Consider the following 115,343-nt stretch of genomic DNA (forward strand, 5'->3'; position numbering starts at 1 on the left):
ACCTTCGCTGTACGACCTGCGGCCAGAACGGCCGCTGCGAACTGCAGGACACCTCCATCGAGCAGGGCGTCGAGGAACCGCGGTGGGGCGTCTTCGAGGACCGCGACCAGTACGAACCGCTCGACGACACCTCGCCGGCCATCCAGATCGACCGCAACAAGTGCATCCTCTGTAACCGCTGCGTCGAGGCCTGCAATGACGTGCAGGTCGAGGGCGTTCTTCGGATGGAGGGCAACGGCCAGGACACCCGCATCGCCTTCCAGAACGGCGAGGAGACCTTCGACGAGTCCACCTGCGTCTCCTGTGGCCACTGCGCGACTGTCTGCCCGACCGGCGCCCTGGTCGAGCAGGGGCTGACCGACGCCGCGACGATCCCCCTGCCCGGCTTCACCCAGGAGAACTCGATCGGCAAGGTCCTCGAGAGCCCGAAGGCCGAAACGGCCGACCAGACGGAGGCGCCGAACCGTGATCTCCCATACGACGTCGAGGGCCGAGCGAAGCCCGAGGAGGACCTCTCCGGCGTCGCCCGCTTCATGTCGATCGCGAGAGCGCGCGCCGAGGACTCGAAGCGGCAGATGAGCCACACCTTGAAGGAGGTCGGCGACCGCGCCCTCGAGGAGTTCGAACACGTCTCCGAGGGGATCGCCAGCGAGGCGATGCCAGCCGGCCAACTGTTCAACGTCGCGACGACCATCGGCGACGCGCGCCTCTCGCGAATCGAGAAGGCCGAGACCACCTGCAACTACTGCGCCGTCGGCTGTCGGTTCGAACTCTACGGCAAGGACGGCGAAGTGCTCGGCGTCCGGCCCGCCGACCCGGACTCGGCGCCGGCGAACGACTTCTCGACCTGCGTGAAGGGGAAATTCGGCTACGACTACGTCGACGCCGACGATCGCCTCGAGAAACCCCTCGTTCGAAAAGAGAACGCGCCGGACGGCCCGGTCGGCCGCGAGGGCTTCCGCGAGGCGTCGTGGAAGGAAGCCATCGAGCGCGTCTACGAGGGGCTCTCGGAGATCCGCGACGAACACGGCAGCGAGAGCCTCTCGGTCATCTCTTCGTCGAAGACGACCAACGAGGAGAACTTCTTGAACCAGAAGTTCGCCCGGCAGGTCCTGGGGACGCCCCACGTCGACAACTGCGCGCGGCTCTGTCACTCCTCGACGGTGGCGGCCCTCCAGCAGACGGTCGGCTACGGCGCGATGACCAACCGGATCAACGAGGACATCGGGGAGACCGACTGCTATCTCATCACCGGCTCGAACACGACCGAGTCCCACCCCGTCCTCGCGACGCGGATCAAACAGAACGTCCGCGACGGGGCGGATCTCATCGTCATCGATCCCCGGGAGATGGGGCTGGCCGAGCACGCCGACCAGTACATCCGGACGACCCCCGGCGAGGACGTGGCCTGGATGAACGGGATGATCCGGTACATCATCGAGAACGACCTTCACGACGAGGAGTTCATCGAGGAGCGGACCAAACACTTCGACGAACTGAAGGAGAAGGTCGAACCGTTCACGCCCGAGCAGGTCGAGGAGCTGACGGCCGTCCCCGCCGAGGAACTGAAGAAGGCCGCCGAGACGATCGCCACCGCCGATACCTGCATCTTCGGCTGGGCGATGGGGCTGACCCAGCACACGACCGGGACGCGCAACGTGCTGGCCATCGCCGACCTCGCGCTGGTGACGGGCAATCTCGGCAAGCCCCGCGCCGGGCTCTCGGCGTTCCGCGGCCAGAACAACGTCCAGGGCGGCGGGGGCGACATGGGACCGGCCCCGCACAGGCTTCCGGGGTATCAAGACCTCGGCGACGAGGAGGTCCTCCAGAAGTTCGAGGACGAGTGGGGCGAGCGCCCGCCGAACGACGTCGGGCTCCGCCTCCCGGAGCAGTTCCACGCCGTCAACGACGGCGACCTTCAGGGCATGTTCATCATGGGCGAAAACCCCGTCCTCTCGGAGCCGGACCTCGACAACGCCGAGCGGGCGCTGACGAAGCTCGACTTCCTCGCCGTCCAGGACATCTTCCTGACCGAGTCGGCCGAGTACGCCGACGTGGTGCTCCCGGCCGCCTCCGCCGCCGAGAAGGACGGGACCTTCACCAATACGGAGCGGCGCATCCAGCGGGTCCGACCCGCCGTCGACTCGCCGGGGAAAGCGAAACCGGACCAGGAGATCCTCATCCAGCTCGCCCGGCGGTTCGGCTACGACTGGGAGTACGACTCGGCGGCCGACGTGATGGACGAAATCAATTCCCTCGTCCCCATCTACGGCGGCGTCACCTACGATCGACTCGAGGAGGAGACCAAAGGAATCCAGTGGCCCTGCTTCGACGAGGACGATCCCGGCACGCCGTACCTCTACGAGGACGAGTTCAACTTCGAGGACGGGAAGGCCCGTTTCGTCCCCGCCGACTACGCCAAGCCGCCGGACATGCCCGACGAGGAGTACCCGATCACGCTCTCCTCGGGGCGAGTCCTGTACCACTGGCACACCGGCACGATGACTCGCCGGGTGGGGACGCTCATGAACCACGTCCCGGAGAGTTTCGTGACGATCCACCCGGAGATGGCCGACCAGTTGGGCATCGACGACCAGGAGTACGTCCGCGTCCAGTCCCGGCAGGGCGAGATCGTCGTGAAGGCCAACGTCGAGGACACCTCCGATCCCGGCGTCGTCTTCATCCCGATGCACTTCCCGCAGGGAGCGATCAACAAGCTCACCCAGCATGAACTCGACCCGACGTCGTTCATCCCGCAGTACAAGGTGACGAGCGTCCGGATCACGCCGCTCGACGTTCCCCCCGAGGAGGCGGCCAACGTCGTCTCACCGACGCCCGGCCAACTCGAGGGGCAGGGCGGCGATCCAGAGGACGTCGGCGGTCGTAGCGCGGACGACTGACGTCGGCTGACGACGTCGCTGCGCTCTCGAACTCGCCTTCGCTCTCACTCCCGCGCTCAGTTCGAGTCGGCCAGTCCCAACCGTTCGTCGCCCATCCGTCGCCCGCGGGCGACGAGCCGATCCCCGTACTCGGTGCGAGAGTCGTTCCACGTCGACAGCGCCGCGGAACGTGCGTCGTGTCGATCGAGGGCTCGCTCGAGCGCGATGGCGTCGCCGGCGGCCTTCGCCGTGCCCGCGGCGGTGTGGGGCCGAGCGACGAACGCGGCGTCGCCGAGCAGGCAGACGCGGTCGACGACCATTTCGGGGACCGTCAGGTCGTAAATCGCCTGCACGAACGGGGTCGGGGTCTCGGCGACGATTCTCGAGAAGACGGGCGGCAGCACATCGCTCGCACGCTCGAGTTGCTGAGTTCGGACCGGCTCGCGGAGCGCGCCGGGCGGGACGGTGATCTCTCGCTCGGCGTCCGTCGCGTCGGTGAAGACGGCGGACCGATCACGGTTCTCGAGCGTGTCGTACCAGACCCAGTTGAGCCGTCGCTCGCCCGGCGCAGTCCCGCCGTCGTCGCCGGGAATGAAGTACGCCAGAACGAGTAGCTCCTGTCCCTGGTAGAAGACGAAGGCATCGTCGAAACGGTCGGCGACCGCCGGTGCCAGGTCGGACTCGTCGACGACGCCGCGCCAGGCGACGTAGTCGGCGAACTCGGGACCCGCTTCGGGGAAGAGTTGGCGGCGCGTCGACGACTGGCCACCCTCGGCCGCGACCACCAGGTCGGCCTCGCGTTCGTCGCCGGCCGCGAATTCGGCGGTCGCCGTCGCGGGATCGACGCCGACTACCTCGCGTCCCATCCGATAGCGGTCGTCCGGAAACGCCTCGCGCAGTCGTCGGTAGACGGCGTCCCACGACGTGAACACCATCGAGTTGGGACGCGACGTTTCGACGTCGCCGTCCCGCGCGAGAAAGCGGCGCTCGCTCGAGGTCGTCGCGATCGCGCCGGGGTCGACGACGTCGCGACGCTCGAGGAACCGGCGCACGTTCTCCTGGACGACGATTCCGGCCCCGCGACCGCGGAGGTCGCCCGTCGACTGCTCGTAGATCGTCGGCTCGTGGCCCGCGTCCTCGAGGGCGAGCCCGGCGAAGAGCCCGCCCATCGAGCCGCCGGAGACGGTTACCGACAGCGAGTCCGTCGATCGCCGGCTGCGTCGCCGAGACACGCCGGTGTCTCGCGGACCGACGGCTGAAAGGGCTTTGGCTGCGATGGACGGGGCGGGGACGGCCGGCACTCTCGACGTGTGCTCGACACCTGAGCCGTCGACTCCGAAAAATCAGTCGCTGCGGACGATCCGCTGTCTTCGCGATCCATTCACGGCGCCGCCGACCGTCTCAGTCCGATGGCGGAGCCGCCGTCGGCGCGGCGTCTTCCGACGGAGCGATCCGGCGGAAGTCGCCGTCACCGCAGGTGCACTCCTCCGAGACACCGATCGGTCTGATCGTGCCGTCCGGCTGTTGTTCGGAGACGAACACCGATTCACAGGAGCGACACACTGCGACGATCCTCGTCCCGGATTCTGACCTGCTCATCAAGTACGAAAACGAGCCGATGGGGCATCACCATTGCTCCAAGTTATTTTGGCTCGTTTCGACATCGAAGACGCGAGACGATTGAAACCAGGGTCTGGACGACCTCTCGAGGGAGGATTTGAAAATCAGCTGCGTGGGAGGACGGCGGACCGACCTCGGCCGGCTGCTCGAGGGCTGTCATCCCTGTCGCTGCTGATTAGAAGTGTCACTACCGGAGTCTCGAACGAGCGCCAGCGTCGGGCCACGCGGCGCCGTCGTTCCCGCGGCGGTTCCGTGGGACGAACGAGTCGAACGGGAGAACGACTCAGGAGTCGGGTTGTTCGTCGATGACCACGACCGCCTCGCCGTCGATGACCGTCGTTCCGTCGGCGTTCTCGACGGTCGTGTGCAGGCGGTAGCGGGTGTCGCCCAGTCCCTCGACGATCTCGCAGGCGGCGGTGACGGTCTCGCCGATCTCGACGGGGGCCTGAAACTCGAGGTCCTGCGAGAGGTAGATCGTCAGTCCGGGGAACCGGGCCAGGGCGGCGCTGATCGTTCCGGCGACGAGCGTGCCGTGGGCGATCCGGCCGCCGAACTGGGTGTCGGTGGCGAACTCGTCGGACAGGTGCAGGCGGTTCGTGTCTCCCGAGACCTGCGCGAACGCGGAGACGTCGGTCTCCGCGATCGGCTTCGTAAATCGGACGTAGTCGCCGACGCCGAGGTCGTCGTAGCTGTCGGTCGAACGCTCCATGATCCACGCCTCGTCACTGTACGCAACTTCGACGACCGGTGTCTCGACGGTCTCTGGCTCGCCGTCCGCCGTCGGGCCCTCGGCGCCCGACGACGTGGTCAGGCCCATCGCGGCAAGGACGGCGTTGTTCGCTTCCACGTAACTGTTGACGACGTGTTTCGAAACGCTCGACCACTGCTGGTTCGGCGTCATCGTGCTGTCGGTAGCGTCGGAGTCCGGACAGTTACTGCTCATAGGTTCTCGAGTGTGTGTGGGTCCAGTCGGCGTCTCGGCTCGGCCCGGGCCGTTTTTCGGACGGCTAACTCTTTGTAGCATCGCCAAAACACGTTGGTAGTGTCGGGCGCACTGTAATCGGGTGCTGACAGTCGCGGGCCGAGTCGGGTCCGCGGCCGACCGCCGACCTCGCAGCCGGGTACGGGTCCGTGGGTGGTCGACTCGGATTCGCACATCAGAGATGGATCTTCGTCCCCGTGCGGATAGAAAAACTTAGGACTGTGCTGTAAAGTGACTGATCACATGAAATCCCGTCGAGCCGCGGTCGTTCTCGCTGTGCTCGTGGTCGTCCTCACGAGCGGCTGCGTCGCCGTCGCACCGCCCACGAACGAACCCGAGCCGGAGTCTCTCTTCGAGTCGACGTTCGTCCACAGCGACGACCTCGAGGACGTCTCCGGCAAGGTCACGGTAACGGTCAACGGCAGCAACGGCACGAGCACCGAGACGCTTCGCGTCGCCGAACGACCCTACGTCGACTACCGAGACGAGGTACTCGAGTCGACGACCCCCGGCCGAGTGGGCGACCAGTACGTCTCGAACGCGTCGGCGACGTGGTGGTACTATCCCCAGTCGGAGATGGCACAGCGGTTCGAACCGAACGAGTCCTTCGACAACGACGCGGTGCGGGCCGACCGCGCCGAGCAGGCCGCCGACTACAGCCAGTGGTACGACCTCGAGTACGAGGGAACGGAGGAGATCGCCGATCGCGAGGCCCACGTGCTCGACGTCGAGGCGAAGGAGGAAGCCGTCGAGCGCGGCATCTCGGTGCTCGTCGGCGATACAGAGTACGTCTACGCGGTCGAGACGGTCGAGGCACCCGACGATCTCACCATCGTCGAACAGCAGCTCTGGATCGACTCTGAGTACGACTATCCGCTGAAGGAACGGCTGGTCTACGAGGGGCCGAACGGCGAGCGCCACGAGCTGGTCCACGAGTTCGAGACGGTCTCGTTCAACGAGGGGCTCGACGACGAGACGTTCGCGTTCGAGCCGCCCGAAGACGCCGTCGTCCAAGAACTCCCGTCAGAGTAGCGTCCGTCGAAGCCGGTTCCCGACCGCCGATCGGGGTTATTCGGCCGGCTGGCCGATGTGTCGCCCTTCCTTGGGTTGGAATCCGCCCTCGAGCGTGCGAACCGGATAGGGGATGTCGATCCCCTCCTCGTCGAAGCGCCGTTTGACCGCGGTGACGTACTCGCCGCGCGTTCGGACGAAGTCGGCTCGAGACGGGTTCGCGATCCAGAACCGCGACTGGAGGCCGACGTCGGAGTCCCCGAGTTCCGTCAGTCGGACGGAGGGTGCGGGGTCGTCCATGATGTCGGGGTGGCGCTCGGCTTCGTCGACGATGATCTCGGTCGCCCGTTCGATGTCGTCGTCGTAGCCGATCCCGAAGACGAACTTCAGTCGGAGTTTGTCGGCGTCGACCGGGTTCTTGAGTACGTTGTCGGTGAGCGCCGAGTTCGGCACCGTGAGCAACTCGTTGTCGAACGTCCGGACGCGAGTCACGCGGAGGCTGATGTCCTCGACGACGCCGGCGTAGTCGCCGTTGTCCCACTCGATCCAGTCGCCGATCCGGAACGGCTTGTCGGTGTAGATGAACACGCCCGCGACGAAGTTCGAGATCACGTTCTGCATGGCGAGACCGATCGCCAGCGCCCCGGCCGCCGCGATGCCGGCCATCGACACGAGGAAGTTTCCGAAGCCGGCGAAACCGAAGGCGACGGCGATTCCGAAAAAGAGCACGCCGAACCGCGATAACATCAACAGCGGGTTCTTGGCGTGTTTGTCGAGGCCCCGTCTGTCGAGCGCCCGTCGGATCAGCGGCAAGACGACCGTCCGACCGACGAACCAGATGGCGACGACGGCGACCGCGAACCGGAGCACGCTCGCAGCGCTCGCGGCTAGCGCGCCGTCGGCGATTCCCGCCTCCTCGAGCGTGCGACCGATCGGACCTAACCCGTTCGCCTGTGCGAGAACGCGGGCGGGATCGGCCGCGGGGCTCATCGATAGAAGACGGCAGTGTGTCCGCGCGTCTCGATCAGTTCGGCGTTGACGCGGTCGGCGAGATCGGCCGCCTTCTCCTCGGTCGAACTGCCGGCCCGCGCCGCGCGGAGGAGTTTGACCTTCACGAGATCGCGGTCGTCGAGCTGGTCGTCGAGTTCGTCGACGACCGCGTCGATACCGCTCTTGCCGACCCAGACGGTGACGTCGAGGTCGTGTGCCTGCTGTTTGAGGGCTTGCGTATCCATAGCCACCTCTACCCGTCCGAGCCGTTTGAATCTTCTCGAATCGGAACGGTAGGGAAACGGGCACTCTCGAGGCCCTGACTGGGCCCCGTGCGTCGGCGTTTCGAACCCTACTGATCTTCGTACGGATACCGCGTGTGGGCCCCGCAGTCGCAGGTGATCACGACGTGGCCGTCCTGCAGTCGAACGCGGGCGTTTCGGCCGGGCCGAAGGTACGCGTCGCAGCGGTCGCAGGTGAAGCGTCGAAACGTCCGCGGCAGCGTGAGCCGGTTTCGTTCCGCCACGCGGCGCGCGAGGCGAACGTAGTAGCGGGCCCGATCGTGCTCGTCGTCGGCAGCCGCCGCTCGAGCCAGGTCGTGGAGGCGCTCGATCCGTTCGGCGGCGACGTCCATACCCTCCCTTTCGGCGGTTCGCCTATTGATGTTGTGTTCTCGCAGTCGATGATCGAGTCCGATCGCCGACGAACGCGGTCGCGGCGTCGTCGAGATCCGGCCCGTCCGTCCGTTCTGTCCTGCGTCATCAATTGCCATACATTGCATCCTCCAGCCGGAAATACGGCCGATTGGAAAAGTTTTTGACCGTGCCCCATAGCCGATTGTAGTACGCAATATTGTTATATATCAACAGCAAAGAGGTGTAATAGACTGAATGAATTGTAACCCAACCGATCCTGTTGATGGCGTCGATCGACGCTCCGTTCTAGCTGCGGGCGCAGCCGGGCTCTCGCTCTCTCTGAGCGGCTGCATCGATACGGTCAGACGCGTCGTCGATCAGGACGGTACCGACCAATTGTCGCTCTCCATCGTGACAGTCCCCGCGGACGCCGACCGAGAAAGTATCCGGATCGCCTATCACCTCGAGTCCCACCTCGAGTCGCTCGGCGTGGACGTGACCCTCAAGGCGCGCTCTCCTACCGACTTCCTCAAAACGGTCCTGATCGACCACGACTTCGATATCTACGTCGGTCAGCATCCCGCCGATTACGATCCGGACTTCCTCTATGAAGCCCTTCACTCCACGTACGCAAACGAGGCCGGCTGGCAGAACCCCTTCGGGTTCGACAGCATGGCCTTCGACACCCTGCTGGAGGATCAACGCCGGGCCGATGGTGAGAAGCGCAAGCAACGCTTAGCAAATGTACTCCGCGGTGTTGCAGACGAGAAACCGTTCGATCCGATCTGTCGTCCCGACGAGATCCGGGTCGCCAACACCACCCGCTTCGACGGCTGGGGTCAGGGTCACCTCGCGACGCGACGCGGCTATCTCGGCCTCGAGCCAGATGCCGGCGTCGAGCGATTGAACGCGCTCGTGACCGACGCCAGACCGTCGGTCAACGTCAACCCGATCTCGGCGACGGTCCGGGAACGGGGGACGGTCGTCGACCTGCTGTACGACTCGCTCGGCACCGTCGTCGACGGCGAGGTCCTGCCGTGGCTCGCCGACTCCTGGGAGTGGGTCACGGGTTCCGAAGCGAACGAGGCTGACGCCGAGGAGACGACCGAGCCGACCCGACCGACGACGACCGCGCGGGTTTCGCTCCGCGAGGACTGTCGGTTCCACGACGGCAAACCGGTTACCGCGGCGGACGTCGAGTTCACCTACCAGTTCTTCCAGGATACCGTACTCGGCCGCGCGTCGCCGTCGCCGCCGCCCCGCTATCGCGGTCACGCGAGCGCGATCGACGATATCGAAATCGAGGACGAGTACACGCTGCGGATCACTGCGGCCGCCGGCACGGACGTCTGTGAACGCGCGTTTACCGCCCCGATCCTCCCGAAACACGTCTGGCAATCGGAACTCGAGGACCGGCTCAGCAACTCTCAGGAGTTTTCGGCGCCGCAAGGATCCTGGAGTCTGGTCACCAGCGACTCGATCGATCCGACCGGGAGCGGTCCCTACCAGTTCAAGAACAATTCCGAACGGGACCACCTCACGCTCGAGCGGTTCAACGATCACTTCACGCTGCGCGAGGACGTCGAGAGCGACCACCTTCTCGCGCCGCTCGTCGACGAGCTCCGATTTACCGTCGATCCCGGCAGCCCGTCTTCCATCTCGCGGGTCGCCAGCGGCAACGCCGACGTCACGTCGTCGATGCTCGAAGCGTACTCGCTCAGCGACATTCCCGAGAACGACCCCGACGTCGAACGGCTCGAGTCGTCCTCGTGGACGTTCTACCACATCGGGTTCAACGCGCGGGCGCCGCCGTGTAGCAACCTCCACTTCCGACGCGCGATCTGTCGGCTGATCGACAAGGAGTGGATCGCGAGCGAAGTCTTCGGCGGTCACGCGGAGCCGCTCGCGGCGCCGGTGACCGAGGAGTGGACGCCCGATGATCTCGCGTGGGACGGCGCGGACCCCGAGACGCCGTTCGCCGGTACCGACGGGACGCTCAACGTCAACGCGGCGCACGACGCGTTTCAGGCGGCCGGCTACTACACCGACGACGAGAATCGACTGCAGGGGCGATACTGATGTTAGCCGAGGTACTGACGCAAGTGGCGATCGTCATCGGGTTCGTCCTCCCGGTTGCGACCGGAGTGTTCATCGGCCGGGAGCGACTGTCGCAGACGGTTTCGGAGCTTCGTCCGCGGCTACGGACGTCCGCACCGGCGCTCCTGCTTCTGGGCTCCGTACTGGTTCTCAACCGGTATATGCGCCAAAATGAGCCGAACGTCGGGTTCTACATGACCGAGACGATCCGCTCGATCGAGGGCGAGTTCGTCCTGATCTTCCAGGACATCGCGACCCCGCTGCTCACCGAATACTTCACGGCGAGCTACATCTACGGCTACACGTTCCTGTTGCTCTTCACGCCGCTAGCGTACTTTGCGCTCTCGGATACCACGATGTTCCGCCGTCTGCTGACAGCCTACTCGTTGAACTACGCGCTCGGCGTCGTCCTGTACGTGCTGGTCATCGCGTACGGGCCGCGGAACATCCTCCCCGAGTTCGTCGCTGAGACGATGCTGTACGACAACAATCCGAAGTACCAGTACCTCACTGGGGAGGTCAACCGCAATACCAACGTCTTCCCGTCGCTTCACACCTCGCTCTCCGCGACGGTCGGCATCTTCGCCTACTACACGCGCGATGAGTATCCGAAGTGGTTCCCCGTCGCCGTCTTCATCGCGATCAGCGTCATCATCTCGACGATGTATCTGGCGATCCACTGGGGGACGGACGTCTTCTTCGGGTTGGTCCTCGCGAGCGTCTGCGTCGCCCTCTCCAATATGCTCGTCGGCCGCTGGTCGCTTACCGACCTCTTCGATCGGCTGGACGACGACTCGCTCGACGCCGTCCGCGACCGGCTGGGACGCTAATTTTGTGGCCGACCACGGTCGCGGGCCGGCACTTGTTCCGATTCGTCGCCGACGGCTGTACTTCGAGAAACCGTCTCCAAAGCCGCTGTAGTCGCTGATATCGGACCCGTGACCGCGGGCGGACGCGTCGCTGGCCGGTGCAGAACGGAGCGATCGGCGCCGGCGCCGATCGACGGCAGAAACGACGTCGTTCAGTTGCAGTTGCAGTCGATAGTCGGCAGTCGGCTCAGTTGTCCTCGAGCGCGTCGGCGATCCGCTTGAGTGCGCGGGTCTGGTCGCGCATCTCGTCGCGGAGCTGGCGGACTTCGCGGACAAGTTCCTCGTTGCCGACGCTCTCCTCCTCGCGACCGCCGGGGCCGCCGCCCATGCCGCCGGGGCCGCCCGGGCCGCCGCCCATCATTCCGCCCATCATCTGCGCGAAGGGGTTGCCGCCGCCGCCCATGCCGCCGGGGCCACCGCCGCCGCCGAACGGGCTCTCGGGCGGCTCGCCCTCACCTTCGCCCTCTTCGGCGCGTTTCTCGCGGATTTCCTCGACTCGCTCCCGGAAGGATTTCTCCTCGCCCTCGTCGCCGTTGGCGTCGGATTCGTTTTCGTCGGACATACCCTCGGATTCAGGATCGCCGCGGAAAAGGATTGCCATGTTTTCGACTTCGAGCGCCGCCGGCCGATCGATCGCGTTCGGCCAGTGCGTGCACAAGAGGGAACTGGCGTAGCGTGGTACGGCATCTATGCCCGAGCCCACCACCGACCGAGAGCCGATCGTCAGCGAGGGACGGTACGCAGTCGTCGCCGCCGCCGATGCCGACGCGGCCGACTACTGGTTCGTCGCCGACGACGGCGACCACGCCGTTCCGCTCGAGGACGCGACGCTCCACGACGCCGCGACCGTCCTCTCGCGGGTTCGAAACATGCGGACCGATCCCGAGAGAACGGGGACGGAAACGGCGTCGGGCGACGGCACGGAACTGACCTGCCACGACTGCGGCGAGACGTGGACCTACACCGGGTCGGACGAGCACGCGGCCTGTCCAAACTGCGAGACGGAGGTCCCGGTGGAGGGAATCGGGCCGTAAGGACGCGGCTAGGGTCGGTTCCCGTTCCTCGCGTGATCGACCTCAAGACGCACCGTCAGCAGTCAACCACGAGCACCAAGGCCGAACGCTTGTAGCGGGAGTGGCCCAACGGATCGTCGTGAGTTCGAAACCGCTGGACGGAATCGCTGTCGGCGACGCCGCCACCGTCGGTGACCGACCGTGACGCCGGAGTTGACCAGACGCGAAGCGATCGCCGGACTCGGAAGCGCGGTCGCCGTCGGGAGCGGGACCGGCCTTGCGAGCGCGGCGGAGTCGCCCGCCGACGCGGTCGTCGACCTCGAGCGTGACAGCGAGGCCGACTATCCGCGCTGTCTCTACAAACCCGACAGTGACGACGAGTGGAACCCCGTGTTGCCGATCAACATCCACGCGCAGGACTCGAGCGGTGGGGCGGCGCTGTCGACGGTCGAAGACAGCTTCTCCGGATTCGGGAACCTCGAGTGGACGCGGGTCTTCCCCGACGCGACCGCACGGGCGTGGGACGGCGAGCGGGAGGAACTCGTCCCGCCGGACCACTCGTTTCGGCGGCCGCGACTGGGCGACGAGTGGAACCACGTCCACATCTGGGCAGTCGACGAGGATCGGGTCGCGATCCACGCCCATCTGGACGTCGTCGATCTCACGTCCTCGCACTTCCACCGGGGCGACCGGTACGGCGACGCAGCCGCGGAAGCCGCCGCTCACCTCGCCGACGAGGGCTGGGAGATGGAGACCCCCTATAGCATCGAGTACGGCGTCGAGGACGACCGACTCGAGCGCTGGGGCGACACCGGCGACGTGAAACTGGTCTATTAGAGCGGCCTCGAGTTCTTCTTCAGCGAGCTACTGATCGGCGTGCGGTGGCGCGCGCTGTGCCGCGGTGAGCCACTGGTGAGCCGCGACACGGACTTGCGCGAGGTCTTCGCGAGCCCCGCGAGCGAAGACTTGTCAGAGCTTGCTCTGACAGCGGATGAGTGAGGGAACGAAGTGACCGAACGAATCGGCTGGGAAGGGAGTGGCTACTCCTCGTTGCCACGAGTAGCGGTACTCTCGAGAACAGTCTTCTTCACAAAACACTCGAGAAAGTCACCAAGAGACTGCTCGAGAGGGAAACCAACCAAATACATCGACTAGCCGAACGAGCCGAGCGAGGACTGCAGGTTCCGGTTCGTCTCGCCTACAGTCACGTCGTAGCCGACCAGATCCCGAATATCGACGGCGTAGGTCGTCCCGCCGGTCTCGAGCACCAATAGTCGCCCCTTCACGCCGACGACGGTCCCCGAGGCGATGGTCTCGGGCACCGGCTGGGCCTCGAGACCCAGCCCGTAGTCGAAGTCGAACCGGTCGATGACGTCGAACTCGGTCAGCACGTCGTCCCACGCGCTTTCGTCGACCGTCGCGGCAAGCGAAGCCACCTTCGTCGGCGTTCGGACGCGGTCGACCAGCCGCTCGGCGATCTCGGCCTCGAGTTCGCGGGCGATCCGGCCGTTCGAGACGGTGTGGATGTGGGCTGCCCGATCGGCGCCCTGCTCGCGCAGGCGGGTCTCGAGGCGGCGGGACTTGGTGACGCCGACCTTGAACGTGTCCGGTGCGAAGGCGGCGACGTAGACCGCGTGCTCCTCGTAGCAGTCCATCTCGTCTTTCAGACAGGTGCCAGTACAGCGGGCACAGACCCACGTGCTCGTGTGGAACTCGCAGTAGGGCGCTGACGGTCGGTCGCAGTCGACGTGGCCGCCGTCATCGTCGATCGTCCCGGCGCAGTGGCGCTCGCCGAGCGCGTAGCCGAGCTCGGCGCCGGCCTCGAGCGGCCGCCCCTCGACCGCGTCGCCGTCGCTGACCAGCAGCATCGATCCGCGGCCGCTCGGTTCGTAGCCGACCAGTTGCACGCCCGCGGGTTCGGGCTGGGCGCAAATAGGCGTAGCGCTCCCGGTCCTCGAGAGCGCGCCGGATCGAACGCAGCCGCAACTGACCGCGGTTACGGCCGCTGTTACTCTGTGCGCGTTCGTGGGTCATGCTCGGGCTACGTACGGGTACGGCCCGGATTCCAGACGTTCACAGCCGACGTACCTTACAGTATACAAATTATATAAGCTATTGTTGGAATCCGGTGCGGAAAGTATCGCAGTCATGACGGACACACACGTTGACGAGCGAACCGAAGCGGGGACGGACAATCGACGGGCGTTTCTGCAGACGATCGGGCTGGCAACGACGGCCGGCTTGATGGGTACGGCGGCCGGAGAATCGGATTCGGCAGAGTCGACGACCGCGAGTAGCGACGCCGACCTCGTGTCGCTCTCTCACGGCGTCGCGGTCGGCGACGTCACCGCCACGACGGCGGTCGTCTGGGCGCGAGCGGCCGAGGCGGCGACGATCCACGTCGCCTACAGCCCCGACCAGTCGTTCGACCGCGTCGGCTACGATCGGACGACCGTCGACGCCGAGACCGACACCACGGGCCAGCTCCGACTCGAGTCCCTCGAGTCGAACACGCGCTACCGATACCACGTCTGGGCGACGGCGGGGGAGACCGCCTACCGGCCGCTGAACGGTCGAACGGGCGGACCGAAGGGACGCAGCCCCGGAGGGTCGAAAGGGAAAGGAAAAGGGAACGACGACCATCCCGGAAAGGGTCGCGGACCGAAGAAGCGACCGGACGAGGACGGTCGCGGCGACGGCGATCGGATCGCCGACGCGATCCCCGAGGCGGTCGAAAGCGGGACGTTCGTCACGGCCCCGGCGCCTGACGACGAGGCGGCCGTCTCCTTCGCCTGGAGCGGCGACACGTGGGGCTATGGCGACGACCCCGTCGAACCGCCGTTTCCGGGGCTGCGGACGATCGCCGAGTGCGATCCGGACTTCTTCCTCTACCACGGGGACACGATCTACGCCGACGCGCTGACGCCGGCCGGCAAGGTCACCGAGGACACCCCGATTGACGAGGCCCTCGAGATCTACCGCGGGAAGTACAAGGAGATGCGCGATCCGCCGGCCGAGGTCGCCGAGCAGACTAACCTGCAGGAACTGCTGCAGTCGACGTCGGTCTACACCGTCTGGGACGACCACGAGGTCATCAACAACTTCGCGGGGCCGATCGAGCCGCTGATGCCCGAGGGGCGACGGGCCTTCCGCGAGTACTGGCCGCTGGACCGTGACGACGACGCCGATCCCGGCGAATCAAACCGGTTCTACGACTCCTTCCGCTGGGGGAAACACGTCGAACTGTTCCTCATCGACACGCGCCAGTACCGCGATCCGAACGTCGATCTGGACTCGAAGACGCTGCTCGGACGGGAGCAACTCGAGTGGCTGAAGGGAGCGCTCGCCGACTCCGACGCGACGTGGAAGCTCCTCGCCTCGCCGGCCCCGCTGGGCTATCCCTCCGACTCGTGGGCGACCGAGGCGGACCCGACCGGCTACGAGGCGGAACTGCTCGAGGTCGTCGAACACGTCCAGACGGAGCCGGTTTCGAACCTGGTCGTCGTCGCGGGCGACGTCCACAAGTCGGTCGTGAGCGCGTACGACCCGGACGACGACGGCGAGTTCGAATTCTTCGAGGCCGTCGCCGGACCGCTGGGCGCACCCGCGGGCGAGCCCGACGATCTTTATCCCGCGCTCAACCCGACGGAGTTCTTCGCGAAGGGTGAGTACCGGAACTTCGCCACCGTCGACGTCGCCGAGTCGGGCGAGACCCTCACGATCGGCATCTACGACGAGCACGGGACCGAACAGTTCACGAAGACGATCAGCACGTCCGATATCGACGCCGCGGCCGATCCCGAGAACCCGGACCGCATCGAGAGCACCTTCGACGAGGACGCCGAGGGCTGGCTCGTCTCCCAGAACGGCGGGAGCAACCGGCCGGTCTACCACGGGACCGGCGGCAACCCCGGCGGCCACATCGGCGACGCGGAAAACAAGGGCGGCGTCGCCTGGTACTACCAGGCGCCGTTCGAGTACCTCGGCGACCGCGAGGCGTTCTACGGCGGGACCCTCTCGTTCGATCTCCGGCAGGAGCCGGCCGACCAGCAGTTCGACGCCGAGCCCGTCGAGGGCGGCGACGTGCTGTTGCAAAGCGGCGATCGCAAACTCGTCTACGAGTTCCGCGGCGCCGACGACGACCCCGGCGAGGAGTGGACCTCCTACGAGGTGTCGCTCTCGGCCGACGAGCCCTGGATCGGTCTGACGAGCCGGGAGCCACTCGCTACCGAGGAACGGTTCCGCGAGGTCCTCGCCGACCTCGAGGTACTGCGCATCCGCGGCGAGTACCGCTCCGGCGACGACACCAGCTACCTCGACAACGTCGTCCTGACGAAGTAGGGAACTCGGCCGGCCTCGAGTCGGCCGATCAGCCGCGTCGCGAGCGAAGAGCTATCCCGTTCACCTGCGAACCCACGTCCATGACACTCGAGGGGACGCTCGAGGCGGACGTATCGACGGCCGACGGCGGACCGCGACCGGGCGACGTCGCGTTCGCGTTTACCGTAACTAACGCCGGCTCTGAGCCCGTCGAACTGCAGTTCTCGGACATGTGTAAGGCGGAGTTCGTCGTTCGCGACGGCGACCGGGAGGTCTGGCGCTTTACCGAGGGGCGGATGTTCGCCCAGATGCTCAGCCGGGAGGCGCTCGCACCCGGGGAGTCGTCGACCTACGAGGCCGAGTGGGAACGACCGCGGCCGGGCGCGTACACCGCGACCGCCGAGTTGCGGGCCCAGGAGGCGTCGTGCGAGGCCCACACGCCGCTCGCCGTTCCGGAGTGATCGGCCGCGTCCGTCCGAACGAGGTTCTCATTTCTGAAATCAGTTTTCCCAACTATGCAACACTCGTTCGCGTTTCGGAGTAGAACTATTGGGCTTCTCCATAGGGTATAAATTGGCTCCGTCCGAACGGTCGGCCATGCAAGCGCTGGTCATCGCGGCGCACGGCTCGCACCTGAATCCCGACGCCTCGGACCCAACCTACGCCCACGCGGACACCGTCCGCGAGACGGGCGCGTTCGACGAGGTCCGCGAGGCCTTCTGGAAGGAGGAACCGCACTTCCGCGAGGTGATCCGCACCTTGGAGTCCGACGAGGTGTTCGTCGTCCCCCTCTTCATCAGCGAGGGCTACTTCACCGAGCAGGTTATCCCCCGCGAACTCCGCCTGGAGGAGTGGGACCCCGAGAAGTGGGACTCCGACGGCACGAGCGCCTCGCAGGTCACCCTCGAGGCCGAGGATGTCGGCAAGACGATCCACTACTGCGGTCCGGTCGGGACCCACGACGCGATGACGGACGTGATCGTCCAGCGCGCCGAGTCCGTCACAGGGGATCCCGACGTCGGCGACGGGGTCGGGCTAGCCGTCGTCGGCCACGGCACCGAGCGCAACGAGAACTCCGCGAAGGCCATCGAGTACCACACCGAGCGCATCCGCGAGATGGACCGGTTCGACGAAGCCAAGGCGCTGTTCATGGACGAGGAACCTGAGGTCGACGACGTGACCGACTACTTCGAGACCGAGGACATCGTCGTCGTCCCGCTCTTTATCGCCGACGGCTACCACACCCAGGAGGACATCCCCGAAGACATGGGGCTGACCGAGGACTACCGGCTGGGCTGGGATGTGCCGAGCGACGTCGACGGCCACCGGATCTGGTACGCCGGCGCCGTCGGCACCGAGGGGCTGATGGCCGACGTAATCCTGGAGCGCGCGGCCGACGCCGGCGCCGATATCGGCGACGCGGTCGAGTCCGTCCGCGAGGCGGCCAGCCTCGAGACCGGCGCCGATCCCGAACCGAGCGCGGAGCCGGGTGACTGATCGTGACGGCGACACCGGCCAGCGTCGAGGCGCTGCTCGAGACCGTCGACGACGGCGCGGTCGCATTCGACGGCTTCCGGGTCGAGCGCGCCGCGGACGACTACGCGCTCGAGACCCCCGACGAGGAGTGGACCGGCCTCGCGGCCGACGACCTCGCGGACGCCCTCGAGCCGCTTTCCGACTACGTCACGAACTGGCGCTACTGGCAGCGGTCCGTCGGCGGCGAGGGAACCGCCCGCCGGGCGTTCCTCCGGTGGTGTGAGCGCGCGCCGCTCGAGGTCGAGGAAGTCGGCGACGAGGAGACCGACGCCTATCCGTCGGTCGACGACCCCCTGTCCGTCCCCGAGCGCTACGACGCACTTCGGGACGGCCTCGACCGCGAGTGGGGCCAACTGTGTATCACCGCGCGACTCGTCGACGACGCCGACGACGACCCCGCCGGCGAGCGCGTCTACGACCTCTGGCACGTCGACGACGCCGGCAGCGACCTCGCCGACCTCGAGGTGTACGACGATCCGCGCGACGCCCGCGAGATCGCGACCTACGATGGAGACGGCCGCTACCGGCCGCTGAAGACGGCGCCGACGCTTCCCTCGGGGTGGGCCTTCACCGGCCTCTCCGGCGGGGAGCTCGTCGAGACCGTCGAGTTCTTCTACCCCGCGACGGTCGCCAACTGGCACCGCGAACTGCGAGGGACGCTCGACGTCGACCACTGGACCAAGACCGCCGAGCGCCAGACCGGTATCTACGACGTCTTAGACGAAATGCCCCGCGAGGGCGTCGAGTGGATGGCCGAGGCTTGCTGCGTCGACTCGCAGTGCCTGCGCCGGCGCGAGTGGGAGTTCGACGAGGACGACGAGCTCGACGTCGACGGCGGCGACGGCCCGTTCCCCTGCCGAGAGCCGTGTTCGCTGGTCGTTGCCGCCGCCCGCAAGTGGACCATCCTCGAGTCCGAGCAGGAACGCACCTACGAACTCGAGTTGACCGCCAGCGAGTACAACCAGCTCGCGGAGCTGATCGACGCCGTCGCTGAGGGCCGAACCGACGAGATCCGCGAAGCCGACGTCAACGACGGCGCGAACCGCTACCGGGCGCGCTACCTGCGGGCCAAGCGGTTCGACGAAGAGGGGAACCTCGAGGCCAAACGAATCGACGACTGAGACTGACCGCCGGGTACTCGATACTCGGATCCCGGCCGTCGCGTCACCGCCTACCAAACCAACAGCAACAGCACCGCGACGACGCCGGCGACGACGACCACAGCGGCAGCGGTGGCGACGGGACCGCCGATCGAAGCCGCGGTCAGCGTCCCGATCGCGGCCATGACGAGGCCGAGGACGGCGATCGCGAGCGTCCCCGGATCGAGCCCGTTCGAGGAGAGAAGCCGGTCGAGACCCGTCGGCGACGGGCCCGAGTCCGGGCGTCTGGGTTCGGCGAACGATTCGTCCACGTCGACCCCGTCCGGCACGGGACCGACGGTGACGGGAACGACGACGGATTCGGCGCCGTAGCCGGTCAGCACCTCGAGCGCGCCGTCGATCGGCTCGTCGATCGCCTCCGCGGAGACGCGGACGGGGACGACCGTCTCGCCGTCGCCCTCGACGTAGTAGTTCGGCGTCTCGAGCGCGGCGATTCGCTCGAGGCCGCCGTCAAGCCGGCAGTGGACGTGCGCGGGGGCGCCGTGGCTCTCCAGGCGCAGGTCGAAGGAGCCGCGGGTCTCTACGCTGTCGACGCTCGGTTCGAGCGAGTCGGACGAGCCGCGGTTGACGTGGACGGTGACCTCGGTTGACACGAATGGCGTTCCCCGGTTAGGCCGGCGTCTCTTCGCGCATGTCCGGCGGCAGCAGGTTCGGAATGCCGTCTTCGATCGGGTAGCGCTCGCCGCACTCGGTACAGACGAGGTCGCCGCCAATGATTTCGTCCGCATCGTCGCGGTCGGCGTCCTCGAGTTCCAGCTCGTGTTTGTCCAGCGGACAACAGAGGATCTCCAGCAACGACTCTTGCATAGTACGAACGGTGGCCGCATCCAGCAAAAGGTTTCGGGAACGCGGGCGCGACCCGGCGGCCGAGTCCCCGAATCGTCGCGTTACTCGTAGGGGTTCTCGACGACGACGGTCTCCTCGCGACCGGGGCCGACGCCGACGGCGTAGATGGGGACGTCGAGTTCGTCGCTGATGAACTCGAGGTAGGTGCGGGCGTTCTCGGGGATGGCGTCGTACCCCTCGTCGGCGACCTCGCTCCAGTCGACCTCGGGCCAGCCCTCGAAGCTCCGGAGGTTCGCCTCGCACCGGCCCCACTCCTCGGTCGTCGAGGGGATCGTTCGGACCTCCTCGCCGTCGAGTTCGTAGGTGTAGCCCACCTGTACCTCGTCGAGCCCCGCGAGCACGTCGATGTGGTTGACCGCGAGACCGGTGAAGCCGTTCGCGCGGGTGGCGTGGCGAAGCATCGGCAGGTCGAGCCAGCCGACGCGTCGGGGACGGCCGGTGACGGTACCGTACTCGCCGCCCTCGTCGCGGATGTACGTCGCGAGGTCCTCGTTTCGCCCCTCGGTCTCCTCGTCGTAGCCTGGCGTGTCACCGACGACGCCGCCGAGTTCGGTCGGAAGCGGACCGCTCCCGACGCGCGTGAGGTAGGCCTTGACGATCCCGATGATCTCTCCGTCGCCGACGACGCCGGGGCCGAGCCCCGTTCCCGTCGCGGCGCCACCTGCCGTCGGGTTCGACGACGTAACGTACGGGTAGTTGCCGTGGTCGATGTCGATGAGCGTTCCCTGTGCGCCCTCGAACATGACGTTCTGTCCGTCGGCGATGGCGTCCGAGAGGAACGTGCCGGCGTTGACGGTCATATTCTCCTCCTCGAGGCGCTCGCCGAAGTCACGAAACTCCTCGTAGAGCGCGTCCACGTCGAACGCGTCGGGATCGTCGAGGTCGTCGACGTCGATGTCGTAGACCTCCTCGACGAGCGCGCGCTTCTGCGGGACGACATACTCGAGTCGCTCGCGGAGGACGTCGGGGTCCAGCAGGTCCCCGATGCGAACGCCGCGGCGCCCGGCCTTGTCCTCGTAGGTCGGCCCGATACCGCGGCCGGTTGTCCCGACCTCCTGGTCGGATTCGCTCTTCACGTCCTCCTCGATGCCGTCGAGGACGCGGTGGAACGGCAGGATGGCGTGGGCGCGCTCCGCGATCCGGACATCTGGATCGAGTCCCTTCTCTTGAAGCGTGTTCAGTTCGTCGAACAGCGTTCGCAGATTGACGACGCAGCCGTTACCGAGGACGCCGACCTTCCCCCGAACAGCGCCGGACGGGACGAGCGATAGTTTGTACTCCTCACCGTCGTGAACGACGGTGTGGCCTGCGTTGTCGCCGCCCTGATACCGGGCGACGACGTCAGCGGGGTCGCCATAGACGTCGACGACTCCGCCCTTGCCTTCGTCGCCGAGTTGCGACCCGACGATAGTGACGGTCATAACAGCGGCGGGTTCTTGCCGTGCCGATAAACAGATTACGGTATGGACGGGCCCCCGGAACGGGCTGTACACCGTCGCGAGTAGAGCCGCGAGACGATCCGGGTTCGAACGATACGCTCTTATCGGTGGCCGCGAGACCACACCTCGTGGTCGATCGCGTCCGGTCGGCGGGTCCAAATCCGAGTTCGAATCCGGACGCGTTGCGAACGTTCATTAACGATTTCGGGGTTTCGGGCGCGGACCACCCACCGGAACCCGAAGCGTTAACTACTGACAGGAATGATCGTTCAGTTGAGAGTGGCCTGACAGTCGCCGAGAGTAACTTTTAAAGGTCCCAAAGACAAGTTAACAAATGCCATGATAGACCGACTTGAGAAGGAAGTTGATATGCTGGAACGACATCTTCAGGTCCTGAAGATGGTCATCGAGAACGAGCCGATCGGAATCGTGAAGATGTCCAACGAGACGGGTTACCCCCACCACAAGGTCCGCTACTCCCTGCGCGTCCTCGAGGAGGAGAACCTCATCGAGCCCTCCAGTCAGGGTGCGATCAAGACCGAGCGCACCGCGGAGTTCGTCGACGAACTCGACGACAAGCTCGACGACATCATGGACAAGCTCGACGGCATGAAGATCGAAGACGTCGCCGAAATCGAAGGCTAGTCTCTCTCCCCACGCTCTCGATACGCGCCGCCCGAACGGTTCGAGTCGCTTCGAGGCTCGGGGAAACGTTTTGCCGCGCGAGCCGCCCGTCCGACCGCCACGGCACGCCGACCGCGACGGATCGACCGGACCGGTCGACTACCTCCGGTTTTCGCACAGCTACGCACCGCTAACAGTCGCGACGTTATTCGGCAGCACTACTGCGAAAGCGTCGTCAATACGTGTCCGACGACGAGCGGAAAACGGCGTTCTGAAACGGTGATAGCTGCCCGCGGCCCGCCTACAACTCGGGGACGTTCATGTGGAACCCTTCGGAACGGGACTCGACCAGACAGAGGTGATAGCCCGTCTTCCGGGAGAGGTTGACGTAACTCATCTTCGAGCCGCGGCTCAGCAGCCCCCCGCTGGTCGCCTGCTCGGCCACCTCGAGCGCGCCGGGTTCGAAGTAACTCGAGGTGACGACGACCGCCGCCGCCAGGTCCGGATAGTTGGCCTTGACCGCCGAGGCGGCCTCCTCCATCTCCTCGAGCATCCCCTGTGTCGCGGGCTCGCGCGAGTCGTTCAGGTTCGCGACCAGCAGCGGGTTCCCCATCTTGTCGAAGGCGACGACGTCGAAGCGGACCTGCTCGGGGACGTCCTCGGTCTCGTCGTCCTGCAGCGAGATCGTCGCGTCCAGTTCGGCGCGGTCGATCTGCGGGATCGCGTCGTAGAGATCGCCCAGCCCGTCGGCGTTGCCGGTGTCGCGAATCTCGAACAGAACGGTGCTGGTGAGCCAATCGACGAACCGGTGTTCCATCGTCCCGGCGAGGAACTCCTCGTAAGGCTGACCGTCGACGGCTACGTCGGCTGCGTCGAACCCAGTGTGGTGCTCGAGTCGCAGGTTCGCGGCGACGTCCGAACGGTCGCTCTCGCCGCCGTGAGCCGACTCGAGGGTCGGCTGGCTCTTCGAGGCGTACCGCACGAAGAGGTTCGTGTCGGCCAGCGCCCGGTCGGCCGAGAGCTGCGTGCTCGCGGCCGCCGTCGCCTCGGTCCCGGTGTCGGCCTCGCGGGCTCGCTCCAGTTCGGTCTCGAGTTCCTCGATCCGGGACCGAAGGCGGTCGATCGTCGAGGAGAGTTCCTCGTTTTCCGACTGCAGCCGATCGCGTTCGGCCTCGAGTTCCTCGGCCGCGGCGACGAGTTCGTCGCGTTGCTCTTCGAGCGTCTCGACGCGCTCCTCGAGTTCGGCTACGCGGTCGTCGTTGGCGTCGCTCGCTTCAGCAGCCGCCGGGCCGGCGTCGGCGCTGGACCCGCCGCTGGGGGCGTCGGCCCGCTCTGCTTTCTGCGGCCGGCGCTTCCGGGCGGCGTTGGTCTCCTGTGGCTGCCGGCTCGACTGCTGTCGCGTCGCCTCCCCGGCTGTCCGGCGGCGCTGGCCGTTCTGATCCGTTTCGGTCTCGCGGCGCGCGCGGCTCCGCTGGCCCGTCTCGGCGCGGCTGGCCGCCCGACTCGAGTCGTCGGACTGGCTGTTGTCCGGATCGATCGACGGAATGCTGCGCGTCTCGCGCCACTGCGCTTCCTGATCGAACCGTTCGTCGGTCTCCTCGGCGTCCTCGGCGTCCGGCTCCGGAGCCGCCGTCACCGCCGGCTCTGCCGTTGCGGCTGTGGTCGGGTCCGGTTTGGATGTCGCGGCATCCGTCGGATCCGACTTCGGAACGGCGTCCGCCGTCGCCCCAGCGTCAGCCGCTCCGGCGTCGTCGTCCGACGGCGAGTCCGCGACGTCGTCTTCGGTCCAGGAGATGTCGTTTTGCTCGAGTTGCTCTGCGGCAGCTTCGACCTCGGCGAGGTCCGGACTGGTGCCGGCGGTGGCCCCCGTCTCAGCGTCGGGCTCGGCATCGGCATCGGCATCGGCGTCGGCGTCGGACGCCGAACGGGCTCGAGCGCCCTCGTCGACGGTCTCGGTCCGTGCTTCGGTCGTCGTCTCCGCCGGCTGGGTTCGATCGTCCGCCGACGGCCGGTCGCGTTCGTCGACCGACTCGGCTGCGTCGACCGGTTCGTCCGCGACCGATCGATCGCCGACGGCGCCGACCGGCTCGGCCGCGTCGGCCGACTCCGCGTCGGTGATCCCGCTTGAGGCGGGGTCCGAGTCGAGCGGCTCCGCGTCGGTCGCGGTGATCCCCGACGGCTCGGTCGATGGGTCGCTGTCGGGCGCGTCCGCCGCGGCGTCGTCGGTCGTCGTGCCGCCGATCGTGACGTCCTCGAGCGGCGCGCTCGCGGCTCCGTCGGCCTCGGTCTCGGTCTCAGTCTCGGCGGGGCCGGGCTCCGGCTCCGAGCCGGAGATGTCGATCGAGTCGAGGGCCGACTCGGTCGGATCGGCGCTCGGTTCGGCCCGCGCGTCGGCGGCGCCGGAGTTCGCTCCCGTCGCGGGACTCGAGTTGCCGGCGTTTCCGTCGCTGGCGTCGCTCGCGCTCGAGTCCGGTTGCGTTCCCGGAACGTCGGTGACCTCGATCTCGACGTCGCGAACCTCGTAGATCCCGACCTCGTCTGCGGCCCGTTCGAACGCCTCGTCGCCAGTGAAGAGGCGTTCGGCGTTCCCGACGTAGGCGGCAGCCATCCGGCGACCGCCGTAGTAGACGGCGTAGTAATCGCCGCTGAGGACGTTCTCGCTCAATTCGACGTAGCCCGTAAACGAGCCGCTCTGGAGGGTCTCGTCGACCTCTCGGAGCGGCGTCTCGTTGGTGTAGTACTTTGCTCGCGTCTCGCCGCCGTGCTCTTCCATCGTACAGAGCAGCGGGAGCGCGGGATCAGGTGCCTCGTAGCGGGTGCCCGACGCGGCCTCGAAGTCCTCGATAGCGCCATCGAGGACTCCGACGATGCGGCCGTTTAACATGAACAGCCACGTGCCGGCGGCGGAGACGGCGCCGGAGAAATCGGCGTCGGCGAGATCGGAGAGACCGTCGTAGCCGCCGCTGAACGGGCGGAAATCCCATTGTTCGACGCGCTCTTGCGTGCGCGGTTCCATACCACAACAAGCGGGAACCGCACCAAATACGTTTCGCCTAGATACAGTCTGCTTTTAGATACTGTCTCCGTTACTTCGAGGAGATCGGTGCCGGTCGCGGCGGAGCGTCGATCAGATTTTGGACTCGGCGTCCTCGGCGAGTTCCTTCATCCGCTTGCCGATCCGGCCAGCGCTCGAGAACTCGTCCTCGCTCATTCCCTTCGCCAAGGCGTTGCCGAGCACGAAGACGGCGTGTTTGTGCTCGCTTTTCGATTTGTGGACGTGGGAGGGATCGACGTCCAACTGGCGGTACGGCTCGAACAGTTCCTCATCGACGTCCTCCCGCTGGGCGAAGTACTCCATAATGACGACGAGTTCTTCGTGTAGCTCGAGGAGTTCGTCTTTATGCATGGTCGCGTATACGAAGGGTTCGGGCTTAAGCGTTGTGTGCGAGACAGGTACAATACCCGAACGGAGCGCTCAGTCCGCCGATTTCTCCCGATTGGAGGAGTCCCGTCGATACCGCTCCGCGGCCAGTGCGAACACCCAGCTTCCGAAGGCGACGGCCGCGACGAATTCTGGGATGGCGAACCACGCCGACGGCCCCTCGGCGCCGGCGCGGCTCGCGAGCCACCCGAGCCAACAGAGCGGGTGGACGATGCCGAGCCAGACGGAGACGAGACCGAGTCGGACGTCGCCGGCGAGCACGAGTCCGCTTCCGTACACCCACTGTGCAAACGGCGCGATCCCGAAGAACAGTAGGGCGACCGGCGTGTGGAATTCGGTGTCGAGATAGAACGCGTCGTGACCGAGGAAGAAGACGCCGATACCGACCAGGGCGGCCGTCGCCGCCCACAGCAGGGCGGCGCCGAGGCGCTCGAGGCCGTTCCGTGCCGCCAGCCAGAGCCGCCAGCCGAAGGGGACGCCCAGCAAGCCGCCGAGGATCAGCCCGCCGTTGAACAGCGGAAAGGTCTGGGTCTCGTAGCGCCCCATCTCCGAGAGCGCTCGAGCGCGCCAGGAGAACGTCTCCGGGGCGGCCACCAGCGTCGCGAGCACGATCGCGCCGAGGGCGACGACGGGGGCGGCGAGCCCGCACGCCGTCGCGGCGCGTCGCCGGGAGAGCGCGTCCATGCGTTCGAAATTACGCGAGGCGGACATCAAGCTGTCCCCACCGGAGACCGAGACGGAACAAGGGATTCGGGCGACGGCGGAACTCAGTCTGCGGGGAACCAGGCGAGGTCGTGGTCGGCGGTGACGCGGACGGCGACGCGTTCGCCGACGTCGATCCGGTCGGCGTGGTTGTGCATACACTCGAGGGTCTCGCCCGATTCGAGTTCGACGCGGTAGAGCGCGGTCGGCCCGAGATACCGCCGGTAAACGACGCGACCGTCGGCCGCTCCGCTGTCGGCCGGCGCGGCCGTCACGTCGTCGGGACGGACGAGCAGATCGACGGTTGCACCGTCGTGTCGTCCGGTCAGGTCAGTAACGGCGTCGCGGCGGACGCGACCGATGGCGGTGTCGACGCCGTCGGCGCGGACCTCGCCCGCGAGGAAGCTGGCGTGACCGAGAAAGCCGGCGACGAAGCGGGAGTCCGGCCGCTGGAAAACCGTCTGGGGTCGATTGATCTGTTCGATACCGCCGTCGCACAGTACGGCGACGCGGTCCGAGATCGACAGCGCCTCCTCCTGGTCGTGGGTCACGGAGACCGCGGTGACGCCGGTCTCCGTGATGATCCGGCGGACCTCCTCGCGCATCTCCACGCGGAGGCCGGCGTCCAGATTCGAGAACGGCTCGTCGAGCAACAGCAGCTCCGGTTCGGGCGCGAGCGCGCGGGCCAGCGCGATCCGCTGTTGCTGGCCGCCGGAGAGTTCGTCCGGATAGGCGCCGCCCTGAGTCTCGAGGCCGACGAGGTCAAGCAGTTCGTCGACGCGCGCGTCGCGTTCCCGCTCGTCCCGGTCCCGGAGGCCGAAAGCGACGTTCTCGCGGGCAGTCAGATGGGGAAACAGCGCGAACTCCTGGAAGACGACGCCGACGTCGCGTTCTTCCGGCGGAACGAACCGATCGGCCCCCGTGACGCGCTCGCCCTGGAGATCGATCCGGCCGGCGTCGGGTCGCTCGAGGCCGGCGACGAGACGAAGCGTCGTCGTCTTGCCACAGCCCGACGGACCCAGCAGCGTCAGGATCTCGCCCTCGCGGACCGACAGCGAGAGGTCCGAGATGACCGTCTCGGCGCCGTAGCGCTTGGCGACGCTCTCGAGTTCGAGCACCGTGTCGCCGCTCCCGAGAGCCGGTCGTCGATCGCCGGTCGCCGTCGTGTGTAGTTGTCCGTTCGCCATCGATCGCTCCCCTGGCATCCGTCGGTCTCTACTCGATTGGAACGTCGATAAAACCCGTATAGCTGCCGGTCAGTTCCGAGCGGGTGGGAATTCTAGAGTTCGACGCCGCTGGGGATCAGGCTGTGTTGGCGAAGCAGGTTGCCTTCGTCGTCGTAGACGAGAAAGGTCCGTTTGTCGTAGGTGACGAAGCTGTCGCCGTCGAGCGTGATTTCGACCTCGTAGCGGCCGTCGTCCTCGGTCGCGTCCTCCCCGTAGCCCCGGGCCGCCTGAATGAACTGGAGGACGTCGTCGGCGTCCTCGTTGAGTTCGAGAATGAACTCGCCGGTGACCCGGTTGGTCACACTGACGACGCCCGCGGTGTCGGTATCCAGCGGTTCCTGTAGTCGGAGTGCGACGTCGGTCTCCGCCGCCTCGAGAACGTCGCCGTTGGGGCCGGTAAGGCGCTCGCGAAGCATCGTCTCCGGGCCGGTAAAGTCGATCGATACCGAGGGTTTGCTCGGTTCGCCGTCGGTTTCGACCCAGTCGATATTGCTGACGTTTAATGTGAAATGCTCGCGCCTCATTCCGTACCCCTCGCTTCGCACTCACACCGTATCAACGTAACGCACGACCGGTTACCGATTCGGCCGATCGATTCCCCGACGTCGGCGGGGCGCACGCCGCCGACTCGCTCGAGCACCGATCGAACGGCCATCTCACTTATGCCCCTCGCCGCGCGACATGCCACGAGAACGACCCCGCTCGCGAGCCGCGTCGACGCCGCGGTTTACGTCCGACGCTCGCGAGCCGACTTCATCATGTCCGACCAGCGCGATACCGACCCGGTCGATTCGATCGCAGCCAACGGGAGCGACGGCGACGGCGACGGCAACGGCGACAGTGTCGGCGGCCGCCTCGAGTCGACGCTCGCGAGCGCCCGCCGAACGCTCCGCCGACTCCGCGAGACGCTGCAGGGCTCGGAGATTCGGGTGCCGAACTACGATCCGTCGGCGCACGGCCCGCTGGTGACGTTCGACGGGATCGACGGCCTCGAGGAGGTCGACTGCTACTGGGTCGACGCGCCGTTTTCGTTCGTCACAATCGGCCGCGACCGGTCCGCGAACGAGTACCGCTACCACGCCGTCGAGCCGACGCTGCGGGACGACGAGGCGAGCCTGCTCGAGACGCTGTTCGAGGACGTCCGCGACCCTCTCATCTACCGCGAGGACGGGCGAAGCGATGCCCCGGAGCCGCGAGCCGCGAGTCGCGAGGACGGGATCGAGGCGCTCCTGCGCGAGACGATCCGCGAGTACTTAGAGCGCTACGGCGCGGACGTCGACACGGCGACCTTCTACCGGCTCTTCTACTACGTCCACCGGAACTTCCGTGGCTACGGGCGACTCGAGCCGATCATGCACGACCCCCGCGTCGAGGATATCTCGTGTGACGGCTACGACCTCCCGATCTTCGTCTACCACGACGAGTATACCGACATCGAGACGAACGTCTCCTTCGGCGCGGACGAACTCGACGGCTTCGTCGTGCGCCTCGCCCAGCATTCGGGGCGACACATCTCCATCGGCGACCCGATGGTCGAGACGACGCTGCCTGACGGTTCGCGCGCGGAACTGGCGCTGGGTCGGGAGGTGACCCCGCGCGGCTCGGCCTTCACCGTCCGGAAGTACGCCGACGAGCCGTTCACGCCGATCGACCTGCTCGAGTACGGCACCTTCAGTGTCGAGCAACTGGCCTACCTCTGGCTGGCGATCGAACACAACAAGAGCCTCATCTTCGCCGGCGGGACGGCCTCGGGGAAGACGACGAGCATGAACGCCGTCTCGATGTTCATCCCGCCGCGAGCGAAGGTGTTGACGATCGAGGACACCCGCGAACTCCAGCTCTCCCACGACAACTGGCTCTCCTCGGTCACCCGCGAGCGCATCCACGAGGGGAGCGACGTCACGATGTACGACCTCCTGCGGTCGGCGCTGCGCCACCGCCCGGAGTACATCGTCGTCGGCGAGGTCCGCGGCGAGGAGGCGATCACCCTCTTTCAGGCGATGAACACCGGCCACACCACCTACTCGACGATGCACGCCGACTCCGTCCAGACGGCGATCAATCGCTTAGAGAACGAGCCGATCGACGTCCCCCGCCCGATGGTCGGCAGCCTCGACATCCTCTCGGTCCAGACGCTGACCCGCCTCAACGACGGCCGCGTTCGCCGGAACAAGGTCCTGGCCGAGATCGACGGGATCGACCAGCGGACGGGCGAACTCGACTACTCGACGGCCTACACCTGGGAGGGCGACACCGACACGTTCCGGTCGTCGGGCAGCGCCGTTCTCGAGGAGATCCGGGACGACCGCGGCTGGAGCCAGCGCGATCTGCTCGCCGAACTCGAGCGCCGCGAACGCTTCCTCGAGTACCTGCGGGCGAACGGGATCGCCGACTACCGGCGCTTTACCGCGCTAGTCAACGAGTACTACGCCGACCGGGAAGGCGTACTCGAGCGGATCGACGCGGCGGCATCCGATACCGACGGTGATCCGGCCTCCGGCTTCGAACCGGACTCCGACTCCGGTCGCGACTCCGAATCCGGACTCGAGTTCGGATCCGACGCTGGAACCGAGACCAGGATCGGACGGACCGGCATCGACCGACAGACCGAGAGCGACGGGTCCTGATCAGCCATGTCGGTATCGACCTTCCTGCCGCTCGCGCTCGCCGCGCTCTGCTGTGCGCCCATCCTCGCGGCCAGATACCACGACGGCGTCGACCGGCGGTTGACGCGGGCCGCGATCGGGCTCTTCGGCGGGTACGTCGACGAGTTCCGCGACGAACATCCCGACAGGCAGGCGGCGCTGCGAGCTGCCCACGTGCCGGTGACCTACCGCGAGTACGGCGCAACGACGGTCTGCTACGCCGGCCTCTTTGCGATCCTCGGCTCGGTGCTCGGCATCTACGTCATTTGGGGCCTGTTGCTCGTGCTCTCGGTCGATCCCGAGACGCTCCGGGCGGCGTTGCCGAGCGCCCTCGCGTTCCTCGCGAACCTCGGTGGCGTGCCCTCGCTGTCGCTCGTCGAACTGTTCGGACTGTTGCTCGCCTCCTGTCTCACGCTCGGCGCGGTCGTCGGCGGCGGCGCGTACTGGTTCCGGTGGTGGTACCCGCGCTACGTCGCCGACGAGCGCGCCCGGCGGATCGAGACGGCGCTGCCCTCGACTGTCGCCTTCCTCTACGCCCTCTCTCGCAGCGGGATGGCGTTTCCGAAGGCGATCCGCATCGTCGCCGCCCACGAGGCGACCTACGGCGAGGCCGCCGCGGAGTTCGACGTCGCGGTCCGCAACATGGACACCTTCGGCGTCGACGTGGTCTCCGCCCTCCAAACGATGGGCCGACGCTCGCCGAGCCCCCAGTTTCGCGAGTTCAGCGAGAATCTGGTCAGCGTCCTCCAGAGCGGCCACAGCCTCTCTGATTTCCTCGAACGCCAGTATCACGACTACCAGGAGGAAGCCGAGTCCCAGCAGGAACGGACCCTCGGACTGCTCTCGACGCTCGCCGAAGCCTACGTGACGGTGCTGGTCGCGGGTCCGCTCTTTCTCATCACGATCCTCGTCGTCATCGGGATCGCCGTCGGCGACACGCTCGAGCCGCTGCGGGCGCTGATCTACTTTATCCTGCCCGTCGGCAACCTCGCGTTCGTGATCTACCTGAGCGTCGTCACCGACAAACTGACCCCCGGCTCGGCGGCGAGCGACGCGGGCGAGGCTCCGTCGTCGGACCTCCCGGGAGATATCGCGCGTGAGGCGCGGCCCGACGGTGGGTCCGTCGATAGCGGCGCCGTCGGTGCCGACACCCACCCGAACGACGAACGCCTCCGGTACTACCGGCGGCTCCGCGGCCTGCGCGAGCGATTCGGGGATCCGGTTCGGACGCTGCTCGAGCGCCCGGCGCTCTCGCTCGCGATCACCGTTCCGGTCGCCCTCGCGGGCGTACTGTGGCGGTTCCCGGCGGCGCTCGAGGGGGGGTTCGACGTCGCGGCGATCGACGACGCGATCGCGGCGGGGCTGCTGGTCGTCCTGACCGGCTTCGCGATCTGTTACGAGGGCCACCGGCGCCGGATCGACGCGGTCGAGGCGGCCGTCCCGGATCTGCTCGACCGACTCGCGAGCGTCAACGAAGCCGGCATGTCGTTGGTCTCGGCGGTCGACCACGTCCGCGGCTCGGAGTTGGGACCGCTCGGCGCCGAACTCGATCGCGTCTGGGCGGACGTCCAGTGGGGCGCCGACCTCCAGACCGCGTTCGCCCGACTCGAGCGGCGGGTGCGGACCCGGACGACCGCCCGCGTCGTGACCCTGCTCACCGAGGCGATGACCGCGAGCGGGAACCTCGCGACTGTCCTCCGGATCGCTGCCCGACAGGCCGCGGCCGACCGGCGACTCGAGCGCGAGCGCAAACAGGCGATGGTCGAGTACACCATCGTCGTCTACGTCTCGTACCTGGTCTTCCTGTTTATCATCGCGGTGCTCGCGGCGTCTTTGCTGCCGAACCTGCCCGCGGCGGGAGCCGATACCGCGACCGCAACCGGATCCACCGCGGTCGACGGACTCGGCGGCTTCTCGGACTCCGATCGGGCGACCTACGACACGCTGTTCTACCACGCGACGCTCGTTCAGGGGCTGCTCTCGGGGCTGATCGCCGGCCAGTTGAGCACGGGGGATATCCGCGGCGGCGCGAAACACGCGGCGGTCATGGTCGGCCTCTCGATCCTCCTCTTCGCCGTCGTGGTCTGACATTCCGGCGAGACGGATGTCTTGCCGACCTCGCGGAAGCCTGCTCCCGCTCAACGGCAGTCTCTTCGGATCCATCCGCGGTGGCCAGATCAGCCAACCGGCACGGGTAGGACTGAACGGGGCGATCCGCTGGCGCCGGCGCCAGTGGATCGGGGCTTTCGGTGGGACTGAACGGGGCAGACACACTCGACCGCTCAGGATCGAGCGTGTCTGGGGCTTTCGCGTTGCGAACGGTTTTTGCGCATTCCCCGACGAACACCGACGATGGCCGAGGAGCAGGAGTCCGACCTCGAGGACGACGCACAGCGACGGGCCGCCGTCCGCGACACCTACGATCGCATCGCCGACCACTTCGCGTCCACGCGAGAGTACGCCTGGCCCGAAGTCGAGGCGTTCGTCGAGAAAGTGGCCGACGACCTCGAGACCGACGGGAACGAGTCCGCGGTCGGCCTCGACCTCGGCTGTGGCAACTGTCGGCACGCCGAACTGCTGGCCGACCACTGCAGGACTGTCGTCGGCCTCGACGCCAGTCGGGGGCTCCTCGAGACCGGGCGCGAACGCGCCCTCGAGCGCGGGTTCGCGGTCGCGCTCTGCCAGGGCGACGCCGGACGGCTGCCGTTGGCCGACGACAGCGTCGACGTCGCGGTCTACGTCGCGACGCTGCATCACCTGCCGACCCGGCGCGCTCGACGCGACAGCCTCGACGAACTCGCGCGAGTCCTCGCGCCGGGGGGCCGCGCCCTCGTCAGCGCGTGGTCGACCGCCCACGATCGCTTCGACGCCGACGAGGGATTCGACACCACCGTCGAGTGGACCCTCCCCGGCGGCGAGACCGTCGATCGCTTCTACCACATCTACGCGCCCGACGAGTTCGAGGCCGCCCTCGAGGCCAGCGCGCTCGAGGTCGTCACCTGGGAACTCTCGAACGGGAACTGTTACGCGACGGTGACCGCAGCAGGCGGCGAACCGCAGTAACCCGAACACGATCGGCCGAGAGCCGCCGGTTCGGCCGTCTGTTGTCCGTTTATGACCGATGGATAAACTTTCTCCGGCGACGTTTCGACGGGACAACTAGTAGTTATCGTCGCCCGAAACATACTTGAAAGAGTTCCGAGGTGTCGGTAGAACATCCGGTTTTAGAACACAATACGGAAAATTCCCATCCATATTCTACTAATTTCCATCTCGAGTTCAGGGGATGGATGTGTAAGACCACTCTTACTTCCGTGAATGGGCGACGGGTTTTATGGTACCCTCGTCCTCCAGCGCCAAATGCGCTATGACGCGACTCACGCGACGCTCGACGCTGCAGTTCGCAGGCGCATCGCTTGTCGCAGCTACCGTCCCCGCAACCGCATCCGCATCCGAAGACGGCTGGACGGCCGTCGAGACTCCCATCGATAGTACGCTCCACGACGTCGCGTACACGGCGACGAACGCTCACGCGGTCGCCGAGGGCGGTACCGTTCTCGAGCGGACCGACGCCGGCTGGGAGGTCGTCTTGCAGGGTGGTCCGACCGGCAACGGGAACGACCTCTACGGAGTCGACGTGACGGACGATGGCGAGCGACTCTGGATCGTCGGCGCCAGCGGCGCAATCGGCGAATATGACGTCACCACCGGCAACCTCGTCGATCGCTCTGCGCCGAACGACTACACGGCCAACTTCAACGACATCGCCGTCACTGGCCCCGCAGGTGACGCGGACGTCTACGTTGCCGACGACTCCGGCTCGATCCACTACAGCTTCCAGAACGGCGAGGAAGGCACCTGGGAGTACGTGGTTCCCGGCAGCGGCTCCGGTCTGAAGGCGATCGAGTTCTTCGGCGACCGCGCGGGCCACGCCATCGACACCAACGGCCGCGTCTACGCCACCGACGACACCGTCGAGGAAACCTCGACGAGCAGCCAGCCGTCGTCGACGGCTGACGACGGCGTCACGTGGAATCCGATCGGCATCGAGGACGCCGACTCCACGTTCTACGGCCTCGACAGCGACGCTGCCGACGACGTCACCGTCAGCGGCGGTAACGCCTCGATCTTCGAGTACGACGGCAGCCAGTGGGTTCCCGAGAGCCTCGGCGACGCCGACCTCTTCGACGTCGAGACCGGCGGCGACGAGGGGTACACCGTCGGCTCCGGCGGCGTCATCTTCGAACTCGACGGCGGCGAGTGGACGCTGAACCAGACGCCGGTCGGCGAGAACCTGACCGCCCTCGCCGACGGCCCCACCGCGATCGCCGTCGGCTCCAGCGGCACCGTCCTCGAGCGATAATCCGGCCCGTTCGCCTCCGCTCCGCCGCTCCCAGCTGCAGTTCTCCTAGCGTCCAACCTCACGCGCTCACACCGTCCTGTCGGTAACTCGCTCGAATGACTGCGCTCGTCCCCTTGAGTGCTGTATGGTAGCCACAATATTTTCTCTCATTGGAAAGTTAATCCACAACTATTGTTAGTCATATTGTCCAATTCTGACAAAGCCTGTATTTGTCGGAATTAGGACCTCTCGAGTACAATCTGCCATAGAGTATAAGTAATGTGGACTGAATTTCCAGACGATAACGACTGTCATATGAATTTACCAGAACGAATCTTCTCAGTCGGGGGTGCAGGAAAGCAAATCGCGTTGGAGCTACTCGAATCGGAGTGGGTCCTTCGCGAGATTCTGCAGCCACGACGGAATCCGCAGTCCGTGCGCGTAACAATTCTTGATACGGCCGAAGAAGAGGAGAACTCGGACCGAGAGCGAATCGCCGATATTCGCGAACGGGTCGCGACGCTGAAATCGGAGCTTCGGGAGACCGGAACCGGTCGTCCCGGCGACATCTCGATCGAGTACAAGATGATCACCCGGAACATCCAACTCAACGACCAGAACGATCTGATCGGTGAGACCGCGGTGCCGCGGATCGCGGCCGGGAACGGGATGGACGAAAACGACTGGTGGGTCGAGGAACAGCACATCAACGAGAACCTCGACTTCGCGACCGGCGTCGTCCGGAAACGAGGGCTCGGAAAGGCCATGTACTACAAGGCCTACGCGGAGGACGACGAACTGTCGACCTACATCGACCTCCCGGACAAGGGGAAGGTCGCCGTTCTCGCCGGACTCGGCGGCGGCACCGGCTCCGGGATCGTCATCGATCTGGCGCGTCACCTCCAGAAGAAACAGCGAACCGCGGAGATCACGCTGTTCGGCATCCTCCCGAACCACACCGAGGGGATCCGAGAGAACGCAAACGCCTTCGCCGCCCTCTCGGAACTCGAGTACCTCAACCTGATCGACGAACCCGCGTTCAAGGATCGCGTCCTCCTGCCGATCGATCCGACGGGCTTCGACGGCAAGGGCGGGAACAAGATCCAGAACGGGCAGCTGTTACAGGAGTTCGACGAAGCGATCGTCTACCTGATCGCCGCCTACTACAATACCGTCGGCACCGAGGACCCGTTCGCGGACTCGCCGACGTACGCGCCGTTCACGATCGGGATCCCCCAGATCCTCCGGTACAACGTCGAAGCGATCAACGAGGGACGGACCGCCCTTCGCGAGATCCTCTCGGCCAAGGAGGAAGCCGTGCAGGCCGAACGAGACATCTACACGCAGATCGAACGGTTCCTCGACAACCACTACGACGGCCCCAGCGGCGAGGGCCTCCGGGACCTCGACCGCGCGGACTTGAACGAGCGCTTCGACGAACTCCGATCGCTCCTCGACTTCGAACTGTTCAACGAACTCGAGTACGAGTCGGTCTCGATCTTCTCGGAGATCATCTCGGACGCCGAAAAGGAAAGCGAGGATATCTCCGAGCGGATCGACATCATCTCGGGGTCGCTCCGGGCCGTCGATACCGCCGGTCAGCAGGCCGGGCGGTTCGTCGACAACATCGACGAGAACCTCGCCGAAGCGCTCGAAGCGGACCTGAAGGCGATCGTCCAGCGACACCGACTGCTCGTCCAGAAGCAGTCGATCGACGACAGCCGCGTCAGAGACGCCGTCGAGTACCTCATTAACAACGACGACGGCAGCGGCAACCCCGGTGTGAAACTCAACCGCCTCGAGACGCAGCTCTCCGATATTTCCGACCAGCGCGCCCGACTCGAGGACGAACTCGAGGAAACCGTCGAGGAACTCGAGCGACTCGAAGCGGAGCAGGCCGAGGAGATCGACCGGAAGGTTCGCGACTGGGAACGCGACGTGACCCAGACGCTCGAGCAGTACCAGGCGGTCGACGTCGAGGCCATCCGCAGCGACCTCTCGGCGCTGACGCGCGAACTCGAGCAGTTCGTCTCGGAGACCGTCAACGCTCGAAACGACACCGACGTCGAGCAGGTCTCAACCCAGGAGATAACCCAGCAACTCGACGGTATCGAAACCGAACTCGACCGCGTTGGGATCGACTTCCACGAACAGCGCAGCGACATCGAAACGTCGATAGCGGCCCTCAAGGAGACGCGGAAGGCGGCCTTGACGATGAACACCGAGGCGGGAACCATCGAAAAGCTCACGCCGTGGTCCGGAAAGACCGAGCAGGCGAAGGAGGAGGCCCACCGCAACTTCCGCGTCCAGAAGAACAAGCTCGACGAGCGGGGCGTGTTCAGCGTCGGTCCGCCGGGTTCGTCGTTCAGCGCGGAGGTCGAGTACAACGACGGCGCGCTCCTCGACGAACTGCAGGCGCGAACGCGCGAACTCGAGGACGAAATCGTCAACGAACTCGCCCACCGACTCGAGTCGTTCGGCGCGGACCGCCGCCGCGAGATCGAATCGGAACTCGATCATGGCGCCGACTTCGGTCGCCTCCGGGAGATCGCTCGCGAGGCGTTCAAAGCCGAAATCGGCGGCACCGACGACGTTCGAGAACGCAAGGCGGATCTCGAGGACGAACTCGAGGAACTCGAGCAGGGGTACGAGACCTACGAGGCGACGGTTGACCTCTTCGAGGAACTCAACCAGCGCCGCGAGGCGTACGCGAACCGCCTCGCCGAGTTCAACCGGAAACGCAACGAGTACGACGCGGAAACGTCGACCCGCTCGGTCGCGACCGAGCGCGACGAGTCGGTGTACGTCAAGAACATCAAGCCGAACGACGTCTTCCGGGCGACCGGCGACGAGGGGATCGGCGACAGCGATCTGTTTAACAGCCGCGAGGAGAACCAGCGGGTCCACAGCTCCCTCGAGGATCTCGTCGAGAACGTCTTCAACGAACAGTACTCCGGGATCAAGAAGCGGAGCTTCAGCAAGGGCCGACAGCGGTACAACGATATCAAGGTCCGCGTCGGCGTGTTGAGCCAGGCGGTCCATCAGATCGATCCGGACGCCCTCGACTTCGAGAACCAGTTCAACAGCGCGTTCGATCTCGGTGCGAGCGGCAACCGCGTCGAGAACCCGTACACGACCTGGCAGCACGATATCGGCGACAGCTGGGACATCGGCGTGAGCGCCTTTATCGACGGCATCTTCCTCGACAACCTGCGGAAGATGGTTCAGGCCGACGGCTACCGCTCCGGCTACGAGAAGCGTTGGTCCGAACTGGGTGACGACATCCTCATCCACCACAACCACGGGCTCGAGGAGGGCTACTACGTCCGACGGAACGAGATGCTCAACATGGAGAGCGACGACGACGTCGGCTTCTATCTCCAGGACGAACCCGACATCGTTCAGGGGCTGTTGGACGAGTACGTCGACGTCGTGTCCGTGGCTGATGAGGTGGACGGCGACGACGGCACCGATACCGATACCGATACCGATACCGACGAACGGACGACTGCAGACGATCAGACCTACGAGTTCAGCGGTGGAGTGCAATGATCACAGCCGCCGTCACCACACTCAACCGACACCGGGAGAAGGTCTCGCTGGTCGGCTACTTCGTCGTCATGCTCGGGCTGACGCTCCCGCTGGCGACGATGCTGGGGTCGGCCTACGAGGATGGGAAGCTCACGCGGTCGCTGATCGATCTCCACCTCCTCGTCGACGCGATCGATCTCGAGGGGGTGAGCGTCTTCCTCCTGGGGATCTTCATCGGGTTACTGATCCTGTTAACGATCGATCCGAAGAAGCGCTGGCAGGGGTATCTCCTCTGGATCGGACTGGTCATTTCGTTGCTCGGCCTCTGGACGATCGGACTGTTCATTCCGAACATCGACTTCACGTCGACGACGAACCTCGGTTGGCTCGCGGTCGGGATCCTGCTCGGACTCGTTCTCGGCGGCGGTCGGAAGTTGCTTCGGACCCAGACCGCACAGGCCTTCGAATTCCGCAGCGCTGCGAAGGGGATCTATCTGATAGTCGCCCTGCTGATCGTCAGCGCGTTGATCGAAACGCACCTCGTGTATCCGACGATCTTCGAAATCACCGCCGACGGCGTCTCGATCGTCTCTTCCGAGACGTCGGGCGTCTCGGTCGAGACCGACGGGCTCGCCCGGAACGCGGTGCTGAGCGGGATCTTTATCCTTACGGTCAGACGGTTCATCCAGTACGACTCCGAAGAGGACTTCTTCGTTCTCGGTCCACGCGGCTCCGGGAAGAGCCTCTTCCTCATCGGCGCGTACCTCGAGGCCCTGAACCGCGGCCGGAACGACGAAGCGACCAAGCAGACGCCGCTGCAGCCGAGCCAAGAACTCATGAAGATGGTCGAGAACCTCGACCAGCGATCCGAGGGCTGGCTCATCGAGGCGACGGGTCGCGGCGAGATCAAGGACCTCGCGTTCCAGTACGTTCACGGCTCGACGTTCCCGAAGAACGTGAAGGTCTCGAGCATCGACTACGCGGGCGAGTATCTGAGCCGACTCCCCGACGCGCTGTCCGGCGCCGTCACCGAGGATGACGCCGACAACACGCTGTTACGGCTCTCGGACGGCGTCGAAGACGCGGACACGCTGATCCTGCTGGTTGACCTCGAGCGGTACGCCAACGGCGAGTCGCTCGACATCTCGGAGTACTTCAGCATTCTCCAGGCAGCCAACGATAAGGGCATCTTCGTCGTGGCGACGAAGGCCGACGTCTTCATCGAGGACTTCCAGAAGGAACAGGGGATCGAACCCCACCTCGCGTTCGACGAGTTCAAGGACTTCGTCAATCAGCGGCTCCGCCAGAGCGAACAGATCGATAGCCTCATTCGTCAGACCGCCGGCGCCGAGATTCACCCCGTTTACTATCAGACGACGGAGAACGAGAACGGCGATCGCGTTCCGATGCGCGACGAGACCGGCTCGGTCATGACGATCGGATTCGACCGCCTGCTCAATGAACTCGGACGGTGAAACACATGTCAGAACTAACAATATACGATTCACACGGAAACCCCTATGGAGACAGCGGGAGAGGGCATTCGAACGATCGGATCGAGGAGTTCTTCTTCGGCGGCGTCAAGCTGTATCTCGACGCCGGCTCCCGGACGGAACTGGTCGTCTTCTTCCGCGCTCGAGAATCGAACGTCGGTCGCGCCGAACAGTTCTACGCCGTGTACACCACGCGAAACACGCGCAACCTGTTCGAGAACTTCACGTCGGAGCTCCGCCAGCGGGTCGAGACCGAGTACGGAATGTCGATCGAGACGTCGTCCGACGACGTCCGGGTGTACGAGGCCCTCGGCGGCCGGAACGACTCCGTCCCTGGCTCGGAGTTCGACCACTCCGTCGTCTCGAACCTGCTGCAGTCGGGGAAACGGCTGCGGTTCGGCGTGTCGTCCGCGAGCGGTGCACTGGCCCTCTGCTCGAAGTACCTTCAGGGGTCGGCAAACCGGGTCGCGATCGCGGACAACACGTCGATCGACGCCCTCGAGAGCTGCGATCTGGCGGTCGAGGTCGGAACCCATCGGGGCCTCGAGCCGCTGGGTGAGACGAGCCGCCTGATGGACGAGCAGCGCCGGAGCATGGAGGGCCAGTTGATAAACGAGAAGGTCACGACGATCAAACAGGAGGTCGACGACCTCCGGACGAAGACCAGCAAGAGCGACGAGCAGATCCGAAACCGGCTCAAACGACAGCTATCGATCTTCGAGACGCCACCGCCGCCGTCAAGTACCGGCGGTCGGTTCGATGCGTTGCCAGACCTGAGCCGTCCCCAGAAGCTCGCCGGGGGCGTGGTCGTTCTCGTAATTCTGATCGCGCTCGTTTCGGTCGCGACCGCAGGGCTACTGGGATTCCCCACCCCGCTCGCGGATGCGCTCGGCTTTAGCGACGACGCGAACGAATCGGAGGCCGCTCTCGAGAACGTCACTGTGGAGGGGATCGAGATAGCGAACTTCGACGAGCAACAGAACATCACACTCTCCGGAGACGAATTGAATGTCGCCGGAGAGACGGATCGGGACGCGGTACGGATTACGTTCTCTCCCGACGGAGATAGCGGAGATGTGAACACCACGTCCGACGTCGGAGACGACAATTCGTTTGACGAGACGCTATCCGGACTCGAGCCCGGCAGCGGTAAACTGCTCGTCGAAGTAGAGACGGACGACGGCGAGTTCGAGTCGGAGATCGACAAATCGGTGACGCTCGAATCCGAGAGCGAGACGGACGTTCCGACTCTCGAGACCGAGTCGGTCGGCGACGAGTCGTTCGACGACCTCGAAGAGGCTGAAAACGCAGCGGTGACGCTGTCTGACGGCGAGTTGACTATCGAAGGGGCGACGAATCAGGAGACCGTCAAGGTCTCGTTCGAACCCGAGGACGGGAACGAGACAGTCTCCAACACGACGGCTGTCGGTGACGGCTCATTCACCGTCACGCTCTCCGGACTCGAGCCCGGCAGCGGCGAACTGCTCGTCGAGGCAGGGTCGGACGACGGCGAGTTCGAGTCGGAAATCAACCAGTCGGTGACAGTCGAACTCGAGCCCGAACCGACTCTCGAGACCAATTCGGTCGGCGACGAGTCGTTCGAAGAGCTCCAAGCGGCTGAAAACGCAGCGGTGACGCTGTCGGGCGGCGAACTGGCTATCAGCGGGACGACGAACCAGAAGACCGTCCAGGTCTCGTTCGAACCCGAAACTGGGAACGACTCAACCATCAACTCGATCGATGTCGAAGACGGTTCCTTCACCGTCACGCTCTCCGGACTCGAGCCCGGCAGTGGCGAACTGCTCGTCAAAGCAGGGTCGAACGACGGCGAGTTCGAGTCGGAAATCGACGAGTCGGTGACAGTCGAACTCGAGTCCGAACCGACCCTCGAGGATATTATGGTCGGCGACAAACGGTTCGACGAACTCGAGGAGAACGAGAACGTCACGGTCTCGGACGGCGAGTTGACCGTCGAGGGGTCGACGAATCAGGAGACCGTCAAGGTCTCGTTCGAACCCGAGGACGGGAACGAGACTGTCTCCAACACGACGGCTGTCAGCGACGGCTCGTTCACCGTCACGCTCTCCGGACTCGAATCCGGCAGCGGTGAACTCCTGGTCAAGACCGGACTCGACGACGAAACTGACGAAGCCGAAGTGGAACGTCGCGCGGCGATTCGGCTCGAGTCGAACGGTTCGAACTAATCGATTACCGACGGCGGCTATTTTTTCACGCAGGAGTAGATGAGGTCAGAAGAGTCGGTTCGTGTCAGTCCCACTCACGCCGACGCGAAGAAAAAGGAAGAGTCATAAATCCCGGGCGAAAACAGAAGACTGCGCGCGGATGGTCTAGTGGTAGGACCTGAGCCTTCCAAGCTCATGGCCCGGGTTCAAATCCCGGTCCGCGCACTTTTCGACGACGGACGTGAGGAGAACATGTACAAGAGGGATTTGAAGCACGCGAGTCGCAGTGTCTGAGCGCAGTGAGGACAATCGTCTCTCAGTCGAGTTCAAATCTCGGTCCGCGCATTTCTGCTGCGAGTGCCTTCACGAGCAGCGGGGATCGTATCAAGGGCACCGACTCAAAATCTCTACACTGAGTTCGTTTCCCGAGATCGTCCGTTCAGTGTCTTGAACTCGTCTCTCCTGTTGTCGATTCAGTATCACTCTCGAGTGTAGTACCGTGTTTGGCAAAACACATCCCATAACGTCCGATATTGTGGGATTCCTCGTTATAAGGTGCCAAAACACACGGGCTGGGGTAGAAAACTCCCGTTTCTTTAGCTCCTTTGCCGTTCCATCAATCCTCCCTACATTATTTCGTCAATTGACGAACATAGTATTGGTTTCCCGTAATTACCAGAACGTAACTGATCGAGTAGTAGCATCTCCAGTAAAGAGTGTATTCGGCTAACATCGGCCTAACTACCATAGATGGGCACTAAGTTCACCTATTTCTTCCGAAAGTGGTTTGCTCCTTCACTAACTCGCAATGGAAATGTTATTAACAAATTTATATTTCCATGCCTCTACTAATAAATTACCGCCAGGAAGTACGTCGATTGTCGAATAAACCACGTTCAGTGGTTTTATGAGAGGTTAAACATCAGATTTATGGGGAATATTAGTATTACTCTATTTTATAATATGTCTTCATAAGTCGGTTTCTTGCTTTTCGGACCGAACTCGGGACCTGATATCGATGCAACACCGTCTGGAGCTCTTTACTCCATCGACGATAAGTACCAATCGTTGGGATTTCAGTTCTCGTACAAACTATCCTCTGAACCGAGTATAACCTCCGAATAGAGGCACATCGGGAAATATTGTCCGTTTCTGGGCTAATCACAACTTATGTGATAATAGTCACTCGATTACTCTTCTAACCAAGTGGAACGTGAGTCGATAGATCTTGTCAATATAATGAATAGGGTGTTATATCTAATCCCATATGGTATTCAATACAAAACAGATATTTGCTGACTGTTTCGCAAAGGTGTAGGTAAGAGGTATGAGTCGAATGCTGACTTCGTAAGCTGACGCCGTGTCACCCTCGATCTGCAGAATTCAAACCGGACGGTACCGTAGTCCACAGGGGATTCAGTGGGAGCAACAGTTTGTGTCGATCGCTCTCAGCGAGTCTAACGGCACGAACGGCGCGGCCTCGTCGATCAGGTATCCCCAGCGAGTGCGAAGACGAAACCAGTGCCCTCGCGTTCACTCCTCGAGTAGTTGACAGTGTCCTTACGGACCGTTCCGCCGCAGTCGACCGGAGAATCTGCAGGTCGAAGACGGTCGGGACACCCTTCTGGCAGCCCCCGAACAGTCGTCCCGAGGCCGGTCTGCTCGATTCGATCGACGCGCGTTCCGTGGTCGGTCAGTTGTTCGCGACGATATCACGTCAGTCCTCGAGTGACAGAGGTTACTAATCCAGTCGTTCCGTGGGAGTAGTGCTCTCCGAAGACGAGTCGTACGTGGAATCGCCGGCACCGTTCCGAATCGAGGTCAGATCGATGCCTTTTCTCTTCGCATCGAATTTCGAAAGTCCGTAGACGACTCCGACGAGCAGGAGCACACACACCGGCAGCAAAGCCACTGGACTGGTTTCAAAGAACCCATATGTCAAGTAGAACAGAATCGAGACGATTGCGACGGTCACGGCGTAGTAACTCTGCGTGCGAACGTGTGCGATGAGGTCCGTCCCGGTAAACGTCGATGAGAGAACGGTAGTGTCGGAAATCGGAGAGGTGTGGTCGCCGAAGATCGCGCCGGAAAACACTGCCCCGACGACCACGGACGTGGAGCCGAACCCGCCGGTAAGTTCGAACGCGACCGGAATGGCGGTCGGCGTCAGGAGTCCCATCGTTGCCCAAGACGACCCCATCGTAAAGGAGATTACTGCTGCGACCAAAAAGACGAGCGCCGGGAAGATACCGGGCGAAAGGATGGTTTCGACCGAACTAGCGACGTAGTTCCCGGTCCCGAGTGCGTTGGCGACGGTTCCGATCGTCCACGCTAATACGAGGATCGTTACTGCGGTCAACATGAGCCCGAATCCCTCGAGAATCGCGTCGATACTTTCGTCGAGATCACAGAGATCGTACGCGAGTCCGATCGCTATCGCCGTCATCACCATCGCGAACGACCCCACATGAGGGCAGTCGTCCATGCTCCGTCACCCGCGATAGTGACCATCTCTCGAACGAAGGACGTGATTTCGAGAGCGAATAGCGGCTCGAATACGGGTTGTCCGTTGTACCCGGTCCACAACGCGCCCCCGATGGTGACGGCGAGTAACATCGAGATCGGGAGGAGGAAGGTCCGGAGCATCGGTCGGGTAGCGTTCGGTTCACTGAGGCTTTCGTTCATGTCCTGCAAGGGGTCAGCATCAGGGGCACTAACTGCGCCGGTCGTCTGCGCTCGGTGCTCGGCGTCGAGCATTTCACCGTAGTCCCACTGCGTTGTAACGATAATACCGACCATAACGATGGAGAGGATGGCGTACGCGTTGTAGGGGATCGATTGAAGATAGACAGTGAACACGTCCGGCGCCTGCGCGGCGCCCTCCGATTCGATGTTGCTGAACCCTTCGTTGATCATCGACAGCTGGAACGCGACCCAGCTCGAGATACCGATCGTCGCGACGGGCGCCGTCGTCGAGTCGACGATATAAGACAGTTTCTCGCGAGAGATCCGAAGTCGATCCGATGCTTCGCGCATCGTATTTCCGACGATCGCCGTGTTCGCGTAGTCGTCGAAGAAAATTCCCATTCCGAGAATCCACGTCATCAGTCCGATTTTCCGTCGAGATTCGAGTCGCTCGACGGCCCAGTTCCGGACGGCGATAGCGCCGCCGAGTCGCCAGATGAGGGCGACACCCGAACCGAGGAGAAGCGTGAACACCAGTATCTGAGCGTGGAAGCCGTCGTCGGCGATGATCGCCTCGATCAGCCAATCGAACGACTGAGCGATCCCGAAACTACCGGTATAAATGATTCCGCCCGCCCAGATGCCGATGAATAGCGAAGGGATGACGCGTTTCGTTGCGATTGCTAACACGATCGCCAGCAATGGCGGTCCTATCGATAATATTCCAAACTCGGACATGGATGGTATGTTACTCCAAACCGTGATAAATCCTTTGATGAGCAGGCGAACAAGTACACGTGAGAGGTAGCGAGACGCGGTTTGAAATATACAAACGGAATCGAAAGGTGATTACAATAGTATGGTTGTATATCTTTGCTTCGACGACCGCTACGGGTTAGTGAGACTCGGTACTCGTTTTCGAATATCGACGCGACCATTCGTTTACCCCTCCCCGTACGGATGGAGCAGTAGTCATTCCGGCTCTCGCTGGAGGACTCGTGGCGGCGTCTTCCCGTCAGAATCGGTCGGCTAGGCTTCTGAATAGCACTGGTATCAGTCTATGATATATCCGAATTCGGTTTCCGTCGCGTTTCCCGACGCTACGCTCGAGACGAGTTCGAGTCGCGCTCCGCTCGGCAATCGAATCTCCGAGGAGAGTCTGCAGAGCGAAACTCGATCGCTCCAGAAGCGTTCCGTCCGCGGTCGGAATCGAGTTACTTTACGCGGGCGACACCGGATCGGCGACCTCGTCGACGACGTCGTCGATGATGTCGACGCAGATGTCGATTTCGCGCTCTCGGACGTCGAGCGGCGGGAGCAGACGCAACGTCTTCGTACCACAGCCGAGGGTCAGTAGCCCGTGCCGGAGTGCCGTTTCCATCGCTTCGTCGCGGTGATCCGCTGTATCGAACTCGACGGCGATCATCAGTCCGAGCCCGCGAACGTCGGTCAGAATGGACGTTTGCTCGGCCACTTCGCGAAGCCGATCTCGGAAGTACGTTCCCAGTTCTGTCGCGTTATCCAGTAGGTTCTCCTCTTCGATGATCGAGAGCGTCAGAGCTCCTTGCATCGATGCGAGAATATCGCCAGCCCCCCACGTCGAGGAGAGGCGCGCTTCCTCTTCGGGGAATATATCCGACCGGGAAATCGTCGCACCGACTCGGAGCGCCTTCGCGCTCGTGATAACGTCCGGTTCGATGTCGAAGTGATCGACGGCCCACATCTCGCCGGTGCGACCGACCCCCGACTGGATTTCGTCGACGACGATCGGAATATCGTGTGTCGAGCAGATGTCGTCCAGCTCCGACATAAACGAGGCGGACGGCACGTTGTAGCCGCCCTCTCCCTGAATGGGCTCGAGAATGAGAAACCCGACCTCTTCCGGAGGGATGTGCCCCGAATCCCCGAGTTTCGTTCGGAGTCGATTGAGTCCGTGCTCGGAGTATTCGACGTCGTGGACGCCGCTGATCTCGGGAAACTTCCGCCGATAGACCGATTTCGAGCGATTCAGAGAGAGCGCGCCGAGCGTGCGCCCGTGGAACGCGTCGTCGAACGTAATGGCGTACTTCGGCGTCTCACAGTCGTCGTAGCAAATCTTCATCGCGTTTTCGACCGCTTCGGCGCCCGAGTTCGACAGGAACACGGTGTCCATGTCGTACTGACTGCTGATCTCGGTGAGTTCGTCCATGAGGTGTGCGGGGCCAGGTAACGAGGATTCCTCGGGCGTTCCACCCGTACTGACGTAGAAATCCTGTCCGGCGATCTTCATCGGGTCGACGAGATCGAACTCCCGTAACCGCTCCGTGAGAGTCGGGTGATTGTATCCGAGCGGCGCCGCGGCCACGTGACTCGTAAAGTCCATGAGGACGTTTCCGTCCGCGTCGGTACAGAACGGCCCCGTGGCGTCTTCGGTTACGTCCCAGACGAAGTCGTAGACGTACGTACTGGGGGCCGCCGTGTTCTGGTGAAACTCGACCCATCGTTTGCTCTTCGAACCCGGAAACGACGCTACTCGGGGGACTGTGTTCTCACGGTCCATATCACGTACCACCGACGCGTGCCACATAAAATATCCGAATCATTTATGAGACCGCCGATCGGCTCGGGGCGAGCGGTATACGACCCGTGGTATCAGATAATACGATTCCCGAACGCGCTCGCGATGAGATCCGTCGCCGCCTCGGCCGTCGTGTTCTCGTCGTCGAGAAGCGGATTGACCTCCACGACGTCCATCGATCGCAACACGTCCTCGTCGGCGTCGCGTTCGGCGAGTCGCTCGAGCGCGAGATGCGCTTCCCGCTCGGTCGCTCCCCCGGGGACGGGCGTCCCGACGCCGGGAGCCGCGCGCGGGTCCAGCCAATCGAGATCCAGACTCACGTGAACGCCATCGGTACCGCTGGCTGCAATGTCGATGGCCTCGTCGACGATCGCAGAGATGCCGCGATCGTCGATATCGGCCATCGTATAGGCGGTGACGTCTGCTCGGCGCAACGCATCGCGCTCTTGCTCGTCGAGACTCCGCAGTCCGACGAGGACCGTGTTTTCTTCGGGGATCGACGGGGCGATCGACCAGTCCGCGTCGGCGAAATCCCGATGTCCGTGGGCTGCCGCGAGGGGCATCCCGTGGAAGTTTCCGCTGGGCGAGGTCGTGGGCGTGTTGTAATCACCGTGGGCGTCGAACCAGATGACGCCGGATTTCGCGTTCCGAGCGGTGCCGCGCAAGGTCCCGATCGCGATCGAGTGATCGCCGCCCAGAACGAGCGGCTTGGCGCCCTGTTGAAGCGCCTCCGCCACTCGATCGGCGATAGCCGCGGTCGTCGACTGAATGGCATCGGCCGGTTCGGTTCTGGTCTCGGACACGGGCACGTCACCGATGTCGGTAACGGAAACGCCGGCCTCGGAGAGCGCGTCTTCGAGGCCGGCGTGTCTGATGGCGGCCGGGCCGAGGTCGGCCCCTCGACGGTTGCCACCGATATCGATCGGCGCACCGATGACTGCGACGTCCGACGAGACTGCTGAGTCGTGCAAATCGGATTCGAGTTGCATCGTCATGGCCAAAGCCCTCTAGCAGTTAAAGCTTCACCGATTCGTGACAGTGCGACGATGTAGGCGGCGGTTCGCCAGCGGACGTCTCGCTCCGCTACGGTCGCACGGACGCTGTTCCACGCGTCGACCATCTCGGAATCGAGTTCGGACTGGACCTCGTCGGGGGACCACTGCCGCCGATTGATGTCCTGGAGCCACTCGAAGTAGCTGACGGTAACGCCGCCCGCGTTGGCGAGTATGTCGGGAATCACGGGAACGTTCCGTTTCTCGAAGATTTCATCTGCGGCCGGCGTCGTCGGTCCGTTAGCGCCTTCGACGACGAGCTCGGCGCGGACGTCATCGGCGTTATCAGCCGTCAAGACGTCACCGACGGCAGCGGGGATCAGAAGGTCGACGTCAAGCGTGAGCAGTTCTTCGTTGGAAATGCGCTGCGGCGCGTCGTACTCGGAGACGCCCCTCGGGTTCTCGTCGTGCGACGGAACATCGAACGTATCCAACCCGGTCGGGTCGTAGATACCGCCAGTAACGTCGCTGACGGCGACGACGTTCGCACCCCATTCGTCGAGCCGGCGCGCCGCGTTCGCCCCGACTGATCCGTATCCCTGGATCGCAACGGTGGTCTCTTCGACCGGAACGTCGTAGTAATCGAGCGTCTCTCGAGCGACGACGGCAACGCCGCGTCCCGGTGCCGCTTCCCGACCGTGGCTCCCGCCGATAACGGTCGGTTTGCCGGTAACGACCCCGGGAACCGTCTCTCCCTGCTGCATCGAATAGGCGTCCATGAACCACGCCATCGTCTGGTCGTCAGTTCCCAGGTCGGGCGCAGGAATGTCTGTCGTCGGTCCGACGAAATCCCGAAGCTCCTCGGCGAATCGACGTGTCAACCGCTCTCTTTCGTCCTCGCTGAGCGTCTGCGGATCGACGACGACGCCGCCTTTCGCCCCGCCGAACGGGAGGTCCATCACTGCACACTTCCACGTCATCAGCATCGCGAGTGCAGTCGACTCCTCGGTCGAAACGCCTGGATGGTAGCGAAGACCGCCCTTGAAGGGACCGCGGATTTCGAAGTGTTGTACGCGACAGCCCGTGAACACCTCTACCTCACCGCTGTCTCGGCGGACGGGTATCGACACCTCGACGGTCTTCGATGGGTGGCTGAGTTGTTCGACCATGTCCGGCGAGAGGTCGAGAGCGGAGACGGCCCGTTCGAGGTGCTGGTGAACGGTCTCGAGCATCGATCTCTCTTCGGTCGCCGGTTCGGTATCTACCGTCGGAGTTGCGTGACTCATGGTTCAATCACTCGGCTGCCGCATCGCTGTCTGCCACGGACAGTTCTGACATCGCTGGTTCGCTCGCAGCTTTCCACCGCAGACTGGACAATGGGATGGTATCTCATCTGATCGCGTTTCTCAGTGATACATGATCAATAATAAATATTGGTGTACAGTACTGGGGTCGTAGTCCTTTGCATATATCAAAGATCGCTCTCACGATAGATCGAAGCCAGGTTAGTCGTTCGCCGTGCCTATCGGCGAATTTCCGGTTTATTCTCGGCCGATACCGTCGTATCCGATTCGGCTTCGTGCCCATATATCAAAAGGGCACACCACACAGGAGGCTGCCGACAGCGACGCTGAGACGACACGAATGCGCGGGATTTTCCGTCCGACCCACAGAAGAATTACAGCTGTATGCTCGTAATTGAGTCCGCATCACGGATCGAGCTGCCGGTTATTTACCGAGTATCAGTGGCGTTGCTTAGCGTGGTCGGATGATCGCGACTGAACAGTCGCGCGTCTATTTGGAATGGTCAAATAGGCAGACGAGATTCATACGGTTCGATCGAACGTCATCGTCTCCAGATTCACTTCGATGAGGTTCGCCGTTTCCATGACGAGTTCGGGGATTTCGGACTCAAACCGGTCGCCTTTCAACCTGCTCGTCGGTGCAGTGAGGCTGACGGCACCGACGACCGACTCGTCGCTATCGATGATAGGAGCGCCGACCGCCCGGAGTCCGCGAATCTCTTCCTCATCGTTTATCGCGTACCCGCACTTCTTTACCTCCTCGAGTTCGTCCCACAGTTGCTCGCGATCGACGATAGTGTTCTTCGTTTGGCGTTCGAGCCCTTGTCTGTCGATTATGTTTTCGATCCGCTCCTCGGGCAGATGGGCGAGCACTGCCTTCCCGGACGCGCTATCGTGGAGGTACTGAGGCGTCTCCCGCATTTTATGGTGGTAATCGGTGCCGACTGCCTGTTGGCCCCGACGTTCGTATATCGCCACCTCTCTCCCGTCGTCTTCGATAACGAGATGGACGTATTCTCCCGACGCTTCCGCGAGTTTGTCCACTTCCTGTTGTCCGGCAGTGTAGATATCGGTCGTATTCCGGACGTATTCTCCCATCGTAATAAACCGGTACCCGAGCTGATAGACGTTATCGTTCCGCACGAGGAGGCGGCAATCGACGAGCGTACTCAGATACGTGTGAATAGTGCCTCGCGAGAGATCGACGTGGCTCTCGATCTCTTGTAGCGATGCACCGTCCAGTTCTTGAACTACCTCGATAATCTCGCAGCCCCGCTGCAGAGACTTGATACGGCGCGGTTCCGCGTTCGACGAGTCGGTCATATCCTCTCCTGTGCATCCATGTTTAAAGTGATTTGTATTTTCCCTGGCTATAAACGGAGTTGGTTCTGTAATTGGTCCAAAATTACGGCGTTCATCGGGGAATGATCGTGATATCCTAAAGTCGGTGCCCGAGTAGCAACGCGACCACCGTCCATCGTCGAGACGGATCCCGATGTTCCCGGCTTCGGGAGGCGGATAACGGCCTGATTAGCGAACGCGTCTCGCATCTCGAATACGGCCCCCTCGGTGAAGATCTCACGACGCCGAGCGGTTCGTCGGGCGGGTGACCCCGTCGTCCTCGGATCGTAGTGAGTAACGCGGGAGGGTACGGAGTTCGGGATCGATCGACTCATCCCGTTTCAGCGAGGGAAACACTGACCTCGGGACGAGAACGAGCAAGAAGGGCTAGTGGACATTACATATCTCACATAAGAACCAGAATATACCAGACCTCATACTATTTCCGACCCTGTGTGTGTAGTGATTGCGAGGTGTTCCTAAACTATCCCTACATGCCCCAATAATGAGTCCTGCGCACGTTCTGGATTACAACATCCGAACTACACTGGATCGTATTTTGAATCAAGAAGCAGGAGACGATAGCGGCGTAATCTATCTTAGAAGCGCTTTGAAGGCCGAGATAGATAGTAGACTTATTTCTAGACACTGTTTTTACACATCTACTATCTTAATAAGTATAAAATATGGTAGGCGGTTCTGATCCGATAGCCAAAATCGAATTTCGAGCTGTCCAGTTTTGCTGCGATGGCGCTCAAGTTGTAGTGCGCTAACAGCAGCCGCCGCGATCAGTCGAGCGTCTCCGTATCGACGGTCGAATCGGCGCCCTCGTCGGACTCGTTGACCGCCGCGTCGTCCTCGAGCGCGTTCCGATCCCGTATCAACCAGTATCGAACGCACGGATTGGTTCCCACAGCGTTACTACCCGCCGGTCGTACTCGGTCGGCCGGTCACCAGAACCGAACCAGTTCGAAAATTCGAATGAGTAATCCGTCGGGTGTCAATGTCTTTGGTATTATGTATCAAACGGCGGCGTATGAGTACCGATGCCCCGGTAACGACGCCTAACTACCGCGACCTCCCGGACGAGGAGTTCGAGGACCGCATTACCGACCTGTGGGAGCGGTACGCCGACTGCGATCTCTGCGCCTACGAGTGCTCCGTCGATCGGACCGCCGGTCAGGAGGGAACCTGCCGGGTCGACGACACCGCGTACGTCTCAACGCACTTCCCTCATTTCGGCGAGGAGGACTGTCTAAAGGGCCACAACGGGAGCGGAACGATCTTCCTCGCGAACTGTAACATGAAGTGCGTCTTCTGCCAGAACTTCGAGACCAGCCACGAGGCCGAGGGCGATCCCGCGACGTCAGAGGAAATCGCCGAGATGGCCCTCGAACTCGAGTCCCGCGGCTGCCACAACATCAATTTCGTCTCGCCGACCCACCACTCGCCGCATCTGGTCGAAGCCATCAAGATCGCGAAAGAGCGGGGACTGGACCTGCCGATCGTCTGGAACTGCGGCGGCTACGAGCGCGCGGCGATCCTCGAGCGACTCGAGGGGATCGTCGACATCTACATGCCCGACGTGAAGTGGTCGGACGACGCGGCCGCGGCGAAATACTCGAAGGCACCGAACTACTGGGAAAACGTCACCGAGTCGCTACGGGAGATGCACCGACAGGTCGGCGATCTGGAACTCGACGACACCGGCCTCGCGACGGGCGGGCTGCTCGTTCGTCACCTCGTGATGCCCAACCACGTCGAAAACGCCGAGCGCGTGCTGGAGTTCATCGCCGAGGAGGTCTCCCCGGAGACGTTCGTCGATATCATGGCTCAGTATCGCCCTCACTACAAGGCCGACGGGGAGGAATTCTACGAGGAGATCGGCCGGTCGATCACCGGAGACGAGTACGAGGCCGTGATCGACCACGCCCGCGACGTCGGCCTCGAGCGACTCTACCTCGACCGGTCGATGCTCGAGAACCGGCCCGGCCTCCTCGATCGCCTGGCTCGACGCTGACTGCTCGCGGTCGACTCGGTGACGTCGACGAAGCCCTCGAGAATCAGGCGTCTCCGGCAACGACTGGAGAACTGGTCGACGCCTACAGCGACCGCGAGGTCGAGACGCAGTGGTGAATTCGCCGGAACGGAGGCTGTCCGAGCCCTTGCGAATCCGTTCACTGTCCCTACCCGCTTTCCGATCGACCCGTCGCCCATGAGCGAGTCCGCGACCAGATATTCGGCGGGCGACGAGGTAGCGACACCCGACGGCCGCGGCGTCGTGGCGGCCGTCCCGATCAACGACGTCGAGTTCCCGCAGGGCGGCGGCGAGGACGATTACGCGGCCGTCGAGGCCGGCGACGACCCGCCGGCGTACGTCGTCGGTCTCGAGGCGGTCGGCTCGGCCGTCTACCGCGCCTCAAGCCTCGAGCAAAGCGACCTCGAGGCAGACGACGCCACCGAATCGACCGACGGCGACGCGGTGACCGACGTCGTCGACGAGGACGTCAACGGATTGGATTATCTGCCTGAAGGGTGGGATCGGGACAGCGTCCTCGAGTACTGGTCGTCGATCGGCGGCTCCTGGGAGGAGTGCGCCCAAGATCTGACCGACAAGTTCGACGCGGAGCGAGCGAAACAGCTCTGCTCGGCGATGAAAGACGAGGTCTTGCGGACCCAGCGGTGGCGAATAGATTCTAGCGCACTCCGTCTCCTGTCCACACCCTCTCGTTCCCTCGTCGTCTTCCTGCCGCCCCTCGTTGTCGCTCTATCGTCCCGCCTCGAGCCATCAACCGACGGGCTCGACCACTCAGTCCACGCTGTCCCGGAGCGCGTCCTCTAGCTCCGCGACGAGGGTCGCGTCGTCGGTCCAGTACCCTTCGAACGTTTCGTCCGCTCGTTCCCGGGCGATCAGGCCGCCGGTCCGGAGTTCGTCGCCGCCGCCGTCGAAAGCGAGTACCCAGAACGTCCCGATCTCCGGGCCGGCGTCGGCGTGGACCGTCACGCCGGGGATCGACGGCCGATCCCACTCGTCGGCAACGTAGGCGTGGACGTCCAGCGTCGACTCGCCGGCGAGGCGAACATACACCGGTGCCATCGCCTCGAGGGCGGCCGCTCGCTGGAAGCTGACCCGCAGGGTGCCGCTGCCGACGCGCCAGGCGCGGGCCTCGATCTCGCGGCTGATCGCGAGCAGCTGTCGCCGATCGAGCGCCTGCCAGACCGTCGCCTCGAAGACCTCGATCACGCGGCGATAAGCACCGTCGTCCGTCTCGGCCCAGGGGGCGACGATCGGCGGCTCGAGAAACTCCCGAGCGGCCTCGAGGCCGATCGCGGCGACGAACTCGCCGTCTTCGGCGCTCGCGGGTTCATCGCTCGTTTTCTCGGCGACTTCGCGGACGACGAGAAACCCCTCTTTGGTCGTGGCTGCAGCCGGCAGCGAGCGGTAGTCGACGGTGTCGACTCCCGTTTCTGTCTCGATCCGGTCGGCGATCGCGGGGCGAGGCTGGGGTGCGTAGATGGTAACCGTTCGCGCGGGCGCCTCGAGTCGGTCAAAGTAGTCGGAGAGCGTCATTGGTGGCGTTCGAGCGGCAGCGTCGTGTGTCCCCGCGCCTCGACTCCGAGTCGCCCCCTCACGGACCGGCCTCCGCCGCGCAGGCTCGCGCCGCCAGCTCCCGGATCGGCTCGGGACAGGACGCGAGGGAGACTCGACCGGTTTCCTCGTCGTGAGTCACGATGTCGGCGTCGACCAGCTTCGGGATGTGAACCTGCCGCAGCTGTAGATACCACTGGTTCCGACACCGAGGCTCGATGACCCGACTGTCGTCCGCGTGGCTCCAGGCGGTGACCACGTCGGCAAGCTCCGACAGCGACGCCGTCTCATGCTCGAGCAGAAAGTAGAGGACGAGTCGGCGATCCCGCTCGCGAAGCGCCAGAAAGGCGTCGTCGAGCAGATCCGGACTCGCGGTCGGCTCGGCCGGCGACTGTTCGGGATCCATGCTCGTGAATGCTACTCGGGATTGCCATGTTATCTCTTTCCCCTGTTTGTATCGGTAATATCTGTCACACTCAATCCGGGTGTAATGAACGCGGATTCGGGCGACGAAGAGCCGAACGCTGTGCCGTCGATCGTTGCCTCGAGTCGTCGTCTGCGATCGAAGAAGGGGATTAATCGCCGAGGCGACGGTCGGTCGAGACCCCGCGCAGGTCGACGGCTGCGGCGAAGACGACGACCGTCGATCCGGGGACAGTCGCCGGAACCTTAGTGGCCGGCGCGCGAACTGGCGGACGTGGAGTACGACCTCTTGGGCTGGCCGCCCGACGGCCCCAAGCTCCGGCTCGACTACGAGCGGTTCAGCTACGCCGGCAAGTTCGTCATGACCAACACGGGGAAGGCGGTGGCCCGAACCGACGACGAGATCGTCGCCGCCGTCGCGTTCAACGAGGACCGCACCGACGCGTCGACGCTGTGGCTGCGCTACGTGACCGTCGCCCGCGATCGGCGCGGCGAGGGGATCGGTCCCGAACTGCTCGCACGCGTCCGCGACCGCTCCCTCGAGCGGGGCTACGACCGGCTCCGGATCGCCGTCAACAACCCCTTCGCCTACGAGGCGCTGTACCGAACGGGCTTCGCCTACACCGGGGAGACGACCGGGATCGCCGAACTGCTTCTCGAGCATCCGGCGCCGGTCGGCGCTTCGGACGGCGACGCTCGAGCCCGGTATCAGGCCGGCCTCGACGAGTTTCGCGACCGCGATCTCTCCGAGGCGGAGGAACAGTTCCTCGAGTCACGGGAGGGGAGGAGACCGCCAGACTTCGAGACCGAGGGTGAGACGTAGACGCGGCCCGCTGAAACCGAACGAGTAGAACGCGGTCGATACGCTCTCTGCTCGAGTCCGATCTCGGCGGCCCCGGGAGAGTGCCAGCGCACAGGACTGATAGGATCAGAGTCGTACCGTGTTGATCCGCGACACGTCCTTCTGAGAAGTGAACCAGATACCTTTCGATGACAGTTGGTGAACTCTTGCGTAATGCATTATCGTAGAACACTTATCACGCTCGTCGTAATCGCAGCGTTGCTAACCGGTGTCACCAGCCCGGTCGCCGCTCACGAAACACAGTAGAGGGATACGACGTCACCTTCGGCGGGGCGGAAGAACCGCTCATCACCGGCGAGCGGATGTGGTTGGAGATCGAAATCGTCGATAACGAGTCGGGAGAGCCCGTGGAGGGGCAGGCGGACGCACTGAGCCTGTACGTACAGAACGACGGAAACGATAGAAGTGAAATCAACCTGAGCGAAGTGCACGGCGAAAGTGGCGTGTACGAGGCGCCAGTGATCTTCACGGAATCCGGGAACTATACCGTCCACTTAGAGGGAAGTGTCAAGGATACCGAGGTCCACACGCACTTCGAGACGAGCGTGCAGGATCACACCGAACTGGAATATCCGGATAACGGTTCGCAGGCGACGGACGACGGGATCGAATCGCAGACCGACGGGAATCAGACGGACGAGAGCGGCTTCGGGACCTCGAGCGTTGCTATCGCTGCGATCGGCGTCGTCGCGATCACCGGCGTGGCCCTCCGCCGCCATCGACGCTGATCCGCGCTCCGGAATCCCCGCGTCCGTTACTGCACGGCGCTCGAGACCGTCGACACGATCGGCGGTCCGATCGCGAGTCGGCGTCATCGAGAAGCCAACAATACAAATTCCGGCCCTTCCAATAGCCCACTAATGGGAAACGCTGCACTGCGAGACATCGCCGTTATCGAGGAGTTCCCCTTCTCCGAGATCGAGGGCGTCGTCGCCGTCGACGCCCACAACTGGCTCTACCGGTACCTGACGACGACGGTCAAGTGGACGGACAGCGACGTGTACACGACGTCCGACGGCACCGAGGTCGCCAACCTCGTCGGCATCGTCCAGGGGCTGCCCAAGTTCTTCGAGAACGACATCACGCCGGTGATGGTCTTCGACGGGGGCCCCTCCGAACTCAAGGAAGACGAGATCGAGTCCCGCCGCGACCAGCGTCGCACCTATGAGGAGCAACTCGAGGTCGCCCGCGAGGAGGGCGACCAGGTCGCCATCGCGCAACTCGAGTCACGGACCCAGCGGCTGACGCCGACGATCCAGGAGACCAGCCGCGAACTGCTCCGACGGCTCGACGTCCCGATCGTCGAGGCGCCCGCGGAGGGGGAAGCTCAGGCGGCCCACATGGTCCGCCGCGGCGACGCCGACTACGTGGGGTCGGAGGACTACGACGCCCTGCTGTTCGGCTCCCCGCTCACGCTGCGCCAACTGACGAGCAAGGGCGATCCCGAACTGATGGACCTCGAGGCGACCCTCGAGCACCACGACCTCACCTTAGAACAACTAATCGACGCGGCGATCCTCATCGGGACGGACTTCAACGAGGGCGTCTCGGGGATCGGTCCGAAGACGGCGATCAAAGCCATCACCGAGCACGGCGACCTCTGGAGTGTCCTCGAGGAGCGGGGCGCCCACATCGAGTACGGCGACCGGGTCAGACAGCTGTTCCGCGACCCCGACGTGACCGACGACTACGAGTTCGACACCGACCTCGATCCGGATCTCGAGGCCGCCCGCGAGTTCGTCTGCGAGGAGTGGCGCGTCGCGGAAGACGAGGTCGATCGCGGCTTCGAGCGCATCGAGGAGAGCGCCGCGCAGACGGGGCTGGATCGCTGGACCTGACGCCGGTCGATCCCTCACCCGTATCGCGGTATGCTCCGGATAATAAATGCCGACGCCGGGCTACGACGAAACGGGTGATATCCCATGTCACGACAGCCCGATGGCGACCGATCCCGAGGTAGCGATCGATCGACGCGGACGGGTGAGACCGCACCCCCATCAGGACGATGGCTGCTGTCGACCGTACTGCAGACCGTCGTCGCCGTCGTCGGTCTCGCCGTCGTCCTGTACGCGCTGAGTCGAGCGTTCGGCATCGACCTCCTCGGCATGACCGCCGCCGCGCTTGCGACCCAGACCGGCCAGTGGATCGCGATCGCCGTGGTCGCGCTCATTGCCATGAGCGCGGCGATGCGAGCGGTACGCTCCGTTCGAGCGCCGTGACGTGTCGCGGGACGAATCGCTCCTCGCGTTCGTCCCCTGAACCCGATTTTACCCGTTTCGCCGACCGATCGTCGCTTCACTCGAGGTTTCGTTTCGGGAGCGTGATGTAGAACGTCGACCCCGCGTCGGGTTCGGACTCGACGCGAATATCGCCGCCGTGATTCTCGGCGATCTCCTGGCACAGCGAGAGGCCGATCCCGGTGCCCGGATACTCGTCGTCGTGGTGGAGGCGCTTGAACACCTCGAAGATGCGCTCGGTCTTCTCCGGCTCGATGCCGATTCCGTTGTCGGCGACCGCGAACTCCCAGCGGTCGTCCCGGTCCGCGGCGCTCACCTCGACCCGGGGCACCGCGCTCTCGTTGTACTTGATCCCATTCGAAACGAGGTTGCTGAACAGTTGCTCGAGTTGGTCGACGTCAGCGCGGACCGTCGGCAGCGAGTCGACGAGGATCTCGACGTCGTTCTCTGCGATCCGTAGCTGCAGATCGTCCTGGACGCGATCCAACACTTCGGTACAGTCGACCGGCTCGAACTCGCCGTCGGCGTGTTCGACCCGCGAGAAGGCCAGCAGATCGTCGATCATCTCGCGCATGCGGTCGGCGCCGTCGACCGCGAAATCGATAAACTCCCGGGCCTCGACGTCGAGGTCGTCCTTATATCGGTTCTCGAGCAGTTGCAGGTAGCTCGAGATCATCCGCAGGGGCTCCTGGAGGTCGTGGGAGGCGGCGTAGGCGAACTGCTTGAGCCGATCGTTGGACTGCTGGAGCCGGTCGACCGTCTCCTCGAGGTCCCGTTCGTACTGCTGGCGGTCAAGTTCGTACTTCACCCACTGGCCCATCAGGTGGTGTAACGTGCGTTCGGCCTCCGAGAACTCCTCGCGGGGCTCGGTCGAGACGAACCAGAAGGTCCGGTCGGGACTCCCCTCGATCTCGAGGTGGGTGCCGAGATACGCCCGGATTCCGAAGCGCTCGTAGCACAGTTTGCCGTCGAATCCCGTCTCGACGGGATCGGTAATCGTACGGGTTCCTTCCTCGTCGATGGGCGCCTCGCAATACGTCTGGGAGAGGGGGTACGGCTCGCCCGGCGTGAGGTACTCGTGGTCGCCGTTCGTGGTCTCGACCTCGAACCGATCGGCCGCCGGGTCGACCGTCGCGACCCCGCCCAGTTCCATGTCGAATCGCTCGCAGCCCAGGTCCAGGACCGCCTGGAGTTGCTGGTCGAACGATCGGTCCGGATCGGCGGTGATCTCGTACAGTTCCCGCTGGGTTCGCTCGTCTCGCCGGCGCTCGAGTTCGGTGCTGACCCACTGGCTGATCAGGTCGATGAACGTGTACTCCGTCTCGGTGAACGGCCCCTCTCGGGGCGTTTCCGAACCGAAACACAGCGTTCCGTACTGTTCGCCGTCGACCTCCAGCGTCGTCCCGAGGAAGGCGTCGAGCCCGTACGTGTCGTAGGCGGGACCGCCCTCCCAGCCCGCGTCGACGGCGTCGTGGACGCCCACCGACTCGCCCGCGTCGACGACCTTCTTGCAGTACGTTCCCGACAGCGAACCGCCGCCGCTCGTCCGGATCCGGTCGTGGGAGCCGACCGCCTCGACAATCTCGAAGCGATCGGTCTCGGTGTCGACGGCGGTGAAGTAGCCGACGTCGCAGCCGAACCACTCGCGGCCGTGCTCGAGCAGTCGCTCGATCTTCGCCGCGAAGGCGAGATCGGGATCCGACGTGATCTCGTAGCTCGTGCGGAGAAACTCCTCGCGCCGGCGGCGCTCGAGTTCGGTGCTGATCCACTGTCCTATCAACTCGAGGAACGTCCGTTCGGCGTCGGTAAACGGCCGGTCGCGCGGCTCCGTATCGTAGAACCAGAACGTGCCGTAGGGTTCGGTGCCGGCGGTGACGCGGATGCCGAAGTAGGTCGCGAAGCCGAACTCCTCGAAGACGGGGTCGTCGTCCCAGCCGGCGGCGACGACGTCGGGGACGGCGGTCGGCTCGTCCCAGTCGATGGCCTTCCGGCAGAAGTTTCCCTCGGTGGGCTGGATCGGTAACTCCCCTTCGAGGTCGCCCATGTCGGGGCCGACCGTCACTTCCGCCCGGAAGTTATCGTCCCAGGTTGGGAGGTGAGCCAGCGCGCCGCCCCTGAGGTCGAATCGCTCGCAGCCCAGTTCCAGCAGTCGCTCGACCCGTTCCTCGAAGGAGAGATCGGCGTCGGCCGTCGTCTCGTAGAGTTCGCGGAGGTAGTTCCGGTGTTCGCGGACCGCCGTCTTCGCGTCGGTGCGCTCGTGTACGGTCCGGATCATCCGGTCGACCGTCGCCGCCGGTTTCTCGCCGTCGAAGAACGCCTCGGGGGGCGTGTAGTAGAAATTCTCCGAAACCTTCCCGTCGGAGACGAGCCGGGGATGCGTCTTGATGACGTCTTCGAGGACGGGCGCGGGGAACCGCTCGCGGTCGTACTGACAGAGAAGGGTACAGTTCTCGCCGCGGAGGCGGTCGTTCACCCGCGCTTCCAGCGCCACGAACTCGTCGGCGTCCTCGATCGCTCGCAACAGCCACGTCTCCTCGGCGGTCACCCGTGCCCCCTCGAAATCGACGGTCGACTCCGCGACGAACGTCTCGAGCAGCTCCAGCGACGCCTCGAGATCGAACGAGCCGTCCCGCAGATAGGCGTCTTCGACGTCGGAGATCACCAGCGCGTCGGATTCCAGCGCCTCGTCGACGTCGACGCCGGCGTCGCGAAGCGAGTCGCAAATCTCGTCTCGGCCGGTCTCGTCGGCGAGGTACAGACACCGCTCGCCGTCCTCCAGTCCACGCCGGACGAACGGAATCGCGGCGTCGAACTGCTCGTCGCGGCTCTCGTAGAGCAGCGCGAGGTGGTCGTGCGAGCGGGCGCGACCGTCAGTCGACCCGACCGGCCCGCGAAACGCGGACCCCAGATTCGGCGCCTCGAGTCTCGTTTCCCGATCCGAAGCGCGTCGCCGGTCGGTTCGTTCAACCTCGTCGCTCATCGCTCCCCTCTACTTGGCCGACGACTAAAAGGTCTGGACCACCGAGCGGCTCCCGCCGACGGCCGGCGATCACCCGTTTCGATTGCCGGTAGCACCCAGTTGCGGTAACACGGTCGCCGGGCGCAGGACCGAAGGCTCGAGAGCGCCTCGGCTCGAGCGATGCGAGCCTACGAAGTCCAGACCGCCACGAGCGATTACGAGGGAGTCGTGCAGGTCGACCGCGAGCGTCCCGAACCGGACGCCAACGAGGCGCTCGTTCGCCTTCGGGCGGCCTCGCTCAACTACCGCGATCTGGCGATCGCGAACGCCGACCTCGCCTATCCGGGCGCCTCGCTTCCGGTCGTCCCGCTTTCCGACGGCGCCGGCGAGGTCGTCGCGGTCGGCGACGACGTCGATCGCCTCGCCGAGGACGATCGCGTCGCGACGCCCTTCGCGCCCGACTGGATCGCGGGGGAGGGCACGCGCGAGAAGATGGCCCGAACCACCGGCGGCAACGTCGACGGCGCGCTCGCCGAGTACGCCGTCTTCCCGGCCGAGAGCCTCGCCGTCCTGCCCGACCACCTCTCTTACGAGCAGGGGGCGACGCTGTCGTGTGCCGGCCTCACGGCGTGGCGCGCGCTCGTCGAGGACGGCAGCCTCACCGCCGGCGAAACCGTCCTCGCGCTCGGCACCGGCGGCGTCTCCACCTTCGCCCTCCAGTTCGCGACGCTGCAGGGTGCCGACGTCTTCGTCACCTCCTCGAGCGACGAGAAACTCGAGGTCGCCCGCGATCTGGGCGCCGAGTGGACGCTCAACTACGAGGAGACGCCCGACTGGGGCGAGGCCGTCCGCGAGCGAACGGACGGCGGCGTCGACCACGTGATCGAGGTCGGCGGGCCCGGTACGCTCGAGCGCTCGCTCGAGGCCGCGGCGGTCAACGGCCACGTCCACCTCATCGGCGTTCTCAGCGGCCAGGACGGGCGGATCCAGCCCGGACCGATGCTCCACAAAGCGCTGACCGTCGAGGGCGTGATGGGGGTCGGCAGCCGCGCGATGTTCGACCGGATGAACCGCGCGATGGCCGCCGCGGAGATGGAGCCGGTCGTCGATCGCGTCTTCGGGTTCGACGAAGTCCGCGAGGCCTACCGCTACCTTGAGGCCGGCGAGCACCAGGGGAAGATCGCGATCTCGATCGAGTGATCAACGGCGGCGAAACCGTTCCGGAACGAATTCCCGATAGGCGAACCGTCCGGCGCTGCCGGCGTCGCCGACGTCTGAGAGGTAGCCGACGCCGACGCTCGCCTTCAGCGCCTTCGCCGCCCGTCCCGTAAGGACCCGCGAGCCGACCGTCGCGACGGCGTCGTCGCCGACGCTGACGACCCAGCCTGGCGATTCGAATCGGAACGACTCGAGGTCGGGATCGAATGTCTCGACGCCGTCGCGACGGGCCTCGACGAGCCGTTCGATATTCTCGGCCGCCGTCCGAGCCTCGCGGACGGCCGCCTGCGCGCTCGCCGGCACCGCCTCCCCGTCGGCGTCGACGACCCGCGCAGCGTCGCCGAGGGCAACCGTTCGATCGCCGAGTCGCAGGTCCGCTTCGACGGTCGGCCGCTCGCCCTCGAGGGCGTCCGCGCCGCGAATGCCGCCGGTCCAGACGAACAGGTCGAACGGAACTCGCTCGCCCGACTCGAGCCGAACGCCGTCCGCGTCGGCTCCGGTGACGGCCGTCCCCGTTCGGATCTCGATTCCGTAGTCCTCGAGCGCGCGCTCGACCGCTCGCCCGAACTGCTCGGGAAAGTCCGGCGCGACCCGCGCTCGTTGCTCGAGGAGCGTGATCGACGCCGAGCCGTACTCCTCGCGGGCCAGCGCGGCGAGTTCGCCCGCGACCTGCACGCCGGAGAGGCCGGCTCCGCCGACGACGATTCGACTTCCGTCGTCCGCCCGCAGCGCTTCGCGGGCTCGCTTTCGGATCCGGCGCGCGTGCGGGAGACGCTTTAGCGGAATTCCGTGTTCAGAGACCCCCTCGAGCCCGTAGTACGCCGTCCGCGCGCCGAGACAGATTGCCGCGATATCGTACTCGAGGCGACCGTCCGAGAGCGACACGATGCGTTCGTCCCGGTCGATCGCCTCGACGCGCGCGACGCGAACCGTCGCCCGCTCTACGGCGCCGGGCAACGAGAGCCGGATCTCGTTGGCCACGCCGGGCCGGCGGATCACCCGGTGGAGTTCGTGCTGGACGAGGTGGTCCGGCGACTCGTCGACCAGCGTGAGGTCGACGTCGGACGGGAGCGACGACTCGAGTCGCTTCGTCAGGGTCAGCCCCGCGTAGCCCGCGCCGCAGACGACGACGTGCATGGCGGCGGCTACGGCTTCGAGCGGGATAGGTGCACGGCGGGTGCTCGCGAGAACTGCGTCACTCGTCGAAGACGATCCACTCGCTCGAGGGATCGTCCTCGCTCGGTGCCGAGACGTCGACGCGGCCGTTTCCGGTAATGTGGACGGAGCGGCCGCCGTATCGGAATTGGATCCGGAGCTCGTCCGACCCGGATCGAACGAGCGAATCGAGCGCCTCGGGGTCGACCGCGTCGTAGAGCGTCGGTTCGAAATCCAGCGGGGACGTCCCGGACGCAGTCGCCACCGCTTCGACGACTCTCTCGCTCGGCGGACGACGGTCGTCGGGAGAACCAACTTGATCAGACATCGCATCAGGCTATCGGTCACCGATCCTAAAGCACGTTGCAGATCGGACGATTTTCCGCGGCGCCTTCAACCCCGCGCGACACTCGTCGGGAAACGGTCCCGTTTCGGAACGAACGTGCCGAAATTCAGCCGTCGGTCGTATACTTCTTCCCGAACTGGTCAAACGGCCGCGTACGCTCCTCGACGATAACGTTCGTCCGCACGATTTCGACACCGAGTTCGTGGAGTTCGTCGGTGGCCGCCTCCACCCGCTGTTGGGTGTCGGTCAGGAGTTCAACGTGGAGGTCGGTCTCATCGGCCAGCAACCGCCTGACGCTGACGACGTTCTCCACCTCGCTTACGTCCCCGACGATCGCCGCCTCGTTGGCTTCGTCGGAGATCGTGCCGACGAGCAACGTTCGCTGTTCGAACCCGGCTTTCTCGTAATCGATCGCGGGCCGATACCCCGTGATGACGCCGCGGTCCTCAAGGCCGTTGATCCGCGACGCGACGGTGCTCGCCGCGAGGCCGACTTCCGCGCCGATCTCTTCGGTCGTCGCGTTCCGGGCGTCGTCTTGCAGGACGTGAAGGATCGCTAGATCGTCTCTGTCGAGGTCGACCATAGGTGTCACTACCGACGTACTACCTCGACGCAGTATATGACTCTTTCAACGCCGTTCGCTCGAGGAAACGCTCGATCACCCGGCACCACGCAAATCGCGGGCGCCGCCGCGGATCGCCGCGCCTAGAACAGGTGCTTTTCCTCGTCCAGCAGCTTCGCGGGCCCGCCGACGTCCCAGACGGTAGTGGAGACGCCGCAGTCCGAGACGGCCTCCTCGACTTCGTCGACGTGCTCTTCGGTGGTGTTGACGTAGACGCTGGCGCCGGTGTCGGTCGAGAAGTAGACGGGGATGTCCTCCTCCTCGCGGAGCTCCCGCACTGTATTGAAAATCTTCAGGGTGGCGGGCTGCCAGTAGACCCACCCGGAGGGGCCGGTCATCGTCGTCGCGGCCAGCGAGAGGGAGTCCTGTTCGGCGAGTTCGAAGGTGCGGTCGAACTCGTTGTTTCGCAGGGCGTCGCGCATCTCGGCGATCTGGCCGTGGATGTGGGCGTTGCGAGCCTGGAACATGTGGCTATCGGCGGCCTCCTCGTGGGCGTCCTCTGTCTCCTTATGGTATGGGACGAGGCCGACGACGATCTTCAGGTCCTCGTGGAGGTCGCTCGGAATGCGCCGCGATCGACAGTCCTCGTCGTTCAGACCCGTGTGCAACTGCGAGAACGCGCCGGTGACCGCGCGGGCGGCCGACGCGGAGCCGACGCGGGCAATCGTCGAAACCTCCTGGCGCGAGGCGTCGAGTTCGGCGGCCTCGGCCAGCGCCATCGCGGCGGCGGCGAAGCCCGAGGAAGAGGATCCCAGTCCGACGTTAGAGGGGAAGCTGTTCTCGCTCTCGAGGCGAACCGGGTAGACGGTGTGGGCCGCGTCGGACCTCGAGCGGGCCTTCTCGACGACGGCCTCGACGCGCTCGTAGGCCCGTCCGTCGAGTTCCTCGCCGTCGACGACGAAGGTGTCCTCCTCGTAGTCCATCGAGAACTCGACGGTCGTGCGGGTGTGACTGGGCGCCGTACAGAGGCTGATACTGTCGTGATACGGGAGCCGTTCGATTTCGTCTCGCATCCCGTGATACTTGACCAACCCCTGAATCGGGTGGGCCATGGCGGTGGCTTTCATACCCAGATAGGCGGATGAAGACCGCTTAAAGGTCACGGCATCCGATCGGAGACGCGCGACGGGTCGACGTCGGCGGGGATCGACAGTTCGCCGCTATCCGGACGAACGCCTCACTGAGACGTCTCTTGCATCGACCGGCGCCACTCCCGGAGGGCCTCGAGGTCCCGCTCGAGGGCCTCCAGTTGCGTCTCGAGCGCATCGACATCGGTCGACAGCGTCTCCACATCGTCGTCGATCGTCGAGCGGAGCGTCCGCAGGTTGCGCTCGATGGACGCCGTCACTGCCTCGAATCGCTCGTCGACCGACTCTTCGAGGGCCGCGACGTCGTCGTCGACGCGATCGACCTCCTTCGAGAGCCGCGAGCGGAGCAGAACGGTCTCGCGGTCGAGACGGGCTACGAGACCGTCGATTCGCTCCTCTAGCTCCGCGGCCCGGTCGTCGAGACTCGTCTCGACGGTCTCGAGGCGCGCCTCCACGTCAGTCAGTCGATCGTCCGTGCGCTCGAGGCGCGCGTCGTGGTCGTCGACACGCGACTCGACCGAGTTGCGTACCGAGTGGAACTCGCTTCGAATCCCCTCCGTCTCGGTTCGCTGCTCGGCCAGTCGCTCGTCGAGGTCCGTGAGCCGGCGGGAGAGTTCCTCGAGGCGGGGCTCGATAGTGTTCTCGAGGCGGGTCCGCAGGTCCGCCGTCGACTCGGCGGCGTCGAGCTCCGTCCGCAACGCGTCGACCTCCGCGGCGGTCTCCGCGATGTCGGCCCGCAGCTCCGACAGCGCGGTCTCCGCGGCCGGTGGCGCATCGGAAACGGCATCCGGATCGACGTCGAGCTCGCCCTCCTCGAGCGCGAGCGCCTCGCGGAGCGCCACCGTCCGGCGACCGGACTCGTCGGCCCAGAGGTCGAGCAACAGCGCTTCGAGGACGTCGGTCTCGGCTTCGTCCGTCGACTCGACGGAACTGGTGGAATCGTTTTGCGATGGCATTGTGAGCCCGTGGTGCGGTTCCAGACGACGGCGAGCGCCTTCCCCGGTTGGCGTAGCGCGTCGGCCGCAGTTCGACCGTCCGCGTTTGACGTTAGGCTTCTCTCGGATAGGTATACGAATAATAGTTTCGTTCTGCGAAATAAAACGGCCGGCCGGCGTCGGTTCGCCGTCGTCGGCAGGCGTCGTCGGTCGTCGATCCGCGGACCCGACCGGCGCGAACCGAACACCTCAAATGGACGCTCTCGCAACGAACGCTCGATGGGAACCCCACTCGAGAGCCGCGAGGCGCAGGCCGAAGAGGTCGTCGACCGCCTCGAGGAGGCGTATCCGGACTCGACGATCTCGCTGCGGTACTCGAACCGGCTGGAGTTGCTGATCGCGGTGATCCTCTCTGCACAGTGTACCGACGAGCGCGTCAACACGGAAACGGAACACCTCTTCGAGAAGTACGACGGCGCCGAGGACTACGCCAACGCGCCGGAGGAAGAACTCGCGGAGGACCTGAACTCGATCACCTACTACAACAGCAAGGCGGGCTACATCAAGAGTTCCTGCCAGACGATCCTCGAGGAGCACGACGGCGAGGTGCCGGACACGATGGACGAGCTGACGGAGCTGTCGGGCGTCGGCCGGAAGACGGCCAACGTGGTCCTCCAGCACGGCCACGACGTGGTCGAGGGGATCGTCGTCGACACGCACGTCCAGCGGCTCTCGCGCCGGCTCGGCCTAACCGAGGAGAAGCGCCCGGAGGCGATCGAGCAGGATCTGATGGGGATCGTCCCCGAGGGCTACTGGCAGCAGTTCACCCACCTCTGTATCGACCACGGCCGCGCGACCTGCACCGCCCGCAACCCCGACTGCAGCGACTGTGTGCTGGCCGATATCTGTCCCTCGGAGAAGGGCGACAGCGAGATCGATCTCGCTTCCGGCGAGCCGTGGTAGGATCTCGAGTTGGATTGCGATCTGAGCCGACTTCTCGCCATGCGGTGGCGCGCGCTGGCGGCTGGTCGAGTACTCACGAGACCAGCCGATAACTCCGTGCGAGGTCTTCGTGAACAAAGTGAACGAAGGCTTGTCAGAGCTTGCTCTGACAGTGGATGAGTGAACGACCGTAGGGAGTGAGCGAATCGGTTGGGGAGGGTGTGGAAATCCCCGTTGCCACGATAGCAGAGCGTCCGTTACTCTTGGACCCCCCTTCACTCGCTCCGTCGCATGTGTGACGGTCTGAACACCATCGAACGAGGTGAATTCATCTAGCCGACCTTCGCAAGCCCAACGCCTTTTCGCGGTTCGACGGTAGCCTCAGTCGGGATCAGTATGTCCGACAACACTGACGAGACCGGCAAAGACGAGCACGGGCGGGACGTCGAACTGGCTCACGAGGACACGGAGGACGAAGACGAGGAAGAGGAACTCACCGAGGAGGAGAAGGAGGCCCGCGAACGACAGGACGAAGAGCAACGACGCCAGGACATCGAACACAAGTCCGACGACCGGGTCGACGACGCCCTCGAGCAGGAGAACCCGGACAACCACCGGGACGAAGAGCCGTACAACAGCTAGTCCGACCGGCCGCGAGCGCATCGCGCCGTTTCCGACCGCTCGAGACGAGACAGCTCAGAACGACCCGCCGTCACCGCCGGTACTCACACGTTTTTCGCTCGCTCGTCGCTGAGAGCCGTCCTCGAACGCCCTCGAGTGGCATCTCGGCTGCGCTGAACCGGCGTCTCCGGGACGTCTCGATCGATGACTGGTTGGTATCCGTGATTACCGACAACCGCAGGCACGGCCGCTTTGCACGGGTATCGGCTACTGCCGGTGGAGACATGAGCGACACACCAACCGATACGAACCGGGACAGTACCGCAGCCGAGCGAGCCGGCCACCGAAACACCCTGAACACGGACACGATGCAGTGGCTGAGCGCCCTCGTCGCGATCATCGGGCTCTACGTCGTCGCCTCGCCGTTCATCTTCGAGGCGACGGACCAGGCGATCTGGAACGACACGCTCGTCGGGACGGGGATTTTCCTGCTGGCGGGCTATAACTTCGTCCGCCTCTCGCGGGATCGGCTGGCGAGCGTCGGCGTCGCGTCGCTGGCCGTCCTGCTCGGCCTCTGGCTGCTCGTCTCGCCCGCCGTAATCGACATGGGGAGCAGTACGCTGGCGGCCGGGACCGCGGCTTCCGGGCTGGCTACCGCCGTTCTCTCGGCGTACAACGCGTACGCGAACAACAAGGCTGACGCACCCGACCGAGTCGGCGCGCGTGCCTGAAACCGGCCGCTTTTTCTCAACCCGTTTATCGCCCCTCGAGTGCCTCGCCGGGAACGGAGAGCGTCTCGAGCGAGTCCGCGACCGAGACGGCGATCCGCGCGTCGACGCCGACCGACGTCACGCGCCGGCCGTCGGCGACGAGCGCGATCGGGCCTTCGTCGCGTTCGACCGTGAGCTCGAGCCGATCGTCGGGAAGCACCCAGCGGCGCGTGTCAGTGACGAAGGGCGCGACGGGCGCGACGGCGACCGCATCGACGGCGGTCGAGAGGTGGGGCGCGTCGACGGCGCCGGCGTAGCCGTCGCTACCGGCCGCCGTCGCAACCACGACGCCGTCGGCCCGGAACCTCGCGACGGAGTCGCCGCGGCTCGCGACGCCGTACTCGGAGATCCGCGCCGGTTCGTCGGTCACGAGCGTGACGTCGAACAGCGCGCGGTCGCGGACTGCGTCGGCTCCGGCGTCGACACTATCCGCGTTCGTCTCAGCGCCGTTGCCGTCAGCATCGCCACCGCTGGCGTCGAACTCGGCGCCGTCGGAATCGCTGTCGGCGTCGACGTCCACACCATCGTATCCGACGGCATCGCCGCGACGGCCGCGATCGGCGACCTCGAGTTCCAAAATCGCGTGTCGACGGACGGTCGCCTCGCCATCGAGGACGGCCTCGAGCGCCGCCGGCGCCCGCGCCCGGTCGACGGCGTCGATACCGGTGACGTCGCCGACCGGCAGGGCGGGAGCGTCGGCGCCGGCGCGACCGATCGCCGAGAGTTCCTCCTCGCTGGCCGCCACGAGAACCGAGGGCGCCGCTGCGAGAACGTCGTTTACGTCGCCGCTGACGGTCGTCGCGTCGCGATTCGCGACGGTCGGTCGGAGCGCGTCTGCGAGCGAGTCGTCGGCGGCGTCGGCTCTCGATCCCGTGTCGGCGTTCGCGTCGACGATACCGACGACCGGCTCCTCGTCAACGAACCACGCGGCGTCCATGTCGGGCCGTTGGCGCGGGTGCGAAAAAAGACGTGGGGTTCTCTCGTCGCCGCCGACCGTCACCGCCGCCCGATCGAACGGCCGTCGTGCGACCGGGGCGTCGGCGCGAATCGGTCAGTCGGAACGCTCGTCGTAGGGCCAGTCGCCCGTGACCCGCATTCCGTCCGCGAGGTCCTGGGCCTCGAGGTCGGCGGCGATCGCGTCGGGATCGCGGTGCTCGACGGTCGCGTCCTCGCGAGCGAGTTCGACGACGAGGTCTGTCAGCAGGATCGCCTGCTCGCGGAGCGTCCGCGGCTCGAGTTTCTCGATCGTGTCGGCGAACGTGTGGCCCCAGCCGCGGCCGACCTCGTCCGATGTCGATTTGACGTGGTAGCCGGGGACGCCCCACTGGACGAACGGCCAGTGATCGCTGTGGGGGCCGAGCTTCGGCACCGTCTCGATCGGGTGGTCGTAGCGGTCGGCGATCTCGTCGGCGGCCGACTCGAGGCCGTCGAAACCGTGTGTCGTCAACGACAGCGTCCGATCGCTGACGACGCCGTCGTTGTTGACGACGGCTTTGATTGCGTCATAGTCCGCCCGCTCGGCGTGGTAATTCGAACCGACCAGCCCCACTTCCTCGGCGCCGTAGGCGACGAACTCGACGCGGGTCTCGAGGTCGTCCTCGCGGGCGGCAAGCGCGTTCGCGAGTTCAACGACCATCGCGGTCCCGGCGCCGTTGTCCGCGGCGCCCTCCGCGATGTCGTGGGCGTCGACGTGGCTCGTCACCAGCACGCACTCGTCGGTGTCGGGCCCCAGTTCGGCGTGGACGTTCTGACTCGTCGCTGGGCTGATGTCGGCCTCGACGGTCAGTTCGATCTCCTCGCCGTCGAACCGGCGGGCCAGTCGCGCGCCGACCTCGCTCGAGACGCCGACGGCCGGAATCTCGCCGATGGGGTCCTCGTCGGTTCCCACACTCCCGGTCGGCGGCAGACAGCCCTCGACGTGGTTTCGGTAGACGAACCCCACCGCGCCGTTCTCGACGGCGTGGTAGTACTTCTCTCGGCGGTGGAGGTAGCGATCGTAGTAGTCCGGGATATCGCTGCGAACCATGACGATCGCTCCCTCGAGGTCGGTCGCCTCGAAGTCCGCGGGGAGCCCGTAGCCGAGGTCGACCAGCGGCGCCGTCGCGCGGTCGGCGGGGCTGCGCGGCAGGGCGATGCAATTCTGGCTCGTCTCGCCCGCGGTGATCTCGCTCCCCTCGCGCGTCCAGCCCTGAATGTCGAAGGACTCGAGGCGGGCGTTTCGGGCCCCGGCGTCGGCCAGCGCGTCGCGGGTCAGTTCGGCGGCCTCGCGCTCGCCGTCGCTGCCGGCCATCCGAGTTCCGATATCGACGAGGCGCTCGAGGTGGGTCCACCCGACATCGCTCGTGAAGACGTTGCCGATCCAGTCGGTCATACCTCCGCTGTGGAGTGCCGGCCGGGAAACTGTACCGCTCGAGTCCCGACCCATGCCGAGAGCGAACGAGAGCGGTTCATCCTTTCGAAGTTGACAAGACAAACTGCGAATCTTTTTCACGCCACTCCCTCTCGGAACGAGTATGCGGGAGACGCTTGCCGAGTGGCGGCCGGCCATCGACGAGGCGATCGCCGATCTGGTCCCACGCGAAATCGACGCCGACTACCTCGCATCGTTCTTCGGCGATCCGACCTACGAGTACGATCCCGACGCCATCCAGCGGGCGCTGTCGACGCCGCTGTGGGACCTCCTCGACCGCGGCGGGAAACGGTGGCGCGCGGTGCTCTTTCTCGTCTTCGTCGAGGGGTTCGGCGAGGATCCGGCGGCGTACGTCGACTACGCCTGTATCCCGGAGATCCTCCACAACGGGACGATCATCGTCGACGACGTCGAGGACGAGGCGACGATCCGCCGCGGCGAACGCGCACTCCACCGCGTCTACGGGCGGGATATCGCTCTCAACGCCGGCAACGCGATGTACTTCCTGCCGCTGAAGATCCTGACCGAGAACCCCGCCGACCTCCCGGCGGAGCGACGGCTCGCCGCCTACGAGATGCTGGTGGCGGAACTCAACCGCACGCACCTCGGCCAGGGGATGGACATCCGCTGGCACAACGAGGACGACGTGCGGGTTACCACCGACGAGTACCTCGAGATGTGCGCGTGCAAGACGGGCTGTCTCGCCCGGATCGTGGCCCGACTTGCGGCGATCATCACCGACCAACCCGACGACGTCGAGGCGGCCGTCGCGCGGTACGCGGAGCTGACCGCCGTCGCCTTCCAGATCGGCGACGACATCTTGGACGTCGAGCACTCGCTGGGCCGGGCCGGCGACTTCGGCAAGGCGTTCGGCAACGACATCCGCGAGGGCAAGCAGACGCTGCTGGTCATCCACGCGATCCAGGAGAGCGATCCCGAGCGGGCCCGACGACTGCAGGAGATCCTCGCCGCGGAGTCCAACACCGACGCGGAGATCGCCGAGGCCCTCGCGATCATCGAGGACGCCGGCAGCCTCGAGTACGCCCGCGAGCGCGCCCTCGAGCTAGCCGCCCGGGCCCGGGAGGCGGTCGATCGCCTCGAGTTCGACGCGGAGACGACCCGGGAACTCCACGAGTTTACCGAGTTCGTCATCGAGCGCGAGGAGTGAGCGGCGAGGGCAGCGCGAATCGACGGCGTCTCGCTCCGGCCCGTCCCAATCGCAGCATCGTCTCGAGTGTCTCGTTCTATCGGCTCCGGTGACTGTCTTCGATTCCGACGGGCAACCCTAGCTACTACTAGCGGGACGTGGTAGCCGTTCGTCGATGGTCGATCACTCGAGTGCGAACGACCGCGGCGAGCGCGATCGCGAGCGGCCGACGGCGAGTCCGTGGCCCGTGCTGGTCGCGATCGGACTCGCGGGATCGGAGGTCGGCATCGTCGTCGACCTCCTCCCGGTCGCGGTCGGCGGACTCGTGCTGTTCGCTGCCAGCGTCGCGGGGATCCTCGCCGAGTCGGACCACGTCGCTGACCCCTTGCCGGTCGCGATGGGTTTCGGCGCGGTCTTCGCGCTCGGCGGCGGCATGCTGTACGCGCTCGGAACCGACACCGTCGCCCCCGCAGCGACCGACGGACTGACCGGGCTCACCACCCGCGGCCTCGCGATCGCGATCGCCGGCATCGTGACGGTCGTTGGAACGGTGATCGTCCACTACCGACGCCGCTAACGCCGCTAACAGATATCCATGAGCCGACGCGCATTCGACGCCGAAATCACGCTCGATCTCGCGGTCAACCTGATTCCCCTCGCGATTATGGTGTTCTTCGTCGCGCTCTTCGCGGTGTTCAACCCGTGGGGGGTCGAACCGCTGCAGTCGACGATCCAGTTCGCAATCCTGCTGTCGATGATCGCGACGCTGGGCTTCGTCACCTACTACGCGGCGCGTGTGATCGAACGGGACGACCGTACGTATCACGATACGACGACGATAAATCAAGAGAAGGACTGAGCCCGACGGCCGATATCGGCCTGCGGCCGCCGTTCTCGACGCGAACCTCAGGTGACGATGAGCACAAATCCCAGCAGCGCCATCAGGAGGGCGATACCGACGAGTAGCAACAGGAACAGTTCCTTCTCGGCGAGCCGTCGGTGCGACTCGTCGGTGTCAGCAGTGGCGTCGGGGCCGGTAGCGTCGGTTGGTTCGGAGTCCACGGCTACGTTCCTTCGAGAGTACGACGACGCCGGGTAAAAAACGAGTGGTGGCGCGCGAACGCGCTGACGTCGTTCGCGCGGATCGGCGGTGTCGCGCCGACCGCTGCCGGCGCGACACGGGCAGTGGGGATGGGGATGGGAGTGGGAATGCGACGGCAGGGCGCGACACGGGGAGTCCAGTGTCGACGACCCTGCCGTACTCGTTCGTACGACGACATCGACGAAACAAGTGCGGCCAAATAATTTTGGGGCTCGCGAGACCGACGGACCCGAGGTGACGATCGAACGCGCTCGCGCTGCTCGAGACGAAGCGCAAGGACCTCGGGGACGCGCCGCGAACGGGCGACCGTGACTGCCGATCGACGACTGGGCGGTCGCCGCGTGGTCGGCGGCCTCTGTCTCGTACTGATCGCCGCCACCGCCACCTTCGGCGCCATCCTCGGCTACGCCCTGCCGATTGTGACGGACCTCGAGGAGATCACTGTCCTCGAGACGGTCGTTCCCGTTACACCGGTCACGTTCGCCCTCTACGGCGGCGTGACCGTCGGCGTCTTTCTGGTGACGTTCCTCTTGATCGTCCAGTTCGTCTCGCGGTTCGACGAAAACGCGGTGTGACGACGGCCGCGATTCGCTCAGTCGCGGTCCGAGTCGACGTCAGTGTCAGTGTCAGTATCGCCGTCGTCCGCATTAGCGTCAGTATCGTCATCGCTGTCGGCGTCGGCATCGCCGTCGGCATCTCCGTCCGCGTCGTCGTCAGTGTCGTCATCGCTGTCAGCGTCGGCACTGCCATCCGCCCCGCTGTCGACCTGTCGCGCGATCTCATCGACGATTTCGGGGTTCCGGAGCGTCGAGGTGTCGCCGAGCTCGTCGCCGCTGGCGATGTTCTCGAGCAGGCGGCGCATGATCTTGCCCGAGCGCGTCTTCGGGAGCTCCGGCGTGAACAGGACCTCCTCCGGGCGGGCGATGGGACCGATATCGTCCTCGACGGCCGCGACGATCCGCTCGCGCATGTCCTCGCTCGGCTCGGCGTCGTCCTCGAGGATGACGTAGGTGTAGACGGCCTCGCCCTTGATCTCGTGATCGCCGCCGACGACGGCGGCCTCGGCGACGCCGGGGACGCCGACGATCGCGGACTCGATCTCCATGGTCCCGAGCCGGTGGCCGGAGACGTTGATCACGTCGTCGACCCGGCCGAGGACGGTCACGTAGCCGTCTTCGTCGACCGTCGCGCCGTCTTCCGGGAAGTAGACCCATTCGTCGGCGTCCTCGCGAGACTCGCTCGAGTGAGGGCTCGTCAACTGTCTGTTGACGGCGTCGGTGTCGGAGTATTCGGTCCAGTACTCCTCGACGAACCGCTCGTCGTTCTGGTAGAGCGTCCGGAGCATGCCAGGCCACGGATTGTCGACTGTGAGGTAGCCGGCTTCGCCGGCAGAAATCTCCTCGCCGGCGGCGTCGACCACGCGGGCGTCGATGCCCGGCAGCGGCGGTCCGGCCGAGCCGGGCTTCATCTCGTTGATCGCTGGCAGCGTCGTGATCATCATCCCGCCGGTCTCGGTCTGCCACCAGGTGTCGACGATCGGGCATTCCTCGCCGCCGATGTGCTTGTAGTACCACTTCCAGGCCCGCGGATTGATCGGCTCCCCGACGGTGCCGAGCAGACGCAGCGAGGAGAGGTCGTGTCGCTCGGGGTACTCGGTACCCCACTTCATGAACGAACGGATGGCCGTCGGTGCGGTGTAGAAGGTGTCGACGCGGTTCTTCTCGATGAGTTCCCAGAGGCGGTCCTTCTCGGGGTAGTCCGGCGTCCCCTCGTACATCATCGTCGTCGTCCCGAGCGCGAGCGGGCCGTAGACAATGTAGGAGTGGCCGGTGATCCAGCCGATGTCGGCCGTACACCAGTAGGTGTCCTCGGGTTTGACGTCCAGGACGGCGTTGGAGGTCCAGGCTGTATAAGCGAGGTAGCCACCGGTGGTGTGCTTGACGCCCTTCGGCTCGCCGGTCGTCCCCGAGGTGTACATCAGGAACAGCATGTCCTCGGCGTCCCGCGAGATCGGCTCGACGCTCGCTCCCTCGTGCTCGGCGACGAGTTCGTCGTAGTCGTGGGCGTCGTTGCCGAGGAAGTGGGTCAGTTCGTCGCCGAGTCTGTCGACGACGACCGTCTGGACGTCATTCTCGACGCCGCGAAGCCCCTTGTCGGCTTTCTCCTTGTGGTTCAGGGCGTCGCCGCGGCGGTAGTAGCCGTCGCAAGTGACGAGGTACTCGCTGTCGGCCGAGTTCATCCGCGTGGCGAGTGCGTCCGCGGAGAAACCGGCGAAGACGACGCTGTGGGGCGCGCCGATACGGGCGCAAGCCAGCATCGCGATCGGCAGCTCCGGGATCATCGGCATGTACAGCGTGACGACGTCGTCCTCCTCGACGCCGAGGTCGCGCAGCGCGGCCGCGAAGGCCTCGACCTCGTTCAACAGGTCGCCGTAGGTGTAGGTCCGCGTCTCGCCGAGTTCGCCCTCCCACTTGATCGCCGCGCGGTTCTTGGCGCCCTCCTCGACGTGGCGGTCGAGGCAGTTGTACGAGGCGTTCAGCTCTCCGCCGGAGAACCACTCGTAAAAGGGCGCGTCCCCGTCCTCGAGGACGGTATCGTACTCCTCGTCCCACGAGAGGAGGTCGGCCGCCCGCTCCCAACAGTCCGGCCAGTTCTCCTCGAACTCCTCGTAGACGTCCGGATCCGAGACGTTCGCCTGCTCGACGAACGACTCGGGCGGTTCGAACGTCTCCTGTTCCTTGAGGCGGGCCTCGAGTTCGACTTCGGGCTCGCCGGTGTCGTCGCTCATAAACACTGCTACCATCGGACAAGATCGGGATAAACGTTCCCCTGTCGGCGTCCCGTCCGGCGGTTTCTCGGGTTCGCCATCCCCTCAGACTCCGCGCGTGGTGTGAGAGCCGACGGGTCGCGGGTATTATCCATCCAGATCCGCAATCGACCGATATGCCGCCGACGAATCTGCTCGTCATGAGCGGAGCGCTCCTGATCGGACTGGCGATTCTCGGGGCCGGGCTGTTCATCGCCTCGATCGGCGTCGGCCGCGTCCGCCTCGCGCGACGGCTCCGGCAGGCCGGACCGACCCCGCTCGGCGAGGTTCCCGACGCGACCGGACTCATCGCGTTCGACGGAATCGCGCGAGCGGGCGCCGAGGGGGCCCTCGAGGCGCCGCTCTCCGAAACCGACTGTCTGGCCTACGCGGTGCAGTCTCGCTCCCGGACTCGCGTCGACGCGGACGCGGATGAGACGTGGACCCACGACGGACGCGTCTCGGCCGGCATCCCTTTCGTGGTCGCCGACGGCGGCGATCGCGTCGCAGTCGACCCGAGCAACGCCGTCCTCTCGCTCGCCGACTGGGAACCGGACGCGACGGCGTGGACGGACCGCGCCGACCTCTCCGCTCGAGCGCGCGATCGGCTCGCGGCGGTCGGTCTCCCCAGCACGGACGCCAAGCCGACGGACGATCCGTCCGCCTCGAGCGACGCGGTCACCCAGTACCGCGAGCTTCGCCTCGAGCACGGAACCAACGTCCACGTCTTCGGCGGCTCCGTCGTCGACGATGCTCGAGGTCGCCCGGACGACGCTCCCGTCACCGTCGGCGGCGACGACTGGTTCGAGGTGTCGGCCGGCGAGCGGTCGATGGTGATCCCCGACCGACACCGATCGGGCTCGCTCTACGTGATCTTCGGCGGGCTGCTCGCGATCCCGGGACTGGGCTTTACGCTAGCCGGGATCGTCGGTCTGGTGTCGACGTTCGTGCTCTGAGGGCCGCCGCGACCTGACTCCCGGTTCGAGCGCCGCTCACGCCAGTCCGATCTCCTCGCTGTAGGCGCCGTGTTGCGCTTCGAAGACCTGCATGATCTCGCCCATCGTCGCATACGCTTTCACCGCGTCGACGATGTACGGTATCGTGTTCTCGCCGCGTTCGCTCGCCTCGCTGAGATCCTCGAGCGCGTCCTCGACGGCCGCGTCGTCGCGGTCGGCCTTGACGTCCTCGAGGCGCGCGAGTTGCCGTTCGGCCGTCGTCTCGTCGATCTGGAGGGTGTCCGGGCTGGTGTCTTCCTTCAAGGTGTACTTGTTGACGCCGACGACGACCTCCTCGCCGCGCTCGACGCGCTCCTGGTACTCGTAGGAGGCGTCCTGGATCTCTCGCAGGAAGTAGCCGTCCTCGATGCCCTTCAGGATGCCGTCGCGGACGGAGCCGTCCCCCATCCCGCGGATCTCCTCGATGTAGCGCATGGCTCGCTGCTCGGTCTCGTCGGTCAGCGCCTCGACGGCGAAGCTGCCGCCCATCGGGTCGACGATGTCAGCCGCACCGGACTCCTCGGCGATGATCTGCTGGGTGCGCAGGGCGACCCGGACCGCCTTCTCGCTCGGCAGGGCCAGCGCCTCGTCGAAGCTGTTGGTGTGCAGGGACTGCGTGCCGCCCAGTACCCCCGCCAGCGCCTGAATCGTTACTCGAACGACGTTGTTCAGCGGCTGCTGGGCCGTCAGCGACTGGCCCGCGGTCTGGGTGTGGAACTTGAGCCGTTTGGACTCGTCCCTCTCCGCACCGTACCAGTCGTCCATCACCCGCGAGTAGATCCGTCTGGCCGCCCGATACTTCGCGATTTCCTCGAAGAAGGAGTTGTGGCAGTTGAAGAAAAAGGAGAGCCGCGGCGCGAACTCGTCGACGTCGAGTCCTCGCTCCATCGCGTCCTCGACGTAGGCGAAGCCGTCCGCGAGTGTAAAGGCCAGTTCCTGCACGGCGGTCGAGCCGGCTTCGCGGATGTGGTAGCCCGAGACCGAGATGGGGTGGAACTTCGGCGTCTCCTCGGTGCTGAACTCGACGACGTCCGTGACGAGATCGAGCGACGGCTCCGGGGGGATCACCCACTCCTTCTGGGCGATGAACTCCTTGAACATATCGTTCTGGAGAGTCCCGCGCAGTTTCTCCCGGGGGACCCCCCGCTGGTCGGCCAGCGCGACGTACATCGCGTAGATCACCGGCGCGGAGGGGTTGATCGTAAACGAGGTCGAAATCTCCGCCAGGTCGATCCCGTCGAAGAGGATCTCCATATCCCGGAGCGTGTCGACCGCGACCCCTTCCCTGCCGATCTCGCCCTCGCTCATCGGGTCGTCCGAGTCCAGTCCCATCAGGGAGGGCATGTCGAACGCCGTCGAGAGGCCGGTCTGGCCCTCGTCGATCAGGTAGTGAAAGCGCTCGTTGGTCTCCTCGGCCGTCCCGAAACCCGCGAACTGCCGCATCGTCCACGTTCGGCCGCGGTACATCGTCGGGTACGGGCCGCGAGTGTACGGCTCCTCGCCCGGAAAGCCGAGGTCCTCGAGGTAGTCGAGGTCGGCGACGTCTGCGGGCGTGTAGAGCCGGTCGACCTCAAGGTTCGAGACGGTCGCGAACCGGTCGCTGCGCTCCCCGTGGGCGTCGAGGGCTGGCTCGAGCGTCTCCTGTTCCCACTCGTCTGTGGCCTCCCGGATCGACTCGAGGTCCTCCTCGTCGTACATACGCACACGATTTGCCGGACGCGGCATTAAGGATTCCGGGGAATGGTATCGTGTGACGAATGCGGTCGCGAGAGCGACCGTTGACGGCCCCGTCCGGCTCCGAACGGGACGATCAGGCGAAACTCGAGAATTCGGTGCCACCACAGCCACAGCGGTCGCCCATCCCGATCAGGAAGACCGCACCGTCGTCTTCGATTTCGGCCGTGAAGATGGACTGACAGTCGCCACACCGGACGGCGGTCTTCCGCTGGACGTTTGCGCGTTTCATCGTATCCGCTCGAAGGGTCTAGGCAGGGTTGAACCCGTCTCCAAAATACAGTGGGTCTGCGCTCGACGGGCCGGGACTCGAAGCGACTCGGTCGGCAGCCGGACGTCCGCTACTGCTCGGCCAGCCACGCCAGTGCGTCCGCATCGCTCGTGAACGTACGGTACTTGAATCGGGGATCGATCTCGTTCAACGCCGTCTCGATGCGTCGCTTCTCGAGCGACGCGACGGCCGAGTCCGCGTGTACGCCGGCACCCACCCGAACGCCGAGGTCGAGCAGTTTCGGGATCCAGGTCTCCCCGAGCCACTCCTTATCCTCGTCTTTGTGCGCCATGAACTCCGCCGTGTTCACGACGTAGCGGTCGGCGCCCTCCGCCTCGATAACCTCGGCCCACCTGAGCGCGGCCTCCCGTAACTCCTCGCCCGTGACGAACCGGTTGTACGTGAAAACGGGGATGCCGAGCTCCGGCTCCAGTTCCACGGTGTAGTCGTCCGTCCGCTCTACTACTTTCGTTGTCATATATTGCGGTCTTTTCCCACGGTACTTGTAACTATTCAGCCACGGCTATCAGATCTGATACGCTGATTGGACCCGTCGCCGGCGAGCCGTCGGCTCCCCTCAGTTGTTGGACTGCAGCCGCTCGGTTGTCTGGACGAGCGGGTGGTGTGCGTAGTCGACGACCTCGATGTCGTCGATCCGCTCTAGATTCTCCTTCTCCGCGGTCTTGGCCATCCCGAGCTCGATCGTCTGATCGACGACGATAACGTAGGCGTCCATCTCGTCGATCCCCAGCCGATCGGCCGCGAGCACGCGGTGGTGGCCGTCGGCCAGCAACAGCGTGCCGCCGTTGTCGATGACCACCAGCGGCTCGGCCAGCCCGTGCTCGAGTTCGTATCGCCGCCCCTCGAGTTCGTCGGCGTAGACCCGGCCCTGCGTGGGCGTCAGCTCCGCCAGGGCGACGGTTCGACGCTCCTGCTCAAGGTGGGTATCGTGGATCTCCTCTAGGGTCCGGACGAGTTTCCCCACTTTCTCGGGCGTGGCGCGCTCGATCTGGCTGCGGATGACGTCGGCGTTCGAGATGATTCCCACGAGGTTGCCGGCGTCGTCGACGACGGGGAGCTTCTGGATGCCCGACCGGAGAATGACGCGGGCGGCGTCGGTTACCTTCATATCCGGGTGGGCCACGAGCAGATCGGTGGCCATCACCTTGAATATCGGATCGTCATCGTCGGCCAGCAACAGATCGCGGGCGCTGATAAATCCCTCCACGCGGCGCCGCTCGCAGACGGGAAAGCCGCTGTGCTCGTCGCTCTCGGCGATCCGCGTGGCGACGTCGCCGACGGTTTCGTCGGGAGCGACCGTCGCGACGTCGCGCGTCATGTACTCCTTGACCTTCGGCTTACTCCGGTCCGACAGGACCTCCATAGGCGGGTCAACGGGCCCCGCGCGCAAAAACGTGTCTTCCGCGACCGCTCGGACCACTCGCGGGGTGCGGGTCTCGAGACGACCCCTGATCCCTAGACCGACTCTCCATTCTCGTCGGCCGACGTTCGGTTCCTCGAGGGAGCCTCGGACTCGTCGTCGACCGAGAACAGTCGCTCGCTGGTCTGGGTGTACGCCCCGACGGACGTTCCCGGCCCGGCGTCGATCGCCTCGAGGAATCGATTCGTGATGACCTCCTCGACGACGCTGACGATCGATTCGACCTCGTCGGCGTCGTCGACGTTACCGAGGATGCCGAGCTCGAGCTGGGCGCCGGCCATATCGGCGTGGCCGCCGGCGCTGCCGATCCGATCGAACGCGTCCCGGACCGTCTCGCCCAAGTCGACGTCGGCCGCTCGCGAGCGCGCGGAGACGAAGACCATCTCGTCGCGAAAGCCGAAGACGAGCGTCGTTTCGATGCCCTCCATCGACAGCAGCTGCTCGGCCGCCTGGGGGAGGGCGTCGCGGTTGGTAATCTCGCCGACGCTCGCGACGGCGACCGAGTTCCGCTGGATGCGGTTCTTGATCGCCCGGGCGATCGTCTCGAGCGTGTCGCCTTCGACCGTCGGCTGCTCGATCTGCTCGAGAATCGACGTGTCGGCGTGGGGCCACAGCACCGAGGCGGCGTTGAAATCCGCCGGGGAGACCTCGCGGGTGAAGTCGTTCGTGTCGATCCGAATCCCGTACAGCAACGCGGTCGCCGTCGGCCGCCGCGGTTCGAGATTGAACCGGTCGAGATACTCCGTCAGCACCGAGCTGGTCGCTCCGGCTCCCTCGCGCAGATCGACGAACTCGCCGGGCACCGGACCCCGGGGCGGGTGGTGGTCGATGACGATGTCGATGTGGAGCCCCTCGGGTAGTTGGTCGTTGATGCCGGGTCGGGAGTGATCAACCAGCGCGAAGGCCGAGTAGTCGTCGAGGGAATCAGACGACGAGAGATTTCGCAGGTCGAGATCGAGCAGGTTGACCATCGCGCGGTTCTCCTGGTGGGAGATCTCGCCGAAGTAGCAGGCGTCGGCGTCGACGCTCATCTCCGCGGCGATGTCGACCAGCGCGACGGCGCTTGCGATCGCGTCCGGATCGGGGTTGTCGTGCATCACTACCGCTAACTGATCGTCGATTTCCGCCAGCTGTTTCCGGAGTCCGATCGCGGCGCCGGCCGACGGACTCACGGCCCCCTCGAGGATGTGATCGACCATCGACTGCCGGGCGTCGACGACCCAATCCGCGAGTTCCTCGAACCGCGTTCGGTCCGCTTCGGTCGCGTTCCCGCCCATGTAGGCGACGATCGAACTCGTCGGAAACCGCTCCCGGGCCCGGGCGAGCGCGAGCCGGTTCCGATCGGTCCGGTCGCCGGCGACGAAGATCACGTCCGGCGTCTCGAGGTTCGCGATCACGGATGGGTCGGTCGGGTCGGCCCGCCGCGCCGGGAGGCTCTCGTCGCGAAGCGTTTCGGCGACGCTCTCGTTGTCGGTGACAACGAGCAGACGATCGCCGGTGCGTGCGTCGCGCTCGGGGAACCGTTCGACGACCTGTCGGCCGACCGTTCCACAGCCGAGCACGAGCCGGAAAACCATGTATCGCAGTTGCGATTCCGAGCGGGAAAAGCTACCGGGTCGCCAGCGACGGCCCGGCGATCAGTTGACGAGGGCCTCCGCGGCGCCGGTGGCGGCCTCGGCGACCGGACCGAAGCCGGGCAGGATGACGATCGTCATCACGGCCGCGACGACGATCGCCGCGTAGAGCCCGGTCGGCTGGCTGAGTCGGTCGCGGGTCGCCGGCGGGTCCTCGATCCACAGCGCCTTGACCAGCCGCGAGTAGTAGTACAGCGAGAGCGCGCTGTTGACCACGAGCGCGGCCGCCACGGCCAGCATCGCCGTGTTCGCCGTCGCTGCCTCGAGGGCGCCGGTGAAGAGGAAGTACTTGCTGAAGAAGCCACCAAGCGGCGGGAACCCGGCGAGGCTGAACAGGAAGACGGCCATCGCGGCGCAGGCGACCGGCGCCTGCGACGAGAGGCCGTTGTAGTCCTCGAAGGTGCGGCCGACGCCCCAGTGCTCGGCCAGCGCGACGAAGAGGAACGCGCCCGTGTTCATGAAGCCGTAGACCAGCAGGTGCATCAGCGCCGCGCTCATGACGAGTTCGCCGCCGTCGGCTGAGAGACCCGCAAGCCCGATCAGGGCGTAGCCGGCGTGGCCGATCGACGAGTAGGCGAGCATCCGCTTGACGTTCTCCTGGGTCGCCGCCGCGAAGTTCCCGACCGTCATAGTGACGATCGCGAGCACGATGAAGGCGACCGTCCAGTCGAAGCCGATCACGCTCCCGATCTCGCCGAGCGGGAAGGCCACGTTGAACACGCGGAACGCGATCACGAAGCCGGCGGCCTTCGAGGCCGACGAGAGGAATGCGCTGATCGGCGCGGGCGCGCCCTCGTAGGCCTCGGGCGCCCAGAAGTGGAACGGCACGCTGGCGGTCTTGAACGCTATCCCGCCGAGCAACATGAGGATGCCCAGTCCGAGCAGGCCGCCGAAGCCGTCGGCGCCGCCGTCGGCGATGACCTCCGCGATGCTGTTCAGTTGCAGGTAGCCGGTCGCGCCGTAGACCAGCGAGATCCCGTAAACGAAGATCGCCGAGGAGAGCGCGCCGATCAGGAAGTACTTCAGCCCGGCCTCGACGCTGCCGCGGTTGTCCTTCAAGATCGCCACGAGGGCGTAAGACGGCAGGCTCGTCAGCTCGAGGGCGATGAAGATCGTCACGAGGCTGTTGGCGGCCGCGACGGTTGCCATCCCGGTCGCCGCGAGGACGACCAGCGAGTAGTACTCGGCCTGGTAGGTGTGGCCCGCCAGGTAGTCGTAGCTGGCGACGACGATCAGCGCCGTCACGATGGTGACGACGATCATGAAGTACAGCGCCAACTGATCGACGACGAATTGGCCGTCGAAGATCTCGATGACGCCCTCGCCGCCGTCAATGGTCGGCGTGCCGACGCCAGCGGCGGTAAACCAGACGGCGACGGCCAGCGAGGCCAGCGCGCCGACGGCGGCGGTGCCGGCCAGCAGCGTTCGATCGGTCGACCGCGGTGAGATGCTGTCCACGAGGAACAACACCAGCCCAGTCAGCGCCAAGATTAGCGCCGGGGCCAGTGCGGCCCACTGCGGGAGTTGGTAGGCCGCCATTACAGGTCACCTCCGTTCAGGATCGGATCGACTGCGTCGGTTATCATGTCGAATATCAGTTCGGGGGCTACGCCGAGGGCGATGATGAGCGCGAGCAACACGAACATCGGCGCAACGTCGTGCAGCGGCGCGCGGCCCACGTCGTAGTCAGTCTCGAGGCTGTACGGGCCGAAGACGGTCCGCTGGAGCGCAAACAGCAGGTAGCCGGCGACGATGACGATGCCGAACATCGCCAACGCCGTAAACAGCGGCGCGTACGCGAAGTCGGCCTGGAAGGCGCCGAAGAAGATGGTGAACTCGCCGTGGAAGCCCGACATCAGCGGCAGCCCCATGTAGCCGAAGGCGCCGGCGACGAGGATGCCGACGGCGATCGGCATCCGGTCGGCCAGTCCGGACATCTCCTCGACGCTGCGGGTGTGCGTGACGTTATAGATGACGCCGACCGACATGAACATCAGTCCGGAGATCAGCCCGTGGGAGACCATCTGGAACGTCGCCCCGCCGACCCCGAACTGGGTGTAGGCGATCAGTCCGAGGATCACGTACCCCATCGAGGAGACCGAGGAGTAAGCGACGATCCGCTTTAGGTCCGTCTGAGCCAACGCCAGCATCGCGCCGTAGATGACGCTGATGACCGCGACGGCCGCGATTGGCACGGCGAAGGTCTCGACCTGCTCCGGGAACATCGTGAAGTTGAACCGCAGCAGGGCGTAGGTCCCCATCTTCAGGAGCACGCCCGCGAGCAGCACGGAGGCGGGTGTCGGGGCCTGCACGTGGGCGTCGGGCAGCCACGTGTGGAACGGAACCACCGGAACCTTCACGGCGAAGCCGAGGAACAGCGCGATGAATACGAGCGCCGTGAACGTGCCCGGATCGATGCCGAAGACGCTCGACTGGACGCCGCCGCCGTTGACCATCGCGTCGGCGACGTCCGGTAGCGCGAAGCTCGTCACGGCGTCGCCGAGGCCGAAGACGAGTGCGATGAACGATCCGAACATCAGCAGCGACGCTACGTTCGTGTAGACGAAGAACTTGATCGCGGCGTACTTCCGGTCCGGACCGCCCCAGACCCCGATCAGCAGGTACATCGGGATGAGGACGGCCTCCCAGAAGATGAACCAGACGAAGAAGTCCAGCGCCGAGAAGACGCCGATCAGGTTCGCCTCGATGAACAGCACGAGCCCGTAGAACTGGGACTCGCGGCTGTCGATCGGCGTCCACGAGCTCAGGATCGCCAGCGAGCAGAGGATCGTCGTCATCACCACGAGCGGCAGGCTGATGCCGTCGAGGCCGACGAACCACTCGATCGAGTAGTCGCCGAACTGGATCCACTCGAGGTGGGACTCGAAGGCGAGGCTGCCGTCGAGCAGGGCGTTACCGCTGCCGTCGAAGGCGGTGAACATCCACAGGCTAAGCGCGGCCGGCACGAGGCTGATGGCGAAGGCCAGTTTGCCGGCGACGCGATTCGGCGCGACGAACGTGACGAGCGCGCCGATCAGTGCGACCGCGATCAGTGCTTCGATCATCATCAGAACCACCCTCCGTAGAGTCCGAGACCGAGGAGCAACGCGATGAACCCGGCCACGATCAGTGCCGCGTAGTTCGTCACGAGTCCGGTTTGGATGCGTTTCACCCAGCTACTGCCGAACAGGCTGGCGCCCGAGACGCCGTTGACGGCGCCGTCGATAACGGAGCGGTCGAAGAGATCGGCCGCCCGGGCCAGCGGCAGCGTGAGTCCCTCGGCGAGCCAGACCTGATACTCGTCCTGGTAGTAGTTGTGCCGCAGGACGTTGTAGGCGCCGCCGAGTTTCGTCGTGTGTCGCTTCGGTTCGGGGACGTTGTACAGCGTGTGCGCCGCGAACGCGCCGGCCAGCGCCAGTCCCAGCGAGAGGCCGGCGCTGAGCAGCATTGTCGTCGTCTCGGAGCCGATGTACCCCTCTTCGAAGGCCACCATCTCGTGGTAGTGGTGGTAGGTCAGTCCCTCGACGTAGCCGTACTCGCCGTCGAGCCAGTACTCGAGGAACGTGATGTCCATCCCTGCGACCTTGGCGATCGGCGCGAGGTTGACGAAGCCGACGAGGGCCGCGAGGAGTCCGAGGACGACCAGCGGCGCCTTGATCGACCAGCCGACGCCGTGTGGGTCCTCGGCCGTCTCGGAGCGGGGCTCGCCGTGGAAGGTCAGGAAGACCATCCGGAAGGTGTAGAACCCGGTAAAGAAGACGGCGAGCAGTCCCATCGCGTAGGCCGCGAGGATGACGGGCTCCTCTAAGCCGACGGTCAGTGCATCGAACAGCACCTCGTCTTTCGACCAGAAGCCGGAGAACGGGACGATCCCGGCGAGCGCGAGCGCGCCCGCGAGGAACGTGTAGTAGGTGATCGGCGCCTTGTCCTTCAGGCCGCCCATCTTCCACATGTCCTGTTCGTGGTGCATGAGGACGATGACGGCGCCGGAGCCGAGGAACAGCAGCGCCTTGAAGAAGGCGTGATTCATGAGGTGGAAGACCCCGGCGACGTAGCCGCCGACGCCCATCCCCAGCATCATATAGCCGTACTGGCTGATCGTCGAGTACGCCAGCACCTGCTTGATGTCGTCCTTGACGACGCCCATCGTCGCGGCGAAGAGCGCCGTAAAGCCGCCGACGAAGGCGATGATCGACAGTGCAGTCGGGGACAGCGCGTAGTAGCCGAACATCCGGGCGACCAGGTAGACGCCGGCCGCGACCATCGTCGCCGCGTGGATGAGCGCGGAGACGGTCGTCGGGCCCTCCATGGCGTCGGGCAGCCAGGTGTGCAGCGGGAACTGCGCGGACTTGCCGATGACCCCGCCGAGCACGAGCAGCCCGGTGATCGTCACCCACGTCTGGGCGTCGAAGCCGAACAGCGTCGTTCCGTCCTCGATGGCCGTCTCGGCGGCGACGACGAACGACTCCTCGCCGGCGAAGGCGACCGTCCCGAACGTCGACGCGATGGCGACGACGCCGATCAGGAAGAAGTAGTCGCCGAAGCGGGTGACGAGGAACGCCTTCTTCGCGGCCGAGGGGGCCGACTTCGTCCGGAACCAGAACCCGATCAGCAGGTACGAACAGAGGCCGACGAGTTCGAAGAACATGAACGCCATCAGCAGGTTGTCCGCGTAGACGAACGCGAGCATGCTGAAGGTGAAGAGCCCAAGGCTGGCGTAGTACCGCGGCAGCCCGGTCTCTCCCTCGTCGTTCATGTAGCCGAGGCTGAAGACGTGGACGAGGAAGGCGACCAGCGAGACGATGATCAACATCAGCGCCGACAGCGGATCAATCAGCAGGCCGAAGGAGAAGGCGATCTCCTTGGCGCCGACCTCGGTCGTGACCGCGCCGGCCGACCACTCGTAGAGCGTCTCGTGATACGTTTCGCCGCCCGCGACCGTCGCGAACATCCACAGCGAGAACAGCAGCGAGGCTGCCGTCGCGAAGATACCCGGAATCGCGCCCTTCTTCGGCAACTGTCGGCCGAAGACGAGCGAGATGACGAACGCCGCGAGCGGGAACAGTGCGATCGCCGGAGCGTAACTGAATGGGCCTGCACCAGTTCCTACCATCTTACCACCTCATCGTCGTTGGAACCGTGACGTCGACGTCACGGAAGTTGCGATACAGCACCAGGATGATCCCGAGTCCGACGGCGACCTCCGCGGCGGCCAGCGCCATGGTAAACAGCGCGAACACCTGTCCGGTGAGATTGCCGTGGTAGAACGCGAACGCGATCAGATTGATGTTCGCCGCGTTCAGCATGAGTTCGACGGACATCAGGAACAGCAGTGCGTTCCGACGCGTCAGGACTCCCATGAGTCCGATACAGAAGACGGCCATCGACAGCAAGACGTAGTACTCGACGGCGACCGTCACTGACGGTCACCTCCGTTCGAGTCGTCGCCTGCCGCAGTCTCGGATCGGCCGCCGTCGGTCGCCGTCGGCTCCGCGCCGCCGAACCCGTTCGAGTCAGTTGCCGGACGGGCGCCGGTGCCGGCGTCGTCGGGGCTCGTACTCGAGAGCGGCGAGACGGGCTCGCCTGACTCCTCGCGTTTCGCGAGGACCAGGGAGGCGTCCAGCGCCGCGTCGAGCGCGACCGCGATCAGCAGGAAGGCCGCGAGGAACGATTCGGTTCCCACCACGCCCGCGTCCTGCTGGAGCGCCTCGAGGTCGAACAGCGCGTAGCCGATGGCGGCGGTGACCGATTCGACTTCGAAGCCGCCGTCGGCCATCGACTCGAACGGCGTGTTGAGGACGATCAGCGCCATCAGCGCGAACAGCCCGACGGCCAGCAGCCCGGGGACGAGCGTCTTCCCGAGTCGGAGCTTCGGCCGGTTCGTCATGTCCGCACCACCTCCTCGGAGTCTGAGTCAGACGCCGTTTCCTCGCGCTGGGTGAGCATCACGGCGAACGTGATGAGGACCAGCACCCCGCCGACGTAGACGAGGATCTGCATCATCGCGACGAACTCGGCGGCGAGCATCACGAAGTGGACCGCGATGCTCATCAGCGCGACGCCGAGTAACAACGCCGCGTGCCAGGGCTCCTCGAGGAGGACCACGCCCAGCGCGCTGGCGATCGTCACGAACGCGAAGGCCACGAAGGCGATCGTTTCCAACATGGTTACTGGTAGTCGACCTCTCCTTCACCCTCGCCGATCCACGCGCCCCGGTCGGGTTCGCGTGACTCGAGCGGGTCGATATCCTTGTACCACGGTACTGCTTTCAGCTGCTCCTTGTTGTAGACGAAGTCGTGTTTCGTGTCCGCTGTGAACTCGAAGTTCTGGGTCAGCAGGATGGCGTCGACGGGGCAGACCTCCTCGCAGAGTCGGCAGTAGACGCACTGCCCGATGTGAAGGTTGTACTGTTCGCCCTGTCGCTGGTCGTTCGTCACGATCTGGATCGTGTCGTTCGGGCAGACGTTCTCACACTGCCGACACCAGATACACCGCTCCTGGCTGAACTTGTGGACGCCCCTGAACCGCGGGGAGACGTCCGGTGCTGTCTCGGGATACTCGACCGTGAAGGTCGACCCGTCCAGTGCGTGCTTCATCGTCGTGGCCATTGATTTGAGAATTCCGATCATGCTAGGACCCCCACGATCACTGCGGTGAGGATGAGGTTCGCAAAGGAAAGGACGAGCAGTCCCTTCCAGCCGATCTCGATCAGTTGGTCGATCCGGACCCGGGGCACCGCCGAGCGGAGCCACTGGGTCAGGAGGAATATCGCCCAGATCTTGACGATGAACCAGACGATGCCGAGTTCCGCCGGCCCGGGTCCGGCCGGACCGCCGAGGAAGATCGTCGCGATGATCCCGCCCCCGAGGAAGATGTGGAGGAACTCCCCGAGGTAGATCAGCACGAAGTAGACCGAGGAGTACTCGGTCTGGTATCCGGCGACGATCTCGGTCGGCGCTTCCGGCGTGTCGAACGGGTTACGGCCGACTTCCGCGAAGTTCGCGACCAGGAAGAGGACGAACGCGAACGGGTTGACCAGCGCGTACCACCGCGGGATGTCCAGGCCGGCGAACGAAACCAGCGGCTCGGCCTGGGCCGCGACGATCTCGCTCATCTGGAGGGTGCCGGCGAAGATCACGACCGACATCCCGGTGACGACCAGCGGGATCTCGTAGGCGATGTTCTGTGCCACCGCACGGAGGCCGCCGATCAGCGAGTACTTGTTCGCCGAGGAGTAGCCGGCCATCACCAGTCCGAGGCTCGCGATCCCCGAGACGGCGAAGACGTACGCCAGCCCGACCTCGGGATCGGCGAGGTGGACGCCGCTTCCCATCGGGATCACGGCGAAGCCGAGCAGGGCCGAGCCCGCGACGACGATCGGCGCGAGGTCGTAGGCCGGTCGGTCGGCGTTCTCGGGAACGACCAACTCCTTCGACAGGAGGCGAACGGCGTCGGCGAGGATGATGAAGATCCCGCCCGGTCCGAGCCGGTTGACTGCGATCCGGTCGGTAAAGGCGGCGGTAATCTTTCGCTTCGCCCACGGACCGGCGACGCCGGTCATCGCCAGCATCAGGTTCCCGATGACGAACGCGGCGAGAAACGTCGCGAGCAGTTCGCCCCCGACGCCGAAGCCGTCAAGCCCCGTTAGCTCCCCGATCCGCTCGGGGAGCAAGATCGTGTCGCCGTTCTGGAGCGGCGCCGTCGCGTATCCTCCCACCATGGTTATCGATCCACCTCCCCGAGAACGATGTCCAAGCTACCGAGCGACGCGATCAGGTCTGGGACGTACTCGCCGTTTGCCATCTCCGGCAGCGCGGAAAGGTTGTGGAAACACGGGCTGCGGATCTTGAATCGGGCCGGCTTGTCGGTGCCGTCGGCCCGGATGTAGATGCCGAGTTCGCCCTTCGCGCCTTCGACGGCGCGGTACACTTCGGTGTCGGCGTCCGGCTTCAGCGTCCGCGGCACGTTGGCCTGGATCTCTCGCTCGTCTTCGGGCCAGTCCTCGAGCAGGTCGAGACACTGCTCGATGATCTTGGCCGACTCCTCGACCTCCTGCATGCGCACGAGGACGCGGCTGTAGTTGTCACAGCCGGGCTCGGTGACGACGTCCCACTCGAGTTCGTCGTAGTAGCCGTAGGGGTCGTCGCGCCGGAGGTCGTAGTCGATGCCCGAACCGCGGGCGACGGGCCCCGTACAGCCGTAGTCTTTCGCCACATCGGGCTCGAGAACCCCGGTGTCGTGGGTCCGGACCTGGAAGATCTCGTTGCTGGTGAGCAGGTCGTGGTACTCGTCGACCTTGGCCGGCAGTTCGTCGAGGAAGTCCCGCGTCTTCGCGACGAACTCGTCGCGGGGTTCCGGCAGATCCCAGGCGACCCCGCCCAGCCGGAAGTAGTTGAACATGAGTCGCTGGCCGGTGAGGTCCTCTAAGATGTCCTGTACGACCTCCCGATCGCGCATGCCGTACTGGAAGATGGCGGTGAAGTCGCCGTAGACGTCCAGTGCGAACGTCGCCAGCGCGAGCATGTGGGAGGCGATCCGACAGAGTTCGGCGCCCATGGTTCGGATGACCTGGGCGTAGTCGGGCACCTCGATGTCAGCCAGATCCTCCGCGACGCGCGCGTAGGCCCACTCGTTCAACAGCCCCGCCGAGACGTAGTCCCAGCGGTCCGGGTAGGGCATGATCTGGTGGCGGTACGTGCCGTTCTGGCACATCTGCTCCTCGCAGCGGTGGAGGTAGCCGATGTCGGGGTCGACATCAACGACCGTCTCGCCATCGAGTACCGTCTCGAGGTGGAGCACGCCGTGGGTCGCCGGATGATGGGGACCGATGTTCAGAAACATCGTGTCGCTCTCGGCGTCGTGGTGGTCCGGCTGGATCGGATTGGCGTGGTCCGTGAGGGTGACCAGCTGCGGTTTCTCCTGGTCGTAATCCTGCGAGAGCGGGTGTCCCTGCCAGGTTTCCGGCAGGAGGATCCGTCGTGGATCCGGATGGCCCTCGTAGTCGATGCCGACGAGGTCGAAGGCCTCCCGCTCGTGCCAGTCGGCCGTCGAGAACACCGGCGCGGCGGACTCGCTGACCGGGTCGTCGATCGGCGTCGGAACGACGATCGAGACCTCCTGGGTGGGATCGGCGTACTTCTTGAGGTGGTAGATCGACTCGTACCGATCCTCGTACTGCTGGGCGGTCAGATTCGAGAGATGATCGAACCCGCCCCGCTCTTTCAGATCTGAGAGGACGTCCTGGACGTCGTCCGGGCGGACGACGAATCCGGGCGCGTTCAGATGATCGTCGCGCGCGAGCGCGCGATTGCCGACGATCGCCTCGAGGTCGTCCTCGGAGACCTCGACCGGCACTCGGTCGCGTTCGAGTCCCGTGCTCATGGCGAATCAGCCCAGTTGTAGCGCATGACGAGGTCCTCCTCGTCGATCTCGCTCGCGAGTTTCTGGACGAGTTCGTCCTTCGGCAGGTCGCCGAACTGCTCGAGTTCGTATGGTTTGACGACGACGGGCGTCGACTCGCCGTTCCGGATCCGCTCTTGGAGTTTGGCGACGCCGTAGACCAGCGCCTCCGGCCGGGGCGGACAGCCCGGGACGTGGATGTCGACCGGGATGATCTCCTCGGCGCCCTTGACGACGTTGTACCCTTCCTGGAAGGGGCCGCCGGAGATCGTACACGAGCCCATGCCGACGACGAACTTCGGTTCCGGCATCTGGTCGTAGACCCGCTTCATGCGGGGACCGAACTTCGAGACGATCGTTCCCGGAACGATCATCACGTCGGCCTGTCGCGGCGAGGCGCGGGGGACGCCGGCGCCGAAGCGATCCAGGTCGTGTTTGATCGCGTAGGTGTGCATCATCTCGATGCTGCAGCAAGCGATCCCGAACTGCAGCATGAACATCGAGTTGCCCCGCACCCAGTTCATGAACTTGTCGAACTTGGTGAGGATGAACGGCGTCGAACCGAACGCCTCCCGAAGCTTCGAGTTGAACCGGTCGTCGGGCCCCTCGCCGATCCGCGAGTCGCGGGTGTCCGTCGACGGTGCGGTGCTGCCGTGGATCTGTTGCCGTGGATTGTTGCTACTCATTGTCGGTCAGAGTCGGCCGCTGCCTGACGGGGTGTCTGTGCCCACTGTACTGCGCCGTTGCGCCACGCCCACGCGAGTCCGACCAACAGGATGGCGACGAACAGCAACATTGGCCCGAGAATCTCGAGCAACGAGACGGAGTCCGATTCGACGGCATCCAGGTACACGACCGCCCAGGGGAACAGAAGGACGGTCTCGATATCGAAGACGAGGAACAGAAGTGCAACCGTGTAGTACTGGATGTTGAACCGGACGCGCGTCCCGCCGGTGGGGATCTCGCCACTCTCGTAGGTGGCGCGTTTGCTCGTTTCGGGAACGGTCGGCCGCAGGAGGTAGGATACCGCCATCATTCCGAGCGGTATCAACAGTCCCACGAGCGCCAGCGCCCCGATAGCGATCCAGTCATTCATCTCCGTAACGTTCGAGGGTTCCAACCGCACGCATATAAGGGTTGATTGTTCGTTTTTCGGCAAAATCAGGTATCTTCCACCGACGTTCGTGATGAACTGCGACGACGAATCGGAATCGAATGTGATAGTTCTGCATATGAAGGCTGTACGAATCGGTAGTAACTGATTACGACAGATCGCACTCGAGAGACGGGACGGTCGTTTTCGACGGTATCACCGGCTGACGATCGACTCCAAAGTCGACCGAACGGTCACTATTCCGGCACCCAATCTGCTATCAGAATGATAATTTGGCGGAAAAACGAACGGCGTCCCGTCCGTAATGACGGCTGTACGATTCGGCGGCCGATTACTCGCTCGAGAAGTTCGCGGTTCCTTGGTCGTGAAGCCGTCGCGACACGTCGCCGACCCCCTCTCGGAGTCCGTCGTGGTAGTCCACGAGTCGCTCGCGGACGGCCTCGTGCTGGCGGGCGAGAATCTGGGCCGCCGACAGCGCGGCGTTGAACGATTTGCCGGCGTCGACCGCCACGAGCGGCGCGCCGGTCGGCATGCCGATGACGCTGTCGACCGACTTCTCCTGGACGGGAACGCCGATCACCGGCAGGGGGTAGGCGATGGAGGCAGTCATGTTCGGCAGGTCCGCGGACTTCCCGCCCGCGCCCGCGATGATGACCTCGAGGCCGCGGTCCGCCGCCGTCTCGGCGTAAGCGGTCATTAAGTCCGGCGTCCGGTGGGCCGAAGTGACGTAGGTTTCGAAGGTGAAGCGCTCTTCGGGCGGTTCCTCGTAATCGGTCTGCTCGGCGAAGCCGAGTTCGTCGACGAAGGCGTCGTAGGCGCCGCGACGCCGGCCGCCGGTCATCATCGTCTCGAGGTCCGAGTCGCTGCCCATGACGATGCCGACGTCTGGCGTCTCCGCGTCCGGGCGGTCCTGGTCGGCCTCGCGGTGCAGGCGGTCGATGAGGTCGCTGACGCTATCGCTCATGGGTGGAGGTGGTCGCGCCGGTGACTTCAAACGGTGGTAAATGAGCCGAGAGGGGCGGCGGCTCAGTTCCGGAACGTTACCGCGTCCTCGAGTTCGCGCGCGGTCTCCAGGAGCGCCTCGACATCGGCGTCCTCGTCTTCGGCCGACACCGTCACGTGGCCCATCTTGCGCAGCGGGCGGACCTGGCGCTTGCCGTACCAGTGGAGGTTCGCGCCGGGCGTCTCGAGAAGACGGTCGATATCGCCCAGCTCCGCGCGCTGTTCCTCGTCGACGTCGCCGAGCAGATTCGTCAGCACGGTCGGCGACCGCAGCTCCGTCGAGCCGAGCGGCCAGCCAAGCACGGCGCGGGTGTGCTGTTCGAACTGCGAGCTCTGGGCGCCCTCGATCGTCCAGTGGCCGGAGTTGTGCGGGCGCGGCGCGATCTCGTTGAGCAGGATTTCGCCGTCGGGCGTTTCGAACAACTCGATACCGTACACCCCGCGTCCGTCCATCACCTCGAGGACGTCCCGCGCGACGTCATAGGCGCGTTCGGCTGCAGCTTCGCTCGAGCGCGCGGGGACGATCGTCTCCCGGAGGATTTCGTCGACGTGGACGTTCTCGCCCAGCGGGAAGGTCGCGACCTCGTCGTCTCCCTTGACGGCGATGACCGAGACCTCGCGCTCGAAGTCGACGAACGACTCGACCATCGCGGGGCCGGCGACCGACTCGAGGGCCTCGTCAGCGTCGGCTTTCGACTCGACCGGGACGTTGCCGCGGCCGTCGTAGCCGCCCGTACGAGCCTTCAACATTACCGGCGCGCCGTAGTCGTCGATGGCGTCGCGAATGTCGTCGGCGTCCTCGACCTCACGGAACGGCGGCACCGGAACGCCCGCGTCCTCGAGTTCGCGCTTCTGGACGAGTTTGTCGTGGATCGTCCGCAGCGTCGACGGCTTCGGGTGGACCGGCGTCCCGGAGTCCTCACTGACGCGTTCGAGGACGTCCTGATCGGCGAGTTCGATCTCGAAGGTGAGCACGTCCGCGCGCGCAGCGAGTTCGCGGATCCCCGCCTCGTCGTCGAAGTCGGCGACGATCTGGTCGCGGGCGACCGGCGCCGCCGGACAGTCCGGCGTCGGATCGAGCACGACGACCTCGACCCCCAGCGGCGATGCCGCCTCGGCGAGCATCCGTCCGAGCTGTCCGCCGCCGACGACCCCGAGCGTCGGTCCCGGCGTCCGTAGCGTTGTCATTGCGCGGCGGTTGACGTTCGCTCCGCTTAAGGGTTCTTACTCCACTACCCGCGGTCCTGACCGTCCGGTCGCAGCTCCGTCGATGCATCCGGCGGTGCCCGGCGAATCGACGGGTTCTCGAGACATGTCACTTGGCGGCCAATAACAAATTTACAGAGGGGTGCTTTGGTCCGCCAACCCACATGGCACAGCGGATCTCTCGAGATGAACCCGGAGTATCGAGGACTGAGTCGGCCGAACGACGGGTCGAGTACACGTCCGAGACGATCGATCGACTCGAATCGTTCGCCGACGAGACGGAATCTCCGACGCTCGACGTCACCGCGACCGATCTCGAGGCTGCATACGCCGCGGACGACGGCGACACCGACGGCGAGGCGACGGCCGTACCGGTACCGGACTCCCTCGTCGCGACACAGGCCGATCTCACGGCCGGGCTACTCAATCCCACCGCGTCGGACCGGGCGGCAGACGTCGCAGCGGCCGCCAGGGACCACGCCGATCGCGAGATCGCCCCGTCGGCGTACGTCGCGACGTACGCGCCCGCGATCGATCGGCTGATCGACGACGCGTTCGCGTCGATCGACGGCGAAGACGAATCGGACGCCGGCCTCGAGACCGTCCGGGAGACGCTTCGCGCCGGTCTCAAGTCGACGCTGGTCGACGTCCAGATCGGCGTCGACGAGTTCGCCGCGACGGAGCCCGAGTCGGATCCGGACGAGGCGTCGGACGAGAACGCCGATAACGAACACCTCGAGTCGGTCGGCCTCGAGACGGTGTTCGACGCGATTCCGAACCCGGCCTTCCTCATCGACGACGAGAACACGGTACTGTACTACAATCGGCCCTACAGGCGACTGCTCAATCTGGACGCCGATCACCGCGACTTCCTCGGCGACGACTGCCGCGAGACCCTGGCCGCGGCGACGTATTCGGACGGACGACGCCACCATACCCTCGCGGACAAGGTCGCGGAGAACCCGCGGGACGCGGACGCGGCCTGGGACGTCGAGCGCGTCGACGACGACTACGGGTTCGCGGATCGCATCGTCTACGGGGACCAGAGCACGATGAAAGACCACACGGGCGCGGAGACCCACATCGAGTTCCTCGCGATGCCGCTGTTCGATGCCGACGGCGAACTAGCGACCGTCCTGGAACTCATCTACGACCGGACCGACGCGGTGCGCCGCCAGCAATCGGTCGAGCAGTTGATCGGCGAAGTGACCGGCACGCTCCGCAGCATCGGCGACGGCGACCTGTCCGCTCGAGCCGACTTCCACGACCAGTACGGGGTCGTCGATCCGACGCTCCTCGAGTTGACCGGCGAGGTCAACGACATGGCCCACGACTTCGAGGAGCTCGTCGAACGCGTCAACCGGCAGACCGACGGGCTCGCGGCCTCGATCGAGCGCACGACCGAGTCCGCCCACGAGATCGACGGCCAGGTGACCAGCCAGAACCAGTCCCTCGAGGCCGTCGCCACGGAACTCGAGGAGTTCTCCGCGACGATGGAGGAGGTGGCGGCGTCCTCGGGCGAAGTCGCCGACGCCGCCGACGAGGCGCTTTCGGAGGCCGATCGAGGCGTCGCGGCTATCGAAGACGCCACGGACGTCACCGACGAGATCCTCGAGAGCAGCGCGGAACTGGTCGAGACCGTCGAGACGCTAGACGAGTCGGTCGACGAGATCGGCGACGTCGCCGAGGTCATCGCCGACGTCGCCGACCAGACGAACCTGCTCGCGCTCAACGCCAACATCGAGGCGGCCAAGGCCAGCGACGACGGAGCCGGCTTCGCCGTCGTCGCCAACGAGGTGAAACGCCTCGCGGAGGAGACCCAAGAGCACACGGAGGAGATCGCGACGCGGATCGAACACGTCCAGCAGCAGGCCCGCAAGACCGTCGACGAGGTCGAAACCTCCCACGAACAGGTTCGCACCGCCGAGTCGGAGATTCGGGACGTGGTCCAATCGTTTAGCACCATCTCCGATAGCGTCCAGACCGCCGCCGACGGCATTCAGGAGGTCTCCAACGCGAACGACGATCAAGCGGCGACGGTCGAAGAGGTGATGGCCACTGTCAAGGAGGTCCAACGGCACGCCGACACGGTCGCGGAAACGACGGACGAGATCGTCGTCGAGTTCGAGAAACAGGAGCAGGCCGTCATCGAACTCACCGATCGCATCCACGAACTGTCGGCCGGCCAGTAGGATCGACCGTGGGAGACGCGACAGTCCGCTCACATCGGGTCGCCGTTCGACAGCGGGCGACGTCGAACGCTACGTCGCGGAGCGGTCGAGAACGGTACCTCTTTTACCTACCCTCTCTACCGCTGGCGTATGACCACGCTCGGACTGGTGGTCGCGGAGTTCAACCGGCCGATCACCGAGCAGATGGAGCAAGAAGCCCTCGAGGCGGCCCAGGCCGCGGGCGCCGAGGTGTACGAGACGGTCCGCGTCCCGGGCGCGTACGACGCGCCGCTGGCCGCGGATCGGCTCGCCCGCCGCGACGCGGTCGACGCCGTGGCCGTCATCGGGACGGTCATCACCGGCGACACCGACCACGATCAGGTGATCACCGACGCGACCGCACAGCGGCTCTCCGACGTCAGTCTCGAGCGTGATACACCCGTAACGCTCGGCGTGACGGGCCCCGGGATGTCCGCTGCCGAAGCGCGCGAACGCGTCGAGAACGCGGGCAAAGCCGTCGACGGCGCGCTCGACCTCGTCGACCAGCTTCCCGGTTCCGATCCGACTGCAGATTCAGCGTAATACCAGCGATGACCATGGAATTCACCGACCGCCTGACCCGAGTCGAACCGTCCGCAACGCTTGCCATCTCCGCGCTCGCCACCGAACTCGAGAACGACGGCGTCGACGTCGTCGACCTCTCCGTCGGCGAGCCCGACTTCCCGACCCCCGAGAACATCGTCGAAGCGGGCAAGGACGCGATGGACGCCGGCCATACCGGCTACACCACCTCCGCGGGGATCATCGACCTCCGTGAGGCCATCTCGGAGAAACTCGCCGACGACGGCCTCGACCACGGCCCCGAGGAGATCATCGTCACGCCCGGCGCAAAGCAGGCGCTGTACGAAATCGTCCAGGCGCTGATCGCCGACGGCGACGAAGTCGCGCTGCTCGACCCCGCGTGGGTTTCCTACGAAGCGATGGTCAAGATGGCCGGCGGCGACCTGACCCGCGTCAACCTCTCCGAGACCGACTTCCAGCTCGAGCCCGCGCTCGACGACCTCGAAGCCGCCGTCTCCGACGAGACCGAACTGCTGATCGTCAACTCGCCGTCGAACCCCACCGGCGCCGTCTACTCCGACGCCGCCCTCGAGGGCGTCCGCGATCTGGCCGTCGAACACGACATCACCGTAATCTCCGACGAGATCTACAAGGAGATCACCTACGGCGTCGAGCCGACCAGCCTGGGCACGCTCGAGGGGATGGCCGACCGTACCGTCACGGTCAACGGCTTCTCGAAGGCCTACTCGATGACCGGCTGGCGGCTGGGCTACTTCGCCGGCCCCGAGGACCTGATCGACCAGGCCGGCAAACTCCACAGCCACTCGGTTTCTTCGGCTGTGAACTTCGTTCAGCACGCCGGTCTCGAGGCCCTCGAGACCGAGGAACCGGTCGCCGAGATGGTCGACGCCTTCGAGGACCGCCGCGACCTCGTCATCGACCTGCTCGAAGAGCACGACGTCGACGTCGCCGAACCCGAGGGGGCCTTCTACATGATGGTCCCCGTCGACGACGACGATCAGGCTTGGTGCGAGGGCGCGCTCGAGGACGCCCACGTCGCGACCGTCCCCGGCAGCGCGTTCGGCACCCCCGGCTACGCGCGAATCTCGTACGCGGCGAGCGAAGAGCGACTCGAGGAAGGCATCGAGCGGCTGGCCGACGAAGGCTACTTCTAAGCCGTCGGTTCGCCGAGTTCGATTTCGGTTTTGTTTTCGCGACTGGCTCGAGCGATTGTAGCGACAATTTCACTCACTTGCAGTCGTTCTGACGGATCGTGTGCGCGGCGACAGCCCCGAGTTTAGCAGCGAAGCCGCAGCCACCGCTCCCATGGACTGTCCGACGTGCGGAAAATCGCTGGCGGCGGAGCGGGGCGTGTGCCAGCACCATACGAAGGTCCACGACGAACCGCTACCGAACCGAACGTGCAAGGGGTGTGCACGGGGTTTTACGATCCGAAATCCCGCCGATCGTACTGCGACGACTGCGATCCTAACGCCGGGGAACACAACGACAACTGGTCCGACGCGACCGAAACGACGACCTGCGACTGTTGTGGCGACTCGTTTTCGTACTATCCGTCGACCAAGGACGGAACGTACTGTTCGGACTGCGTCGCGTCGGCCGACGGCCTCTTACCTGAGAATCCAAGCGAGTGACCGTTGCCTGCCAGCACTCGAAGCGACCCTCGAGGTCGTTCCCTCTCGAGCGACCGACCGATCGTACGGCGTCTGCTGTACGCTCGAGTGCTACGGTGCGTGGCTCTCGTCGAACGTCGTCGGCCCGGACACCACCAGTGGGAAGGTGGGTCGTTCGACTACGGCCAAAAGTGGTGGCAGATTCGACGGCAAACCCTCGAGCGCGACGGCTACGCGTGCCAGCATTGCGGGGCAGACAGGGACGACCTCGGACGGAATCCGGACGTACATCATTGCCAGCCCGTTCGGTCGTTCGACCGACTCGAGGACGCCCACACGCTGGATAACGTCGTCACCCTTTGCCGAAGCTGTCATCGGCGGGCCGAAGCGGGGACAATAGCGGTGTCCGCCGAGGACGAAAAGTAACACTATTGTGCGACGGTCCGTTACAACTCGAGTGACGTCCCGTGAAACCGAGCAGTTCCGTCGGAACTGCGAGGTACGCGTGACGAGGAGTCCCGTGGCGGTGAGTGAATCCGGAGGATTTACGAGTCACACGAGACTTGGAACGACGTGAGAAGTCCCGTGGTGTAGTGGCCAATCATATGGGCCTTTGGACGTGTTCGGTTCAGGCCGTCACGGAAGATAGCCCATGACGGCGGTTCGAATCCGCCCGGGACTACTTTTGCGCCGAACAAACCGTGAGGCACAAATATCCTCGGCGGTTCGTACCCAGAGGACGAGAGGATTCGAGTCCTCGCGGTTCGAATCCGCCCGGGACTATATAACTAATTTTGCACTTCGCGGCCGGCAATACGACATCACGAGTCCCAGTCCGAGATGGATCAGACACTACGAGACGACAAGCCCTGAACTCGAGCGTTTGTCCGACTCCCAACGGACGTCTCTCCTCGTAGGAGCATCGCCGTTCGCCTGCGGTCGCTGGAACTGCCGACGTACTCCCGTCATTCCAACGGTCTCACCCGTAAGAGACATGACGGGAATTCTCCGTATTTCGGGCGTCTCCGACCGTTTAACGGAACGATAATGAAGTGGCTGATCACTCTTTCAGTGAGTAGATAGCTGTGCCGTATCGACTGAAACCGCTGCCGGGAGGAAGTCGGCGGCGGTCGACTGAAGCGACCGACGACAACCAAATTTACTGCAACGATGACACGGACGTCTGACCGTGACGACACCACACCGGCCGAGCATACCGAGGGCGAAGCGGATGGGCTAGATACGCTCGTCATCGGGATCGATGCGGGGTGTCGACCGGTCTTTGAGCGACTCTTCGAGGAGAACCGGATTCCGACCATCGAGCGGCTGTGTACCGAGGGCGCAACCGCGCCGTTAGAGTCCCAGATTCCGCCGTGGACGCCGAGCGCCTGGCCGTCGATCTACACGGGTGTCAACCCCGGCAAACACGGCGTGGTTGGCTTTGTCGGCTACGATGGATACGACTGGCACGTGACGAGCAACGACGACGTCCAGGCGCACCCGCTGTGGACGCTATTGGACCGACACGACCGCTCGAGCGTCGTCGTCAACGCGCCGGTGACCCACCCGCCCGACGAGTTCGACGGCGCGGTGATCCCCGGCTTTCTGGGGCCGGAGGATCCGCCCTGCCACCCCGAGGGGCTCCTCGAGGAGGTTCGCGACGAAATCGGCGAGTACCGTGTCTATCCCGCCTATACGCGCGGCGACGACTCGCTGTCCGACGACGAAAAGATCGCGGAGTACCGAAACCTGATCCGGATGCGCGGCGAGGCGTTTCGGTACCTCGCCGAGGAGTTCGATCCCGATCTCGGCTTTCTCCAGTTCCAGAAGACGGACACGGTCTTCCACGAGTTCGCCGGCGACGAGGAACTCGTCAATCGGGTCTACGAAGCGACCGACGATCAGCTCGCGACGGTGCTCGAGGACTGCGATCCGGATCGCGTCTTCCTCGTGAGCGATCACGGGATGGGGCCGTACGACGGCTACGAGTTCCGGATCAACGAGTTTCTGCGGGACGAAGGCTACCTCGAGACGACGACCGGCGGCAAGGGGATGCCGTCGTGGACACCGATGCGCAGGCGGCTCCGCGAGGGCGAGGAGTGCGAGTCCTGGGAACCCGGCATGACGGCGCGTGCGGCGTCGATCGCCGCCCGGTTCGGGATCACCGCCAGTCGCATCAGAGCCGCCCTCGAGCGGGTCGGCCTCGCCGATCTCGCGAGGGAGTACGCGCCGAGTGGCGTCTCGCGGACGGCCAACGAGCAGGTCGATTTCGTTAATTCCGCGGCCTACGTCCGGGCCCGAACCGAACTTGGCGTCCGGATCAACCTCGAGGGGCGGGATCCGAACGGGGTCGTTCCGCCCGAGGAGTACGAGTCGCTTCGCGAGGAGCTGATCCGGCGCCTGCAGTCGGTCGAGACTCCCGACGGCGAGGCGCTGTTCGAGACGGTCGCGCCGCGCGAGCGGTACTTCCACGGTGACCGCGTCGAGGATACCGTCGACATCGTGACGATCCCCAACGGATTCGACCACATGATCTCCGAACAGCTACTCGACGGGGAATACTTCAGCCCGGCCGAACCGTGGAACCACAAGCTCGACGGGATTTTCGCGGCCGCCGGCGAGGGGATCGACGAGGAGGCGGCGCTCGATCGCGTCCACATTTTTGATGTCGCACCGACGGTCCTGTCTTCGATGGGCGTCCCGTACAGCGATCACATGGACGGAAGTGTCGCGCCCGTCGCCGATCCGGTCGACCCGATATCGTACGCAACCTACGAGGACGACGGCGACGGTTCTGATCGGTCGGAGCCCGACGAAGACGTGACAGACCGGCTGGCCGATCTGGGGTATCTGAACTGAGTCGCCGACCGGCTCGAGGTCGTCCCGGTTACTACAACGGTCGCTTAGCTTCCGTATAGGTTTGGACGCCGTTCCCGACCACGTGATAGGAAACGGGCATTGCATGGGATTTATCGCTGAAGTTCATCTCGTTCACGACGAGCTCGCGTTGGCATCGACGATCGCAAACCATCCCGAGACGACGTTCCGGTACGAGTACGAGGCGTCGACCGACGACCGTCGATACCAGTTTGTCTCCGTGTTCAGCGACGACGAGGCGGCCGTCAAGGATTCGATGGCGTCGGACCCGACGGTCTCGGACCCAACCCTCATCGCGACGTTCGAGAATCGGACGATCTTCCGCGTCGCACTCGAGACCGACCTCGCGGTCCTCCCCGACTGGGGCGGCGAGCACGGACTGTTCGTGTTCACGGTGACAAGTGGCGAACGCGGCTGGGTCGCTCGCATCTACCTGCCGAACCGGGACGCGCTGATCGCGTTTCGAGCGCGGTGTCGCGACCGTGGAATCTCCTTTCGCGTGACTCAGCTGTACGATACGTCGGTCTCCGACAGCGGCACCTTCCACCTGACCGACCAGCAACACGAGATCCTCATGATGGCCTACTACGGCGGCTACTTCGATATTCCCCGCGGAATCACGCAGGACGATCTGGCCGAACGGCTCGGCATTTCGGACTCGGCGGTCTCCCAGCGGATCCGACGCGCTACCGCGGAACTGATCGCGGCGACGATCGAGAACGATCGGATGCCGAATCAGTAACTGGAGTGAAACGAGCGGGCACTTGAGGGGGGTGTTCTATCGATGTCGGACGAGCGTCAGACGAAATATCGGACATATTATTGACATTAGCACTGAACGAATTAGTAATTCAGAGAGACGCCGAATATCGCCACGAGTGCGCTTCAGACCGGAGATTATTATCCCGGCAATCAGTTGTGTCTGCTGCAAGTGTTGGTTAATCTACCACTACCCCATAGGGTTTCAAACTTAAAAGCTTGCTATCCGAAGCCATAGTTACTGGACCCCGTCATCACTCAGAAAGAAGTGAATATCAATGGTGGAACGAAGCGATCTGCGGCATTCGGATGGGATGAACTCGCCGCAGTTTCAGTCGGATGGGAACGGTACCGATCGATCTACTGACGACGGACGAACAGATGCAGGACAAACACGACGCACGGTGCTCGGTGGACTCGTGGCTGCAGGTGCAGCTGGTCTCGGTCTGTCGACGACCGCCGGCGCCTCGAGCGCGGCGGTCCCGTACGAGGAATACCACGACGAGTACGAGAACGTCGTCGACGTCGTCGAGGCCGGCGCGGACAACACTGGGACGGAATCGATCACGCCCGTCCTCGAGGACCTGCGCGCCGACGACACGCTGTTCGTCTTCCCGGAGGGGCGCTACTACATGGACGAGCAGTTCAGATACACGGGCTTCGAGAATATCGGCTTCGTCGGCGACGGCGCGACGCTCGTCCCGGCGGATTACCACGCCTTCGACGGCCCGCAGTTTCGGCTGTTCCGTCTCGGCGTCACCTACAACCCCGGCAGTCGCCTCCGATTCGAGGGGTTCGAGGTCGATCAGACGGCCCCCGATACCGGGATCCGAGCGATCGAAGCCTACGTCTCCGATCGGCTCGAGGTGCGCGACATCACCGTTCGCGGCCAGCACGACAGCGGGACGTGGGGTCCGGGACTGTTCAACATCACCGATCCCGACGGGACGGGGCTCGTTGAGCGGTTTCGGGCGCCGGACGGCGGTGCGTGGGTCGAGAACACGCCGAACGCGGGCCAGCGCTGGCGTGGCCCGATCGGGATCGAGGCTAACCAGAACGCGGGTACCCTCGAGTTCAAACACTGCTGGCTTGGCGGCTTCCCGAACAACGGGCTCTACGCGGCGGGCAGCGAGGGACAGATCGTAGTCAGCGGCGGTCTCTACCGGAACAGTAACGGAGCGAACATCCGCGTCGGCGGCGCGAACAGCGTGATCCAGTGGCCGACGGTCGAGGTTGACGAGTCGCGACCGGAGGATCGATCCCAGCGCGGGATCCGGATCGAGAAAGGTCGAGACATCGAAATCTACGGTGCACTCGTCGATATTACCTCGCCGATGCCGACGAGCCATGCGATCTCGGTGATGAACACCTGCGAAAAGGCTCGAATCAAAAACACCGAGGTTCGGATCCGCGGGTCGAGCGTCAACCACGGCATCGTCCTCTCGCCCGACTCCGGCGAGACGACGATCGCAGACACGTCGATCAGCCACGAGACCGCGGGCGGGTATCCGCTGTGGATCCGCGACAGCGACAGATCCGATCGAATCCTCGCCGAACACCTCACGATCTCGGGCCGATCCGGCGACGCCAGTGGCTTCCGCGACGGGATCCGTTGTGAACGGGACAACTGCCGGTTCAGCCACATCTCGGTCACCCAAGAGGGTCGAGACGGGACCGAACGGAATGCCATCGTCAACACGGGCGCGGACCTGACCGTCTACAAGAGCGAGCTGCGCGCCAGCCAGTATCCGTACCTCGACGTCGGGACCGACGCGCTCGTTCGCGACTCCGACCTCGAGTCGACGGGCGGTGAGGAAGCCGTCTGTCTCTACGCGTCCTCAGAGAACCCAACCTTCAAGAAGAATCGCCTCGCGGGCGGGATCCGCGACCTCGGCGCGAGTGGCGTCACGACCTGGGAGAACACGATCGAATAGTCGAGACGGTCCCCCTTGCGAGGACGGAGATCTACTGTATCGGCCATTTACCGGGGTTTAACACCCGTATAATAAGTCTTCATCGTCGCCACGTCGCACTACTGTGAGCACGTTGGATGCTGAACGGGCGTCGGCGAGGGGAGCCGCCGATCCTCAGCACGGACGCTCCCCGGTGAGAGCGTGAATCGAAGTATCGCGAGCGGCGTCTTCTCGGTCGTCAGTGTGAAGGTCGTCGTGCAGCTCCTCACTGCCCTCTCGACGCCGCTCCTCTATCGGTTTCTCGGCCCGTCGAAGTACGGGGACTACGCGTTCCTGCTGTCCGTGTTCGCCATCTACATGATCTTCGTGAGCTCCGGCGTCACCGACGGCGTCCGGAAGTTCCTCGCGGAGGATCGCAACGACGCGAACTGGAGCGAACACGTCGTCGGCTTCTACTTTCGGCTGGCCATCGGTCTCGCCGCCGTCGGCGCCTTCCTGTTGATACTCGCCGCCCGATTGGGAATCGTCGACCGCGCGTTCGGAGACGGGTTCGCGATCTACTTCTATGCGCTCGCCGCCCTCGTCGTGACGGCCCAGTTTCGCGACTACGCCCGAAAGACGCTGATGGGCTTCGGCCTCGAGCGCTACTCGGAGCCGCTGAAGATCCTCGATACGGTCTCGTTCATCGTCGTCGCTATCCCGCTGGCGTACGTCGGGGTCGGCGTAATGGGGGTCCTCGCCGGCCATCTGGTCGCGAGTCTGCTCGTGGCCGTCGCCGGACTGGCCATCGTTAACCGCCGGGTTCCGCTGACGTGTCTCTCGAGTACGCCGACCGAACGGTTCCCGCGCAAGCAGATGCTCACGTTCAACACGATGAGCATTGTGCTCGTGTTCCTGCTGATGTCGCTGTACCACATCGACATCGTGATGCTCCAGCGGTTCCGGACGAGCGCGGACGTGGGGAACTACAAGGCGGCGCTGACGCTGGCCGAGTTCCTCTGGTTCGTCCCGCTGGCGATCCAGACCGTCTTCGTCCACTCGACGTCGGAGCTGTGGTCCCAGAACCGCCGCCGAAAGATCTCGAAACTGGCGTCGCGGGCGACGCGGTACACGTTCCTCCTGACGGCCGTCATGGCGGTCGGGCTGGCGGCGCTGGCCGACATCGCCGTGCCGATTTACTTCGGCGACGAAGCCGTTCCGGCGATCGAACCCCTCCTGTTGTTGCTGCCGGGGGCGCTCGGATTCGCGCTCGCACGACCGATCCTCGCGGTCTCGCAGGGCAAAGGGAACCTCCGGTATCCGATCGCGGCCACCGGCGTGGCGGCGCTGCTCAACGTCGTCCTCAACGCCGCGCTCATTCCGCGCTACGGCATGCACGGTGCGGCCGTCGCGACCAGTATCGGCTACGGAACGATGTTCGTCTGTCACTGCTGGAGCGCCCGTCGCGTCGGTTTCGATCCACTCGCCGACGCGCGACTCGCTCGAGCGGCGTTGACGACCGTTCTCGCGGCCGCTCCCATCATCGCCCTCGCGACGGTAATCACGAATCCGTGGTTCGCGCTCGCGGTGGTCCCGCCGGTCGGGTTCGTGATCTTCGTCGGCTTCGCGCTGCTGGTCGGCGCGCTAGACCCGTCCGAACCGTTCGAGATCCTCTCGGTGTTTCCCGATCCGATCGGCTCCCGGGCGGCCGCGATACAGGTGTCGTTCGAGGGCGAGGGTGACGAGGACGGCGAAACGCGAAGTTGGCTTCAGAGCCTGCTGTTCGTCGCCGGGTTGTCGCTGTTCGTTTCCGGACTCGCGCTGGGCATCCTCGGCACCGGCATCCAGAGTCTCCTTCCCTGATCGATCGGCGGAGCGAATGCGACCGATCGGGTTCGATCCCGATTCGCGCGGAACGCCGTTGCTGTTCCTCGAACGAACCGCTCGAGAGGGCGCGGTCGATTGGTCGATTGTGACCGTCGAGTGCAGTATTCGGATATTCGCTCGAGTTGACTCTGACTCATAGGCCGATTGAGAACTGGTTACACTGCGGACTGACGAGTCGAAGCCTGACGCGAAGTGCACTCGAGAACGGCGAACAGTCGACGGAAGCAGAAACCGGACAGCTGGGCGAATCACGACAACGGAACCGGAGACACGACGAGCGATCTCGACGACGAACGCGGGACTAGCGGACCTGGCGCTCGAGGTGTTCGCTCTCGGCCATGTCGAACACCATCGCGAACAGGAGGAACGCGATGCCGGCGACGAGCAGGAACACGGTCGTCGACCCCTGCACCGACGGACCGACCGTCGCGAGCGTCGCGAACAGCGTCACGACGGTGGCGAGGATGCCAGTCGCGGCCAGCCCGGCGCCGACGAGGTAGAAGAACGCAAGCGGGTGGAAATCGAGCACGAGGTACTTCGTCTTCAGCCGCCACAGGAAGTTACGCAGGAGCATCGTCGACACCTTCGGGATGTACTCCGAGTACGTGATGCTCGACTCCTCATCGCCGTAGACGGCCGGCATGGCCACGTCGGCAATGCGCATCCCGTGGACGTTCAGCTTCACCAATAGGTCGTTACAGTAGCCGTAGTACTCGTAGAGGTTCTCCAAGTCGATCGCCTCGAGGGCGTCGCCGGAGATGGCCGTGTAGCCGTTCTGGGGGTCCATCGTCTTCCAGTAGCCGGAGGCGATCTTGGTCAGGAACGAGAGGATCGCGTTCCCGACGAACCGAAACCGCGGCATCGCCGCGCGGTACTCCCGCGAGAGGAGGCGGTTCCCCTTCGCGTAGTCGGCCTCGTTCTCGACGAGCGGGTCGAGCAGCCGCGGCATCTGTGAGAGGTCCATCTGCCCGTCGGCGTCGACCGTTACGGTCGCGTCCACGCCGTCGGCGCGCGCGGCGAGATAGCCGGTTTTGATCGCTCCGCCGGCGCCGCGGTTCTCGCGGTGGCGGATCGGGACGACCCGTCCGATCGCGTCCCGGACGGACGCCCGTTCGGTCAGCATGGACGCGCCGCCGTCGGTCACGAGCGCCCCGTCGTCGGCCGCGTCGCGTCCCGCGTTCGCGTTGGCGTCGTCGCGGGCCGCCTCGAGGATCTCGTCCCAGGTCTCGTCGGTCGAGCGGTCGTCGATGGCGTAGATCCGATCGACGTAGTCGGGCATCTCGCAGATCACGTCGCCGACGAACCCCTCCTCGTCGTACGCCGGCACCACGACGCCGATCGAGGCTCCGCGGTACATCAGTACCCCTCCAGCAGGTCTGACGGGGTAACGACGTCGACGTCGGCGGCATCGACGTGTGTGAGCAGGTCCGCGAACGCCGACTCGGAGATCCCGTCGTCACCGATGTGTTCGAAGTGCAGGACCGCCAACTGGCCGTATTCGGCCGCGTAGTCGACGTAGTCCCGCGTCGTCTGGCCAGCGGTTCCTGAGAAGAACCCGACATCGTGGAAGTCCGTCAGCGGGAGACCGTTCGGGGCGCTGCCGAACCGGAACGCCGTCTCGTGGTGCTCCCGGACGAGGTCGAGCGTCTCCGATCCGAGGATGTTCCGCGGCGTCATGAAGTGTCTCGCGCCGTCCGCGAAGCCGCGACTCTCGAGGAAGCGCTTCGTCCGCTGAATGCGTTCCGCCTGTTGTTCGCGGGGGAACTCGTGGAGGAACCGCGCGCCGGTCCGGGGGCGCGCAATGGCCTCCCAGCCGGCGTTGCCCAGCGTCTCGAGTTGCCCCATCGAGAGGCGACCGGACTCACCGAGGGCCTCCGGGATGACGGCCTCGACGCCCGCGAACTCGAACGCGTCCAGGTGCTTGAGCGCGCGTTTGTAGTGATCCTCGAGTGTGGCGTCGAACAGGAGCATCACTGCGCCGCGGTCGGGGCGGTCGACCGTTCGGAGGTCGTCGATCCGACAGTCGATCGGGCCGGTCTGGTCGCCTCGGCGGCGGGCGGTCAGTCGGATCTCGCGGACGTCGCTCAGGTCCGGCGTTCCGTCGACGCCAATCGTCCCGAAGTCGACGCGCACCCAGCGATCGGTCGGGCCGGTCAGCGTCCGGTGCATCCGTATGGCGCTGCGCGCGTCGGGCGCGAACAGCTCGAGTGACAGTCGCAACTGGTCGCGCTCCGAGAAGGAGACCGCCAGTGAGAGGTTTCGGTCACGGAGGTCCAGCCCGTCGGGGACGGACCGATAGATCGACGCGGTCTCGGTGCCCTCGTCGGCCGTTAGCTGCGCCGACTGCGAGTCCGCGTAGGGGTCGTCCGCGGTGGCTTCAAGGTCGCCGGCGTCGATCATCGCCGACCAGTCGTCGAGGGCTTCGAAATCGTCGATCGGTTCACCCGGCAGGTCGAGTCCGTCGGTCTCGGCGCCGCCACCGTTCTCCTCCTGTGACGGCGCCGACTCGTCATCGTCGTCGTCGTCGCGCAGGCTCGAGAGACAGCCGGCGAGCCCGATCGCTCCGGCGGTGCCGATCGTCGTCAGGAACGTTCGTCGGTTCCGGTGGGTCATTGGTTGCGGGGACGAACCGTTCTACCTTTCTTATACAGCTATTAGCCGACGAGCGACCCCAGACCCAGGGTCGCGACCGGAGCCGCGCTCCGCGCCGGTCGCAGCCGGCGATCGATTCGTGTCGATCCCTCGCGGCGTCGTCCCCGGCGTTTAGCGACGCGATAATAATGGCTCGACCGTTCGGAGGTGGGAAAAATGCCACGAGTCAGCGTCGTGATCCCGACCTACGACAGAGCCGAGACGCTTCCGCGCGCGATCGACAGCGCGCTCGCGCAGACGGTCGACGACCTCGAGGTCGTCGTCGTCGACGACGGTTCGACCGACGAGACGCCGTCCGTGCTTGCCGACTACGACGATCCCCGGGTCCGTCCCGTCGTCCACGCGACCAACCAGGGGGCCAACGTGGCCCGGAACACCGGTATCGAGCACGCCCGCGGCGAGTACGTTGCCTTCCTCGATTCCGACGACGAGTGGCGCCCCGAGAAACTCGAGCGCCAACTCGACGCCCTCGAGGGACGATCCGAGGAGTGGGTCGGCGTCTACTGCGACTCGACCTACGAACTGTCGGGGGCAAACGACCGCCTCCGCGGGGTCGCCGCGTCCGCGCTCGCGCGGTCGGACGACGAACCCGTCCAGGAGGGTGGCGAGGAACTCATCGGGCCGATCCTGGCCGACGAGGTGCAGCCGGACGCCGGCTCGACCCTGCTCGTCCGGACTGACGTGGTCCGCGAGATCGGCGGTTTCGACGAGGAACTCGACCGGTTCCAGGACCCCGAATTCTGCCTGCGAGTGCTCAAGGCTGGCAAGCTCGCGTACGTCGACGAACCGCTGGTCGTCCGCGAGGAGACGGGCCAGCCGCCGGCGGCCGTCATCCGAACAGCCAGCGAGCAGTACCTTTCGATCTACGAGGACGAGGTCGAGCGGTTCGAAGCCGAGGGGTATGAGATCCGTGCCGCCCACCAGCTCGTCATCGCGAAGGCCTACCTCTCCGAGGGGCGTCTCCTCCGCGGGCTGTGGTACCTGCGCGGCGCCGCCGCGTCCGCTCGGCAGTACCCCGGCCTCTGCTGGGCCGCCGGGAGCGGCGTCCGACGGCGTCCACTCCCGATCGTCGCAACGGTCGCGCTCGTCTTCGGCGTCCTCGCCGTGACGGCACTCGAGCGGACCGCGATCGTCCGTCGCGTACTGACCGAGTAGCTGTCTCCGTATTTCCGCTTCTCAAGCGGCGAGTCCGCCCGGTTTGCACGATTTCTGTTGGTCATATCGTCCGCGCTCTGACTGCAACTGTCTTGGTAGTTCGATAACTAACAGGATCCACGTGGCAGGCTCATCCGTGAACGTCAGAACGCTCTACAACACGGCCAGGGCGGTGCAGGGACTCGTCGGGTCCGAGTACGAGTCGGACGTCTCGCGACCGCTTCGCCGACGCCTCTGGCTCTGGCGGCGCGGCTTCCTGAGCAGATCCGACGCGGTCTATGACCTCGACTCGGAGAACTACCGCGACTACGTGAGCGACTACGAGCGGTTCGTGCGCACGAAACGGATCAACGGAACGTGGTCGGTGGCCCTCTCGAACAAGCTCCTCTTTCACCGGCTCATGCAGCCGTTCGACGCCGAGCGGATGACCGTCTACGGGCTGCTCCGCGACGGGACCTACCACCCCGTCGACAGCCGACGCGGCCGCGAGATGGCCGATGGAGGGCCGACGGTCCCGGAGCCGATCGGCGTCGGCGGACCGGCGTCCGAGCCGGCCCGGTCGTCGCCACGGACGGAGACGAGAAACGCCGCCCAGCGAGTCGTCGATCGACTCGAGGTCGAGGGGCGGCTGGTCCTCAAGTGGGTCCACGGCGGCGGCGGAAACAACGTCATGCTGTGTTCGCGCGCCGACGACGGTTACCGGGTCGACGGCGACCACTACGCCGAGGCGGAGTTCCGATCGCTGGTCGCCGACCTCGAGGACTACCTCGTCTGCGAGTTCGTCGACCAGGGTACGTTCCCGGCCGCGCTGTACCCGGCGACGCCGAATACGATCCGACTGATCACGATGTACGACGACGTCCTCGACGAACCGTTCATCGCCGCGGCGATCCAGCGGATCGGCACGACGGACTCCGCGCCGCTGGACAATTTCACGCAGGGCGGCCTCTCCGCGTCGGTCGACCGCAGGACGGGCGAGCTCGGCCCAGGCGCGCGACCCCCTGACGGCGACGGTGTCGAGTGGCACTCGGAGCACCCGGATACCGGAATGGCGATCGAGGAGAAACAGATCCCCGGCTGGCAGCGGATTCGATCGCGGGTCCTCGAGATGGCCGACGCTTGCTCGTTCCTTCCGTACGTCGGCTGGGACGTTATCGTAACCGACGACGACGGCGGCTTCACCGTCATCGAAGCCAACAGCTATCCCGGTCTCAAATCCATTCAGGTCCACGGACCCTTGCTGACTGACGACCGCGTCCGGCGGTTCTACGAGCAACACGGTGTTCGGTAACGGCGTCGAACGGGGTCGCTAACTACCTCGAGTCTCCCGGATGGATTCGCTCTCTACAACCGTTTCACGACGGTTTCGAAGGAAGAAAAAGAATATCCGCTGACGTTATTCTCGCGATAGTAAACACATCCTATCCCGAATCGGGCGGTGGAATGCAGCGGAATGCGCTTTCACGACGATCGGTACTGTCATTCGCGGGCGCCTGCGCGATCGCTGGCGCCGGCGCGACGGCAGTCGGTGGGGCACAGGCAGACGGAACATCCCGAGAGTCCTTCACGATTCGCAAGGGAACGGCTGAGGAGACGACGGTCTACGTCACGAGCGCGGACGTCGACGGCCCGACGGTCGTCATCATCGGCGGCGTCCACGGTAACGAGGTCGCGGGCTATACGGCAACGGGTGCAATCGCCGACTGGGAGATCGGCGCCGGAACCCTTGTCACCATCCCCAAAGCGAACGCGGCCGCAGTCGAGAACGGGACGCGGACCGCCGACGACGGTGTCGACCTCAATCGACAATTCCTGGAGGGGCGCGAGCCGGGGACCGACCTCGCCAGGGCGCTCTGGAGTGTCGTCGTCGAGTACGATCCGGACGTTGTGATCGACCTCCACGAGTCGACGGGCATCTACGCGAACGATCCCGTCGACGGCGTTGGGCAGGCGATCTTCCACTCCGACGGCGAAGCCGCCGCGGCCGCGACCGATGCGGCTGAGTACGTCACCCGGAACTACATCGACGACCGGGCGCTCGCGTTTCAGACCGGGCCGTTCTCCAGTCCCGACAACGACCCGAGGGGACTGCTCGTCCACAAGGCAGCTCGCGACCTCGGCGCCGACGCGTTCCTCGCGGAGACGCTCTCGACCGACGTCCCACTCGAGACCCGCGTGCAGTGGCACTCGGCGATCGTCGAGCGGCTCCTGACGGACGATCTCCAACTCGAGGCGGCCGACGCGAATTCCGGTTCCGACGAGAACGAGACGGACGACGGCGCCGACGAGAGCGAGTCGGACGACAGTGCTGACGAGAATGAGACGGACGACAGTGCTAACGAGAATGAGTCGGACGATGGTGCCGACGAAAACGAGACGGACGACGGTGCCAACGGGAACGAGTCCGCCGAAGACGAGACGGCGGCAGAAGCGCCCGTCGCGTCCATCACCGCCTGTCCCCGGAACTTCGTCGGGTCGGCGCTCGAGTCCGGGCAGACGGTTCAACTCGACGCGTCGGGATCGGAGGCGCGCGGCGGCGAGATCGTCCGTTACGAGTGGGACGTCGGCCAGACGGCGCAGTTCGACAAGACCGGTGAGACGATCACGGTGACGGTCGGTACGAACGTCCGCGACACGATCGTGTTGCGCGTGACTACCGCTGACGGTGCGACCGATACCGATTCGATCACGCTCTCGACGAACTGATCGGTCCGGAACTCGCGCTACTGCGGGCTTCCTCTCCGGACGAGGGATGGGATAGAACCGTTCGTTACCGCAAGAATGGAATCAACAAACGACGCGAGCTCAGTAGAACTGTTCGGTCCGGTGCTTCCAGAGATCGTCGAACGTGATAACCTCGACGTTGGCGTTGTCTATGTGCTTGAGCAGCTTCGCGTAGTTGGTTTCGGACATCGTGTTCTGTTCGGAGAACGCGTGGAAGTTCAGAATCGTACACTGGCGGTGCTGGGCGGCGCGATTGACGCACCGTTTCGCGATGTTCAGGTCGTAGCCGATCGTCCGCGGTAACGCCAGCGGGTCGAAGCCATAGACGCTGGTCGTGTTGATGTTACCGGACTGGTTGAAGCCGCCGCAGTAGTGGTAGTCGGTCGCGATATCGAGGCTCGTCTTATCGTAGCTGTTGTGCGGGTAGACGATGTAGTCTGCGCCCTCGAACCCCTTGTTGATGAACCACTGCTTGTCGTGCTCGAGGCGGTTCCGGATCCGCTCTTCGTCGTCGAGTTCGTGGATCGGACTGTGGGTCCCGTGGACGACGATCTGGTCGCCAGCGTCCTGACGTTCCTTAAGCTCCGCTACCGTTACGCTGCCACCGTCGTTTCGTTCGACCCAGCGCGGTACCGGGGCCTGAACGGCCGGGAACCCGTACTCGTCGTGCATCGGCGCGGCCGTCTCGTAATAGTCGCGGGTGCCGTCGTCCCAGGTCAGCATGACGTACCCCTGTTCGGGCTTGTCGTGGGTCCGCAGGTCGTCGATCCAGACCTCGGCCTGGTCCATGGTGTGCAAAACCTGAATCTCGAGGCGATCCAGGGCGTCGAGCGCGGGCTCGTAGTCGCTTTGTGAGAAGACGCCCGGACTCGAGCGGAACCAGGCGACGTCCGGGCTCCGGCAAGTGATCTCCCGCAGCGAGTACGCTTTCCAGCCGCCGAACTGGTCGACCAGCCGCAGGTTGATCGTGATGCTTTGTGGAGTCGTCGTCCGGATCGCAAACGAGAAGTCCGTATCGGTGAAGTCCTTGTCCGACACGTCCAGTTGGGCGACGACGTTTTGCTCGCCGTTCGACTCCAGTTTGAAGCTCTGGTCGCCGTTGAAGACGGTCTCCTGGTCGGCGCTTCCCGATCCACGGGTGACCTCCCACTTGGAGAGGTCGCTGAAGTCGTCGAGCGACTCGCCGGGCTGGCTGTACTGCTCGCGGCTGTTGTACTCCGTCTCGAGCGACGGAACGCCGTCGGCTAGCGCCGCCGCCTGTCCGGAGGACTTGTTGTCCGTCTCTTCTTCCTCCGAATCTTCCTCCGAATCGTCGTCCGATCCGCCGAGGACCGAACTAAGCTGATCGGTACATCCCGCGAGGCCGGCGGCCGCGGCTGCACTCGAGAGGGCGAGAACTCGTCGGCGGGTTGGTCGCTGCTGTGACATTGTCGACCCGAAGTTACCGACAGTCAGCCCATTATTATGGATCCGATAGGCCGAAAATCCGGTTGCCTAGATCGCCGCTATACGGGCGTTTCAGCCCTTAACAATGGCATAGTAATTGTCGTCTCGGTAGAAGAGAGGAGAGCCGCGTGCGCGGTCGGGGCAATGTGGACGAGTGAACCGCCGGTCGACCGCCGATCGGTCGACTCGGCGTCCGTCCCCTCGATCGTGCGTCGCGACGGTGGTCTTCGATGAACAGGGAACTCTTCGGCGTATTCGGCGACAGAGAGACGTTCGAGCGACACAGAGCGAGCGACGAATTCGATCGGGTACTGACGGGACCGTCCGTCACCGTCGGCATCAGAGACGATGCGCTCGGCGCGCCCGGTTGGACCGCCAGCTACGCGGACGGCGACGACCGGTGTGTCGTCTGGGGCGAGGCGTACGTCCCGGGCGACGAGTCAAACGCCGCGCGCTGGCTGCTCGAGCGCTACAAGAACGTGGGTCGCGATGCCTTGGACTTGCTCAACGGATCGTATCTGGCCCTCGTCGACGCCGACAGGGGCGACACATTCGTCGCGACGGATCCCGTCCGGTCTCGCGAGTGCTTCTACACCGACGCGCCGGGAACTCGCGTCTTCGGAACCGACGCCGCCGAAGTCGGGCGCACGGTCCCCGAGCCGACGGTTAATCGAGACGGCGTTCTCGAATTCCTCCACCTCGGCGTGGCCCTCGGCGAGAAGACCGCCGTCTCGGAGCTGCGTCGACTGCCCATCGACAGCGTGCTCGTGGCCGACTCGATCGAACCCCTCAAGCGGTTCGTCTACCGTTCGGAGTCGTTCGATTACGTTGGCGAGCTCGCCGAGCGCCTCGAGCGGGCGTTTCGGCGGCGTTCGATGCTACCCGGAACCAAAGGTCTCCTCCTGTCGGCGGGCTACGACTCGCGGGTCCTTCTCACGGGGATTCCCGAGATCGAGCAGAGTTTCACCGTCGGCGCGCCAGACGCCCGGGAAGTCGAGGTCGCGGGTCAGCTCGCCGACCAGTACGGGGCGACACACACGGCGTTTCCGCCGGATGAACGGTATCTCCGTCCCGACGAATCGAAGGTCCGCTA

General features: G+C 65.0%; 98 protein-coding genes, 2 tRNA genes and 3 pseudogenes (2 of these 103 only partly in view). 48 read left to right on the forward strand and 55 right to left on the reverse strand.

Annotated features, from left to right (window positions below; all coding sequences use genetic code 11):
- Nucleotides 1-2,900, forward strand: the 3' portion of a protein-coding gene (fdhF, locus tag EH209_RS11525; RefSeq protein ID WP_126663035.1) for a formate dehydrogenase subunit alpha. It extends 493 nt beyond the left edge of the window; 2,900 of the gene's 3,393 nt are visible here — the last part of the coding sequence; its start codon lies off the left edge, out of view; the stop codon is at nucleotides 2,898-2,900.
- A 56-nt stretch (nucleotides 2,901-2,956) separates the two neighbouring features.
- Here the strand turns inward: fdhF and EH209_RS11530 are convergent, their stop codons facing one another.
- The 3 genes from EH209_RS11530 to EH209_RS11540 form a co-directional block, all read right to left on the reverse strand.
- Entirely contained in the window at nucleotides 2,957-4,111 is a 1,155-nt protein-coding gene (locus tag EH209_RS11530; protein ID WP_126663036.1) for an FAD binding domain-containing protein, read from the reverse strand.
- Between the two features lie 169 nt (nucleotides 4,112-4,280).
- The gene (locus EH209_RS11535; RefSeq protein ID WP_126663037.1) at nucleotides 4,281-4,478 is read right to left on the reverse strand and encodes a hypothetical protein; all 198 of its coding nucleotides are present in this window, start codon (nucleotides 4,476-4,478) and stop codon (nucleotides 4,281-4,283) included.
- A gap of 304 nt (nucleotides 4,479-4,782) precedes the next feature.
- Nucleotides 4,783-5,442 (reverse strand): MaoC family dehydratase, encoded by a 660-nt coding sequence (locus EH209_RS11540; protein WP_126663038.1) that lies wholly within the window; start codon nucleotides 5,440-5,442, stop codon nucleotides 4,783-4,785.
- Nucleotides 5,443-5,724: 282 nt separating this feature from the next.
- On the opposite strand from EH209_RS11540, the gene EH209_RS11545 reads away from it, so the two are divergent.
- Complete coding sequence (locus EH209_RS11545; protein ID WP_126663039.1) at nucleotides 5,725-6,513, forward strand: LolA family protein; 789 nt, start codon at nucleotides 5,725-5,727, stop codon at nucleotides 6,511-6,513.
- Between the two features lie 36 nt (nucleotides 6,514-6,549).
- Here EH209_RS11545 and EH209_RS11550 read toward each other — a convergent pair whose 3' ends face one another.
- The 3 genes from EH209_RS11550 to EH209_RS11560 all read right to left on the reverse strand — a co-directional run bounded on the left by EH209_RS11550 (nucleotide 6,550) and on the right by EH209_RS11560 (nucleotide 8,116).
- Entirely contained in the window at nucleotides 6,550-7,482 is a 933-nt protein-coding gene (locus EH209_RS11550) for a mechanosensitive ion channel family protein (protein WP_126663040.1), read from the reverse strand.
- Nucleotides 7,479-7,727 carry a YhbY family RNA-binding protein gene (locus EH209_RS11555; protein ID WP_126663041.1) on the reverse strand — a complete coding sequence of 83 codons (249 nt, stop codon included), beginning with the start codon at nucleotides 7,725-7,727 and terminating at the stop codon, nucleotides 7,479-7,481. The genes EH209_RS11550 and EH209_RS11555 overlap by 4 nt, the downstream gene beginning before the upstream one ends.
- 107 nt (nucleotides 7,728-7,834) lie before the next feature.
- Nucleotides 7,835-8,116 carry a ribonuclease P protein component 4 gene (locus EH209_RS11560; RefSeq protein ID WP_126663590.1) on the reverse strand — a complete coding sequence of 94 codons (282 nt, stop codon included), beginning with the start codon at nucleotides 8,114-8,116 and terminating at the stop codon, nucleotides 7,835-7,837.
- A gap of 256 nt (nucleotides 8,117-8,372) precedes the next feature.
- On the opposite strand from EH209_RS11560, the gene EH209_RS11565 reads away from it, so the two are divergent.
- Nucleotides 8,373-10,196: an ABC transporter substrate-binding protein gene (locus EH209_RS11565; protein WP_126663042.1), complete on the forward strand. Its 1,824-nt coding sequence runs from the start codon at nucleotides 8,373-8,375 to the stop codon at nucleotides 10,194-10,196.
- Nucleotides 10,196-11,044, forward strand: coding sequence for a phosphatase PAP2 family protein (locus EH209_RS11570; RefSeq protein ID WP_126663043.1), 849 nt, complete (start codon nucleotides 10,196-10,198; stop codon nucleotides 11,042-11,044). Before EH209_RS11565 ends, EH209_RS11570 begins: the two co-directional genes overlap by 1 nt.
- Before the next feature lie 226 nt (nucleotides 11,045-11,270).
- Here EH209_RS11570 and EH209_RS11575 read toward each other — a convergent pair whose 3' ends face one another.
- On the reverse strand, nucleotides 11,271-11,684 hold the full coding sequence (locus tag EH209_RS11575) for a hypothetical protein (protein ID WP_126663044.1): 414 nt from the start codon (nucleotides 11,682-11,684) through the stop codon (nucleotides 11,271-11,273).
- 88 nt (nucleotides 11,685-11,772) lie between these two features.
- Between EH209_RS11575 and EH209_RS11580 the strand changes: the two genes are divergently transcribed.
- Both EH209_RS11580 and EH209_RS11585 read left to right on the forward strand, forming a co-directional pair.
- Nucleotides 11,773-12,117 (forward strand): hypothetical protein, encoded by a 345-nt coding sequence (locus tag EH209_RS11580; RefSeq protein WP_126663045.1) that lies wholly within the window; start codon nucleotides 11,773-11,775, stop codon nucleotides 12,115-12,117.
- A gap of 180 nt (nucleotides 12,118-12,297) precedes the next feature.
- Nucleotides 12,298-12,933, forward strand: coding sequence for a hypothetical protein (locus tag EH209_RS11585; protein WP_126663046.1), 636 nt, complete (start codon nucleotides 12,298-12,300; stop codon nucleotides 12,931-12,933).
- A 314-nt stretch (nucleotides 12,934-13,247) separates the two neighbouring features.
- Here the strand turns inward: EH209_RS11585 and EH209_RS11590 are convergent, their stop codons facing one another.
- Nucleotides 13,248-14,003, reverse strand: coding sequence for a DUF2797 domain-containing protein (locus EH209_RS11590; protein WP_126663047.1), 756 nt, complete (start codon nucleotides 14,001-14,003; stop codon nucleotides 13,248-13,250).
- A gap of 241 nt (nucleotides 14,004-14,244) precedes the next feature.
- Between EH209_RS11590 and EH209_RS11595 the strand changes: the two genes are divergently transcribed.
- From EH209_RS11595 to EH209_RS11610, 4 genes are all read left to right on the forward strand, one after another.
- A complete protein-coding gene (locus EH209_RS11595) occupies nucleotides 14,245-16,437 on the forward strand; it encodes an alkaline phosphatase D family protein (protein ID WP_126663048.1) in 2,193 nt (730 codons plus the stop codon).
- An 80-nt stretch (nucleotides 16,438-16,517) separates the two neighbouring features.
- Nucleotides 16,518-16,877 (forward strand): BsuPI-related putative proteinase inhibitor, encoded by a 360-nt coding sequence (locus EH209_RS11600; protein WP_126663049.1) that lies wholly within the window; start codon nucleotides 16,518-16,520, stop codon nucleotides 16,875-16,877.
- Between the two features lie 136 nt (nucleotides 16,878-17,013).
- The gene (locus tag EH209_RS11605) at nucleotides 17,014-17,913 is read left to right on the forward strand and encodes a CbiX/SirB N-terminal domain-containing protein (RefSeq protein ID WP_126663050.1); all 900 of its coding nucleotides are present in this window, start codon (nucleotides 17,014-17,016) and stop codon (nucleotides 17,911-17,913) included.
- Nucleotides 17,914-17,915: 2 nt separating this feature from the next.
- The gene (locus tag EH209_RS11610; RefSeq protein WP_126663051.1) at nucleotides 17,916-19,073 is read left to right on the forward strand and encodes a DR2241 family protein; all 1,158 of its coding nucleotides are present in this window, start codon (nucleotides 17,916-17,918) and stop codon (nucleotides 19,071-19,073) included.
- Nucleotides 19,074-19,123: 50 nt separating this feature from the next.
- Here the strand turns inward: EH209_RS11610 and EH209_RS11615 are convergent, their stop codons facing one another.
- The 3 genes from EH209_RS11615 to EH209_RS11625 all read right to left on the reverse strand — a co-directional run bounded on the left by EH209_RS11615 (nucleotide 19,124) and on the right by EH209_RS11625 (nucleotide 21,379).
- Entirely contained in the window at nucleotides 19,124-19,705 is a 582-nt protein-coding gene (locus EH209_RS11615) for a DUF7524 family protein (RefSeq protein ID WP_126663052.1), read from the reverse strand.
- Nucleotides 19,706-19,721: 16 nt separating this feature from the next.
- A complete protein-coding gene (locus tag EH209_RS11620; RefSeq protein WP_008892685.1) occupies nucleotides 19,722-19,919 on the reverse strand; it encodes a methytransferase partner Trm112 in 198 nt (65 codons plus the stop codon).
- A gap of 80 nt (nucleotides 19,920-19,999) precedes the next feature.
- On the reverse strand, nucleotides 20,000-21,379 hold the full coding sequence (locus EH209_RS11625; protein WP_126663053.1) for an adenylosuccinate synthase: 1,380 nt from the start codon (nucleotides 21,377-21,379) through the stop codon (nucleotides 20,000-20,002).
- A 357-nt stretch (nucleotides 21,380-21,736) separates the two neighbouring features.
- Here EH209_RS11625 and EH209_RS11630 point away from each other — a divergent pair, with 357 nt between their 5' ends.
- Complete coding sequence (locus tag EH209_RS11630) at nucleotides 21,737-22,042, forward strand: hypothetical protein (RefSeq protein WP_008892687.1); 306 nt, start codon at nucleotides 21,737-21,739, stop codon at nucleotides 22,040-22,042.
- Nucleotides 22,043-22,322: 280 nt separating this feature from the next.
- On the opposite strand, the gene EH209_RS11635 is transcribed toward EH209_RS11630, so the two are convergent.
- From EH209_RS11635 to EH209_RS11655, 5 genes are all read right to left on the reverse strand, one after another.
- Entirely contained in the window at nucleotides 22,323-25,037 is a 2,715-nt protein-coding gene (locus EH209_RS11635) for a DUF7527 domain-containing protein (RefSeq protein ID WP_126663054.1), read from the reverse strand.
- A 111-nt stretch (nucleotides 25,038-25,148) separates the two neighbouring features.
- The gene (locus EH209_RS11640) at nucleotides 25,149-25,427 is read right to left on the reverse strand and encodes a UPF0058 family protein (RefSeq protein ID WP_008892689.1); all 279 of its coding nucleotides are present in this window, start codon (nucleotides 25,425-25,427) and stop codon (nucleotides 25,149-25,151) included.
- Nucleotides 25,428-25,496: 69 nt separating this feature from the next.
- On the reverse strand, nucleotides 25,497-26,147 hold the full coding sequence (locus EH209_RS11645) for a DUF998 domain-containing protein (protein WP_126663055.1): 651 nt from the start codon (nucleotides 26,145-26,147) through the stop codon (nucleotides 25,497-25,499).
- A gap of 83 nt (nucleotides 26,148-26,230) precedes the next feature.
- Nucleotides 26,231-27,352, reverse strand: a complete 1,122-nt coding sequence (locus EH209_RS11650) for an ABC transporter ATP-binding protein (protein WP_126663591.1) — start codon at nucleotides 27,350-27,352, stop codon at nucleotides 26,231-26,233.
- 92 nt (nucleotides 27,353-27,444) lie between these two features.
- Nucleotides 27,445-27,915, reverse strand: coding sequence for a DUF5793 family protein (locus tag EH209_RS11655; RefSeq protein ID WP_126663056.1), 471 nt, complete (start codon nucleotides 27,913-27,915; stop codon nucleotides 27,445-27,447).
- Between the two features lie 234 nt (nucleotides 27,916-28,149).
- Here EH209_RS11655 and EH209_RS11660 point away from each other — a divergent pair, with 234 nt between their 5' ends.
- The 8 genes from EH209_RS11660 to EH209_RS11695 all read left to right on the forward strand — a co-directional run bounded on the left by EH209_RS11660 (nucleotide 28,150) and on the right by EH209_RS11695 (nucleotide 41,810).
- Nucleotides 28,150-30,018 (forward strand): type II/IV secretion system ATPase subunit, encoded by a 1,869-nt coding sequence (locus EH209_RS11660; RefSeq protein ID WP_126663057.1) that lies wholly within the window; start codon nucleotides 28,150-28,152, stop codon nucleotides 30,016-30,018.
- Nucleotides 30,019-30,024: 6 nt separating this feature from the next.
- Nucleotides 30,025-32,124, forward strand: a complete 2,100-nt coding sequence (locus tag EH209_RS11665; RefSeq protein ID WP_126663058.1) for a type II secretion system F family protein — start codon at nucleotides 30,025-30,027, stop codon at nucleotides 32,122-32,124.
- A gap of 264 nt (nucleotides 32,125-32,388) precedes the next feature.
- Nucleotides 32,389-33,099, forward strand: a complete 711-nt coding sequence (locus EH209_RS11670) for a class I SAM-dependent methyltransferase (protein WP_126663059.1) — start codon at nucleotides 32,389-32,391, stop codon at nucleotides 33,097-33,099.
- A gap of 304 nt (nucleotides 33,100-33,403) precedes the next feature.
- On the forward strand, nucleotides 33,404-34,399 hold the full coding sequence (locus EH209_RS11675; protein WP_126663060.1) for a hypothetical protein: 996 nt from the start codon (nucleotides 33,404-33,406) through the stop codon (nucleotides 34,397-34,399).
- A 294-nt stretch (nucleotides 34,400-34,693) separates the two neighbouring features.
- A complete protein-coding gene (locus EH209_RS11680) occupies nucleotides 34,694-37,930 on the forward strand; it encodes a tubulin-like doman-containing protein (RefSeq protein WP_126663061.1) in 3,237 nt (1,078 codons plus the stop codon).
- Nucleotides 37,927-39,384: a hypothetical protein gene (locus EH209_RS11685; RefSeq protein WP_126663062.1), complete on the forward strand. Its 1,458-nt coding sequence runs from the start codon at nucleotides 37,927-37,929 to the stop codon at nucleotides 39,382-39,384. The genes EH209_RS11680 and EH209_RS11685 overlap by 4 nt, the downstream gene beginning before the upstream one ends.
- Before the next feature lie 5 nt (nucleotides 39,385-39,389).
- On the forward strand, nucleotides 39,390-41,606 hold the full coding sequence (locus tag EH209_RS11690; protein ID WP_126663063.1) for a hypothetical protein: 2,217 nt from the start codon (nucleotides 39,390-39,392) through the stop codon (nucleotides 41,604-41,606).
- Between the two features lie 133 nt (nucleotides 41,607-41,739).
- A tRNA-Gly gene (locus EH209_RS11695) sits at nucleotides 41,740-41,810 on the forward strand.
- 1,516 nt (nucleotides 41,811-43,326) lie between these two features.
- On the opposite strand, the pseudogene EH209_RS11700 reads toward EH209_RS11695, so the two are convergent.
- The 6 genes and pseudogenes from EH209_RS11700 to EH209_RS24960 form a co-directional block, all read right to left on the reverse strand.
- Nucleotides 43,327-45,008, reverse strand: a pseudogene (locus EH209_RS11700) (Na+/H+ antiporter NhaC family protein).
- A gap of 481 nt (nucleotides 45,009-45,489) precedes the next feature.
- Nucleotides 45,490-46,809, reverse strand: a complete 1,320-nt coding sequence (locus EH209_RS11705; protein WP_126663064.1) for an aminotransferase class III-fold pyridoxal phosphate-dependent enzyme — start codon at nucleotides 46,807-46,809, stop codon at nucleotides 45,490-45,492.
- Between the two features lie 92 nt (nucleotides 46,810-46,901).
- Complete coding sequence (gene rocF, locus EH209_RS11710; protein WP_211338351.1) at nucleotides 46,902-47,822, reverse strand: arginase; 921 nt, start codon at nucleotides 47,820-47,822, stop codon at nucleotides 46,902-46,904.
- Nucleotides 47,819-49,105 carry a glutamate dehydrogenase GdhB gene (gdhB, locus tag EH209_RS11715; protein ID WP_126663066.1) on the reverse strand — a complete coding sequence of 429 codons (1,287 nt, stop codon included), beginning with the start codon at nucleotides 49,103-49,105 and terminating at the stop codon, nucleotides 47,819-47,821. The genes rocF and gdhB overlap by 4 nt, the downstream gene beginning before the upstream one ends.
- Before the next feature lie 540 nt (nucleotides 49,106-49,645).
- Nucleotides 49,646-50,446 carry an IclR family transcriptional regulator gene (locus EH209_RS11720; RefSeq protein WP_126663067.1) on the reverse strand — a complete coding sequence of 267 codons (801 nt, stop codon included), beginning with the start codon at nucleotides 50,444-50,446 and terminating at the stop codon, nucleotides 49,646-49,648.
- Nucleotides 50,447-51,252: 806 nt separating this feature from the next.
- Nucleotides 51,253-51,378 carry a hypothetical protein gene (locus EH209_RS24960; RefSeq protein ID WP_282957090.1) on the reverse strand — a complete coding sequence of 42 codons (126 nt, stop codon included), beginning with the start codon at nucleotides 51,376-51,378 and terminating at the stop codon, nucleotides 51,253-51,255.
- Between the two features lie 122 nt (nucleotides 51,379-51,500).
- On the opposite strand from EH209_RS24960, the gene EH209_RS11725 reads away from it, so the two are divergent.
- Both EH209_RS11725 and EH209_RS11730 read left to right on the forward strand, forming a co-directional pair.
- Nucleotides 51,501-52,484 (forward strand): radical SAM protein, encoded by a 984-nt coding sequence (locus EH209_RS11725; protein ID WP_126663068.1) that lies wholly within the window; start codon nucleotides 51,501-51,503, stop codon nucleotides 52,482-52,484.
- 195 nt (nucleotides 52,485-52,679) lie between these two features.
- Nucleotides 52,680-53,306: a hypothetical protein gene (locus EH209_RS11730; RefSeq protein ID WP_249038790.1), complete on the forward strand. Its 627-nt coding sequence runs from the start codon at nucleotides 52,680-52,682 to the stop codon at nucleotides 53,304-53,306.
- Here EH209_RS11730 and EH209_RS11735 read toward each other — a convergent pair.
- Nucleotides 53,274-54,035, reverse strand: a complete 762-nt coding sequence (locus EH209_RS11735) for a DICT sensory domain-containing protein (RefSeq protein ID WP_126663069.1) — start codon at nucleotides 54,033-54,035, stop codon at nucleotides 53,274-53,276. The genes EH209_RS11730 and EH209_RS11735 overlap by 33 nt on opposite strands.
- Before the next feature lie 58 nt (nucleotides 54,036-54,093).
- Nucleotides 54,094-54,459, reverse strand: coding sequence for a DUF7344 domain-containing protein (locus EH209_RS11740; protein ID WP_126663070.1), 366 nt, complete (start codon nucleotides 54,457-54,459; stop codon nucleotides 54,094-54,096).
- 291 nt (nucleotides 54,460-54,750) lie between these two features.
- Between EH209_RS11740 and EH209_RS11745 the strand changes: the two genes are divergently transcribed.
- From EH209_RS11745 to EH209_RS11760, 5 genes and pseudogenes are all read left to right on the forward strand, one after another.
- A complete protein-coding gene (locus EH209_RS11745) occupies nucleotides 54,751-55,299 on the forward strand; it encodes a GNAT family N-acetyltransferase (RefSeq protein WP_126663071.1) in 549 nt (182 codons plus the stop codon).
- Between the two features lie 326 nt (nucleotides 55,300-55,625).
- Nucleotides 55,626-55,775 (forward strand): annotated as a pseudogene (locus tag EH209_RS24635) (FixH family protein); the annotation flags it as partial.
- A 6-nt stretch (nucleotides 55,776-55,781) separates the two neighbouring features.
- Nucleotides 55,782-56,066 carry a hypothetical protein gene (locus tag EH209_RS24640; protein ID WP_249038791.1) on the forward strand — a complete coding sequence of 95 codons (285 nt, stop codon included), beginning with the start codon at nucleotides 55,782-55,784 and terminating at the stop codon, nucleotides 56,064-56,066.
- Between the two features lie 132 nt (nucleotides 56,067-56,198).
- Complete coding sequence (gene fen / locus EH209_RS11755; RefSeq protein ID WP_126663072.1) at nucleotides 56,199-57,176, forward strand: flap endonuclease-1; 978 nt, start codon at nucleotides 56,199-56,201, stop codon at nucleotides 57,174-57,176.
- 84 nt (nucleotides 57,177-57,260) lie between these two features.
- Nucleotides 57,261-57,557, forward strand: a complete 297-nt coding sequence (locus EH209_RS11760; RefSeq protein WP_126663073.1) for a hypothetical protein — start codon at nucleotides 57,261-57,263, stop codon at nucleotides 57,555-57,557.
- Nucleotides 57,558-57,633: 76 nt separating this feature from the next.
- Here EH209_RS11760 and EH209_RS11765 read toward each other — a convergent pair whose 3' ends face one another.
- Entirely contained in the window at nucleotides 57,634-60,555 is a 2,922-nt protein-coding gene (locus EH209_RS11765; RefSeq protein WP_126663074.1) for an MEDS domain-containing protein, read from the reverse strand.
- A gap of 159 nt (nucleotides 60,556-60,714) precedes the next feature.
- Between EH209_RS11765 and EH209_RS11770 the strand changes: the two genes are divergently transcribed.
- Nucleotides 60,715-61,734 carry a zinc-dependent alcohol dehydrogenase family protein gene (locus EH209_RS11770; protein ID WP_126663075.1) on the forward strand — a complete coding sequence of 340 codons (1,020 nt, stop codon included), beginning with the start codon at nucleotides 60,715-60,717 and terminating at the stop codon, nucleotides 61,732-61,734.
- On the opposite strand, the gene EH209_RS11775 is transcribed toward EH209_RS11770, so the two are convergent.
- The 5 genes from EH209_RS11775 to EH209_RS11795 form a co-directional block, all read right to left on the reverse strand.
- Nucleotides 61,735-62,889 (reverse strand): NAD(P)/FAD-dependent oxidoreductase, encoded by a 1,155-nt coding sequence (locus EH209_RS11775; RefSeq protein WP_126663076.1) that lies wholly within the window; start codon nucleotides 62,887-62,889, stop codon nucleotides 61,735-61,737.
- Between the two features lie 58 nt (nucleotides 62,890-62,947).
- Nucleotides 62,948-63,235: a HalOD1 output domain-containing protein gene (locus EH209_RS11780; RefSeq protein ID WP_126663077.1), complete on the reverse strand. Its 288-nt coding sequence runs from the start codon at nucleotides 63,233-63,235 to the stop codon at nucleotides 62,948-62,950.
- Nucleotides 63,236-63,359: 124 nt separating this feature from the next.
- Nucleotides 63,360-63,836, reverse strand: a complete 477-nt coding sequence (locus EH209_RS11785; RefSeq protein WP_126663078.1) for an Lrp/AsnC family transcriptional regulator — start codon at nucleotides 63,834-63,836, stop codon at nucleotides 63,360-63,362.
- Nucleotides 63,837-63,958: 122 nt separating this feature from the next.
- Nucleotides 63,959-64,942, reverse strand: a complete 984-nt coding sequence (gene mvaD, locus EH209_RS11790) for a phosphomevalonate decarboxylase MvaD (protein WP_126663079.1) — start codon at nucleotides 64,940-64,942, stop codon at nucleotides 63,959-63,961.
- Nucleotides 64,943-65,052: 110 nt separating this feature from the next.
- Complete coding sequence (locus EH209_RS11795) at nucleotides 65,053-65,919, reverse strand: ATP-binding protein (RefSeq protein WP_126663080.1); 867 nt, start codon at nucleotides 65,917-65,919, stop codon at nucleotides 65,053-65,055.
- A gap of 258 nt (nucleotides 65,920-66,177) precedes the next feature.
- Between EH209_RS11795 and nth the strand changes: the two genes are divergently transcribed.
- The 3 genes from nth (at nucleotide 66,178) to EH209_RS11810 (ending at nucleotide 68,192) form a co-directional block, all read left to right on the forward strand.
- The gene (nth, locus tag EH209_RS11800; RefSeq protein ID WP_126663081.1) at nucleotides 66,178-66,861 is read left to right on the forward strand and encodes an endonuclease III; all 684 of its coding nucleotides are present in this window, start codon (nucleotides 66,178-66,180) and stop codon (nucleotides 66,859-66,861) included.
- A gap of 375 nt (nucleotides 66,862-67,236) precedes the next feature.
- Nucleotides 67,237-67,482, forward strand: a complete 246-nt coding sequence (locus tag EH209_RS11805) for a hypothetical protein (protein WP_126663082.1) — start codon at nucleotides 67,237-67,239, stop codon at nucleotides 67,480-67,482.
- 263 nt (nucleotides 67,483-67,745) lie between these two features.
- Complete coding sequence (locus tag EH209_RS11810) at nucleotides 67,746-68,192, forward strand: SPW repeat domain-containing protein (RefSeq protein ID WP_126663083.1); 447 nt, start codon at nucleotides 67,746-67,748, stop codon at nucleotides 68,190-68,192.
- Nucleotides 68,193-68,217: 25 nt separating this feature from the next.
- Here the strand turns inward: EH209_RS11810 and EH209_RS11815 are convergent, their stop codons facing one another.
- A complete protein-coding gene (locus EH209_RS11815; protein WP_126663084.1) occupies nucleotides 68,218-69,168 on the reverse strand; it encodes an NAD(+)/NADH kinase in 951 nt (316 codons plus the stop codon).
- Between the two features lie 114 nt (nucleotides 69,169-69,282).
- Complete coding sequence (locus EH209_RS11820; protein WP_126663085.1) at nucleotides 69,283-70,602, reverse strand: M28 family peptidase; 1,320 nt, start codon at nucleotides 70,600-70,602, stop codon at nucleotides 69,283-69,285.
- A gap of 142 nt (nucleotides 70,603-70,744) precedes the next feature.
- On the opposite strand from EH209_RS11820, the gene EH209_RS11825 reads away from it, so the two are divergent.
- The 3 genes from EH209_RS11825 to EH209_RS11835 all read left to right on the forward strand — a co-directional run bounded on the left by EH209_RS11825 (nucleotide 70,745) and on the right by EH209_RS11835 (nucleotide 72,647).
- The gene (locus tag EH209_RS11825; RefSeq protein WP_126663086.1) at nucleotides 70,745-71,809 is read left to right on the forward strand and encodes a polyprenyl synthetase family protein; all 1,065 of its coding nucleotides are present in this window, start codon (nucleotides 70,745-70,747) and stop codon (nucleotides 71,807-71,809) included.
- A 154-nt stretch (nucleotides 71,810-71,963) separates the two neighbouring features.
- Nucleotides 71,964-72,365 (forward strand): DUF7541 family protein, encoded by a 402-nt coding sequence (locus EH209_RS11830; protein WP_126663087.1) that lies wholly within the window; start codon nucleotides 71,964-71,966, stop codon nucleotides 72,363-72,365.
- Nucleotides 72,366-72,383: 18 nt separating this feature from the next.
- Nucleotides 72,384-72,647: a DUF6684 family protein gene (locus tag EH209_RS11835; protein ID WP_126663088.1), complete on the forward strand. Its 264-nt coding sequence runs from the start codon at nucleotides 72,384-72,386 to the stop codon at nucleotides 72,645-72,647.
- 47 nt (nucleotides 72,648-72,694) lie between these two features.
- On the opposite strand, the gene EH209_RS24035 is transcribed toward EH209_RS11835, so the two are convergent.
- Nucleotides 72,695-72,850 carry a hypothetical protein gene (locus EH209_RS24035; protein WP_164722036.1) on the reverse strand — a complete coding sequence of 52 codons (156 nt, stop codon included), beginning with the start codon at nucleotides 72,848-72,850 and terminating at the stop codon, nucleotides 72,695-72,697.
- 348 nt (nucleotides 72,851-73,198) lie between these two features.
- Here EH209_RS24035 and EH209_RS11840 point away from each other — a divergent pair, with 348 nt between their 5' ends.
- Complete coding sequence (locus EH209_RS11840) at nucleotides 73,199-73,465, forward strand: DUF7520 family protein (protein WP_126663089.1); 267 nt, start codon at nucleotides 73,199-73,201, stop codon at nucleotides 73,463-73,465.
- 17 nt (nucleotides 73,466-73,482) lie between these two features.
- On the opposite strand, the gene acs is transcribed toward EH209_RS11840, so the two are convergent.
- Nucleotides 73,483-75,678 (reverse strand): acetate--CoA ligase, encoded by a 2,196-nt coding sequence (gene acs / locus EH209_RS11845; RefSeq protein ID WP_126663090.1) that lies wholly within the window; start codon nucleotides 75,676-75,678, stop codon nucleotides 73,483-73,485.
- Nucleotides 75,679-75,833: 155 nt separating this feature from the next.
- Here acs and EH209_RS11850 point away from each other — a divergent pair, with 155 nt between their 5' ends.
- On the forward strand, nucleotides 75,834-76,652 hold the full coding sequence (locus EH209_RS11850) for a hypothetical protein (RefSeq protein ID WP_126663091.1): 819 nt from the start codon (nucleotides 75,834-75,836) through the stop codon (nucleotides 76,650-76,652).
- Between the two features lie 36 nt (nucleotides 76,653-76,688).
- Here EH209_RS11850 and EH209_RS11855 read toward each other — a convergent pair whose 3' ends face one another.
- The 18 genes from EH209_RS11855 to EH209_RS11935 form a co-directional block, all read right to left on the reverse strand.
- Entirely contained in the window at nucleotides 76,689-78,389 is a 1,701-nt protein-coding gene (locus tag EH209_RS11855; protein WP_126663092.1) for a methylmalonyl-CoA mutase family protein, read from the reverse strand.
- Nucleotides 78,390-78,501: 112 nt separating this feature from the next.
- Nucleotides 78,502-78,657 (reverse strand): hypothetical protein, encoded by a 156-nt coding sequence (locus EH209_RS24040; RefSeq protein WP_008896370.1) that lies wholly within the window; start codon nucleotides 78,655-78,657, stop codon nucleotides 78,502-78,504.
- A gap of 109 nt (nucleotides 78,658-78,766) precedes the next feature.
- Nucleotides 78,767-79,174 carry a hypothetical protein gene (locus tag EH209_RS11860; protein ID WP_126663093.1) on the reverse strand — a complete coding sequence of 136 codons (408 nt, stop codon included), beginning with the start codon at nucleotides 79,172-79,174 and terminating at the stop codon, nucleotides 78,767-78,769.
- Nucleotides 79,175-79,273: 99 nt separating this feature from the next.
- The gene (locus tag EH209_RS11865; RefSeq protein ID WP_126663094.1) at nucleotides 79,274-80,080 is read right to left on the reverse strand and encodes a CBS domain-containing protein; all 807 of its coding nucleotides are present in this window, start codon (nucleotides 80,078-80,080) and stop codon (nucleotides 79,274-79,276) included.
- Nucleotides 80,081-80,172: 92 nt separating this feature from the next.
- Nucleotides 80,173-81,714, reverse strand: coding sequence for a DHH family phosphoesterase (locus EH209_RS11870; RefSeq protein ID WP_126663095.1), 1,542 nt, complete (start codon nucleotides 81,712-81,714; stop codon nucleotides 80,173-80,175).
- Between the two features lie 60 nt (nucleotides 81,715-81,774).
- On the reverse strand, nucleotides 81,775-83,310 hold the full coding sequence (locus tag EH209_RS11875; RefSeq protein ID WP_126663096.1) for an NADH-quinone oxidoreductase subunit N: 1,536 nt from the start codon (nucleotides 83,308-83,310) through the stop codon (nucleotides 81,775-81,777).
- The gene (locus EH209_RS11880) at nucleotides 83,310-84,839 is read right to left on the reverse strand and encodes a complex I subunit 4 family protein (RefSeq protein WP_126663097.1); all 1,530 of its coding nucleotides are present in this window, start codon (nucleotides 84,837-84,839) and stop codon (nucleotides 83,310-83,312) included. The genes EH209_RS11875 and EH209_RS11880 overlap by 1 nt, the downstream gene beginning before the upstream one ends.
- A complete protein-coding gene (gene nuoL, locus EH209_RS11885; RefSeq protein ID WP_126663098.1) occupies nucleotides 84,839-86,884 on the reverse strand; it encodes an NADH-quinone oxidoreductase subunit L in 2,046 nt (681 codons plus the stop codon). The genes EH209_RS11880 and nuoL overlap by 1 nt, the downstream gene beginning before the upstream one ends.
- A gap of 1 nt (nucleotide 86,885) precedes the next feature.
- Entirely contained in the window at nucleotides 86,886-87,191 is a 306-nt protein-coding gene (gene nuoK, locus EH209_RS11890; protein ID WP_008896377.1) for an NADH-quinone oxidoreductase subunit NuoK, read from the reverse strand.
- Nucleotides 87,188-87,658 carry an NADH-quinone oxidoreductase subunit J gene (locus tag EH209_RS11895; protein ID WP_126663099.1) on the reverse strand — a complete coding sequence of 157 codons (471 nt, stop codon included), beginning with the start codon at nucleotides 87,656-87,658 and terminating at the stop codon, nucleotides 87,188-87,190. Before EH209_RS11895 ends, nuoK begins: the two co-directional genes overlap by 4 nt.
- Entirely contained in the window at nucleotides 87,655-87,936 is a 282-nt protein-coding gene (locus tag EH209_RS11900) for an NADH-quinone oxidoreductase subunit J (protein WP_126663100.1), read from the reverse strand. Before EH209_RS11900 ends, EH209_RS11895 begins: the two co-directional genes overlap by 4 nt.
- 2 nt (nucleotides 87,937-87,938) lie before the next feature.
- Nucleotides 87,939-88,400 carry a NuoI/complex I 23 kDa subunit family protein gene (locus tag EH209_RS11905; RefSeq protein ID WP_008896380.1) on the reverse strand — a complete coding sequence of 154 codons (462 nt, stop codon included), beginning with the start codon at nucleotides 88,398-88,400 and terminating at the stop codon, nucleotides 87,939-87,941.
- Nucleotides 88,397-89,491 (reverse strand): complex I subunit 1/NuoH family protein, encoded by a 1,095-nt coding sequence (locus EH209_RS11910; RefSeq protein ID WP_126663101.1) that lies wholly within the window; start codon nucleotides 89,489-89,491, stop codon nucleotides 88,397-88,399. The genes EH209_RS11905 and EH209_RS11910 overlap by 4 nt, the downstream gene beginning before the upstream one ends.
- Before the next feature lie 2 nt (nucleotides 89,492-89,493).
- The gene (locus tag EH209_RS11915) at nucleotides 89,494-91,152 is read right to left on the reverse strand and encodes an NADH-quinone oxidoreductase subunit D (protein ID WP_126663102.1); all 1,659 of its coding nucleotides are present in this window, start codon (nucleotides 91,150-91,152) and stop codon (nucleotides 89,494-89,496) included.
- Entirely contained in the window at nucleotides 91,149-91,856 is a 708-nt protein-coding gene (locus EH209_RS11920; protein WP_126663103.1) for an NADH-quinone oxidoreductase subunit B, read from the reverse strand. The genes EH209_RS11915 and EH209_RS11920 overlap by 4 nt, the downstream gene beginning before the upstream one ends.
- The gene (locus tag EH209_RS11925; RefSeq protein ID WP_008896384.1) at nucleotides 91,853-92,266 is read right to left on the reverse strand and encodes an NADH-quinone oxidoreductase subunit A; all 414 of its coding nucleotides are present in this window, start codon (nucleotides 92,264-92,266) and stop codon (nucleotides 91,853-91,855) included. Before EH209_RS11925 ends, EH209_RS11920 begins: the two co-directional genes overlap by 4 nt.
- Before the next feature lie 349 nt (nucleotides 92,267-92,615).
- Nucleotides 92,616-93,248 (reverse strand): AIR carboxylase family protein, encoded by a 633-nt coding sequence (locus EH209_RS11930; RefSeq protein WP_008896385.1) that lies wholly within the window; start codon nucleotides 93,246-93,248, stop codon nucleotides 92,616-92,618.
- Nucleotides 93,249-93,310: 62 nt separating this feature from the next.
- On the reverse strand, nucleotides 93,311-94,474 hold the full coding sequence (locus EH209_RS11935; RefSeq protein WP_126663104.1) for a 5-(carboxyamino)imidazole ribonucleotide synthase: 1,164 nt from the start codon (nucleotides 94,472-94,474) through the stop codon (nucleotides 93,311-93,313).
- Between the two features lie 182 nt (nucleotides 94,475-94,656).
- Between EH209_RS11935 and EH209_RS11940 the strand changes: the two genes are divergently transcribed.
- From EH209_RS11940 to EH209_RS11980, 9 genes and pseudogenes are all read left to right on the forward strand, one after another.
- Nucleotides 94,657-96,684, forward strand: a complete 2,028-nt coding sequence (locus tag EH209_RS11940) for a methyl-accepting chemotaxis protein (RefSeq protein WP_126663105.1) — start codon at nucleotides 94,657-94,659, stop codon at nucleotides 96,682-96,684.
- Between the two features lie 129 nt (nucleotides 96,685-96,813).
- Entirely contained in the window at nucleotides 96,814-97,245 is a 432-nt protein-coding gene (gene ribH / locus EH209_RS11945; protein WP_126663106.1) for a 6,7-dimethyl-8-ribityllumazine synthase, read from the forward strand.
- A gap of 8 nt (nucleotides 97,246-97,253) precedes the next feature.
- A complete protein-coding gene (locus tag EH209_RS11950) occupies nucleotides 97,254-98,399 on the forward strand; it encodes a pyridoxal phosphate-dependent aminotransferase (protein ID WP_126663107.1) in 1,146 nt (381 codons plus the stop codon).
- A gap of 151 nt (nucleotides 98,400-98,550) precedes the next feature.
- Nucleotides 98,551-99,284: pseudogene (locus EH209_RS25110) on the forward strand (HNH endonuclease).
- A gap of 153 nt (nucleotides 99,285-99,437) precedes the next feature.
- Nucleotides 99,438-99,540, forward strand: a tRNA-Gln gene (locus EH209_RS11960).
- A 488-nt stretch (nucleotides 99,541-100,028) separates the two neighbouring features.
- On the forward strand, nucleotides 100,029-101,717 hold the full coding sequence (locus tag EH209_RS11965) for an alkaline phosphatase family protein (protein WP_126663108.1): 1,689 nt from the start codon (nucleotides 100,029-100,031) through the stop codon (nucleotides 101,715-101,717).
- 103 nt (nucleotides 101,718-101,820) lie between these two features.
- Entirely contained in the window at nucleotides 101,821-102,477 is a 657-nt protein-coding gene (locus EH209_RS11970; RefSeq protein ID WP_126663109.1) for a helix-turn-helix domain-containing protein, read from the forward strand.
- 436 nt (nucleotides 102,478-102,913) lie between these two features.
- Entirely contained in the window at nucleotides 102,914-104,428 is a 1,515-nt protein-coding gene (locus EH209_RS11975; protein WP_204748313.1) for a right-handed parallel beta-helix repeat-containing protein, read from the forward strand.
- Nucleotides 104,429-104,608: 180 nt separating this feature from the next.
- Nucleotides 104,609-106,249, forward strand: a complete 1,641-nt coding sequence (locus tag EH209_RS11980; RefSeq protein WP_126663110.1) for a flippase — start codon at nucleotides 104,609-104,611, stop codon at nucleotides 106,247-106,249.
- Between the two features lie 325 nt (nucleotides 106,250-106,574).
- Here EH209_RS11980 and EH209_RS11985 read toward each other — a convergent pair whose 3' ends face one another.
- Both EH209_RS11985 and EH209_RS11990 read right to left on the reverse strand, forming a co-directional pair.
- The gene (locus tag EH209_RS11985) at nucleotides 106,575-107,630 is read right to left on the reverse strand and encodes a glycosyltransferase family 2 protein (RefSeq protein WP_126663111.1); all 1,056 of its coding nucleotides are present in this window, start codon (nucleotides 107,628-107,630) and stop codon (nucleotides 106,575-106,577) included.
- On the reverse strand, nucleotides 107,630-108,886 hold the full coding sequence (locus EH209_RS11990; protein WP_126663112.1) for a polysaccharide deacetylase family protein: 1,257 nt from the start codon (nucleotides 108,884-108,886) through the stop codon (nucleotides 107,630-107,632). Before EH209_RS11990 ends, EH209_RS11985 begins: the two co-directional genes overlap by 1 nt.
- Nucleotides 108,887-109,081: 195 nt before the next feature.
- Here EH209_RS11990 and EH209_RS11995 point away from each other — a divergent pair, with 195 nt between their 5' ends.
- The 3 genes from EH209_RS11995 to EH209_RS12005 all read left to right on the forward strand — a co-directional run bounded on the left by EH209_RS11995 (nucleotide 109,082) and on the right by EH209_RS12005 (nucleotide 112,786).
- Entirely contained in the window at nucleotides 109,082-110,080 is a 999-nt protein-coding gene (locus EH209_RS11995) for a glycosyltransferase family 2 protein (RefSeq protein ID WP_126663113.1), read from the forward strand.
- A 136-nt stretch (nucleotides 110,081-110,216) separates the two neighbouring features.
- Nucleotides 110,217-111,371 (forward strand): sugar-transfer associated ATP-grasp domain-containing protein, encoded by a 1,155-nt coding sequence (locus tag EH209_RS12000; RefSeq protein WP_126663114.1) that lies wholly within the window; start codon nucleotides 110,217-110,219, stop codon nucleotides 111,369-111,371.
- A 152-nt stretch (nucleotides 111,372-111,523) separates the two neighbouring features.
- Nucleotides 111,524-112,786, forward strand: coding sequence for a succinylglutamate desuccinylase/aspartoacylase domain-containing protein (locus EH209_RS12005; protein WP_126663115.1), 1,263 nt, complete (start codon nucleotides 111,524-111,526; stop codon nucleotides 112,784-112,786).
- 99 nt (nucleotides 112,787-112,885) lie between these two features.
- Here the strand turns inward: EH209_RS12005 and EH209_RS12010 are convergent, their stop codons facing one another.
- On the reverse strand, nucleotides 112,886-114,232 hold the full coding sequence (locus EH209_RS12010) for a polysaccharide deacetylase family protein (RefSeq protein WP_126663116.1): 1,347 nt from the start codon (nucleotides 114,230-114,232) through the stop codon (nucleotides 112,886-112,888).
- Between the two features lie 248 nt (nucleotides 114,233-114,480).
- Between EH209_RS12010 and EH209_RS12015 the strand changes: the two genes are divergently transcribed.
- A protein-coding gene (locus EH209_RS12015; RefSeq protein ID WP_126663117.1) for a hypothetical protein crosses the window boundary here: on the forward strand, nucleotides 114,481-115,343 show its 5' portion. The gene runs 829 nt beyond the window's last position; 863 of the gene's 1,692 nt are visible here — the first part of the coding sequence; it begins with the start codon at nucleotides 114,481-114,483; its stop codon lies beyond the right edge, outside the window.

Source organism: Haloterrigena salifodinae (assembly GCF_003977755.1).
Lineage (GTDB): Archaea > Halobacteriota > Halobacteria > Halobacteriales > Natrialbaceae > Haloterrigena > Haloterrigena salifodinae.

Excerpts from the sequence above, each read along its gene's own strand:
- EH209_RS11970 (WP_126663109.1), top strand. The coding sequence starts at position 101,821 with ATGGGATTTATCGCTGAAGTTCATCTCGTTCACGACGAGCTCGCGTTG.
- EH209_RS11705 (WP_126663064.1), bottom strand. The coding sequence starts at position 46,809 with ATGGACCGTGAGAACACAGTCCCCCGAGTAGCGTCGTTTCCGGGTTCG.
- EH209_RS11870 (WP_126663095.1), bottom strand. The coding sequence starts at position 81,714 with ATGGTTTTCCGGCTCGTGCTCGGCTGTGGAACGGTCGGCCGACAGGTC.
- EH209_RS11895 (WP_126663099.1), bottom strand. The coding sequence starts at position 87,658 with ATGACGAACCGGCCGAAGCTCCGACTCGGGAAGACGCTCGTCCCCGGG.
- EH209_RS11550 (WP_126663040.1), bottom strand. The coding sequence starts at position 7,482 with ATGAGCCCCGCGGCCGATCCCGCCCGCGTTCTCGCACAGGCGAACGGG.
- EH209_RS11665 (WP_126663058.1), top strand. The coding sequence starts at position 30,025 with ATGTCGGTATCGACCTTCCTGCCGCTCGCGCTCGCCGCGCTCTGCTGT.
- EH209_RS11995 (WP_126663113.1), top strand. The coding sequence starts at position 109,082 with ATGCCACGAGTCAGCGTCGTGATCCCGACCTACGACAGAGCCGAGACG.
- EH209_RS11690 (WP_126663063.1), top strand. The coding sequence starts at position 39,390 with ATGTCAGAACTAACAATATACGATTCACACGGAAACCCCTATGGAGAC.
- EH209_RS11620 (WP_008892685.1), bottom strand. The coding sequence starts at position 19,919 with ATGCAAGAGTCGTTGCTGGAGATCCTCTGTTGTCCGCTGGACAAACAC.
- EH209_RS11900 (WP_126663100.1), bottom strand. The coding sequence starts at position 87,936 with ATGTTGGAAACGATCGCCTTCGTGGCCTTCGCGTTCGTGACGATCGCC.
- EH209_RS11860 (WP_126663093.1), bottom strand. The coding sequence starts at position 79,174 with ATGACAACGAAAGTAGTAGAGCGGACGGACGACTACACCGTGGAACTG.
- EH209_RS11915 (WP_126663102.1), bottom strand. The coding sequence starts at position 91,152 with ATGAGCACGGGACTCGAACGCGACCGAGTGCCGGTCGAGGTCTCCGAG.
- EH209_RS11580 (WP_126663045.1), top strand. The coding sequence starts at position 11,773 with ATGCCCGAGCCCACCACCGACCGAGAGCCGATCGTCAGCGAGGGACGG.
- EH209_RS11990 (WP_126663112.1), bottom strand. The coding sequence starts at position 108,886 with ATGACCCACCGGAACCGACGAACGTTCCTGACGACGATCGGCACCGCC.
- EH209_RS11720 (WP_126663067.1), bottom strand. The coding sequence starts at position 50,446 with ATGACCGACTCGTCGAACGCGGAACCGCGCCGTATCAAGTCTCTGCAG.
- EH209_RS11850 (WP_126663091.1), top strand. The coding sequence starts at position 75,834 with ATGCCGCCGACGAATCTGCTCGTCATGAGCGGAGCGCTCCTGATCGGA.
- EH209_RS11605 (WP_126663050.1), top strand. The coding sequence starts at position 17,014 with ATGCAAGCGCTGGTCATCGCGGCGCACGGCTCGCACCTGAATCCCGAC.
- EH209_RS11770 (WP_126663075.1), top strand. The coding sequence starts at position 60,715 with ATGCGAGCCTACGAAGTCCAGACCGCCACGAGCGATTACGAGGGAGTC.
- EH209_RS12005 (WP_126663115.1), top strand. The coding sequence starts at position 111,524 with ATGCAGCGGAATGCGCTTTCACGACGATCGGTACTGTCATTCGCGGGC.
- acs (WP_126663090.1), bottom strand. The coding sequence starts at position 75,678 with ATGAGCGACGACACCGGCGAGCCCGAAGTCGAACTCGAGGCCCGCCTC.
- EH209_RS11740 (WP_126663070.1), bottom strand. The coding sequence starts at position 54,459 with ATGGATCCCGAACAGTCGCCGGCCGAGCCGACCGCGAGTCCGGATCTG.
- EH209_RS11635 (WP_126663054.1), bottom strand. The coding sequence starts at position 25,037 with ATGGAACCGCGCACGCAAGAGCGCGTCGAACAATGGGATTTCCGCCCG.
- EH209_RS11935 (WP_126663104.1), bottom strand. The coding sequence starts at position 94,474 with ATGACAACGCTACGGACGCCGGGACCGACGCTCGGGGTCGTCGGCGGC.
- EH209_RS11910 (WP_126663101.1), bottom strand. The coding sequence starts at position 89,491 with ATGGTGGGAGGATACGCGACGGCGCCGCTCCAGAACGGCGACACGATC.
- EH209_RS11785 (WP_126663078.1), bottom strand. The coding sequence starts at position 63,836 with ATGGTCGACCTCGACAGAGACGATCTAGCGATCCTTCACGTCCTGCAA.
- EH209_RS11565 (WP_126663042.1), top strand. The coding sequence starts at position 8,373 with ATGAATTGTAACCCAACCGATCCTGTTGATGGCGTCGATCGACGCTCC.
- EH209_RS11875 (WP_126663096.1), bottom strand. The coding sequence starts at position 83,310 with ATGGCGGCCTACCAACTCCCGCAGTGGGCCGCACTGGCCCCGGCGCTA.
- EH209_RS11660 (WP_126663057.1), top strand. The coding sequence starts at position 28,150 with ATGTCCGACCAGCGCGATACCGACCCGGTCGATTCGATCGCAGCCAAC.
- EH209_RS11650 (WP_126663591.1), bottom strand. The coding sequence starts at position 27,352 with ATGGCGAACGGACAACTACACACGACGGCGACCGGCGATCGACGACCG.
- ribH (WP_126663106.1), top strand. The coding sequence starts at position 96,814 with ATGACCACGCTCGGACTGGTGGTCGCGGAGTTCAACCGGCCGATCACC.
- EH209_RS11780 (WP_126663077.1), bottom strand. The coding sequence starts at position 63,235 with ATGTCTGATCAAGTTGGTTCTCCCGACGACCGTCGTCCGCCGAGCGAG.
- EH209_RS12010 (WP_126663116.1), bottom strand. The coding sequence starts at position 114,232 with ATGTCACAGCAGCGACCAACCCGCCGACGAGTTCTCGCCCTCTCGAGT.
- EH209_RS11865 (WP_126663094.1), bottom strand. The coding sequence starts at position 80,080 with ATGGAGGTCCTGTCGGACCGGAGTAAGCCGAAGGTCAAGGAGTACATG.
- fen (WP_126663072.1), top strand. The coding sequence starts at position 56,199 with ATGGGAAACGCTGCACTGCGAGACATCGCCGTTATCGAGGAGTTCCCC.
- EH209_RS11855 (WP_126663092.1), bottom strand. The coding sequence starts at position 78,389 with ATGTACGACGAGGAGGACCTCGAGTCGATCCGGGAGGCCACAGACGAG.
- EH209_RS11815 (WP_126663084.1), bottom strand. The coding sequence starts at position 69,168 with ATGGACGCCGCGTGGTTCGTTGACGAGGAGCCGGTCGTCGGTATCGTC.
- EH209_RS11905 (WP_008896380.1), bottom strand. The coding sequence starts at position 88,400 with ATGATCGGAATTCTCAAATCAATGGCCACGACGATGAAGCACGCACTG.
- EH209_RS11950 (WP_126663107.1), top strand. The coding sequence starts at position 97,254 with ATGACCATGGAATTCACCGACCGCCTGACCCGAGTCGAACCGTCCGCA.
- EH209_RS11685 (WP_126663062.1), top strand. The coding sequence starts at position 37,927 with ATGATCACAGCCGCCGTCACCACACTCAACCGACACCGGGAGAAGGTC.
- EH209_RS11985 (WP_126663111.1), bottom strand. The coding sequence starts at position 107,630 with ATGTACCGCGGAGCCTCGATCGGCGTCGTGGTGCCGGCGTACGACGAG.
- EH209_RS11765 (WP_126663074.1), bottom strand. The coding sequence starts at position 60,555 with ATGAGCGACGAGGTTGAACGAACCGACCGGCGACGCGCTTCGGATCGG.
- EH209_RS11535 (WP_126663037.1), bottom strand. The coding sequence starts at position 4,478 with ATGAGCAGGTCAGAATCCGGGACGAGGATCGTCGCAGTGTGTCGCTCC.
- EH209_RS24040 (WP_008896370.1), bottom strand. The coding sequence starts at position 78,657 with ATGAAACGCGCAAACGTCCAGCGGAAGACCGCCGTCCGGTGTGGCGAC.
- EH209_RS11680 (WP_126663061.1), top strand. The coding sequence starts at position 34,694 with ATGAATTTACCAGAACGAATCTTCTCAGTCGGGGGTGCAGGAAAGCAA.
- EH209_RS11555 (WP_126663041.1), bottom strand. The coding sequence starts at position 7,727 with ATGGATACGCAAGCCCTCAAACAGCAGGCACACGACCTCGACGTCACC.
- EH209_RS11730 (WP_249038790.1), top strand. The coding sequence starts at position 52,680 with ATGAGCGAGTCCGCGACCAGATATTCGGCGGGCGACGAGGTAGCGACA.
- EH209_RS11920 (WP_126663103.1), bottom strand. The coding sequence starts at position 91,856 with ATGAGTAGCAACAATCCACGGCAACAGATCCACGGCAGCACCGCACCG.
- EH209_RS11570 (WP_126663043.1), top strand. The coding sequence starts at position 10,196 with ATGTTAGCCGAGGTACTGACGCAAGTGGCGATCGTCATCGGGTTCGTC.
- EH209_RS11625 (WP_126663053.1), bottom strand. The coding sequence starts at position 21,379 with ATGACCGTCACTATCGTCGGGTCGCAACTCGGCGACGAAGGCAAGGGC.
- EH209_RS11965 (WP_126663108.1), top strand. The coding sequence starts at position 100,029 with ATGACACGGACGTCTGACCGTGACGACACCACACCGGCCGAGCATACC.
- EH209_RS11540 (WP_126663038.1), bottom strand. The coding sequence starts at position 5,442 with ATGAGCAGTAACTGTCCGGACTCCGACGCTACCGACAGCACGATGACG.
- mvaD (WP_126663079.1), bottom strand. The coding sequence starts at position 64,942 with ATGAAAGCCACCGCCATGGCCCACCCGATTCAGGGGTTGGTCAAGTAT.
- EH209_RS11545 (WP_126663039.1), top strand. The coding sequence starts at position 5,725 with ATGAAATCCCGTCGAGCCGCGGTCGTTCTCGCTGTGCTCGTGGTCGTC.
- EH209_RS11645 (WP_126663055.1), bottom strand. The coding sequence starts at position 26,147 with ATGGACGCGCTCTCCCGGCGACGCGCCGCGACGGCGTGCGGGCTCGCC.
- EH209_RS11810 (WP_126663083.1), top strand. The coding sequence starts at position 67,746 with ATGAGCGACACACCAACCGATACGAACCGGGACAGTACCGCAGCCGAG.
- rocF (WP_211338351.1), bottom strand. The coding sequence starts at position 47,822 with ATGACGATGCAACTCGAATCCGATTTGCACGACTCAGCAGTCTCGTCG.
- EH209_RS11735 (WP_126663069.1), bottom strand. The coding sequence starts at position 54,035 with ATGACGCTCTCCGACTACTTTGACCGACTCGAGGCGCCCGCGCGAACG.
- EH209_RS11600 (WP_126663049.1), top strand. The coding sequence starts at position 16,518 with ATGACACTCGAGGGGACGCTCGAGGCGGACGTATCGACGGCCGACGGC.
- gdhB (WP_126663066.1), bottom strand. The coding sequence starts at position 49,105 with ATGAGTCACGCAACTCCGACGGTAGATACCGAACCGGCGACCGAAGAG.
- EH209_RS11630 (WP_008892687.1), top strand. The coding sequence starts at position 21,737 with ATGATAGACCGACTTGAGAAGGAAGTTGATATGCTGGAACGACATCTT.
- EH209_RS11670 (WP_126663059.1), top strand. The coding sequence starts at position 32,389 with ATGGCCGAGGAGCAGGAGTCCGACCTCGAGGACGACGCACAGCGACGG.
- EH209_RS11675 (WP_126663060.1), top strand. The coding sequence starts at position 33,404 with ATGACGCGACTCACGCGACGCTCGACGCTGCAGTTCGCAGGCGCATCG.
- EH209_RS11725 (WP_126663068.1), top strand. The coding sequence starts at position 51,501 with ATGAGTACCGATGCCCCGGTAACGACGCCTAACTACCGCGACCTCCCG.
- EH209_RS11560 (WP_126663590.1), bottom strand. The coding sequence starts at position 8,116 with ATGGACGTCGCCGCCGAACGGATCGAGCGCCTCCACGACCTGGCTCGA.
- EH209_RS11880 (WP_126663097.1), bottom strand. The coding sequence starts at position 84,839 with ATGATGATCGAAGCACTGATCGCGGTCGCACTGATCGGCGCGCTCGTC.
- EH209_RS11940 (WP_126663105.1), top strand. The coding sequence starts at position 94,657 with ATGGCACAGCGGATCTCTCGAGATGAACCCGGAGTATCGAGGACTGAG.
- EH209_RS11835 (WP_126663088.1), top strand. The coding sequence starts at position 72,384 with ATGAGCCGACGCGCATTCGACGCCGAAATCACGCTCGATCTCGCGGTC.
- EH209_RS11830 (WP_126663087.1), top strand. The coding sequence starts at position 71,964 with ATGGTCGATCACTCGAGTGCGAACGACCGCGGCGAGCGCGATCGCGAG.
- EH209_RS11775 (WP_126663076.1), bottom strand. The coding sequence starts at position 62,889 with ATGCACGTCGTCGTCTGCGGCGCGGGCTACGCGGGGCTGACCCTGACG.
- EH209_RS11925 (WP_008896384.1), bottom strand. The coding sequence starts at position 92,266 with ATGAATGACTGGATCGCTATCGGGGCGCTGGCGCTCGTGGGACTGTTG.
- EH209_RS11805 (WP_126663082.1), top strand. The coding sequence starts at position 67,237 with ATGTCCGACAACACTGACGAGACCGGCAAAGACGAGCACGGGCGGGAC.
- EH209_RS11825 (WP_126663086.1), top strand. The coding sequence starts at position 70,745 with ATGCGGGAGACGCTTGCCGAGTGGCGGCCGGCCATCGACGAGGCGATC.
- nth (WP_126663081.1), top strand. The coding sequence starts at position 66,178 with ATGGGAACCCCACTCGAGAGCCGCGAGGCGCAGGCCGAAGAGGTCGTC.
- EH209_RS11760 (WP_126663073.1), top strand. The coding sequence starts at position 57,261 with ATGTCACGACAGCCCGATGGCGACCGATCCCGAGGTAGCGATCGATCG.
- EH209_RS11575 (WP_126663044.1), bottom strand. The coding sequence starts at position 11,684 with ATGGCAATCCTTTTCCGCGGCGATCCTGAATCCGAGGGTATGTCCGAC.
- nuoL (WP_126663098.1), bottom strand. The coding sequence starts at position 86,884 with ATGGTAGGAACTGGTGCAGGCCCATTCAGTTACGCTCCGGCGATCGCA.
- EH209_RS11795 (WP_126663080.1), bottom strand. The coding sequence starts at position 65,919 with ATGCCATCGCAAAACGATTCCACCAGTTCCGTCGAGTCGACGGACGAA.
- EH209_RS11820 (WP_126663085.1), bottom strand. The coding sequence starts at position 70,602 with ATGACCGACTGGATCGGCAACGTCTTCACGAGCGATGTCGGGTGGACC.
- EH209_RS11655 (WP_126663056.1), bottom strand. The coding sequence starts at position 27,915 with ATGAGGCGCGAGCATTTCACATTAAACGTCAGCAATATCGACTGGGTC.
- EH209_RS11930 (WP_008896385.1), bottom strand. The coding sequence starts at position 93,248 with ATGAGCGATAGCGTCAGCGACCTCATCGACCGCCTGCACCGCGAGGCC.
- EH209_RS11640 (WP_008892689.1), bottom strand. The coding sequence starts at position 25,427 with ATGCATAAAGACGAACTCCTCGAGCTACACGAAGAACTCGTCGTCATT.
- EH209_RS11595 (WP_126663048.1), top strand. The coding sequence starts at position 14,245 with ATGACGGACACACACGTTGACGAGCGAACCGAAGCGGGGACGGACAAT.